The 107,148-nt window shown below is 66.4% G+C and carries 92 protein-coding genes and 3 pseudogenes (1 of these 95 only partly in view); 51 read left to right on the top strand and 44 right to left on the bottom strand.

What is annotated here, in order from left to right; genetic code table 11:
• Nucleotides 1–527: pseudogene (locus ACTIFF_RS04615) on the bottom strand (phosphomethylpyrimidine synthase ThiC); the annotation flags it as partial.
• Nucleotides 528–996: 469 nt separating this feature from the next.
• Here ACTIFF_RS04615 and ACTIFF_RS04610 point away from each other — a divergent pair.
• The 3 genes from ACTIFF_RS04610 to ACTIFF_RS04600 all read left to right on the top strand — a co-directional run bounded on the left by ACTIFF_RS04610 (nt 997) and on the right by ACTIFF_RS04600 (nt 4,513).
• Nucleotides 997–2,178: a porin gene (locus ACTIFF_RS04610; protein WP_439535767.1), complete on the top strand. Its 1,182-nt coding sequence runs from the start codon at nt 997–999 to the stop codon at nt 2,176–2,178.
• A gap of 70 nt (nt 2,179–2,248) precedes the next feature.
• A complete protein-coding gene (locus tag ACTIFF_RS04605; protein WP_439535766.1) occupies nt 2,249–3,931 on the top strand; it encodes a pyrroloquinoline quinone-dependent dehydrogenase in 1,683 nt (560 codons plus the stop codon).
• 186 nt (nt 3,932–4,117) lie between these two features.
• Nucleotides 4,118–4,513, top strand: a complete 396-nt coding sequence (locus tag ACTIFF_RS04600; protein WP_439535765.1) for a c-type cytochrome — start codon at nt 4,118–4,120, stop codon at nt 4,511–4,513.
• Nucleotides 4,514–4,581: 68 nt separating this feature from the next.
• Here the strand turns inward: ACTIFF_RS04600 and ACTIFF_RS04595 are convergent, their stop codons facing one another.
• Nucleotides 4,582–6,633 carry a sigma-54-dependent Fis family transcriptional regulator gene (locus ACTIFF_RS04595; RefSeq protein ID WP_439535764.1) on the bottom strand — a complete coding sequence of 684 codons (2,052 nt, stop codon included), beginning with the start codon at nt 6,631–6,633 and terminating at the stop codon, nt 4,582–4,584.
• Between the two features lie 295 nt (nt 6,634–6,928).
• Between ACTIFF_RS04595 and ACTIFF_RS04590 the strand changes: the two genes are divergently transcribed.
• From ACTIFF_RS04590 to ACTIFF_RS04555, 8 genes are all read left to right on the top strand, one after another.
• Nucleotides 6,929–8,008, top strand: coding sequence for an ATP-NAD kinase family protein (locus ACTIFF_RS04590; protein ID WP_439535763.1), 1,080 nt, complete (start codon nt 6,929–6,931; stop codon nt 8,006–8,008).
• 142 nt (nt 8,009–8,150) lie between these two features.
• Nucleotides 8,151–9,125 carry a thiamine pyrophosphate-dependent dehydrogenase E1 component subunit alpha gene (locus ACTIFF_RS04585; RefSeq protein ID WP_305634076.1) on the top strand — a complete coding sequence of 325 codons (975 nt, stop codon included), beginning with the start codon at nt 8,151–8,153 and terminating at the stop codon, nt 9,123–9,125.
• 33 nt (nt 9,126–9,158) lie between these two features.
• Nucleotides 9,159–10,169 carry an alpha-ketoacid dehydrogenase subunit beta gene (locus tag ACTIFF_RS04580; protein WP_439535762.1) on the top strand — a complete coding sequence of 337 codons (1,011 nt, stop codon included), beginning with the start codon at nt 9,159–9,161 and terminating at the stop codon, nt 10,167–10,169.
• On the top strand, nt 10,169–11,278 hold the full coding sequence (locus ACTIFF_RS04575) for an acetoin dehydrogenase dihydrolipoyllysine-residue acetyltransferase subunit (protein WP_439535761.1): 1,110 nt from the start codon (nt 10,169–10,171) through the stop codon (nt 11,276–11,278). Before ACTIFF_RS04580 ends, ACTIFF_RS04575 begins: the two co-directional genes overlap by 1 nt.
• A 152-nt stretch (nt 11,279–11,430) precedes the next feature.
• Nucleotides 11,431–12,381, top strand: coding sequence for a lipoyl synthase (gene lipA, locus ACTIFF_RS04570; RefSeq protein WP_439535760.1), 951 nt, complete (start codon nt 11,431–11,433; stop codon nt 12,379–12,381).
• Nucleotides 12,374–12,592 (top strand): sulfur carrier protein ThiS, encoded by a 219-nt coding sequence (thiS, locus tag ACTIFF_RS04565; protein ID WP_069038430.1) that lies wholly within the window; start codon nt 12,374–12,376, stop codon nt 12,590–12,592. The genes lipA and thiS overlap by 8 nt, the downstream gene beginning before the upstream one ends.
• A 1-nt stretch (nt 12,593) precedes the next feature.
• On the top strand, nt 12,594–13,415 hold the full coding sequence (locus ACTIFF_RS04560) for a thiazole synthase (RefSeq protein WP_439535759.1): 822 nt from the start codon (nt 12,594–12,596) through the stop codon (nt 13,413–13,415).
• Between the two features lie 43 nt (nt 13,416–13,458).
• Complete coding sequence (locus ACTIFF_RS04555) at nt 13,459–14,199, top strand: SDR family NAD(P)-dependent oxidoreductase (RefSeq protein ID WP_439535758.1); 741 nt, start codon at nt 13,459–13,461, stop codon at nt 14,197–14,199.
• 19 nt (nt 14,200–14,218) lie between these two features.
• Here the strand turns inward: ACTIFF_RS04555 and ACTIFF_RS04550 are convergent, their stop codons facing one another.
• The gene (locus tag ACTIFF_RS04550; RefSeq protein WP_439535757.1) at nt 14,219–14,971 is read right to left on the bottom strand and encodes a YdcF family protein; all 753 of its coding nucleotides are present in this window, start codon (nt 14,969–14,971) and stop codon (nt 14,219–14,221) included.
• Between the two features lie 110 nt (nt 14,972–15,081).
• Here ACTIFF_RS04550 and ACTIFF_RS04545 point away from each other — a divergent pair, with 110 nt between their 5' ends.
• The 6 genes and pseudogenes from ACTIFF_RS04545 to recG all read left to right on the top strand — a co-directional run bounded on the left by ACTIFF_RS04545 (nt 15,082) and on the right by recG (nt 20,138).
• Entirely contained in the window at nt 15,082–15,567 is a 486-nt protein-coding gene (locus ACTIFF_RS04545) for a DUF2802 domain-containing protein (protein ID WP_439535756.1), read from the top strand.
• Nucleotides 15,564–16,367 (top strand): SPOR domain-containing protein, encoded by an 804-nt coding sequence (locus ACTIFF_RS04540; protein WP_439535755.1) that lies wholly within the window; start codon nt 15,564–15,566, stop codon nt 16,365–16,367. Before ACTIFF_RS04545 ends, ACTIFF_RS04540 begins: the two co-directional genes overlap by 4 nt.
• 496 nt (nt 16,368–16,863) lie before the next feature.
• Nucleotides 16,864–17,109: pseudogene (locus ACTIFF_RS04535) on the top strand (methyl-accepting chemotaxis protein); the annotation flags it as partial.
• Entirely contained in the window at nt 17,092–17,577 is a 486-nt protein-coding gene (locus ACTIFF_RS04530; protein WP_439535774.1) for a CZB domain-containing protein, read from the top strand. The pseudogene ACTIFF_RS04535 and the gene ACTIFF_RS04530, both read left to right, overlap by 18 nt.
• Before the next feature lie 127 nt (nt 17,578–17,704).
• Entirely contained in the window at nt 17,705–18,085 is a 381-nt protein-coding gene (locus ACTIFF_RS04525) for a RidA family protein (RefSeq protein ID WP_069038424.1), read from the top strand.
• A 28-nt stretch (nt 18,086–18,113) separates the two neighbouring features.
• A complete protein-coding gene (gene recG / locus ACTIFF_RS04520) occupies nt 18,114–20,138 on the top strand; it encodes an ATP-dependent DNA helicase RecG (RefSeq protein WP_439535754.1) in 2,025 nt (674 codons plus the stop codon).
• Nucleotides 20,139–20,210: 72 nt separating this feature from the next.
• Here recG and ACTIFF_RS04515 read toward each other — a convergent pair whose 3' ends face one another.
• The 3 genes from ACTIFF_RS04515 to ACTIFF_RS04505 all read right to left on the bottom strand — a co-directional run bounded on the left by ACTIFF_RS04515 (nt 20,211) and on the right by ACTIFF_RS04505 (nt 23,236).
• Nucleotides 20,211–21,596 (bottom strand): alkaline phosphatase PhoX, encoded by a 1,386-nt coding sequence (locus tag ACTIFF_RS04515; protein ID WP_439535753.1) that lies wholly within the window; start codon nt 21,594–21,596, stop codon nt 20,211–20,213.
• 344 nt (nt 21,597–21,940) lie between these two features.
• Entirely contained in the window at nt 21,941–22,381 is a 441-nt protein-coding gene (locus tag ACTIFF_RS04510) for a DUF2721 domain-containing protein (protein ID WP_069038415.1), read from the bottom strand.
• 9 nt (nt 22,382–22,390) lie between these two features.
• Nucleotides 22,391–23,236 (bottom strand): 23S rRNA (adenine(2030)-N(6))-methyltransferase RlmJ, encoded by an 846-nt coding sequence (locus tag ACTIFF_RS04505; protein ID WP_439535752.1) that lies wholly within the window; start codon nt 23,234–23,236, stop codon nt 22,391–22,393.
• A gap of 125 nt (nt 23,237–23,361) precedes the next feature.
• Between ACTIFF_RS04505 and ACTIFF_RS04500 the strand changes: the two are divergent.
• Nucleotides 23,362–24,087, top strand: a pseudogene (locus tag ACTIFF_RS04500) (YoaK family protein); the annotation flags it as partial.
• A 93-nt stretch (nt 24,088–24,180) separates the two neighbouring features.
• On the opposite strand, the gene ACTIFF_RS04495 reads toward ACTIFF_RS04500, so the two are convergent.
• From ACTIFF_RS04495 to ACTIFF_RS04475, 5 genes are all read right to left on the bottom strand, one after another.
• Complete coding sequence (locus ACTIFF_RS04495; RefSeq protein WP_439535751.1) at nt 24,181–26,217, bottom strand: methyl-accepting chemotaxis protein; 2,037 nt, start codon at nt 26,215–26,217, stop codon at nt 24,181–24,183.
• Nucleotides 26,218–26,308: 91 nt separating this feature from the next.
• Nucleotides 26,309–27,202 (bottom strand): TraB/GumN family protein, encoded by an 894-nt coding sequence (locus ACTIFF_RS04490; RefSeq protein ID WP_439535750.1) that lies wholly within the window; start codon nt 27,200–27,202, stop codon nt 26,309–26,311.
• Complete coding sequence (locus ACTIFF_RS04485; RefSeq protein WP_439535749.1) at nt 27,199–28,149, bottom strand: Nudix family hydrolase; 951 nt, start codon at nt 28,147–28,149, stop codon at nt 27,199–27,201. The genes ACTIFF_RS04490 and ACTIFF_RS04485 overlap by 4 nt, the downstream gene beginning before the upstream one ends.
• A gap of 19 nt (nt 28,150–28,168) precedes the next feature.
• The gene (locus ACTIFF_RS04480) at nt 28,169–29,041 is read right to left on the bottom strand and encodes an ATP-binding protein (protein ID WP_439535748.1); all 873 of its coding nucleotides are present in this window, start codon (nt 29,039–29,041) and stop codon (nt 28,169–28,171) included.
• The gene (locus tag ACTIFF_RS04475) at nt 29,028–29,177 is read right to left on the bottom strand and encodes a hypothetical protein (RefSeq protein ID WP_190295063.1); all 150 of its coding nucleotides are present in this window, start codon (nt 29,175–29,177) and stop codon (nt 29,028–29,030) included. The genes ACTIFF_RS04480 and ACTIFF_RS04475 overlap by 14 nt, the downstream gene beginning before the upstream one ends.
• Nucleotides 29,178–29,289: 112 nt before the next feature.
• Between ACTIFF_RS04475 and mltA the strand changes: the two genes are divergently transcribed.
• The 16 genes from mltA to ACTIFF_RS04395 all read left to right on the top strand — a co-directional run bounded on the left by mltA (nt 29,290) and on the right by ACTIFF_RS04395 (nt 43,704).
• Nucleotides 29,290–30,585 (top strand): murein transglycosylase A, encoded by a 1,296-nt coding sequence (mltA, locus tag ACTIFF_RS04470; RefSeq protein WP_439535747.1) that lies wholly within the window; start codon nt 29,290–29,292, stop codon nt 30,583–30,585.
• 25 nt (nt 30,586–30,610) lie between these two features.
• Complete coding sequence (locus ACTIFF_RS04465) at nt 30,611–31,420, top strand: enoyl-CoA hydratase-related protein (RefSeq protein ID WP_439535746.1); 810 nt, start codon at nt 30,611–30,613, stop codon at nt 31,418–31,420.
• Nucleotides 31,421–31,820: 400 nt separating this feature from the next.
• Nucleotides 31,821–32,540 (top strand): flagellar brake protein, encoded by a 720-nt coding sequence (locus tag ACTIFF_RS04460; protein ID WP_439535745.1) that lies wholly within the window; start codon nt 31,821–31,823, stop codon nt 32,538–32,540.
• 119 nt (nt 32,541–32,659) lie between these two features.
• On the top strand, nt 32,660–33,379 hold the full coding sequence (locus tag ACTIFF_RS04455; protein WP_439535744.1) for a flagellar brake protein: 720 nt from the start codon (nt 32,660–32,662) through the stop codon (nt 33,377–33,379).
• Between the two features lie 112 nt (nt 33,380–33,491).
• Nucleotides 33,492–33,836 carry a hypothetical protein gene (locus ACTIFF_RS04450; RefSeq protein WP_439535743.1) on the top strand — a complete coding sequence of 115 codons (345 nt, stop codon included), beginning with the start codon at nt 33,492–33,494 and terminating at the stop codon, nt 33,834–33,836.
• Between the two features lie 72 nt (nt 33,837–33,908).
• A complete protein-coding gene (locus ACTIFF_RS04445; protein ID WP_439535742.1) occupies nt 33,909–35,009 on the top strand; it encodes a mechanosensitive ion channel family protein in 1,101 nt (366 codons plus the stop codon).
• Between the two features lie 93 nt (nt 35,010–35,102).
• Entirely contained in the window at nt 35,103–36,350 is a 1,248-nt protein-coding gene (locus tag ACTIFF_RS04440; RefSeq protein ID WP_439535741.1) for an NnrS family protein, read from the top strand.
• A gap of 3 nt (nt 36,351–36,353) precedes the next feature.
• Nucleotides 36,354–36,794 carry an RrF2 family transcriptional regulator gene (locus ACTIFF_RS04435; protein ID WP_439535740.1) on the top strand — a complete coding sequence of 147 codons (441 nt, stop codon included), beginning with the start codon at nt 36,354–36,356 and terminating at the stop codon, nt 36,792–36,794.
• Nucleotides 36,794–37,093 carry a metal-sulfur cluster assembly factor gene (locus ACTIFF_RS04430; RefSeq protein ID WP_439535739.1) on the top strand — a complete coding sequence of 100 codons (300 nt, stop codon included), beginning with the start codon at nt 36,794–36,796 and terminating at the stop codon, nt 37,091–37,093. The genes ACTIFF_RS04435 and ACTIFF_RS04430 overlap by 1 nt, the downstream gene beginning before the upstream one ends.
• Before the next feature lie 8 nt (nt 37,094–37,101).
• Nucleotides 37,102–38,163 (top strand): hypothetical protein, encoded by a 1,062-nt coding sequence (locus ACTIFF_RS04425; RefSeq protein WP_439535738.1) that lies wholly within the window; start codon nt 37,102–37,104, stop codon nt 38,161–38,163.
• 70 nt (nt 38,164–38,233) lie between these two features.
• The gene (locus tag ACTIFF_RS04420; protein WP_439535737.1) at nt 38,234–38,635 is read left to right on the top strand and encodes a ribonucleotide reductase subunit alpha; all 402 of its coding nucleotides are present in this window, start codon (nt 38,234–38,236) and stop codon (nt 38,633–38,635) included.
• A 24-nt stretch (nt 38,636–38,659) separates the two neighbouring features.
• Nucleotides 38,660–39,064 carry a SirB2 family protein gene (locus tag ACTIFF_RS04415; protein ID WP_439535736.1) on the top strand — a complete coding sequence of 135 codons (405 nt, stop codon included), beginning with the start codon at nt 38,660–38,662 and terminating at the stop codon, nt 39,062–39,064.
• A 25-nt stretch (nt 39,065–39,089) separates the two neighbouring features.
• Entirely contained in the window at nt 39,090–39,749 is a 660-nt protein-coding gene (locus ACTIFF_RS04410) for a 5-formyltetrahydrofolate cyclo-ligase (protein ID WP_439535735.1), read from the top strand.
• A 12-nt stretch (nt 39,750–39,761) separates the two neighbouring features.
• A complete protein-coding gene (locus ACTIFF_RS04405) occupies nt 39,762–41,231 on the top strand; it encodes an AAA family ATPase (RefSeq protein ID WP_439535734.1) in 1,470 nt (489 codons plus the stop codon).
• On the top strand, nt 41,228–42,832 hold the full coding sequence (locus ACTIFF_RS04400; RefSeq protein WP_439535733.1) for a VWA domain-containing protein: 1,605 nt from the start codon (nt 41,228–41,230) through the stop codon (nt 42,830–42,832). The genes ACTIFF_RS04405 and ACTIFF_RS04400 overlap by 4 nt, the downstream gene beginning before the upstream one ends.
• Nucleotides 42,829–43,704 (top strand): Rossmann-like domain-containing protein, encoded by an 876-nt coding sequence (locus tag ACTIFF_RS04395; RefSeq protein WP_439535732.1) that lies wholly within the window; start codon nt 42,829–42,831, stop codon nt 43,702–43,704. Before ACTIFF_RS04400 ends, ACTIFF_RS04395 begins: the two co-directional genes overlap by 4 nt.
• 17 nt (nt 43,705–43,721) lie before the next feature.
• Here the strand turns inward: ACTIFF_RS04395 and ACTIFF_RS04390 are convergent, their stop codons facing one another.
• Both ACTIFF_RS04390 and ACTIFF_RS04385 read right to left on the bottom strand, forming a co-directional pair.
• Nucleotides 43,722–44,234, bottom strand: coding sequence for an LEA type 2 family protein (locus ACTIFF_RS04390; protein WP_439535731.1), 513 nt, complete (start codon nt 44,232–44,234; stop codon nt 43,722–43,724).
• A 190-nt stretch (nt 44,235–44,424) separates the two neighbouring features.
• Nucleotides 44,425–45,075 (bottom strand): OmpA family protein, encoded by a 651-nt coding sequence (locus tag ACTIFF_RS04385; protein WP_439535730.1) that lies wholly within the window; start codon nt 45,073–45,075, stop codon nt 44,425–44,427.
• A 470-nt stretch (nt 45,076–45,545) separates the two neighbouring features.
• On the opposite strand from ACTIFF_RS04385, the gene ACTIFF_RS04380 reads away from it, so the two are divergent.
• The 3 genes from ACTIFF_RS04380 to arsA are packed head-to-tail and all read left to right on the top strand — an operon-like array spanning nt 45,546 to nt 48,573.
• The gene (locus tag ACTIFF_RS04380) at nt 45,546–46,469 is read left to right on the top strand and encodes a DnaJ C-terminal domain-containing protein (RefSeq protein WP_439535729.1); all 924 of its coding nucleotides are present in this window, start codon (nt 45,546–45,548) and stop codon (nt 46,467–46,469) included.
• Nucleotides 46,470–46,472: 3 nt separating this feature from the next.
• Nucleotides 46,473–46,781, top strand: a complete 309-nt coding sequence (locus tag ACTIFF_RS04375) for a chaperone modulator CbpM (protein ID WP_439535728.1) — start codon at nt 46,473–46,475, stop codon at nt 46,779–46,781.
• 10 nt (nt 46,782–46,791) lie between these two features.
• Nucleotides 46,792–48,573 (top strand): arsenical pump-driving ATPase, encoded by a 1,782-nt coding sequence (gene arsA / locus ACTIFF_RS04370; RefSeq protein ID WP_439535727.1) that lies wholly within the window; start codon nt 46,792–46,794, stop codon nt 48,571–48,573.
• Here the strand turns inward: arsA and ACTIFF_RS04365 are convergent.
• The 15 genes from ACTIFF_RS04365 to ACTIFF_RS04295 all read right to left on the bottom strand — a co-directional run bounded on the left by ACTIFF_RS04365 (nt 48,560) and on the right by ACTIFF_RS04295 (nt 67,593).
• The gene (locus ACTIFF_RS04365) at nt 48,560–49,147 is read right to left on the bottom strand and encodes a lipocalin family protein (RefSeq protein WP_439535726.1); all 588 of its coding nucleotides are present in this window, start codon (nt 49,145–49,147) and stop codon (nt 48,560–48,562) included. The two genes, arsA and ACTIFF_RS04365, sit on opposite strands and share 14 nt — an antisense overlap.
• Nucleotides 49,148–49,212: 65 nt before the next feature.
• On the bottom strand, nt 49,213–49,575 hold the full coding sequence (locus ACTIFF_RS04360) for a putative quinol monooxygenase (protein WP_306477206.1): 363 nt from the start codon (nt 49,573–49,575) through the stop codon (nt 49,213–49,215).
• A 185-nt stretch (nt 49,576–49,760) separates the two neighbouring features.
• Nucleotides 49,761–50,129: a c-type cytochrome gene (locus ACTIFF_RS04355; RefSeq protein WP_439535725.1), complete on the bottom strand. Its 369-nt coding sequence runs from the start codon at nt 50,127–50,129 to the stop codon at nt 49,761–49,763.
• Nucleotides 50,130–50,263: 134 nt separating this feature from the next.
• On the bottom strand, nt 50,264–52,189 hold the full coding sequence (locus ACTIFF_RS04350; RefSeq protein WP_439535724.1) for a pyrroloquinoline quinone-dependent dehydrogenase: 1,926 nt from the start codon (nt 52,187–52,189) through the stop codon (nt 50,264–50,266).
• Nucleotides 52,190–52,778: 589 nt separating this feature from the next.
• Complete coding sequence (locus ACTIFF_RS04345; protein ID WP_439535723.1) at nt 52,779–53,177, bottom strand: hypothetical protein; 399 nt, start codon at nt 53,175–53,177, stop codon at nt 52,779–52,781.
• A 26-nt stretch (nt 53,178–53,203) separates the two neighbouring features.
• Nucleotides 53,204–53,881, bottom strand: a complete 678-nt coding sequence (locus ACTIFF_RS04340) for a carbonic anhydrase (RefSeq protein ID WP_439535722.1) — start codon at nt 53,879–53,881, stop codon at nt 53,204–53,206.
• 22 nt (nt 53,882–53,903) lie between these two features.
• Nucleotides 53,904–54,722, bottom strand: coding sequence for a peptidylprolyl isomerase (locus ACTIFF_RS04335; protein WP_439535721.1), 819 nt, complete (start codon nt 54,720–54,722; stop codon nt 53,904–53,906).
• Nucleotides 54,723–54,735: 13 nt separating this feature from the next.
• Entirely contained in the window at nt 54,736–55,479 is a 744-nt protein-coding gene (narI, locus tag ACTIFF_RS04330; protein ID WP_439535720.1) for a respiratory nitrate reductase subunit gamma, read from the bottom strand.
• On the bottom strand, nt 55,476–56,153 hold the full coding sequence (gene narJ, locus ACTIFF_RS04325) for a nitrate reductase molybdenum cofactor assembly chaperone (protein ID WP_439535719.1): 678 nt from the start codon (nt 56,151–56,153) through the stop codon (nt 55,476–55,478). The genes narI and narJ overlap by 4 nt, the downstream gene beginning before the upstream one ends.
• 26 nt (nt 56,154–56,179) lie before the next feature.
• On the bottom strand, nt 56,180–57,712 hold the full coding sequence (gene narH, locus ACTIFF_RS04320) for a nitrate reductase subunit beta (RefSeq protein WP_439535718.1): 1,533 nt from the start codon (nt 57,710–57,712) through the stop codon (nt 56,180–56,182).
• A 103-nt stretch (nt 57,713–57,815) separates the two neighbouring features.
• On the bottom strand, nt 57,816–61,709 hold the full coding sequence (locus ACTIFF_RS04315) for a nitrate reductase subunit alpha (protein WP_439535717.1): 3,894 nt from the start codon (nt 61,707–61,709) through the stop codon (nt 57,816–57,818).
• A 43-nt stretch (nt 61,710–61,752) separates the two neighbouring features.
• Complete coding sequence (locus ACTIFF_RS04310; RefSeq protein ID WP_439535716.1) at nt 61,753–63,408, bottom strand: MFS transporter; 1,656 nt, start codon at nt 63,406–63,408, stop codon at nt 61,753–61,755.
• 86 nt (nt 63,409–63,494) lie between these two features.
• The gene (locus tag ACTIFF_RS04305; protein ID WP_439535715.1) at nt 63,495–64,742 is read right to left on the bottom strand and encodes an MFS transporter; all 1,248 of its coding nucleotides are present in this window, start codon (nt 64,740–64,742) and stop codon (nt 63,495–63,497) included.
• Between the two features lie 239 nt (nt 64,743–64,981).
• Nucleotides 64,982–65,686, bottom strand: coding sequence for a response regulator (locus tag ACTIFF_RS04300; protein WP_439535714.1), 705 nt, complete (start codon nt 65,684–65,686; stop codon nt 64,982–64,984).
• Nucleotides 65,683–67,593, bottom strand: coding sequence for a type IV pili methyl-accepting chemotaxis transducer N-terminal domain-containing protein (locus ACTIFF_RS04295; RefSeq protein ID WP_439535713.1), 1,911 nt, complete (start codon nt 67,591–67,593; stop codon nt 65,683–65,685). Before ACTIFF_RS04295 ends, ACTIFF_RS04300 begins: the two co-directional genes overlap by 4 nt.
• Before the next feature lie 169 nt (nt 67,594–67,762).
• Between ACTIFF_RS04295 and ACTIFF_RS04290 the strand changes: the two genes are divergently transcribed.
• On the top strand, nt 67,763–70,411 hold the full coding sequence (locus tag ACTIFF_RS04290) for an ATP-binding protein (RefSeq protein ID WP_439535712.1): 2,649 nt from the start codon (nt 67,763–67,765) through the stop codon (nt 70,409–70,411).
• A 10-nt stretch (nt 70,412–70,421) separates the two neighbouring features.
• Here ACTIFF_RS04290 and ACTIFF_RS04285 read toward each other — a convergent pair whose 3' ends face one another.
• The 8 genes from ACTIFF_RS04285 to ACTIFF_RS04250 form a co-directional block, all read right to left on the bottom strand.
• Nucleotides 70,422–71,303, bottom strand: a complete 882-nt coding sequence (locus tag ACTIFF_RS04285; protein ID WP_439535711.1) for a phosphoribosylaminoimidazolesuccinocarboxamide synthase — start codon at nt 71,301–71,303, stop codon at nt 70,422–70,424.
• An 8-nt stretch (nt 71,304–71,311) separates the two neighbouring features.
• On the bottom strand, nt 71,312–72,376 hold the full coding sequence (gene fba / locus ACTIFF_RS04280) for a class II fructose-bisphosphate aldolase (RefSeq protein ID WP_439535710.1): 1,065 nt from the start codon (nt 72,374–72,376) through the stop codon (nt 71,312–71,314).
• 19 nt (nt 72,377–72,395) lie between these two features.
• Nucleotides 72,396–73,844, bottom strand: a complete 1,449-nt coding sequence (gene pyk / locus ACTIFF_RS04275) for a pyruvate kinase (protein ID WP_306477227.1) — start codon at nt 73,842–73,844, stop codon at nt 72,396–72,398.
• Nucleotides 73,845–73,911: 67 nt separating this feature from the next.
• Nucleotides 73,912–75,078: a phosphoglycerate kinase gene (locus ACTIFF_RS04270; protein WP_439535709.1), complete on the bottom strand. Its 1,167-nt coding sequence runs from the start codon at nt 75,076–75,078 to the stop codon at nt 73,912–73,914.
• Nucleotides 75,079–75,222: 144 nt separating this feature from the next.
• A complete protein-coding gene (gene gap, locus ACTIFF_RS04265; RefSeq protein ID WP_439535708.1) occupies nt 75,223–76,236 on the bottom strand; it encodes a type I glyceraldehyde-3-phosphate dehydrogenase in 1,014 nt (337 codons plus the stop codon).
• A gap of 124 nt (nt 76,237–76,360) precedes the next feature.
• A complete protein-coding gene (gene tkt / locus ACTIFF_RS04260; protein WP_439535707.1) occupies nt 76,361–78,391 on the bottom strand; it encodes a transketolase in 2,031 nt (676 codons plus the stop codon).
• A 228-nt stretch (nt 78,392–78,619) separates the two neighbouring features.
• Complete coding sequence (locus tag ACTIFF_RS04255; protein ID WP_439535706.1) at nt 78,620–79,504, bottom strand: phosphoribulokinase; 885 nt, start codon at nt 79,502–79,504, stop codon at nt 78,620–78,622.
• Between the two features lie 10 nt (nt 79,505–79,514).
• Nucleotides 79,515–80,609 carry a class 1 fructose-bisphosphatase gene (locus tag ACTIFF_RS04250; protein ID WP_306477231.1) on the bottom strand — a complete coding sequence of 365 codons (1,095 nt, stop codon included), beginning with the start codon at nt 80,607–80,609 and terminating at the stop codon, nt 79,515–79,517.
• A gap of 437 nt (nt 80,610–81,046) precedes the next feature.
• On the opposite strand from ACTIFF_RS04250, the gene ACTIFF_RS04245 reads away from it, so the two are divergent.
• Nucleotides 81,047–81,967, top strand: coding sequence for a LysR substrate-binding domain-containing protein (locus tag ACTIFF_RS04245; RefSeq protein WP_306477232.1), 921 nt, complete (start codon nt 81,047–81,049; stop codon nt 81,965–81,967).
• A gap of 21 nt (nt 81,968–81,988) precedes the next feature.
• Here ACTIFF_RS04245 and ACTIFF_RS04240 read toward each other — a convergent pair whose 3' ends face one another.
• A complete protein-coding gene (locus ACTIFF_RS04240) occupies nt 81,989–82,789 on the bottom strand; it encodes an inositol monophosphatase family protein (protein WP_439535705.1) in 801 nt (266 codons plus the stop codon).
• A 4-nt stretch (nt 82,790–82,793) separates the two neighbouring features.
• Nucleotides 82,794–83,351 (bottom strand): thioredoxin family protein, encoded by a 558-nt coding sequence (locus ACTIFF_RS04235; RefSeq protein WP_439535704.1) that lies wholly within the window; start codon nt 83,349–83,351, stop codon nt 82,794–82,796.
• 74 nt (nt 83,352–83,425) lie between these two features.
• Between ACTIFF_RS04235 and ACTIFF_RS04230 the strand changes: the two genes are divergently transcribed.
• The 6 genes from ACTIFF_RS04230 (at nt 83,426) to ACTIFF_RS04205 (ending at nt 90,398) form a co-directional block, all read left to right on the top strand.
• Nucleotides 83,426–84,148, top strand: a complete 723-nt coding sequence (locus ACTIFF_RS04230) for a 16S rRNA (uracil(1498)-N(3))-methyltransferase (RefSeq protein WP_439535703.1) — start codon at nt 83,426–83,428, stop codon at nt 84,146–84,148.
• A complete protein-coding gene (gene pap / locus ACTIFF_RS04225; protein WP_439535702.1) occupies nt 84,148–85,635 on the top strand; it encodes a polyphosphate:AMP phosphotransferase in 1,488 nt (495 codons plus the stop codon). The genes ACTIFF_RS04230 and pap overlap by 1 nt, the downstream gene beginning before the upstream one ends.
• A gap of 55 nt (nt 85,636–85,690) precedes the next feature.
• Complete coding sequence (gene argA, locus ACTIFF_RS04220) at nt 85,691–87,013, top strand: amino-acid N-acetyltransferase (RefSeq protein WP_305613641.1); 1,323 nt, start codon at nt 85,691–85,693, stop codon at nt 87,011–87,013.
• Between the two features lie 24 nt (nt 87,014–87,037).
• The gene (locus tag ACTIFF_RS04215) at nt 87,038–89,101 is read left to right on the top strand and encodes a sensor domain-containing diguanylate cyclase (protein ID WP_439535701.1); all 2,064 of its coding nucleotides are present in this window, start codon (nt 87,038–87,040) and stop codon (nt 89,099–89,101) included.
• 68 nt (nt 89,102–89,169) lie between these two features.
• Complete coding sequence (locus ACTIFF_RS04210; RefSeq protein WP_257080205.1) at nt 89,170–89,442, top strand: oxidative damage protection protein; 273 nt, start codon at nt 89,170–89,172, stop codon at nt 89,440–89,442.
• Between the two features lie 71 nt (nt 89,443–89,513).
• The gene (locus ACTIFF_RS04205) at nt 89,514–90,398 is read left to right on the top strand and encodes a tetratricopeptide repeat protein (RefSeq protein ID WP_439535700.1); all 885 of its coding nucleotides are present in this window, start codon (nt 89,514–89,516) and stop codon (nt 90,396–90,398) included.
• A 144-nt stretch (nt 90,399–90,542) separates the two neighbouring features.
• On the opposite strand, the gene ACTIFF_RS04200 is transcribed toward ACTIFF_RS04205, so the two are convergent.
• From ACTIFF_RS04200 to ACTIFF_RS04190, 3 genes are all read right to left on the bottom strand, one after another.
• A complete protein-coding gene (locus tag ACTIFF_RS04200) occupies nt 90,543–91,616 on the bottom strand; it encodes a trypsin-like peptidase domain-containing protein (protein ID WP_439535699.1) in 1,074 nt (357 codons plus the stop codon).
• Nucleotides 91,617–91,714: 98 nt separating this feature from the next.
• Entirely contained in the window at nt 91,715–92,293 is a 579-nt protein-coding gene (locus ACTIFF_RS04195; protein WP_439535698.1) for a flavin reductase family protein, read from the bottom strand.
• Nucleotides 92,294–92,296: 3 nt separating this feature from the next.
• A complete protein-coding gene (locus ACTIFF_RS04190; protein ID WP_439535697.1) occupies nt 92,297–94,072 on the bottom strand; it encodes a glutamine--tRNA ligase/YqeY domain fusion protein in 1,776 nt (591 codons plus the stop codon).
• 181 nt (nt 94,073–94,253) lie between these two features.
• Between ACTIFF_RS04190 and ACTIFF_RS04185 the strand changes: the two genes are divergently transcribed.
• Entirely contained in the window at nt 94,254–95,195 is a 942-nt protein-coding gene (locus ACTIFF_RS04185) for a VTT domain-containing protein (protein ID WP_439535696.1), read from the top strand.
• 298 nt (nt 95,196–95,493) lie between these two features.
• The gene (locus ACTIFF_RS04180) at nt 95,494–96,747 is read left to right on the top strand and encodes an Hsp70 family protein (protein ID WP_257092602.1); all 1,254 of its coding nucleotides are present in this window, start codon (nt 95,494–95,496) and stop codon (nt 96,745–96,747) included.
• A 289-nt stretch (nt 96,748–97,036) separates the two neighbouring features.
• Here ACTIFF_RS04180 and ACTIFF_RS04175 read toward each other — a convergent pair whose 3' ends face one another.
• Nucleotides 97,037–99,106 (bottom strand): sigma-54 interaction domain-containing protein, encoded by a 2,070-nt coding sequence (locus ACTIFF_RS04175; RefSeq protein WP_439535695.1) that lies wholly within the window; start codon nt 99,104–99,106, stop codon nt 97,037–97,039.
• Nucleotides 99,107–99,168: 62 nt separating this feature from the next.
• Entirely contained in the window at nt 99,169–100,674 is a 1,506-nt protein-coding gene (locus ACTIFF_RS04170; protein WP_439535694.1) for an efflux transporter outer membrane subunit, read from the bottom strand.
• Nucleotides 100,675–100,755: 81 nt separating this feature from the next.
• On the opposite strand from ACTIFF_RS04170, the gene ACTIFF_RS04165 reads away from it, so the two are divergent.
• The 4 genes from ACTIFF_RS04165 (at nt 100,756) to ACTIFF_RS04150 (ending at nt 106,496) form a co-directional block, all read left to right on the top strand.
• Nucleotides 100,756–101,388 (top strand): TetR/AcrR family transcriptional regulator, encoded by a 633-nt coding sequence (locus tag ACTIFF_RS04165; protein ID WP_439535693.1) that lies wholly within the window; start codon nt 100,756–100,758, stop codon nt 101,386–101,388.
• Between the two features lie 80 nt (nt 101,389–101,468).
• Nucleotides 101,469–102,602 carry an efflux RND transporter periplasmic adaptor subunit gene (locus tag ACTIFF_RS04160; protein WP_439535692.1) on the top strand — a complete coding sequence of 378 codons (1,134 nt, stop codon included), beginning with the start codon at nt 101,469–101,471 and terminating at the stop codon, nt 102,600–102,602.
• Nucleotides 102,599–105,709, top strand: coding sequence for an efflux RND transporter permease subunit (locus ACTIFF_RS04155; RefSeq protein WP_439535691.1), 3,111 nt, complete (start codon nt 102,599–102,601; stop codon nt 105,707–105,709). The genes ACTIFF_RS04160 and ACTIFF_RS04155 overlap by 4 nt, the downstream gene beginning before the upstream one ends.
• Before the next feature lies 1 nt (nt 105,710).
• A complete protein-coding gene (locus ACTIFF_RS04150) occupies nt 105,711–106,496 on the top strand; it encodes an SDR family NAD(P)-dependent oxidoreductase (RefSeq protein WP_439535690.1) in 786 nt (261 codons plus the stop codon).
• 168 nt (nt 106,497–106,664) lie between these two features.
• Here the strand turns inward: ACTIFF_RS04150 and ACTIFF_RS04145 are convergent, their stop codons facing one another.
• Nucleotides 106,665–107,148, bottom strand: partial view of an FAD-dependent oxidoreductase gene (locus ACTIFF_RS04145; protein ID WP_439535689.1) — the 3' portion only. It continues 890 nt past the right edge of the window; only the last 484 of its 1,374 coding nucleotides appear in the window; the start codon falls outside the window, past its right edge — the gene reads right to left on this strand; its stop codon occupies nt 106,665–106,667.

Raw genomic sequence — 107,148 nt, 5'->3', positions numbered from 1 at the left:
CGCCGCTGCAGGTTCTCGCGGAGGGCGATGTATTCCATCTCGGGCGTGATGAGGCCCTGACGGGCGTAGTGCATCTGCGAGACGTTGCGCCCGGGCAGCGCACGGCGCGGTGCGCGGTGCAGGCCGGGGAAGCGCAGGTGGGCGGTGGCGGCATCCAGGGCGCGTTCGGTGCCGAAGGCGGACGAAAGCCCCGACAGCTGCTCGGTATCGCCGCGCTCGGCAATCCAGCCCGAGCGCACGCCGGGCAGGCCGGAGCGGATGTCGATGGCGGCGGCCGGGTCCGAGTAGGGGCCGGAGCAGTCATAGACATAGACCGGCGGGTTCTTCTCGGCGCCGAAGGAGGCGGGGGTGTCGGACTGGGAGATTTCGCGCATGGGCACGCGGATGTCCGGGCGCGAGCCTTCGATGTAGACCTTGCGCGAATTGGGCAGCGGCGCGATGGCCGCCGAGTCGACGTGCGCCTGCGCGGCGAGGAAGGTGTCGCGGGAATCGCGGGAGTCTGGGGAAAGCGGGTCTTTGGCGTTCATGGAAGCTCCTGTGGTGTGCGGCTGCGGTGATGTCACCCCAGGCGCACGGTGTGCGTCTGTACGGTTCAGCAATTTCCAGTCCACGAAGCGGCCACATGACGCGGCGGCGGCGCGCGGACACGCGGCGCGGCGGTCATTCAATTCCGGCGCCGGAACGGCGTCTGCCGGGCGCACCGGGTGAGTTGTCATCCGCCCAAGCAACGGTCATCGGGCGTACGCCATGGCGTCTCGCGAGACACCTGCGACGCCCTTCGCGCGCTCGATACAGATGTCGCAGTTTCTCGGGCTTTGCCAAGACATCTGTCGCATGTCTCTCCGGGTGAATCTCAGGTTCCGGGAAAAATACCCAGTCAATTCAATGCCGTGAGCGTTGGCATGGATTCTGCCCTTGTGTTCCCCGACGAAGGCGTCGCCGAAAGCGGTGCCGCGTCGAAGCTCGAAGTTTCGACATCAACAATCGGAGGGGAGTATGAAAAAGAAGATCTCTGGCGCGTCGGCGCAGGGCGCACGCAACGCATGCACGCTGGCCGCCGCAGTCGCTGCGGCAATGATGATGGTTCCCGGTGCGGCGCAAGCCGACATCGTGATCGGTGAAGTGGCCGGTACCAAGCTGTCGATGTTCGGCATCATCGACGTTGGCCTGCTGTACAACAGCAAGGCCAACGCCAGCGGCGACAGCAAGACTTCGATGGAAACCAGCGGTCTGCGTCAGACCGTGATCGGTTTCAAGGGCGAACGCGAACTGCAGCCGAATCTCACTGCGTTCTTCAATCTCGAATCGCACTTCGATACCAACGACGGTTTCCTGCACGGCACCGGCGATGCGCCGCGCGGCGGCACGAACAACACGCCGCTGTTCCGGCGTCAGGCGAATCTGGGTGTGCGCGGCGACTGGGGTAGCGTGACGGTCGGCCGTCAGTATGGCCCGGCACTGCTGGCGCACATCGGTACCGAACCGCGTGCCTTCAAGGAGCAGTTCTCCAACCTGTATGCGTGGGCCTATGGTCAGTTGTTCACGACCGCCAATGCCGCAGGCGGCGATCGCAACACCAACAACGATGTGGGTATTTTCTTCAGCAACGCTGTGCAGTACAGACATACTGTCGGCCCGGTGAATTTCGGCGTGCTGTACGCGTTCGGCGGTCAGCCCGGTTCGGCCAAGGACAACAGCTCGTATGCCCTGGGCGCAACCTACAACGGCCCGATCACACTGTCCGCGTCCTACCAGGCGATGAATGACGAGCAGACCGGCAAGAGCAACATCGAGCACACGTCGCTCGGTTTCGCGATTCCGTTCGGCGACTTCATCTGGAAGAACAACTGGATGAATGCCAAGAACGACGCGCGCACCGGCGCCGAACTGGCCGACATCAACGGCTTCGGCACGGGCCTGGACTGGAAGTGGCACGCCAAGAATTCGGCCACGGTGGCGTACTACATCAACAAGGACGACAGGAACAAGACGGACGAAACGAAGTTCCTCGTCATCAGCAATGACTACCAGTGGCGGCCGGACACCACGCTGTACGTGCAGTTCGCTTACGCCGATGCCGATGCGGGCGCCACGCTCCGCACCAGCATCGTGGCGGCGGGCGTGACGGCCGGCGAGAAGAGCACGCTGCTCAACGTCGGCCTGAATTTCATGTTCTGAAGCAACGCGACTGTCTGAACACCCGGGGCTGAACCCGGGTGACTGAACCCAAGTGAATGGAGATTGATAGATGACCGCCTCACGCAAGATGTTCCGCCTGTCTGCTGCCCTTCTGGCAGGCTCGGCGCTGTCCTTCCTGACCGCGGCGCCTGCCATGGCGCAGGGCAAGGCCGGCTTTGAAGACCCGAACAACTGGCCCGAGTACCACCGCACCAGCAACGCCTGGCGCTTCAGCCCGCTGAACCAGATCACGCGCGAAAATGTGAAGAAGCTCAGGGTGGCCTGGGTGCACCAGCCGGGCAACATCACGCACGGCCTGCAGGCGACGCCGATCGTGATCGACGGCGTGATGTACTCGATCTCGGCCAACAACAATGTGTGGGCGATCGATGCCGCCACCGGCAAGACACTGTGGAACTACGCGCCGAAGCTCGACAAGATCGTCGAACAGGTGTTCTACGGTGCCGCCAGCCGCGGCGTGACCGTGGGCCGCGGCAAGGTGTTTGTGGGTACGCTGGACGGCCGCTTCATCGCGCTCGACCAGAAGACCGGCAAGGAACTGTGGTCGACCCAGCTGACCAACCCGAAGACGCAGTACGGCGCATTGTTCTCAGCGCCGCCGCAACTGGCCGGCAATGTGCTGTTCGGTGGCACCACCGGCGGCGACCAGCCGATCGCGGGCAAGATCTACGCGGTCAACGCCGACACCGGCAAGCCGGCATGGACCTTCGACGTGATCAAGAATGATCCGAAGAGCTGGCCGGGCGACAGCGGCAAGGTCGGTGGCGGCAGCGCCTGGATGCCGGGCACCTACGACGCGAAGACCGACACCATCTACATCGGTACGTCGAACGCTGCCCCCGACTACTACAACTACGACCGCAAGGGCGACAACCTCTATACGGCTTCGCTGCTGGCGATCGAAGGCAAGACAGGCAAGCTGAAGTGGCACCGTCAGGAAGTCCCGAACGACTCGTGGGACTACGACTCGGCGTACGAAGCGCTGGTCGTGCAGAAGGACGGAAAGGACGTCATCGTCCATCTGAACAAGGGCGGCTTCGTGTTCGTGATGGACAAGAAGGACGGGGCGCTCGAAAACGTGTGGCAGTTCTCCGAGAACGTGAACTGGGTCAAGGGCATCGACCCGAAGACCGGCGCACTGATTGATCCGATCTACCCGGAAGTCGACAAGGTCAAGACCTTCTGTCCGAACCTGCTCGGCGCGCGCAGCTGGAATCACGGCGCCTACAACCCGGGCACCGGCCTGTGGTACTCGCACGCGATGGAAGTCTGTAACGAAGTGGTCGCCGGCAAGGATGATCCGGACAACCTGAAGGCGGTGTCGGCGCTGTCGCTGGGCATCGAGTCGATCAAGCTGGTGGCGCCGCCCAACAGCAAGCCGCACGGCCGTCTGGACGCGCGCGATCCGCTGACCGGCAAGGTCAAGTGGTCGATCAAGTACGACATGCCCCCGCTGTCCTCGGTCCTGACCACGGCCGGCGGGCTGGTGTTCACCGGCGACCTGGAAGGCAAGATCTTCGGCTACGACGCTGACACCGGCAAGGAACTGTGGTCCTTCAATTCGGGCTCAGGCCTGCGTGGCGGACCGGTCAGCTACTCGGTGAAGGGCAAGCAGTACATCGTGTTCCCGACCGGTCTGGGCTCGCATGCTCCGGGCTTCCTCGCAGGTGCATTCCCGCAGATCAAGGATCTGCCGGGCGGCGCTGCGCTCATCGCTTTCACGTTGGAGTAGCAACGTTGGAACCCCCGGCGCGTGGCTCCGCGCCGGGGTGGCATGTCTCCTCATTCGCAGGCGGTCACTCATGTTGCTGCCTGTTTTTTTTCGTTCACACTGTTGCTGGGGTCTGCTGACATTCAATCGCGTCGTGATGGAATGTCACGAGACCCTGATTCGGAAACCCGACCAGGACTTCGAGCAATGACTCAGGAAACTTCACGCAATACCGTCGCAGGCCGGTTGACCGTTACCGCGCTGGTGATGGCCATCGCCATGATCTCGGCAGCGCCATCACCGGTCACGGCGACCGACAACCCCATCGTTGCACCGTCCTTCGATCTGACCGATCCGGAACGCATCGCGCTCGGCAAGAAGCGCTTCAACAAGACCTGTGCAGGGTACTGCCATGGTTCGGATGGTGTCGGCGGACGCGCGCCCGATTTCAAGGGACGCACCGACCTGGCTGACGAAGAGGCCTACCGCACGATTTTCCACGGACGTCGCACGTCGGACATCATGCCGCCCTGGGGCGAGGCGTTTACGCCCGATCAGATCTGGGAACTGGTGGCCTACATCAAGTTTCTCGGCACGCAGTAAGATGTGGCCGGAAGGGCTGCAGTGTCCGTCCCGCAGCGTGAGGTTGCTGCGGGACGGATGCCAACGGTTCAGCCCTGCTGAGCGGTCCGCTCGGCGCTGTCCAGGTAGTTGGGCGCCACGATGCGCAGACGTGCCATCTTGCGGTAGAAGGTGGCGCGCGACATGCCGAGCTGGCGTGCCGTTTCGGTCACCTTCCAGTGATTGCGACGCAATGCCTCAAGCATCTTCTGACGCAGCTGCAGACACACTTCACTCAACGGCTCGCCGCTGTCGTCTTCGCAGCTGTCGTACGCGATGGCGGCGACCACTGGCTGCTGCTCCGGCGGTGGCGGAAGGGCAACTCGCGTTGGCTTGTTGCCGGCGCGCAGTTCATGCGGGAAATGTTCGAGCCGCACCTGCGGGCCTTCCGCAATGGCGCAGGCGTAGCGAACGGCGTGCCGCAGCTGGCGGATGTTGCCCGGCCAGCTGTAGGCCAGCAGCACGTCCATCGTCTGCGCCTCGATCGAAATGCCCGTGCGTTCCATCGCGGTGCTCTCTTCCAGCATCACCTGCTCGATCAGCGCCCGCTTGTCCTCGCGCTCGCGCAGGGGTGGCAGCGTGAATGAAGCACCGTTGAGGCGGTAGAACAGGTCTTCGCGGAAGCGCCCCTCGCGCACCAGTTCCGGCAGGTCCTGGTGGGTGGCGCAGATCACGTGCAGGCGCACCGGCGTCGGCTGTTCGGCACCGAGCGGCACCACCTCACCTTCGGCCAGCACGCGCAGCAGCCGGCTCTGCAGCGACAGCGGCATGTCGCCGATTTCGTCAAGGAAGAGGGTGCCGCCGTCGGACTGCAGGATCTTGCCCTTCGACCCCTTGTTGCGCGCGCCGGTGAAGGCGCCGTCACGGTAGCCGAACAGTTCGCTCTCGATCAGGCTTTCCGGAATCGCGGCGCAGTTGAGCGCGACGAATGGCTGTTTGGCCCGGTCGCTGAAATCATGGATGCCGCGCGCGAACGCCTCCTTGCCGGTACCGGTTTCGCCCAGCAGCATGACCGGAATGTCGCGGTTGGCCACGCGCACTGCGCACCCTACATTGGCCTTCACGCGCGGGTCGCCCAGCGCCAGGTGGCGGAAACCGCGCGGTGCCGTCAGGTCTTCCGCCTCGGCGACCGGCTTGGCGGCAATCTGCGGCAGCGTGCGGGCGTGCGGTGCGCGCAGCACGGCAAACAGCCGCTGTCCGGTGGCGAACATGCGCAGCGGGAACGGTGCGCCCGGGCTGGCGTGCGCGGCGGCCATGATGCCGTTGGCGGTGCATTCGAACAGGTCGTGCAGGTATTCGGCGCGGCGCCCGTTGTGGTTGATCAGCTCGTGGCGCGCACGGCGGTTGCCGCCGACGATGCGACCGCTGTCGTCGAACGCGATCAGGTAGTCGGTCTCGACCGGCAGGAATTCGGCGATCGGGCCGAGCTGCAGGATCCAGTGGTTGCGCAGGCTGTAGTGGGCGTAGGCGTCCTCGATCAGACGCGCCTTGTCGAGCACCATGCGGTAGATCAGCAGCTGGCTTTCGCGCTGTTCCGGCGAGTACAGGGCCGATGCGTCGAGCACGGCGATCGGTTCGTCTTCAAGCCCGACGATGGGCACCGAACTGCAGGTGAAACTGATGTTGTGGGCGCGGAAGTGTTCGCCGCGATGGACCAGCGTGGGCTGGCAGTCGATCAGGCTGGTGCCGACGCCACAGGTGCCTTCGTGTTCTTCCGCCCAGCAGGTGCCGTTGCGGAAGCCTTCGTCCTTCAGTTCGCGTTCGAGGTGCGGCACGGTGCGGAAATCGACCGTCACGCCCTGCGCGTCGGTCAGCAGCACGCAGTAGTCGGCCAGCAGCACCTGCTGATGCAGGCGCTCGACGCCTTCGCGCGCGATGCGCATGAATGTTTCCAGACGGTCGCGATGCTCGCGCAGTTCGTAGGCCGTGACAACCTTCGGTGTCGTCGCCCGCCCGGGGTCGATCGAGTGCTTGTTCAGCGACCGGTGCCACGAGCGCTTGAGCCGGTCGTGCTCCGCATGCAGCGGAGCCGATCGGCTGGGTGCTTCGATGGCCTTGAGTACCCGGCCGACGTGATCCGAGATCGTGTGTCCGCGGTCCATGTCCTTCTCCTCCACATTCATCTCTGTATCGAAACGCTGCGTGCGACGGTGTCTGCCGCGGCGTTTCACTTTTGTGACTTGAGGGTAAGCCCTGAACCGCCTGAAATCAACGCGACGAATGTCTCCGAAAAGTGAGACAGGTGTCTCAATGGCCTGTTGTCGCAGTGGGCAGCGGTGCGACAGGTGGGCGGCCGCCCGTTGCGTCGACGCCGACGAGGTGCCGAAGAGCGCTTAAGAATCATCCGCTTGTCGGCTGCGGCGAGTCTGCCGGGACGCTGCTGGCACGGCCGATGCAATGACACCGGTAACCAACACCTGGAGTCGCATCGCCGTGCTGTCCGCCCCACCTCGTCCCGCCCTCGTCGGCATCATCGCGAACCCCGCATCGGGTCGCGACATCCGCCGCCTGACTTCGCGGGCGTCGGTGTTTCCGAACGCCGAGAAGGCCAGCATGATGGTGCGGGCGATCGCCGGGCTGGAAGCGGCCGGCGTGCGCGATGTCATGATCATGCCGGACTCGGGCGGCATCTGCGGCCCGCTGTTCCGTGCGCTGTCGGTGACCACCGGCTCCCCGGTCACGGTGCAGCCGCGCTTCATCGACATGCCGGTGACCAGCTCGGCCGACGACACGCTGCGGGCGACCGAGCTGATGTGTCAGGCCGGTGCCGGCGCGATCATCGTGCTCGGCGGCGACGGCACGCATCGCGCCGTGGCGGCGCGCTGCGGCCAGGTGCCGCTGCTCGCGCTGTCCACCGGCACCAACAACGCCTTCCCCGAAATGCGCGAAGCCACGGTCGCCGGACTGGCGGCCGGCCTGCTGGCCACCGGCGCCGTGCCGGCGGAGGTGGGCGTGCGGCGCAACAAGCTGCTGCGCGTGCGCTGCGACGACCGCACCGACATCGCCCTGGTCGATCTGTGCGTCACGCGCCACAACTACGTCGGCTCGCGCGCCGTGTGGGACAGCGCGCTGCTGGAAGAACTGTTCGTCGCCTTCGCAGGGGCCGATGCGATCGGCCTGTCGGCGATCGCCGGCCAGCTCGAGCCGGTCACCCGCAGCGCGCCGTACGGCCTGCATGTGCGCTGCGCCGACACGTCGCTTACACCGCAACAGGTGATCGTGCCGATTGCCCCGGGACTGATCAGCGCGGTCGGCATCCGCGAGTACGGCCGTCTGCTGCCCGGGCAGCCGGTCGTGCTCGCCCCGCAGAGCGGAACCATCGCGCTCGATGGCGAGCGCGAAATCGAATTCGATCCGTCGAACCGGATCAGCGTCGAACTCGAACTGCACGGCCCGCTGACCATCGATGTCGCCGCCGTACTCGAAAACGCAGCGCGTCGGCGCGTGCTGCGCCACTACGCAGGGTGCCCGGCATGAGCCGCGCGTGCGCCCTGTCCCGTCTCTCCCCGGAGGTGCCGGCGCCTGCCGCCAGCGCCTTCGTGCCCGGTTCGTCCGGCCAACCGCCCGCAGCTGCCGGAGATCAGCGGGCTTGTCATTCCATCCACAACGAGGAGCACCCATGAGCAGTTCATTGACCAGGGAAGGCCTGCTGCAGGCCTACCGGACCATGCGCACGATCCGGGAATTCGAGGAACGTCTGCACGTCGATTTCGCCACTGGCGAAATCCCCGGCTTCGTCCATCTGTATGCCGGCGAGGAAGCCTCGGCGACCGGCATCTGCATGCATCTGAATCGCGATGACTACATCGCCAGTACCCACCGCGGTCACGGCCACTGCATCGCCAAGGGCGTTGATCCGGTCGGCATGATGGCCGAGATATGGGGCAAGCGTACCGGCACCTGCAAGGGCAAGGGCGGCTCGATGCACATCGCTGATCTTGACGTCGGCATGCTGGGTGCCAACGGCATCGTCGGCGGCGGCGGCCCGTTGATCTGCGGTACCGCGCTGGCGTCCAAGCTGCGCGGCAGCAACAACGTCGGCGTGTGCTTCTTCGGTGATGGCGCGTCCAACCAGGGCACGATTTTCGAGGCCATGAATCTGGCCGCCGTGTGGAAGTTGCCGGTCATCTTCGTCGGCGAGAACAACGGCTACGCCGAAGCGACCGCCAGCAAATTCTCGGTCGCCTGCGAAAACATCGCAGACCGCGCCTCTGCCTTTGGCATGCCGGGCGTCATCACCGACGGTTTCGATTTCTTCGCCGTGCATGAAGCGGCCGGCGAAGCGGTCAAGCGTGCCCGCGAAGGCGGCGGACCGACGCTGCTCGAAGTGAAGCTGTCACGCTACTACGGCCACTTCGAAGGCGACCAGCAGACCTACCGCGCACCGGGCGAAGTGCAGAAGCTGCGCGAAACCAAGGACTGCCTGATGCAGTTCGCACGTCGCGTGACCTCCCGCGGCGAACTGTCGATGGCCGAACTCGAAGCCATCGATGTCGAAGTGAAGACCCTGATCGACGCATCGGTGGTGAAGGCCAAGGCAGATCCGCTGCCCTTGCCCGAAGACCTGATGGCAGACGTCTACGTCTCTTACTGAACCCACGCCACACGCTGACAGGAGAAATATCAGATGGCACGAAAGATCACTTACCAGCAAGCCATCAACGAGGCGCTGGATCAGGAAATGGCACGCGACCCGAGCGTCATCGTCATGGGCGAAGACGTGGCCGGCGGCGCCGGCGCACCGGGCGAGGAAGACTCATGGGGCGGCGTGCTCGGCGTCACCAAGGGCTTGTATGCGAAGCACCCTGGGCGCGTGCTCGACACGCCGATTTCGGAATCCGGCTACATCGGTGCCGCGGTCGGCGCAGCCTGCAACGGCATGCGCCCGGTGGCAGAACTGATGTTCATCGACTTCATGGGCGTCTGCTTCGACCAGATCTTCAACCAGGCGGCCAAGTTCCGCTACATGTTCGGCGGCAAGGCGAAGACGCCGGTGGTCATCCGCGCGATGTACGGTGCAGGTTTTCGCGCCGCCGCGCAGCACTCGCAGTGCCTTTACAACATCTTCACCCACATCCCCGGGCTGAAGGTGGTGCTGCCGTCGAATCCGTATGACGCGAAGGGCCTGTTGATCCAGTCCATCCGCGACAACGACCCGGTGATCTTCCTCGAGCACAAGGCCCTCTACACGATGGAAGGCGATGTTCCGGAAGAAAGCTACATCGTGCCGTTCGGCGAAGCCGCCGTGGTGCAGGAAGGCGACGACGTGACCATCGTGGCCTTCGGCCGCATGGTGAATTACGCCAAGGATGCGGGTACCAGCCTGCGCAAGAAGGGCGTCCAGTGCGAAATCATCGATCCGCGCACGACCTCGCCGATGGACTTCGACACCATTCTCGAAAGCGTCGAGCGCACCGGCCGTCTGGTCATCGTCGATGAATCGCATCCGCGCTGCAGCATGGCGTCCGACGTGTCGGGCTTCATCGCGCAGGAAGCGTTCCGCGCGCTGAAGGCACCGATCCAGATGGTGACCGCACCGCACGTACCCGTGCCCTTCGCAGCGTCGCTCGAAGATCTCTACATTCCCAGTCCGGCGCGCATCGAAGAAGCCGTGATGCGCGTCAAGGAGTACCGCTGATGTCCTCGATTCTGACCGTCACCATGCCCAAGTGGGGCTTGTCCATGCAGGAGGGCAAGGTCAACCTGTGGCTGAAGGAAGTCGGTGACTCGATCGCTCCGGGCGAGGAAATCGTCGAAGTCGAGAGCGAGAAGATTTCCGGCGCCGTCGAGGCGGCCGTCACCGGCGTGCTGCGCCGGCAGGTCGCCCAGCCGGACGAGGTGCTGCCGGTTGGCGCCCTGCTCGGCGTGATTGCCGACGCCGACGTGTCGGATGATCTGATCGATGATCTGATCGCCCGCTTCCAGGCGGAATTCGTGCCGCCGACCGACGACGAGGCCGATGCCGGACCGCAGACGCAGACGGTGCAGGTCAATGGCCGGCAGCTGCGCTATCTGAAGCGCGGTGAGGGCGGCACGCCGCTGCTGCTGATCCACGGCTTCGGTGGCGATCTGAACAACTGGCTGTTCAACCATGAAGCGCTGGCCGCTTCGCGCGCCGTCTATGCGATCGACCTGCCGGGTCATGGCGCGTCGACCAAGGTCACCGGTGCGGCGTCGCTTGACGATCTGGCCGATGCGGTGAGCGGGTTCATGGAGGCGGTCGGCATTGCATCCGCCGACGTCGTCGGTCACTCAATGGGCGGCGGCGTGTGTCTGGCGCTGACCCGCCGCGCGCCGCAGAAGGTCAAGTCACTGACGCTGATTGCGAGTGCCGGACTGGGCAGCGACATCAACGGTGCCTACATCGACGGCTTCGTTGCCGGCAATACGCGCAATGCACTCAAGCCGCTGCTGGCCCAGCTCTTTTCGGACGCCGGTCTGGTCACCCGTCAGCTGATCGACGACATGCTCAAGTACAAGCGGCTGGAAGGTGTCGACGAGGCGCTGGCCACACTGGCCGGCGGGCTGTTCCCCGGCGGCCGGCAGTCGGCGCTGCTGGCCGATGTCGCGGCGGCAAGCGGCAAGCCGGTGCTGGTGATCTGGGGCGAGAACGACCGGATCATTCCGGTCGCGCACGCTTCGGCCATCCCGTCGGCCAAGGTGGTGGTGCTGCCGGCACAGGGCCACATGGTGCAGATGGAGTCGGCCAGTGAAGTGAACAAGCTGATCGGCGAGTTCACGAACTGAGTACGAACGGAGCACCAACGGAGCCCGACCCGGGCTCAGGTTGAGCAGTCAGACCGTCCGCCCCGAACAGGGGATGGACAGGGCGGAGCATCCGTTGCGGGTGTTCCGCCTCGCTGCGGCATGCGCCGCAGCAACCCGATGAAGGACAAGAAATGAATTCAGCAGTCGTGGGGGAAGGCCTGCGCGGACGCGACAAGCTGGCCCGCATTCCGGTCAAGGTCCGCGAAGACGTGGCGTCGCCGGCGAAACCTGCCTGGCTGCGCGGCCGCGATCAGGACACAGCGGCGGTGCGCGCGCTGCAGGGCGTGCTGCGTGACCACGCACTGCATACGGTGTGCGAGGAAGCGGCCTGCCCGAACATCGGCGAATGCTTCGGTCGCGGCACCGCGACTTTCATGATCCTCGGTGCCATCTGTACGCGCCGCTGCCCGTTCTGCGATGTGTCGCACGGACGGCCGCTGGCGCCGGATGCCGACGAGCCACAGCGGCTGGCCCACACGGTGGCGGCGATGAAGCTGCGCTACGTGGTCATCACCTCGGTCGACCGCGACGACCTGCGCGACGGCGGCGCCGCGCACTTTGCGCAGTGCATGGCCGACATCCGCGCGGCGTCGCCCGACATCACGATCGAGGTGCTGACACCGGATTTCCGCGGCCGCGAGGCGGCCGCACTCGACGCACTGGCGGTGTCGCCGCCGGACGTGTTCAACCACAACATGGAAACCGTGCCGCGCCTGTACCGCGAGGTCAGGCCCGGCGCGAACTACGAAGGCTCGTTGAAGCTGATCCGCGATTTCGGCGCGCGCTTCCCCGGTGTGCCGACCAAGACCGGCCTGATGCTCGGTCTCGGCGAGACCGAAGACGAAGTGATCGAGGTGATGCGCGACCTGCGCGCGCACGGCTGCGACCTCTTGACGCTGGGTCAGTACCTGCGCCCGTCGCCGGCGCACCTGCCGGTGATCGAGTACATCACGCCGGCACGCTTCGATGCGCTGCGCGAGAAGGCGCTCGAACTGGGATTCAGCGAGGTGGCGGCGGGCCCGCTGGTGCGCTCGTCCTACCGCGCCGATGTGCTGCATCAGGCGCATGCCGATCATGACTGATCCGCGTCCTTCACTGGTCACCGTCAATGGACAGATCGAGCGGCTGGACGCCGTGATGTCCGTCGGCAGTCTGCTCGATGGCAAGGCCTTGCGCACACGCCGCATCGCGGTCGAGCGCAATGGCGAAATCGTGCCGCGCAGCGCATTTGACTGCACCTGGCTCAATCACGGCGATCGCGTGGAGATCGTTGTCGCAGTGGGAGGAGGTTGACGTGAATCCACCATTGAGCCCCTGTCTGAGCGACTCGCTGGTCATCGGCGGCCAGACGTTCGAATCGCGCCTTCTGGTGGGCACCGGCAAGTATCGCGACCTGACGGAAACCGCACGCGCGCTCGATGCCAGCGCCGCCGAAATCGTCACCGTGGCGATCCGCCGCGTGCCGCTGACGGCGCGCGATGGCGCGCCCGGCCTGCTCGACGCGCTGCCGGTCGGTCGCTACACACTGCTGCCCAATTCCGCCGGCTGCTACACCGCAGACGATGCGGTACGCACGCTGCGGCTCGCGCGCGAACTGCTCGACGGTCACGATCTGGTGAAGCTCGAAGTGCTGGGCGACTCGAGAACGCTGTTTCCTGACATGCCGGAAACACTGCGCGCAGCCGAAGTGCTGATCCGCGATGGCTTTCGCGTGATGGTGTACTGCTCGGACGACCCGATACAGGCGCGCGTGCTCGAGAGCATGGGCTGCGTGGCGGTGATGCCGCTGGCCAGCCTGATCGGTTCGGGCATGGGCATCCTGAATCCGTGGAACCTGAAAATCATCATTGCCGAAGCCGGCGTGCCGGTCATCGTCGATGCCGGCATCGGCACCGCGTCGGACGCGGCGGTGGCGATGGAACTCGGTTGTGACGGCGTGCTGATGAATACCGCGATCGCGCATGCGCGTGATCCGGTGCTGATGGCCAGCGCCATGCGCCACGCCGTCGCGGCCGGTCGCCAGGCCTTTCTGGCCGGGCGGATGGACGCGGTGCCGTATCGCGCCGTGGCGTCGTCGCCGCAGGTCGGACTGATCACCCAGATGCAAGAGATGTAAGTACAGCAGGAAGCACCCACTACAAAAACAGGGAGGAATGCAGATGTCTTCAGCAGGAACACGCAAGGTTGCACTGGTCACCGGCGCATCCCGCGGTATCGGGGCGGCCGTCGCCGGCCGGCTCGCACGCGACGGTTTTCACGTCGTCGTGCACTACGGCCGCGGGGCGGACGAGGCGCGCGCGGTGTGCGAAGGCATACGGCAGGCGGGCGGCAGTGCGTCGGTCGTGCAGGCGGATCTGGCGGCGCGCGACGGTGCCGACCGGCTGCTCGCCGGCCTGGCCGAACAACAGGTCGATGTGCTGGTGAACAATGCCGGGATCGCGCCCTTCGCATCGATCAGCGACATGGATGTCGACAGCTTCGACGAGCTGTCGGCGGTCAACATGCGGTCGGTGTTCTTCGTCACGCAGAAGGTATTGACGCGCATGGGCAGCGGCGGCCGCATCATCAACCTGTCGTCCGTGGTGGCGCGCACGGCATTCCCGGGCATGCCCGCCTATTCGGCCACCAAGGGCTTTGTTGACGTGCTGACGCTGCACCTCGCGGCCGAACTGGGCCCGCGCGGCATCACCGTGAATGCGGTGGCACCGGGCGTCATCGAAACGCGCCTCACCACCGGTCTGCTCGAAGGCGGTGGCGCCGATGCCGTGCAGTCCATCCAGGCGCTGTCGGGCATCGCCGGGCCGGATCGCGTGGCCGGCATCGTCGGCTTCCTCGCCGGTCCGGATGGCCTCTGGACAACCGGTCAGGTGATCGACGTCAGCGGCGGCACCAAGCTCTGAGCGCGGCGGCTGCGCCGGCTCACGCCACGCGCAGGTTCATCGCGATCCAGCCCAGCCATTCGTGCAGCGCGACCCATGATTGCGACAACGCGCGCATGCTCGGCACCAGATCGCCCGGCGACACGCCGCCCGTGCGGCGGATCAGGGTGGGTGCCGCGAGTGGCGTCAGTCCGGCGCGGCGGAAATGTTCCATCGCGCGCCGCATGTGGAAGGCGTGCGTCACCAGTGCCACACGGGTGATGCCGTCGCTGCCGAGCGCGGCAGCGGACAGTACGGCGTTGTCGCCGGTATCGCGCGATGCCGATTCAATCCAGCGTACCGGAACGCCCTGTTCCTGCAGAACGGCCGCCATCAGGTCTGCTTCCGGTTGGCCCTGCCACACCACGCCACCACTGACCAGCACCGGCAGACCGGTCCGGCGCGCCAGCCGGGCGCCGGCGCGCAGTCGTTCAAGGGCGAAGCCATTGACCGTCTGTCCGTCGTAATCGACCAGGTTGTCGGTACTGCCGGCGCCGAGAATGACGATGGCCTGTGCCTCCGACAGGTCGGCCACGCCATCGGTGGCATAGGTCGAACGCTCGAGCCAGCCCGATACCGCCGGCGTGGCGAGCAGCCACAGCGCAATCAGACCGCTCCACGCCAGCACCGCGCCGGTGCGGGGATGGCGCCGGTGCAGCAGCAGCCCGAGGGTGCTGGCCAGCAGCGGACTGACCGGCGGCAGCAGCAAGGTCGACAGCAGCTTCTTCAGGGCGAACAGCAGCGAAGCCAGCATGGGCGCCTATCCGGGCAAAAAGACTTATTATCCGGGCCAATGCGCCTTATGGCGACGGGAAGACCACGGCGCCCCTCTTGCCCGGAACGGCGCCTCAACGGAGCGTGCTCTTGATCGATGTATCGGCTATCGGCTGGAAGGAAGCGGCGCTCGTTGCGCTGGTCATCCTCGCCACATACATGGGTTATGCACTGATGCGCCTGTCCACCCTGAACGCCCGTCGCGTGCAACCCGAGCCGGAACCGGTTGCCGACCCCGATCCGCCGACCGCCGTGCCGGCTGCGCCTGCCCTGGGGTCTGACGAGATCGAAGCTTTGCTCGACACCCTGCTGGACCGCCGGCTGGCGCCGCTGATGCAGCAGATGGAAATCCGTCTCGATCAGGCCGAGTCGCGCATCGACGAACTCGGCCGCCGGGTGGAAACAGTCAATCAACTGCCGCCGGTGGCGCCGCAATACAGCGAGGCGTTGTCGCTCGCGGCACGCGGGTTGAGTGCGGAGGACATCGCCGACCAATGCGAAATGTCGGTCGGAGAAGCTGAACTGGTGCGCACGCTGGCCAAGAGCCGCGGCATGGGCGGGGGAGAGGAAACATGAGTGCGGCAGTGGCGCGGGCGCGTCTGGGCGTGAGAAGTGACGCCGAGGAACAGGCGGCGGAACAGCGCAGTGCGCTGCTGCGCCGGGTGGTGGTGGCAGGCGGTCTGATCGCGCTGCTGATCGGTGGCCTGGCACTGTTCGACGTGAGTCGCAAGCCGGCCGAGCCCTTGCCGCCCCCGATGGCCGGCGTTCAACCCGAGCCGGCTGTCGCCGAAGCCGAGCCGCCGGCCGAGGAGACTGCACTGCCACCGTTGCCACCGGCCGATGAAGGCTCAAGCGATCCGGGTGCCTCCGACGACGCTGCAGCGGAGGCAAGGACCGTCAATCTGCCGGATACCCCGCCACCGCTGCCCGAAGGCACGGCGCGTCCCGAAGCGCCCGCCGGAACCGCCGAAGCGGAGCCCGCTCCCGCCGCCGCCGCACCGGCCACGCCCGGCCGCCTGGTGATCGGTGAGGGCGAACCGCGTCCGTCGGCGGCGACGCAGCGGGCGCCGGCGCAGGCTGCGGCACGCGCGCCGGTCGCCCAGCCGATCACCCGCACGCCGCCGCCAGCGGCAGCCGGCCAGGGCGAAATCACCGGTTACCGGGTGCAGGTCGGCGTGTTCAGCAGCGTGGCCAACGCGGAAGACGTGCGTGCGAAACTGGCGCTCAAGGGCATTCCATCGCAGATCGAGGCGCGCGTGCATGTCGGCCCGTTCAAGACGCGCGCAGAAGCTGATCAGGCGCGCGCAAGCCTGCGCGCACTGGGCATGGACAGTGGTGCGCCGGCGCCGGTGCGTGCCACGTCAGGCCACCCGTGAAAACCGCCTCGCCCTGAATCCCGACAGACGCTAAAGCCCGTGTTCGATCCGGACGTAATACCGATCCCGATCAATAAAAACATGCGAGGCTGCGATGGCGCTTCTGGGCTGGGTGAAAAGGACGGAGCTGGAGGCTCTGGCGGATGAGGGAAAGCGTTTGCGCCAGGACGTCGGCGCATTGCGGGGGGAAATCGAGCGCCTCGAAGGCGAACGGGCCGCACTGCAGCGAACCAACGAGGACATCCGCGCCCAGTGCGGCTTCAACGCCGGGCTTCTGTCGAATCTGACGGCTTACGCCGGCTCGTTCCAGCGTTTCCGGACCACCCTGGCCTCACTGGCCGGAATCGTCACCGGCGAAGCGGAGCGCGCGGCCGACACCGCAACCCGCATATCTCAGACGGCCGAAGGCAGCCGGGTCATCGCAGCTGGCCTGGAGGGCTATTCGGCGCGGCTGAAGGACACTGCACTCAGCGTCGATACGCTGCGCGAGCGCGCTGAGCGGATCGGCGGCATCGTCGGGCTGATCCGCGAAATCGCCGACCAGACCAATCTGCTGGCGCTGAACGCCGCCATCGAAGCTGCGCGCGCCGGCGAACAGGGTCGCGGCTTCGCCGTCGTGGCCGACGAGGTGCGCAAGCTGGCCGAACGCACCGGTGCCGCGACGTCCGAAATCGTCGGGCTGGTCGATGGCATTCAGCACGACACCGCGCAGGCGACGGAACGCATGCAGGCGAATTCAGCCGACGCCGACGCCTATTCGGCCCAGGGGCTGGCCGCGAGTTCGCAGCTCGATGCGCTCAGCAGCCAGGCCGGCGCCAATGGCGCGCAGATGGCGGCGACCTCGCTGCGGACCTTTGCCGAACTGGCAAAGGTCGATCATCTGGCCTACAAGATGGACGTCTATCAGGCCGCCTCCGGCCATTCGGGTCTCACGCCGGACAGTTTCGCCAGCCATGTCCAGTGCCGGCTGGGCCAGTGGTATTACGAGGGCGAAGGCCGTCGTTGCCACAGCCACCTGGACGGGTTCCGCGAACTCGAAGGGCCGCACGAGGCGTTCCACCGCGTCGGCATCGAGGCGCTCGAACATGCCCGGGCCGGGCGTTTCGATGCCGCGCTGAGCAGCATCGCCCGCATGGAAAGCCTGAGCATCGACGTGATCAGCCAGCTGGACCGCATGAGCGAATCGGTCGATCACCGGCATCCGCACTGAGCGTTTTGCATGACGGGCACGCGGCGTTGCGCCGTGTGCCCGCGAATCCGCGATAATCCGGCGTCGTCCGGCGCGCGATCATCAGGTCGCCGCGCCGCATTCCCCTTGCAGACTTCCGGAGATACGCATGTCGCGCACCATCGTTTCGACCCCTGACGCACCCGCTGCCATCGGCACCTATTCGCAGGCCGTGAAGGTCGGCAACACGGTCTATCTGTCGGGCCAGATCGGTCTCGATCCGGTCAAGATGGACATGGTCGACGGCATCGATGCCCAGATCGCCCGCGTATTCGACAATCTGAAGGCGGTCGCCGAAGCCGCCGGCGGATCGCTCGACGACGCGGTCAAGCTCAATGTCTACCTCACCGACCTCGGCAATTTCGTCAAGGTGAACGAAGCCATGGCGCGCTACCTGAAGCAGCCCTATCCGGCGCGCGCCGCGGTCGGCGTGTCGGCGCTGCCGCGCGGTGCGATGGTCGAGATCGACGGCGTGCTGGTGATCGACTGAACCCGCCCGGGTGGTTGCCGGTCGTGCGGTGAGCACCCGGAGCGAAGCGCTCGCCGCGGCGCTGGACAAGCTCGGCCTCGGCGCGGACGCCGCGCTGGTGCTGCACTTTCCGCTGCGTTACGAAGACGAAACCCGCCTGACGCCGCTGGCGCAGGCGCGCGCCGGCGCGCCGGTGCAGGTCGAGGTCGAGGTGAGCGCCAGCGAAGTGAAGTTCAAGCCGCGTCGCCAGCTCATCGTCAGCGCCTTCGACGACAGCGGCACGGTGACGCTGCGCTTCTTCAATTTCTATCCGTCGCAGCAGAAGCAACTTGCCGTCGGCCGCAGGGTGCGTCTGTTCGGCGACATCACGCCCGGTTTCTTCGGTGCCGAAATGCTGCACCCCCGCGTGCGCAGCGTGGGTGAGGACACCCCGCTGCCCGATCGCCTGACGCCAATCTATCCGACCACGGCCGGCCTGTCTCAGGCCAGCCTGCGCCGCGCCATCGACGAGGCGCTGGCGCGCGTCAGCCTCGACGACAGCCTGCCCGACGCGATGCGCCGGCACTACCGATTGATGCCGTTCGCCGATGCGGTCGACGCGCTGCACCGGCCGCGACCGGGCGAATCGCTGCGCGACATGGACGACCGGCTCGCTCCCGCCTGGCGGCGCATCAAGTTCGACGAACTGCTGGCACAGCAGATCAGCCTGAAGCGCGCGCACGACGCACGGCGCAGCCGCGACGCGCCTTCACTGGCCGGCAAGGGTGCGCTCATCAAGCGTTTCCTCGCTGCGCTGCCGTTCCGCCTGACCGGTGCGCAGGCACGGGCCTGGAAGGAAATTTCCAGCGATCTGGCGCAGCCCTTTCCGATGCAGCGGCTGCTGCAGGGCGATGTCGGCTCGGGCAAGACGGTGGTGGCCGCGCTCGCCTGCCTGCGCGCGGTCGAAGCCGGCTATCAGGCGGCCTTCATGGCGCCGACCGAAATCCTCGCCGAACAGCACTACCGCAAGCTGGCCGGCTGGCTGGAGCCGCTCGGCATCCGCGTGGCCTGGTTGTCGGGCAGCCTGAAGGTGCGCGACAAGCGCGCGATGAAGGCGTTGATCGCCAGCGGCGAGGCGCCGGTGGCGGTCGGCACGCATGCGCTGATCGAGGACGCGGTCGATTTCGCGCGCCTCGGTGCGGCGGTGGTCGACGAACAGCACCGTTTCGGCGTGCGCCAGCGCCTGGCGCTGCGCGCCAAGGCCGGCGGCATCAGCCCGCACCAGTTGATGATGAGCGCCACGCCCATCCCGCGCACACTGGCCATGAGCTACTACGCCGATCTCGACGTGTCGGTCATCGACGAGCTGCCGCCGGGCCGTACGCCGGTGCTGACCAAGCTCATTTCGGCCGCGCGGCGCGAACAGGTGATCGCGCGCGTGCGCGATGCCTGCGCGGTCGGCGCCCAGGCGTACTGGGTCTGTCCGCTGATCGAAGAGTCGGAAACCCTGCAGTTGCAGACGGCGATCGACACCCATGAACAGCTGGTCGCCGCCTGTGCGGATCTGAAGGTGGGGCTGGTGCATGGCCGCATGAAGCCGGACGAGAAAGCGGCCGTGATGGCCGCCTTCGTCGCCGGCGACATCGATCTGCTGGTGGCGACGACGGTGATCGAGGTCGGCGTCGACGTGCCCAACGCCAGCCTGATGGTGATCGAGCACGCGGAGCGCTTCGGCCTGTCGCAGCTGCACCAGTTGCGCGGCCGGGTCGGGCGCGGCAGCCGCGAATCGGCCTGCGTGCTGCTGTACGAAGGTCCGCTGTCGCAGACTGCGCGCGAGCGGCTGCGCGTCATCCATGCCTATACCGACGGCTTCATGATCGCCGCCGAAGACCTGAAGCTGCGCGGCCCGGGCGAATTCATCGGCAGTCGCCAGTCCGGCCAGCCGCTGCTGCGCTTCGCCGACCTGCTGCTCGACGAGGCGCTGGTCGAACTGGCGCGCGAAGCAGCGGCGACCCTGCTGCGCGACGACGTCGCGGCGGCCGAACGCCATCTGGCGCGCTGGCTGGCCGGGCGGGAAGACCTGCTGAAGGCGTGAACGCCGATCAAATGTTTTCAGCGTGAACGGAAAAGGGGGCCGAAGCCCCCTTGTCACTGCGGTACCGGAGGATCAGCCGACGCGGCGACGCGCCATCAGACCCATCAGGCCGAGGCCGGCGAGGAACATGACATAGGTTTCCGGTTCCGGCACGGCCGTGATCTGCAGCAGCGTGTCGTTGCCGCTGTTCGGGTGCTGCACGTTCACGTACGCGACGTTCCGGTTGAACTTGTCGAAGTACAGGCCGGTCGGCTCGGCGCCCACGGTCGACAGCGACGCCCAGCGGCTGACCGATTCGGCCACGCCGTCGCGGTCTGCATCCTGCGCGAACCAGATGTCTGCCTGGCCACCCGGCTGGTCTTCGATGATGTAGATATTGCCGTTGGCATCGATGGCCAGATTGTCCGGGCTGGTGAATGCGCTGCCGACCGCTGCGCCGGTGACCGAATTGAAGGTGGAGCGATTGGCGAACACCTTCATTTCGCTGGTGGCGAGATTCAGCGAGTACACCTCATTGGTCGTCGTGGTGGCGATGTACAGCACCTCGTCGCCATTCGCGAGCACCTGCATCTCCAGATCTTCAGGGCGCTGGTAGTTCGTGCCGCCGACCATGTCAGCTGCGGCACGGCCATCCATCGAGAACACGCCACCGCCGACATTGACCATGGCATTCACGGTGCCGGCCAGCGGGGTGCCGGTACCGGTTGTGATGGCTTCCCAGGTCGCCGCGCCGACGGCATTCGAATTGCTACCGCCGTTGGTCTTCAGAACGAAGGTCTGGCCCTTGTCGAAGTAGCTGTTGCCGGTGCTGGCAGTCGGTGCGGCCGACACGTACTTGTAGATCGAGCCGCCGTTGAATTCGTCGATGAAGTAGAAGCTGTTGTTCTTGTCGAACGCGCCACCTTCGTGCGACACGCGCGGCACGACGTTGCGATGCACGAACTCGGCGTTTGACGTGTCGGCCAGCGGGTTGGTGATTTCGAACAGGCGGCCCTTGCTGCTGCCGGTGCCCCACGACTCTTCGGCCGTCATGTAGGTGCCCCACGGGGTCCAGCGCGAAAAGTCGCCCGCCACGAAGCCCTGGGTACCCGACGCCACGATGGTCTTGGTGACGCCGGTCCACAGATCGGTGCGCTGCACGCCGCCGGCGCCGGTTTCGAAGGGTGCGTAGAGGTAACGACCGGCATCGGTGCCGGTTTCGTTGGCGGTGATCATGTCCCAGTTGCCGCTGTTCGATTCGCCGAGGCCGAGCTGGGTGTTGCGATCGGCCAGGACCTTCTGCGAGAAGAAGGGCGACGACAGTTGCAGCGGTGCGCTTTCCGGCAATGAGCCGGCCGCGACGTTTCCGGCCAGTGCCGTGAAGTTGTCGAAGTAGGTGTTGTCGGCCGCGGAAACCTGGTGGGCGGAAGCGCCCATCAGGCCAATGGCGGCAGCTATGGCGAGTTTGCGGGACTGCATTTTTTGGACTCCCTGATTGAATGCCTTGCAGACGACAAGGTGAAAGCAGGGTAGTCAGCGTGCGTGAAGGGACCGTGATGCAGATCGATGGGGTCGCTGGTCCGATCGGCGCATCGTTTGTTAACCCTGCTTAATGTCCCGCAGCGCGAGCTGTGGATCGAGCGCTTGCGGGTTGAATCCGGAGCGCAGGTGCACCGGGCCGCGTTCATGCCGGGCGCGTCGATCCGTGCAGAAGGTTCCGCTACGGCCTGCGCCGGATCGATCGAATCAATGTGCCGGCCCGCATCGGCTCACGACCCCGCGGCTCCAGCCTGAAGCCCGCGGGGCTGCCGTTTGCCGTCTGGCTAGCGGTTGGCGTGGGTGGCGGTGAACACCGCCACGAACACTTCGCGCAGGAACAGACTCAGCGACAGGATCAGCGACAGCATGGCCAGTACGAAGAAGCCGGCCAGCAAGTCGGACAGCACGACCGTGAACAGCACGCCGAAGAAGGCGCACGACACCACCAGACAGACCATCAGCGCCGACAACACCGCGAACAGCACCGCCAGATAGACCAGGCGCGCACGCTGCGACAGCAGCGCAAGTTCGGTCGCGTTGCTCATCGTTTCGTCTTCGCACTGTTTTCCGCCACGCGCCAGCACCACACGGCGACGGTCGATGATGCGACCGAGCCGGTTGTTCAGCGTACCGATCAGCGTGGCGATCGCGGTCAGCAGGAAGACCGGTGCCACGGCCAGGCCGATGGCGTGCGTGATGGTGTCGATGGTGGTTTGCAGAACCATGGCCGTGCCTTACGGGATCTTGAAATCGAGTTCGAACTTTGCACCGTCGTCGAGCGCCAGCGTGCGGGTGAGCCAGGGCAGGACGGTCTTCAGCGTGGCCGGCAGTGTCCATGGCGGATTGACGATGAACAGGCCGCTGCCGTGCATGCCGAAGCCGTCCGGCGATGGCTTGCGCGTGGTCAGCGATACATGCAGCCAGGCCGGCACCGGCAGGCGCTTGAGTTTGGCCGGCAGGTCGCGCGATTCCATGCGGTGCAGCTGCGGATACCACAGGCAGTAGGTGCCGCTCGGAAACCGCGTGTTGGCGTCGCGCAGCGTTTCGAAGGCCAGCCGGTAGTCTTCGCGGATTTCGTAGGGCGGGTCGATCAGCACCAGCGCGCGGCGCGGCGGCGGTGGCAGCAAGGTGCGCAGGCCTGAAAAGCCGTCGGATTTTTCGACCTTCACGCTGCGACCGGCCTCTGCGAAGGCGGCGTTCAGCAGCTTGTTGTCGGCCGTGTGCAATTCGAACAGTCGCATCCGGTCGTCGTCGCGCAGCAGCGCGCGCGCAATCATCGGCGAGCCCGGATAGGCGCGCAGTTTGGGGCCGCTGTTGAAGGCGCGCACCAGATCGACATAGGTCGCGAGTTGCGGTGGCAGGTCGGGCGCCGACCACAGTCTTGCGATACCGGCGGCGTACTCGGCGTTCTTGGCCGCGAAACCGCTGTCCAGCGCGTAGCCGCCCGCACCCGCGTGCGTGTCGATGTACCAGTAGGGCTTGTCCTTCTGGTTCAGGTGCTGAAGCAGTTCAACGAGCACGAAGTGCTTGAGCACGTCGGCCGGGTTGCCTGCATGGAAGGCGTGGCGGTAGCTGAGCATGGCGGGGCGGGCGTGGTGGAGCGCAAGTATACGTCGCCGCCCGGTGCACCGGCCGGCGTTGTGGGGCGATGCGATACGATCGGGGCTTGGGCTGGTTGACTTCCGTTCGGGAAAGAAGTGCTTCGATGCCTATTCAGTACGTCCGGCAGCTGACTGGACGTGTCCGGACGCCGGACGCCAATCGTCACCTCGGCTTTGCGCTCGCGTTTGTCGCAGGCGCCATCAACGCGGGCGGGTTTCTCGCCGTCGCCCAATACACGTCGCACATGACGGGCATCGTGTCTGCGATCGCCGACGATCTGGTGCTGCGCGAATACGGACTCGTGCTCGCCGGGCTCGGTGGTCTGCTGTCCTTCCTGACCGGCGCAGCCTGCAGCGCGATCATGATCAACTATTCACGTGGCCGGAAGCTGCACGGCGAATATGCGCTGCCCCTGCTGCTGGAAGCCTGCCTGCTGCTGTGTTTCGGCTTGCTCGGGGCGCGCCTGTCGGAAATCCAGGGCCTGTTCGTGCCGCTGACCGTCATGCTCCTCTGTTTCATCATGGGCTTGCAGAACGCCATCATCACGAAGCTTTCGCACGGCGAAGTGCGCACGACGCACCTGACCGGTGTGATCACCGACATCGGCATCGAACTGGGCAAGCTGATCTATTGGAACCGCGGGCGCGCCGCCGACCAGCAGGTGAGCGCCGATCGCAATCGTCTGCGCGTCCTGCTGTCGCTGACGGGCTGCTTCTTTGGTGGGGGCGTTGCCGGGGCACTGGGCTTCAAGCACGTGGGCTATGTGTCCACGCTGCCTCTGGCGGCGCTGCTTGTCTTGCTGGCGCTGATTCCCGCGCTTGATGACCTGACGCCGCTCTTCCGGAGAGCGCCGAGGCGCTGATCCGGCGGGGCCGGCCGGGGGGCCGCGTCCGGAAACGCCCCCGACCGCGATACGAGAAACTCAGACCACGAAGCGGCCGACGTTCTCCTGCAGCTGGCCAGCCAGCTTTTCCAGACCGAGTGTTTCGCCGTCGGCGCGCCGGGTGACGTCGGCATTCTGCTCTGCCATGCCGGCGATGCGTTCCACGCCCTGCGCCACGCTCTGGCTGGCGCTGCTCTGTTCGCGCGTGGCGGCGGCGATTTCCTTCATTGCCGCAGCGGTGCGCTCACTTTGCTCGCTGATCACGCGCAGCACCGCACCCGCTTCGGTTGCCCGGCTCACGCCGGTGGCGACCTGACCGCTGACTTCGGAAATGCGCTGCACAACCTTGTCAGCGTCCGCCTGCACGCTGCTGACCATGCTGGCAATCTCCTTCGTCGAGGCGGCCGTGCGTTCGGCCAGCTTGCGCACTTCGTCGGCCACCACGGCGAAGCCGCGACCGGACTCGCCGGCGCGCGCAGCTTCGATGGCTGCGTTGAGCGCCAGCAGATTGGTCTGTTCGGCAATTTCCTGGATGATGCGGCCGACATTCGAAATTTCGCGCGTACGGCCGGCCAGATCGGTCACGGCGGTCGAGGCGTCGGTGATGTCGCGGGCGATGTGCTGCATGCCATCGACCACCGCGTGCAACTGCCGCTCGCCATCCATCGCGGCACTGCGCGCCTCGCGGCTGACCGCATCGGCCACGCCTGCGCTGTCTGCCACATGGGTGATGCTGACCGACAGTTCTTCGATCGCGGCGGCAAGTCCGGCAGCAGCGCTGCTTTGTTCGGTCGAACCTTCGACCACTTCGCTCGAACCGGCGCGCAGCGAACGCGCCGCTTCGCCCACCGCGCGGGCGGCGTCGGCCGTGGCGGTGATCAGTGCGGCAGTCTTGCGTGTCGCTTCGTTGATCTGCACGGTGATCTGGTCCAGTTCATTGCGACTTTCGCCGGACTTCACGGCGAGACGCTGGCTGAAATCGCCATTGCCCAATCGGGTCATCGCCGCCGAAACATCCTTCAGCCGCACCAGCCGGCTGTGTGCCAGCCACCACGTGAGCGCCGCCAGCAGCAGCGCTGCGCCGACGCAGATCATGATCAACTGGTTGCGCAACTGCACGCCAGCGGCCGTGAATTCCGCAACATGCGCGCCGGAGGACACCATCCAGCCCCAGGTGTCCGAGGTGCGGAAGGTGGCGATCTTCGGTGCCATGCTGCCGTCAGCGCGCGGCCAGTCATACACCAGCTGGCCATTCTTCATGTCGAGCTGCTGTGCGATGACGCCGGTCAGCGCCGGGTTGCCGATGTCGGCGATCGATTTGCCGGCATGTTCGGGGTGCAGGATCATTTCGCTCGCGTCCGCCGTTTCACCGGGCTTCAGGATGTGCAGGTAGCCGGTGTCGCCGATGCGCAGCGTTTTGAGCGACGCGAACAGCTGATCGATGCCCTGTTGCACGTCGACCCGCGCCGACAGCGCACCCACGACGGTGCCCGAGGCATCCTTGATCGGCTCCATCGAGGAAATGTAGAAGCGCCCGTTGCGCATCACGACTCCGGAATACGGCTTGCCGGCAAGCAGGGTTTCGGTTTCCTTGCTCTTGTTGATGGCCTTGCCGGCCATCGACTTGCCGTCCTTGTCCTTGAGCAGTGTCGCGACCCGCACGAAATCGTCGCCGACCCGCACCATCACGGCCGGATCGGCGCCGATCAGGTCGCGCAGCGAGGTGACCCGCCCGACGTCGCCGTTGATGGTCGCGCCATTGACGCGTGCGATGCGAACAGCACCATACTCACCCAGGGGCATCGTGTCGTCGCCAACCACGACATCGCCGCCCAGCCCGCGTTTCAGCGCGCTCATCCCCTTTTCGGCACTGGCCATTGCGTTCTGATAGCTCAGGTCGAGCAACTGCACCGTGGAATCGGCCTGGTCGCCAAGATGGGCCTCGGTCTGTTGCAGCGTCGAGCGCTGGGTGGATATCGATACGATGAGGATCAGCGACGCGAAGATGACTGCGCAGAGCAGACCGATCGAAATCGAAAGCTGATGTACCACCGACAGGCGGTTGAATGCGTTCATGAGAAGTCTCCAGTGGATGCCCGCAATGGCTTGACGAGCTATGCGAAGCAACGTGCCCTGCAATTCACGGCACAGGCACCGAAAACTGGAGTCAGACGATCCGGTCGGTGGTGCAGCCGGCCTGCAGCAGGCGCGCGAGCACGCCGTCCGGTCCGGTCAGGTGGGCGGCGCCGAAAGCGGCAAATACGCCGCCTTCGCGGATCTGCGGCAGCAGGCGTTCGACGAAACGCGCATTGCGCTGGCCGAGCAAAGACTGCAGGAACAGGTCGGCATGGCGGCGCAGCGCCGGGTCATCGCCGATCAGCCGGCTGTTGATGCGCGCCAGTTCGCCGGTGTCGCCGGCCAGCCAGGCGTCGGTCATCGGCGCCACGCCGGCCTGGATTTCGTCATGCCGGCGCGCGCTGTCGATCAGCAGCGCCATGATTGTCGCGTCGGGCAGCCGCGCGATCGCATCGATCTGTTCCTGCACGCTCTCGATCGGCAGGATCTTCCGGCCGGCGGCACGTGCGCGGCGCACCAGCACCTCATCGAGCGTGGGCTGCGCACCGCCGACCGGCTGCAGCAGCGTCACCAGCGCCGCCCACGGCCGCAACCGCGTCTGCACGCGTTCGTCGACGCCGTGCAGCGACAACCTCTGCGACACCCGCGGCCAGTGCTTCCTGCCCACCCTTTTCGACAGGTCGTCGGTGTCCGACGTACTGGCGGCCATGAAGGCATTCACGGCATCGGCGTCGGCCACCAGTTCCGGCATGAATACGCGTACCGCGTCTATATAGGTATACAGCGACGCCGCACGGTCGAGCACGCGCGGCTCACCGCTGTGCAGCGTGCCGAACAGATGGCTGACCGGCGCGTCACCGAGCGTGATCTTCCACAGCAGCCCTTGATCGTAGGGGCCGTTCGGTGCGGCGCGCAGTGCTGTCGGCAGCGTGCTTGCCAGAGCCACGGCACCGCACTGACGCAGGAACAGGCGGCGCGTCGTCATGTCGCCCAGGCGCCGCGGATCGCGGCGATGCCGTGCGCACCGCAGGCGTGTGCGGCCTGCCTGTGCGATGCATCGAGTCCGCCGATGGCAAACACCGGAATGCCGCATGTCGCAACCAGTGATGTCAGCGTGGCCCAGCCCATGCCCGCGGCGTCGGGATGGGTGGCGGTCGGCAAAACCGGGCCGACCACCGCGTAGTCGAGGCCGAGCCGCGCGGCCTGCGCCAATTCGTCGGCCGTATGGCAGGACGCGCCCACCCATTCGAAGTCGGGGCGGGCCGCCAGCGCGGTCAGCTGCGCCGACTTCAGATGCACGCCATCGGCCCCCAGCGTGCGGGCGAGTGCCGGATCGCCGTTGAGGACGACAGGCGAACCGCCGGCGTGCGCCAGCCGGATCGCTTCGGCGGCGAAGGCCCGCGTCGCGTCATCCATGACCGGTTCACGGATCTGCAGCATCAGCCGCTGCCGCGCGCAGGCGCGGCGGATGGCGTCGAGCTGCGCCGCATGGCCGATCTGCCAGGCGTGGCTGATGGCCATGAAACCGGGCAGGCGCAGCGATTTGAGCACCGGCCCGTTGGCCGGCAGCATCGGCCCGACGGTCAGCACATCGGCCTGCTGCCAGCTCAGCGCGCTGTGTACGTTGTCCTGCAGCGCGCCCTGCCAGGCTTCAACCCGGAAAAAATGCAGCCGCACGAAGGCGTGCTCGTATTCGTGCGACAGCGTCAGCCAGGGCGAACTGGCCGTAACCGTGATGCCCAGTTCCTCGTCCAGTTCGCGCTTGAGCGCATCGACCGGCGCTTCGCCCGCTTCCACCTTGCCACCGGGAAATTCCCAGAAGCCGGGATAGAAGGTGCCCGGCGCGCGCTGGCCGAGGAGGAATTCCCGTCCGCGTGCGGTATCCCGGAAAATGACGGCCGCTGCGACGGCGACCTGCTTGCGTTCGGTCATGCGTCAGCCCTTCAAGCGCTCACTTTGCCGCATGCTGCCCCGCCCAGTCGCGCGCGAACTGCCAGGCGACGCGGCCGCTGCGCGAGCCGCGTTCCAGCGTCCAGCGCAGCGCATCGGCGCGGCAGGCTTCGATCTGGTCCGGCGGCACGCCGAGTTTCTTCAGCCAGTGCCGCACGATGTCCAGATACGCCTCCTGATCGAAGGGGTAGAACGACAGCCACAGGCCGAAGCGCTCGGACAGCGAAATCTTTTCCTCGGTCGCTTCGCCCGGATGAACTTCGCCGTCGACATGCTTCGCTTCGCTGTTCTCGGAGAAGTATTCGGGCATCAGGTGACGCCGGTTCGACGTCGCGTAGATGAGCACGTTGTCGAGCACCGCCGACACCGAGCCGTCGAGAATGCTCTTCAGCGCCTTGTAGCCGGGCTCGCCGGATTCGAACGACAGGTCGTCGCAATAGATGATGAAACGCTCGGGCCGGTTGGCGATCAGGTCGGTGATATCGGGCAGGTCGACGAGATCGTCGCGGTCGACCTCGATCAGGCGCAGGCCCTTCTTCGAAAAATCATTCAGCAACGCCTTCACCAGCGAACTCTTGCCGGTGCCGCGCGCACCGGTCAGCAGCACATTGTTGGCCGGCTTGCCTTCGACGAACTGCCTGGTGTTGGTGGTGATGCGCGCCTTCTGCACGTCGATGTCCTTGAGGTCGGACAGGCGCAGCTTGTGCGGATGGGCGACCGGTTCCAGCCGTCCGCGACCGTTGCTGCGTCGCCAGCGGTAGGCGGTCGCCTTCCAGTCCGGTGGCGCCGGCGGCGCCGGGATCATGTGTTCGAGGCGATCGAACAGCGCATGCGCGCGGGCGATCAGGCTTTCGAAACCGTCACGGTCTGTCATGGTCATCCTTCTTGTCGGTGAGCGCCTTCGGCGGCTCGGTGTCGGAGGCGTCCTTTTCCTTGCGCGGCAGCGTCCACCACAGGATGAACAGCAGCAGGGCCAGCGCAACGCCGGCTTCGAGGAGGAATATCCACATGGGTGAAGTGTCTGCGAAACGTCCGTCTTGAATGCAGCGGTCCGGCAGGACCGCTGCTCGTTATCATTGCACCCTCAGCGTCTGCGGGCGCGCCAATCTAAAGCACATCACGATGTTCCAGCAAATCCGCCGCGGCGTCCGGCTTGCCCTGCTCGCTTCGGCCAGCGCATTGCTCGCCGCCTGCGCCTCGGCCCCGAGGCCCGGGCCGGCGAGCCCGGTCGCTGCGCAGTCCTGCCCGGATGTGCAGCCTGCCGCCGTGGCGCCGCAGGTCTGCCCGACCTGCCCGGCATGCGCTGCCTGCCCGGTCTGCCCGCCGGCGGCACCGGTGCCCGAGGCAAAGCGGCCGCCGCGCCTGGTCGCCGCCGAGTGGTCCGCGCTCGAAGGCTGGCCCGATGACGATCTGCGCGAGGCGCTGCCGGCGCTGCGCGCCAGCTGCAGCGCGCTGGCCAGTCGTGCCGAGTGGCGCTCACCGTGCGCCGCACTTGCATCACTCGTCCAGGAAGACAGCGCTGCGGTGCGTGCGTTCTTTGAATCGGCTTTCCGCCCGTGGCAGCTGCTCAATGGCGACGGCACCGACCAGGGGCTGGTGACCGGCTATTACGAACCGCTGCTGCGGGCGAGCCGCACGCGCGGCGGTTCCTACATGCACCCCATTCACGCGGTGCCGGATGATCTGCTGGTGATCGATGTCGCCAGCCTGCACCCGGATCTGAAGCATCTTCGGCTGCGCGGCCGCATCGAGGGGCGCAAGGTGGTGCCTTACTGGTCGCGCAGCGAACTGGATGCGCGTGCAGCCGAATTCGACCGCAAGGTGTTGTTCTGGGCGGCTGACGCGCTCGATGTGTTCTTCCTGCAGGTTCAGGGTTCCGGCCAGGTCGAATTGCCGGACGGCAGCCGTGTGCGTGTGGGCTACGCTGACCAGAACGGCCACAGCTATCAGTCGATCGGCCGCTGGTTGGTCGATCAGGGCGAACTGAAGCTCGAGCAGGCGTCGATGCAGGGTATCCGGCAGTGGGCGCGCGCCAATCCGTCGCGTGTCGCGACGATGATGGCGGCCAATCCGAGCTATGTGTTCTTTCGCGAACTGCCGATCGGCAAGCAGGCTCCGGGTCTGCCGGAAGGACCGCTCGGCGCGCTTGGCGTGCCGATCGCCGGCGAGCGGGTGATCGCGGTCGATCCGCGCAGCGTGCCGCTGGGCGCGCCGGTGTGGTTGGACACCACGCGCCCGAACAGCGTCGACCCGCTGCGCCGCCTGATGATGGCGCAGGACACCGGTGGTGCGATCAAGGGTGGCGTGCGCGCCGATTTCTTCTGGGGCTTCGGTCCGGAGGCCGGCGCGCTGGCGGGCCGCATGCGCCAGCAGGGTCGCATGTGGGTGCTGCTGCCGGTCGGCTTCACGCCGCCCTGAGCGGCGGGATGACAGGGAGGGGCGTATGAACGATCAGGCGGACGGCCACATACTCAGCGCGTGCGAACACGGTGTTGCGACGATCACCATTTCGAACCCGGCGCGGCGCAATGCGTTTTCGGTGGCCATGCTGCAGGCCATGCGCAAGGCGGTAGAGGCGAGTCTGGCCGATCCGGACTGCCGCGTGCTGGTGCTGCGTGGTGCCGGTGGCAGCTTCAGCGCCGGCGGCGACATCAACGATTTTCGCGCCACCCTTTACCTGGAGGCGCCGGCGCGGCTTGATGCGTTCCGGGCGCTGATCGAAAACTGGGTCAATCCGGTCATTCTCGCGCTGCGCCGTGCGCACCAGCCGGTGCTGTCGGTGGTGCAGGGCGCCTGCGCGGGCTACGGGCTGTCGCTTGCGCTGGCATCCGACTGTGTGATCGCCGCCGATGATGCGGTGTTCAGCACCGCCTACACCGGGCTGGCACTGCCCTGCGACGGTGGCCAGTCGATGTTCCTGATGCGGGCGCTGGGCGAGCGGCGGGCGCGCGAAATGATGTGGTCGGCGCGGCGCGTCGCGGCGCCGGAAGCGCTGGCGCTCGGGCTGATCGAGCAGGTGGTGCCGGTTGCCGGGCTGGAGGGCGCAGCGCAGGCGCGCATCGCACAGTTCGCCCACGGACCGCGTCACGCACTGGCGGAAATCAAGCGCCTGCTGGTGGCTGCCGGTCCATCACTTGAGGCGCAGCTCGCGGCCGAGGCGCTGGCGTTCGCGCGCTGCGCTGCGACGATGGATTTCGTCGAAGGGGTGACAGCGTTCGCCGACAAGCGCGCGCCGATGTTTCGCGGGCGCTGAACGTTCAGTCAGGCGACGCTGCAGCGCCTTCATGCCGAAACACTGGCCGGCATTCGCCGGATCGCCGTGCGGCCGGGGCGCCCGTCCACCTCGGCGGCATCCGTTGTGGCAGCCAGTCCGGCGACGGATTCAAGCGGGTTCTGCTCGAGTCGATATCAATGACGTGCCGCCATGGATGATTTGCCTTGGCGACGGCGCGGTGACGTTTCCCGACGGGCCTGTGGCAGGATTTTGGCCCGGTCAGCCGGCATTCCGAGAAACAGTTCCCAAAGGAATGGTCGATTCTGACCGTTATCGATAAAGAATTTGTTGTGCTGACCTGAGCGGGCGCAGCGCGAAGCGCGCCTGGGTTCCGAACCTACGATGCCGCGCAGCATCGACCACTGATTCCGGCAAAACGATGAACAACAGCGAAGCGGGCATGATCGAGGCGGTGGCGCAGGGCGCCAGTGCGCCCGGTGTCGTCAAGGACGTGCTGTTCAAGGACATCGGTCTCAAGATCGGCGACCGGCTCATTCTTGAACCGCCGCCCAAGCTCGGCGAGCAGCTCGGAATGGTCAAGCTGATCGGCTATGTCAACGATGTGAGCGTGCTGGTGACGATGCCCGACACCCGCGCCTGGGCCGGCCCGCCTATCGAAGGCGACGAGTTCGCGGTGCGCGCGTTTTCTGGCCGTCACGCCTATGGTTTCTCGACCACGGTGGGCAAGCGCTCGGTCAATCCCTTTGAATACCTGCATCTGCAATTCCCCCGCCGCATCACGATGCGCCAGATCCGCAATGCCGAGCGGATTGCCACGACCATCAGCGCGCGTGTTCTCGACGGTGCCGAGCCGGTGTCGACCACGGTGACCAACCTCAGTGCCACCGGTGCCGAAGTGCGTGCCTGGGATCCGCCGCGTGCCATCGGGGAAACAATCTCCCTGGAATTGATTCTCGACATCCACAAGGTGCGGACCCGCGTGGTGGTCAGCGCAACCATCCGCAACACACACGACATCGTCGATACCGGCGAGGCGGCTTACGGCGTCGAGTTTTCCGACGTCAATGCGCAGACCAACATTTTCCTGAAGAGCTTCGTTTACCAGAATCTCGTGGAGCAGCCGCACAAGCGCCTCTAAGTCGCTTGACCCCTTGATCTGGACCTGGTCCAGATGTATTACACTGCTGTCGTCGGAAAATGCCATGCAAGAATGCGTTGGCATTTTTTTTGTCACACAAGAACTGCCATGGCGGACACATGAATCAAGCGGGTCAGACAACTGCACTCCCGGGTGTCGTAGAGGCAGCCGTCGAGAATGCCGAGAAGAGCGTGCTTTTCAAGGATATCGGCATGAAGGTGGGCGACCGCCTCATCGTCGAACCTCCATCGAAGCTGGGCGAACAGGCGGCGGTCGTCAGGTTGATCGGTTATTTGAACGATGTAAGCCTGGTGGTGACAATGCCCGATACGCGCAACTGGTCGGGTGCGCCGATCGAGGGTGATGCCTTTTCGGTGCGCGCGTTCTCCGGCCGTCACGCCTATGGTTTCCTGACCGCAGTCGAAAAGCGCATCGTCACGCCCTTCGAATACCTGCACCTGCGTTTCCCGCGCCAGATCACGATGCGGCAGATCCGCAACGCGGAACGGATAGCGACCCGCCTGAATGCCCGGATTCTCGAAAGCACCCAGCCGGTGCCGGCCGTGGTGACCAATCTGAGCGCCAGCGGTGCCGAGGTACGAATTCCCGGCGCGGCCCGCAGCGTGACGGATGCGCTGGCCATCGAATTGATCCTCGAAGTGCACGAGGTGCGCACCCCTGTGCTGGTGAATGGCGTGATCCGCAACGTCAGCGCGCTCGCGGACGCCGACGGATTCAACTATGGCGTGCAGTTCGTCGATGTGAATCCGCAGGTCAACATCTTCCTGAAGAGCTTCGTCTACCAGAATCTGGTGGAACAGCCGCACAAGCGGCTGTGACGAGCGGGTCCGTTGCCCGGCGCAGATCGGCCTGCGTCAGCGGGCGCCGATAGGCGAGAACCGCGCTTGCGATGTACTGTCATGTCTGTCGAGGACAACGGGAACCGCAGTCATGGAACGTCACAGGCACACCACCCACATGCAAGCCGCGCCAGCCGGGCCTTTTGCAAAGCTGTTCGCCGCGCTGGCCGGCGTGGTCCTGCTGGTGCTCGGACTGATGTTTTCGGTGGTGATCATTGCGGTCGCGATCGCCTTCGGTCTGGTCATATGGGGCTGGATGTGGTGGAAGACGCGTGCGCTGCGCCAGCAGATGCGCGCACAGATGGAAGCTCGCATGGCGGCCGGTGAGGGCGCGCCGGCGTCGTACTCCGACGATGACGGATCGCAATCCAGCGGACGCGTGATCGAAGGTGAGGTCATCCGCGCCGACGATCCACCCCGACCGCCCGAGCGCTGATCGCGCGCAGCGCTTCGCCGGGGTGCCTGCCCCGGCGCCCCTCGTCACTTCAACGTCCCTCCGGAACAGTCCATGACAGAGTTCGTCCATCGCGTCGGCCTGGGTTTTCTTGCCGAGCCCTGGATCACCCGCATCCTCATCATCCTGACGGTCACGGCAGCAGCCAGTCTGCTGGCCGAATTCCTGCTGCGCCACGTCCGTCGTGTCACGGTGCGTACGGTCAACGTCTGGGATGACGCGCTGGTGGGCTGCGCCAGCCGGCCCACGCTGGTCGTGATCTGGCTCATCGGACTGTCACTGGCCGTTGACATCCTGCGACGCCACGTCGACGAACCCTTCCTCGAATATGTGGTGCCGTTGCGCAACATCGGCATCGTCCTCTGCCTTGGCTGGTTCCTGCTGCGCTTCATCGGGCGGGTCAGCGAGAACATCGTCGCCGCGCGACTGGTGCGCGGCGACGAGATCGATCGCACCACGGTCGATGCGCTGAGCAAGCTCGGTCGGCTGGTCGTGGTGGTGTCGGCGCTGCTGCTGTGTCTGCAGACGCTCGGAGTCAGTATTGCTGGTGTGCTGACGCTGGGTGGCATCGGCGGTATCGCGGTGGGCTTCGCCGCCAAGGATCTGCTGGCCAACTTCTTCGGCGGACTCACCATCTATCTCGATCGGCCCTTCAGCGTCGGCGAATGGATACGTTCGCCCGACAAGGCGATCGAAGGGACGGTGGAGTACATCAGCTGGCGCCACACGCGCGTGCGCGCCTTCAACAAGAACCCGATCTACGTGCCGAACGCGCTGTTCACCACCATTGTGGTGGAAAACCCTTCGCGCATGACCAACCGGCGCATCCGCGAAGTGGTCGGCGTGCGCTACGACGACCTGCCGAAAGTGGTCGCCATCGTGAACGACATCCGGACCATGCTGCAGACGCATCCCGACATCGATGCCACGCAGACGCTGATCGTCAATTTCAACGCCTTCGCCGCGTCGTCGCTCGACATCCTGATCTACACCTTCACCCGCACCACCGTGTGGGTCGAGTACCACATGGTCAAGCAGGACGTGCTGCTGAAGATCGCCGACATCATTGCCGAACACGGCGCGCAGGTCGCCTTTCCGACGCAGACGCTGCACGTCGAGCTGGAGCCGCCGCCGCCGGACGCCGTACCGGCTTGATCCGGATCAAGCGGGTTTTGAAGACGGGGTTTAAGATATACATAAAATATATGTTCAACCTGGTCTTCAACATCCAACCTCCGGAGCCCGATCATGGCCACCCTGCTGTCCATACAGGAAGCGGAACCGCCGCTGCCGCATGCGCCTTCGTGGTCCGCCTTTCTTGAACTCGGTTTTCGCCCGGTCTATCTGGCCGGCGCGCTGTGGGCGCTGATCGCGGTCGGGCTGTGGATCTTCGCGCCGCACTGGATGAACGGCCCGCTTGCCGGCGTGGCCTGGCACGCACATGAAATGCTGTGGGGCTTCGTGGCCACCATCGCGGTCGGCTTCCTGATGACGGCCGGCGCCGCCTGGACCGGCATCAATCCGGTGCAGGGCCGCGCGCTGGCGATCCTGTGCGCGCTGTGGCTGGTGGCGCGGCTGGGCTTTCTCGCCGGTGACGGAACACCGTTCCTGATCGCCACCCTCGCCGAACTGCTGTTCTTCGCCCTGGCCGCCGCGGCACTGCTGCGCGCCGTCGTCGTGTCGCGCAATGCCCGCAACTATGCCGTCCCGGTGCTGCTGCTGGCATTGGGCGTGTCCGATGCCCTGTTCCTGCTGGCTGCGCACGACGGCGACTACGCGCTGCTGATGCGCCAGTTCAATGCCGGCCTGCTGATCATGACGCTGATCGCGTTGCTGGTGGCGCGCCGGGTCATTCCGTTCTTCGCCATGCGCGCCGTGCCGGGCCTGCAGATTCCGATGCAGTTGCGCAGCGGCCACCTCCAGCTCGGCGCCAGCGGCATCGCTGTTGCGTGTCTGCTGGCCGACCTGCCGAGTGCACAGGCGCTGGCACTCGCCGTGGCGGGCGTCCTTTCTCTGCAGCACTGGGTCAGCTGGAAGCCGCAGGCCGTACTGCACAAGCCGCTGCTGTGGATACTGTATCTGGGCTACGCGTCGCTCGGCGTCGGCCTGCTGCTTGCGGCGGCATCCGTTGCGGGCTTCGGTGCGCGCCCGGCGCTGCACATCCACGTGATTGCGATGGGTGGCTTTTCGCTGCTCATCATCGGCATGATCACGCGCACCGCACTCGGTCACCTCGGGCGTCCGCTGGAAACCGATCGCAGCATGGTCGCCAGCTACGGGCTGGTGATCGCGGCCACCGTCCTCCGGCTGCTCGCGCTGCAGCCATCCGCCGCCGCCCTCCACCTGCTGCATGTTGCCGCGCTGCTCTGGATGGCGGCCTTCGCGCTCTATCTGTGGCGCTTCGTGCCGATGATGATCCGGCCGCGTGCCGATCGCCCGGCGCCGGCCGCCGCACCGGTGGCCACGCCTGTGACCATCGTCCGCCCGGGGCGCTGAATCATGCGTCTGACGACCATGACCGATTACGCGCTGCGCCTGTTGATGTACGTGGGCCAGCATCCGGAGCGCCTGTGCACGATTGCCGAAGTCGCGCACGCGCATCAGGTGTCGGTGGCGCACCTGATGAAGGTGACCCACCAGCTCGGGCTGGCCGGCTGGATCGAAACCGTCCGCGGCAAGGGCGGCGGCATGCGGCTCGCGCACGCGCCCGAGGCGATCGGTCTCGGCGCGGTGGTGCGCAGCGTGGAACCCGATTTCAGACTGGTTGAATGCCTCGATGGCGGTGGTCACTGCCTGCTGCAGGGTGGTTGCCGCCTGGCCGGAATATTCGATGACGCCCTGCAGGATTTCCTGGCCCGACTGGACCGCCACACGCTGGCCGACATCCTGCCGCCGGGCGTACCCGGGGTTGCCCTGCTGACCTTGCAGAAGGTGTCGTGATGCCCACCGAAGACATGTTGCGGGCCGCGCTGCACACCGTTGCGGACCCGGAACTCGTCGAAAGCATCGTCGAACTGGGACTCGTCAAGTCGATTGCCGTCGGTGAGGCGCGCGTCGACGTGGAGTTGATTCCGACCAGCGCGACCTGCCCGATGGGCGAGCTGATCATCGAAGATGCGACGTCGTCGCTGCGCGCCGTCTGCCCCCCGGGCTGGATCGTCCAGGTCGAATTCGACTGGGATTGCGAGTGGCACCCCGGCCGCATGAGCCCGGCCCTGCGGGAGCGATTCGGATGGTGAGCGCGACGATGCCAGCGATCTGGCGCTCCGGCATCGCGGTCTGTGCGCTGTTGGCGCTGTCCGGCATGCTCGCCGGCATCGCCGCCGGTCTGGCGCGCTTCGGCCTGTCGATCCCGTCGGCACCTGTTGCGCTGCACGGGGCGGTGATGATCTGCGCCGTCTTCGGCACCGTCATTTCGCTCGAGCGCGCGGTCGCGCTGCAGCGTCTGCCCGGCCTGCTGTCGCCGCTGGCGGCGGGACTCGGCGGGCTCGCCGCGTGGGCGATCGGTTCGGTGGTCGCGGCGCAGGTGCTCTGGGCCTTCGCCGCCGCGGTGCTGGTGCTGCTTTACATCCATGCCGGACGCAGCCGCGCGTGGTCGCTGCATCTCGGGGTCGAAATGGCCGGCGCGCTGTGCTGGCTGATCGGCGTGCTCGTCTGGGCGGCCGGTGACCTGTCGGCGGCCGTCATGAGCTGGATCGCCTTTCTCGTGCTGACCATCGCCGGCGAACGCCGCGAACTGATGCAGATGATCCGCCTGCCGCGCATCGCCCGCGTGCTGTTCGTGCTGGCGGTGGTCATGGTGCTGCTGTCGGTCGTCCTGTCACCGGTGCGGGCGGGCCTCGCATCGCTGCTGCTCTGGCTGGCCTGCGCGCTGCTCGCGCTGTGGCTGCTGCGTTGGGACTTGGCGCCGCGCAAGTGGACGGCACCCGGCTGGCCCGGCCATGTCGCGCAGTGCCTGACGGTCGGCTATGTGTGGCTGCTGGTCGGGGCGCTGCTCGGGCTGTACGGCGTGCTGTCACCGGGCCCGCTGCCCGCGGCCGGGTTGCACGCCGTGCTGCTCGGCTTCGTTCTGGCCATGGTGTTCGGCCACGCGCCCATCATGCTGCCGGCACTGCTGCGCCTGCGACCGGTGTATTCGGCCTGGGCGCGGGTGCCGCTGTGGCTGCTGGCAGCCAGCCTGTTGCTGCGCCTGGGTGCCAGCCCGTCCGGCGACTTGTCTGCGCTGGCACTGGCCGGCGTCGGACATGCGCTGGCCATCGTGCTGTTCGGCGCCGTGATGGTCGCAGCGGTCCGGCGCAAACTGTCATGATGCAGTCCGGGCGTGTCCCCTTCGATCCCCTTGTTGTTCCCGTGCTCACTCCACCTTGCGGAGACCTCTCTTGACAGCGACTTTCGACGGCCTGATCGCGGCCATGCGCGAAGAAACCGAACCGCAGCGACTGCTGATGGTATTCACCGTGGCCGAACTGCCCGACGACGCATCGGCCGAGGAGCGCGCGCGATTCGAAGCCGGGCAAGGCGGCGCGCTGGTGCCCTATGTCTGTGTGGACAAGACAATCGACGAGTTGCCGAGCTTCGCGGCCCTGCTCGAAGAGACGGCCGCCTTCGATACGCAGTGGGCCATCGTGTTCGTGGCTGCGCTGGCCGGGCACGACGGCCGGGCGCCCGCCAGTGCGGATGCGGACGCACCGCTGGAAAGCATGATCACCGCGATCCGTACCGGCCGCCTCGACAAGCTGATCGCCTTCGACCGCACGGGTGAAGCCGTCGATGTCGGCTGAGCGACATGCCGACACGCCGGTCGCATGAATCTGATCGACCTGTATCCGCTGGCGCGACAGGTCCACATCGGACTGGTCATTGCGAGTGGATCGCTGTTTGCGCTGCGCGGCATCGGCGTGCTGTCGGGCGCGCGCTGGAGCATGCAGCGCAGCGTGCGCATCGCGAGCCAGATCATCGACGCCGGCCTGCTGATCGCCGCGCTGTCGCTGCTCGCCATGCAGCAGCTGAATCCGTTCGCCGTGCCCTGGCTGGCGACCAAGCTCGTATTGCTGGTGGTCTATATCGTGCTGGGCAGCCTTGCGCTGAAACGCGCGCGCAGCGCGCGGGCGCGCCTCGTGTGCTTCATCGCCGCACTGCTGACCTTCGCCTTCATGCTGGGTGTGGCGCGCGCGCACCATCCGCTCGGGCTGTTGCACGGGCTGGCGTGAGGCCGGATCTGCCCGGGCGTTGAACATGGATGCGCATACCGATCTGCCGGACTGGCGGCGCACCGAACGGCAGCGACTGATCGCCGCGCGCGAGGGCGTGCCGGCCGGGCAGCGTGCCGCGCGCAACGGGGTGATCACTGCCTTGCTGGACCACGGCTTTCCGGCGCTGCGCCGGCTGATCGTCGGTTTCTGCTGGCCCTACCGCGGCGAATTCGATGCGCGCTTCCTGATCCATACCTTGCGCAGCGCCGGTGCACGCGCCGCGCTGCCCGATGTGGCAGCGCGCGCCACGCCGCTGGTGTTCCGCGAATGGTGGCCCGGCGTGGCCATGACGAAGCGGGTGTTCGACCTTCCGGTGCCGGACGGCACGGCGGTCGTGCAGCCGCAGGCGCTGCTGATTCCGCTGGTCGGGTTCGATGAACGCGGCTTCAGGCTTGGCTATGGCGGCGGCTATTTCGACCGTACGCTGGCCGCGCAGGCAATCCAGCCACTCCGGATCGGCATCGGTTTCGAACTGTCGCGCATGCCCACCATCCATCCGCAGCCGCACGATGTGGCCATGGATTTCATCGTCACCGAAGCCGGTATCCACAGCGTCGGCACCGGTGGACTCGAACGCATCGATACCGCTGAATGTGCGCACCGTGCGCAGGCCCTCTTCGAAGAACGTTTCTCTGCTGAATAGCGATTGGCTGTCATGAACACTTTCGAATCTGTGGCCTTGTCCGACCGTCTGCGCGGACTGGCCCTGCAACTGGAACGCGGGTTGGTCGAGCGCCGTGTGGTCGTTCGCCGCTGCCTGCTGACCGCGCTGGCGGGCGAGCACACCTTGCTGATCGGTCCGCCTGGCACGGCCAAGAGCGAACTGGCGCGCCGGCTGCGTGCGGCGTTTCGCGATGCGCGCTATTTCGAACGCCTGCTGACCCGCTTCACCGTGCCGGAAGAACTGTTCGGCCCGCTGTCGATCCGCGCGCTGGAACAGGATCGCTACGAGCGGCACACCGCCGGCTTTCTGCCCGATGCGTCGATCGCCTTCATCGACGAGGTGTTCAAGGCGAACAGCGCGATCCTGAATGCCTTGCTGACGCTGCTCAACGAACGCGAATTCGACAATGGCGCCGGCCGTCAGCGCTGCCCGCTGGTCAGCGTCATCGGCGCGACCAATGACGTGCCGGAAGACGAGGTGGGCGAGGCTTTTTTCGACCGTTTCCTGACCCGCCTGCCGGTTGCGCCGGTCAGTACCGACGGCTTCGCCGCGCTGCTCGACACCGGTTGCACCGATCCGTGGTCGCTGGCGGATGACGCGCTGGCGCTGGCCGACGCAGACCTTGCCGCGCTGGCGGCCGCGGCGCGCCAAGTGGCGCTGCCGGCCGGCGTCGTGGCGGTGCTGTCTGCGCTGCGCACGCATCTTGCAGCGGAGGGCGGTTACGTGTCCGACCGGCGCTGGGTGAAGACGCTGTGGTTGCTGCGCGTGGCCGCTGCAAGTGAAGGCCGCAGCACGCTGCGCGTGTGGGACCTGCTGCTGCTGCCCGCCTGCGTCGCCCCGGATGCGCCGCGCCAGGCCGCTGTGGCCGACTGGCTGACCCGGCACCTCGGGGTAGGCGAATCCTGCGCGCCGGCGCGCCTCGCGCGCGTGGTGCAGGCGTTCGAAGCACAGCTGGAAGCCGAACAGAAAGCGAATGATCTCGACTACGACGACGCCGGCCGGCTGCGCTTTTCGGCGTCGGACTTGTCGGCGGGCATGGCCGACGAGTGTGTCACCGATGTTGCCACCGACCTGGCGGAGAAGATCGGCGACGCCAAGGGCGGGGCCGGTGCATTGCGCATGCGCTACAGCCGGCAGCGTCGCTACGGCCCAGCGCACATCGGTGCGCGGACTGCACAGATCGATGATCTGCTCGCCCGCATCGCCGGCTACCAGGCCGAACTGCAGGCCGAACGCGCCAGCCTGGCGGACTGCCGGCGCAACACGCTGTGGCTGGACGATGCGGAACTGGGGCAGGTCGAGCGTCACCTCGCGGCGACCGCGTCCGCCATCGTTGATCTCGCTGCGCGCGCCCGCGATGCACGGCGCGGCTTCGAAAATCTGCCGCGCCTGCCGGCTGAGGCCGCGAGCGCGGCCGACGATGCGGTACCGGAGCCAGTGCTGCACGAGCCGCTGGCGTGAGTGCTGATCCGCAGCGCCTGTTCGCGGCGCGCGAGGCGCGTCTGGCGGCGCTCGACGCGCTGCCGCGCACGCTGTGGCTGTCCGGCCTGACGCATGCGCAGGGCACGCTCGAGCCACGACTGGCCGCGCTGGTCGCGCTGCGCGACGCACTGTTCGATGGCCGTGTACCGCCGGCCGATGCGTGGGGCTGGCCGTCACCCGACATCGTCGCCGCACTGTGCGACACGTTCTGCACGCTGGATCTTGCGGCGTACTGCAGCGCGCGCCGGGAGCTGACCGACACCGTCGTGCTGAGCCTGCTGTTCCATCTCGATTTCATCGACGACTATCGCGACCGTGGCGCCACGGCGGCGCGCGCCATCCGGATGGCCGTCGAGGCTTTCGAATCCGACTGGCAGGACCGGCGCGGTCAGATGGACGAACTGATCGATGTCTTCGGCAAGTTGCCGGACGATGGCAAGAACGCGCGCTGGGACCTCATTCCCGGTCTGCTGCGCAGCGAGGGCTGGCGCGAGGTGGTGCGCATCCGCCGCTTGCTGGAACGGCTGCCTGAACTGGCGCGCTGCATCCGTCGGCTCGGTCGGGCCCGCCCGGCGGACGAGACCGACGCCGCGCAGCGTGACCCGGTGACGGTGCTCGAGGACGCCGTCGCGCGACGCACCGAATCACGCAGCGTGCGGGTGCCCGACATGCCGGGCGAAACACGCGGCATTCATCGCGCCGATCGCATCGCCCGCATGCTGCCCGCCGAAGCCGTGCTGCTCGGTCATCCGGTGCTGCGCCTCGTGTGGCACGCGCGTCGCGCCGAGCGCACGCTGCTCTGTTACGAAGACGACGACCGGCTGCAGGAGGTGCGCCAGCTCGATGCGCCTGTACTGCAGCCGCGCCCTGACCTGCAAGCCGATCGCCGGCTCGAAATGGGCCCGCTGCTGGTGTGCGTCGACACCTCCGGTTCGATGCAGGGCGGCGCCGGTCAGGTTGCCAAGGCGGTGGTGCTCGAAGCCGTGCGTACCGCGCACGATCAAGGTCGCGCCTGCCACGTGTTTGCCTTCGGCGGTCCGGACGAGGTGGTGGAACTGGACGTGGCCGTCGATGCGTCGGGCATCGAGCGGCTGATCCAGTTTCTCGGCCAGGGCTTTCGCGGTGGTACCGACATCTGCGGCCCGCTGGAGCGCGCCATTGCATGGCTGGAGCAGCAGGCCTGGCAGCGCGCCGACCTGCTGATCGCGTCCGACGGCGAATTCGGCGCCACGCCGGAACTGGTCGCCCGGCTCGATGCAGCCAAGGCGGCGCTCGGCCTGCGTGCGCAGGGCGTGCTGATCGGCGATCGTGAAACCATCGGCTTTCTCGAACTGGCCGACGACATCCATCCGGTGCGCGACTGGCGCCGCTATGGCGACGATGCTCACGGCAATGGCGACTCGCCGTTGCACACCCACCGCCTGACCGCACTGTATTTCCCGGGCGCCCTGCGCACGCCGGAAAACCGCGACGCCACGGTCAGCGGCGAAGCGGCATCGTCCGCGGTGCGCGCCGGGCTGCGCCGCGATCAGGTGCAGCCCGGATCCTTCCTGAAACCCGACCCGGCCGACACACCATGAGCTTCGCCACCGACTACCTCGCGCAGATCGAAACCATCGCCGCACGCCTGCGACTGCCGCGCGTGCGCGCGTTGCACCTGCCGCCGGCGCGTCCCGACGAACCGTGTCGCGACGGCGCAAGCGGCCACGCCCGCGGCGAGTTCTGCGCGCTCGAACTGGACGACGGCAGCATCGGCCTGTCGTATGTACTGCTCGACGATACGCTGGAGCGCCTGCGCAACGGCCCCGGCCTCACCGACCTGAAAGGCGCCGACGCACTCGCGCTGGCGCGTCGCTACGTGAGCGGGCAGGGCGTGGACCGCACCCTGGGCTTCGTCTGCGCCAACGCCATCACCCGCTGCCTGTACGACCGCGCCGGCTACCGGCCGGACGGCTGCAGCGATTCCATCGGTCGGATGGACCCGCAGCCTGATGACGCCATCGGCATGATCGGTCTGTTCGGCCCGCTGGTGGAACGCATCGTCGCCGCCGGCGCCCGGCTCACCGTGATCGAACTGGACGAGCGCGCCGTTGGCGAGCGCGACGGCTGGCGGGTCACCACCGACGCCACAGCACTGGAATCCTGCGGCAAGGTGTTGTCCACCAGTACGCTGCTGCTCAACGACACCCTCGACCGCATGCTCGCTCACTGTCGCAACGCGACATGGTTCGCCATGGTCGGCCCCAGCGCCGGCTGCCTGCCCGACGCCCTGTTCGCGCGCGGTGTCACCCTGCTTGGCGGCAGCTGGGTCGAAGATCGCGCAGCCTTCATCGACGGGCTCACGTCGGGTGACAAGGACAACCGGAAGGGGCGCAAGGCGACAAGCAAGTTTGCGCTCACGGCAGAGGGATATCCCGGCTTCGACAGGCTGCTCGACCACGCAGTCGGCTGAATGATCAGCCGTCGGTTTCAGCGTGCGCTGCCAGCACCCTGCGACAGGCCCGGCAGACTGAGCCGGCCTTCTTCGCTGAAACGCACGGTGCCGAAGGTGCCGCCGGCGAGTTTGCCGCGCAGCGCGAAGGGCAGGTTTTCAAGTGTGCTGCCTTCAGTCATGCCGAGCGCCTGGCGCAGCGCCGACAGGGCCGATACGGTGACCGGCACGCTGATGACCGTTTCGCCGAAACGCGGCACGCTGCCTTTGGCGTCACTGACGCCGGTTGCGAATGAGCGGTTGTTCACATCGAGTTCGAGTGCGAGGCCGTCGTAGTCGATTACGCTGTCGTTTGGATTCTGCACCCGCAGCTTGACGGCAAAGCGCAATTCGAACCCTTCGCCCTGCAGCGGCTCGACGCCGACCAGATTGACCCGGACCGGATCGCGTGCGGCCAGACCGGCGCAGCCGGTCAGCGTGCACAGCAGCGCGACGCCGAACATGACGATGAACAGGCGCAGCGCGGGGCCGGGAGCAAGGCGGGGCAGCATGAATGGGAAAATGAAGGCGGGCACGCGGGTCACCTCTGCGTTGATCGATGGGCGTGGGGCGTGAACGGATCAGGGCCTGTCGACATTCAATCACGGTCCGCACGATTGAACGTCAACAGGCCCTGGGCGACCATGCGGTCGCGCCGTTCACGCCACCGTTGCAAGCGGGTCGGCAACCCGCCTGCGACGTTCAGGTGCGCGGTTCGGCGACGAAGATTTCGACCCGGCGGTTCTGCGCGCGACCTTGTTCGCTGCCGTTGTCGGCCACCGGTTCACGCGCACCGCGACCATCGATGACGATGCGGTTCGGCGCAACACCACGGTCGGTGAGGTACTGGCGGGTACTGCCCGCGCGGTTGACCGACAGCGGATTATTCACCGCGTCGCTGCCGGTGCTGTCGGTGTGGCCGATGATGCGGATTTCGGTATTCGGATTGGCATTCAGCGTCTGCGCGAATCGTTCGAGCACCGGGCGAAAGTTCGACTTGATGTCGGCACGACCGACGTCGAATGAAATATCGCTCGGGATTTCGAGCTTCAGCTGGTTGTCGGCGGTCTGCACGACGGCGACGCCGGTGCCGGCCGTGGCCTGTTCCATCGTCCGCTTCTGTTCTTCCATCCGGTTCGACCAGATGTAGGTGCCGATGCCGCCGACCGCTGCGCCGAGCAAAGCGCCGGTGCGCGTCGCGCCGCCGCTCCCGCCGAGTGAGCTGCCCAGTGCTGCGCCGGCGGCTGCGCCGACACCGGTGCCGATGGCCGTACGCTGCTGCGTTTCCGACAGGTTTGCGCAACCGGTGGCCACAAGGGCACCGATCGAAATGAGTGCAAGGGTTTTCTTCATGATGTTGTTTCCGGGTGAACCGCCGTGTTCTCAAGGTCGCCGGGGTGACAACCATTCAGACACTTGCCTGATGCGTTCAGGATCGACCTCGGCTGCATGTCTCCAGCCGCGTGCGACAAGTCAGTGTGGCAGACGCGACGCCCCGCGACGGTGCGCCAGCACACGCAGTAACAAATGAGGCACCGTGCGTCCTTGCGGATGAAGGGCTCACCTGCGCGGCAGATGCCGCACCGCGGGCCTGCGTCGTGACCGGGGTTCGGTGTCCGGCCGGCGGACGTCGCGCTGTCTGGCGGGTCGCCGTTCGTCTGCTGCGGCCCCTTCTCCTGCCGGCTCCCGCTGCGACGATGGAGCACGCGCGGCCTCATTGATCCGCATCATGTATCCGGGCGAACCGACGGATCATCATGGGTCGGACATCATCGGCCGGACAGCTCATGAACCATGGGCCGGACACCCGGGGGAGCGCGTACGTGGATTTCAAGGATTATTACCAGACACTGGGCGTCGCGCGCGACGCCAGCGCGGACGACATCAAGAAGGCCTTCCGCAAGCTGGCGCGCAAGTACCACCCGGACGTGAGCAAGGAACCGGGCGCGGAAGCGCGCATGAAAGAGATCAACGAAGCCAACGCGGTGCTGTCCGACCCCGAAAAGCGTGCGCTCTACGACCAGATGGGCAGCGGGCATCAGCCGGGCCAGCCCTTCCAGCCATCGCCGGGCTGGGACAGCAACTTTGAATTTTCGGGTGCCGACGCGGCGGACAGCAGCGATTTCTTCGCCAGCCTGTTCGGGCGCGCCGGGGGGGCGCGCCGGGCGGGGGCTTACCGCATGCGCGGCGAGGATCACCACGCGAAGGTCGACATCGACTTGCAGGACGCCTATCAGGGCGCGAGCAGAACGATCAGCCTGCGCCGACCGCGTGTGAATGAACACGGTCAGGTCGTGCTCGATGACCACACGCTTGAAGTGCGCATCCCGAAGGGCGTGAAGGAAGGCCAGCACATCCGCCTGAGCGGGCAGGGTGCGTCCGGCGAAGGCGGCGCGCCGGCAGGCGATCTTTACCTCGAGATCCGCTTCACACCGGATGCCCGCTATCGCATCGATGGCCGGGACGTGCATGAAACCGTACCGGTCACGCCGTGGGAAGCCGCACTGGGCGGGCCGATCGAAGCGCCCACTCCGTCGGGACCGGTGACGCTGACGGTGCCGGCGGGGTCGCAGACGGGCCGCAAGCTGCGTCTGAAGTCGCGCGGCATTCCGGGTGATCCGCCCGGCGATCTGTATGTCGTGCTCGAAGTGGTGCTTCCGCCGGCCGACAATGACATCGCTCGCCGCCTCTACGAAACCATGGCACGCGACCTGCACTTTGATCCGCGCCGCACTGCAGGAGCCTGAGCAATGACACACGACGACATCCTGACCGGCGAACTGCTTGACGACGCACGGCTCACCCTCGACGAACTGGCGCAGGCCTGCGCAGCCGAACCCGGCTGGATCATCGAGCGGGTCGAAGCCGGGTACCTGTGCTGCATGGACGCCGGGCACCCCCAGGCGTGGCGCTTTGCCAGCGCGGAACTGGTCCGTGCGCGACAGCTGCGCTCGATGGAACGCGACTTCGATGCCAACCCGGAGCTGGCCGCGCTGGTGGTGGATCTGATCGAAGAGGTGAGAGGGCTGCGGCGGCAACTTTCGCGTGCGCGGCATTGAGGGCGATGCGATGGCGATGAAACTGCTGTTCGGCGCGACGCGCTATCTGTTCTTCACCGGCAAGGGCGGCGTGGGCAAGACTTCGCTGTCCACCGCAACCGCGATCGCACTGGCCGATGCCGGCCGGCGCGTGCTGCTGGTGAGCACCGATGCGGCGTCCAATCTCGATGAAATGCTCGGCGTGCCGCTGAGCAACCAGGCCACGCCGGTGCCCGGCGTATCCGGTCTGTCGGTGCTCAACATCGATCCGGACGCGGCGGCCGAGTCGTATCGGCAGCGGGTGCAGGACAGGATGTCGCCGGACACGACCGATTCCGAACGCGCCGCCGTGCGCGAACAGTTGTCGGGTGCGTGCACGACGGAAATCGCCGCGTTCGACGAGTTTTCCGGCCTGCTCGCCGGTGCCGCCGATGGCTTCGATCATGTCGTGTTCGACACCGCGCCCACCGGCCACACGCTACGTCTGCTGAGCCTGCCGAAGGCGTGGAGCGGCTTCCTGCACGGCAACGACCGCGGTGCGTCGTGCCTCGGGCCGCACTCCGGGCTGAAGATGCAGGAAGCGCGCTTCAACACCGCCCTGAGTACGCTGAGCGATGCCGGCCAGACCACGGTGGTGCTGGTGACGCGCCCCGACCACGGCGCCATCGGCGAGGCGGCGCGCACTTCGGACGAATTGCGCACGCTCGGGCTGGGCAACCAGCGACTGGTGATCAACGGCCTGTTCAGGGCGACCGATCCGGGTGATCCGGTGGCGGCCGCCATCGAAGCGCTGGGGCGCAAGGCGCTGCGCGACATGCCGGACAGCCTGCGCGCGCTGGCGCAGGACATTGTGCCACTGCGGGCATTCGACACCGTCGGTCTGCCGGCACTGCGCGCGCTGATGTCCGACGCGCCGGTGCTTCCGGCGCAGCCGCCGCGGCCCGCGGCCGATGCGCCACCGCCCGCCGACTGTCTGGCAAAGCTGGTCGATGAACTGGCCGCCGGCGATCGCGGCCTGATCATGGTGATGGGCAAGGGCGGCGTCGGCAAGACCACGATTGCCGCGGCGCTGGCGCTGGGCCTGGTGCAACGTGGCAAGTCGGTGCATCTGAGCACGACCGATCCAGCCGCCCACCTCAGCGCAACGCTGGGCACCGAAGTGCCGGGGCTGAAGGTGGATCGCATCGATCCGGTGGCGGAGACGCGGCGCTATGTCGACAAGATCATGGCCGCGCGCTCGCCCGGGCTGGATGAACAGGAACAGGCGCTGCTGCTTGAAGACCTGCGTTCGCCGTGCACCGAGGAAGTGGCCGTGTTTCACGCGTTTTCACGCATCGTCGGCGAGGCGCGCAGCGCCTTCGTGGTGCTGGACACCGCGCCGACCGGGCACTCGCTGCTGCTGATGGATGCCACCGGCGCCTACCACCGGCAGACCCTGCGCGAATACGAAGGCCGCACCGGCGCGCACCTTGTGACGCCGCTGATGCGCCTGCAGGACGCGTCCTACACCCGCATCATTCTGGTCACGCTGCCCGAGGTGACGCCGGTATCGCAGGCCGCCGCGCTGCAGGACGACCTGCGCCGCGCGCAGATCGAACCGCATGCGTGGGTGGTCAACAAGTCGATTGTCGCCGCGGGCACCCGGGATCCGCTGCTGTCCGCGCGCCTCGACGGAGAACGCGCACAGATGGCGCGTATCGGCGCCGGTCTGGCGCGTCGCACGTACGTGGTGCCGTGGGTGATCAAGGCGCCGGTCGGGGTGGCTGCGCTGTCGGCACTGCTCGGCGCCCCGACCCAGCCTACTGAGGCGTGAGTTCGATCTTCGGAAGGTCGAAGCCCTTTGCAGCCAGTCGCTCCAGCAGCGCTTGGTAGCGTGCCGGATCGACGCGCGGCGTTTTCGACAGCACCCAAAGGTAGTCGCGGCCGGGCTCGCTGACCGCGGCGAGCTGATAGTCGACGTCGATGTCGATGACCCAGTAGTCGCCCCACAGGAAGGGAACGAAGGACAGCCAGGCCGGTGCGAAGCTCACCTTGAGCCGGGCCGAGTTGGTGCCGCCCTGTTGTAGCGCGGTGCCCTTCGCCTCGTCGAAGTCGTCGTTGGCCAGCCGGCAGCGGTTCAGCACCTTGAGGCTGCCGTCGCTGTCGAGCGCATAGTCGGCCGTCACCTGGCCGACGCACTTGCGCTGGAACCAGTTGGGATACCGTGCGATTTCGTGCCAGGTGCCGAGGTAACGCTGTACGTCCAGCGCGTCGATGGCGGTCAGCGGGGCGGTGGATGCTGCGCGGTTCTGTGAGTCCGGACGGGTGGACGGGCGATCCTGCGCGCCGGCTCCGCCGCATGCCAGGCAGGCGGACACGGCGAGCATGGACAGAAGACGAGCATTCATGAGGTGGCTTCCGGCTGTGCGCGCGGCGGCCGCCATCGTCCGGCGAGGCGGCCGCGTCGGCGGCATCAGCGGCGGATGCCGCCTTCTTCCAGCACGAAGTACTGCGGCTTCATGGCCGTCAGCGGATCGCGCAGCTTCGCGATTTCGGCTGCCGGTGCATGGACTTCGAGCTTGATCAGGTAGGCGATCGCGAGCGCTTCCTGCAGCAGCGCGCCGACGTTGTCGAGGTGATGCAGGATGGCTTCTGCATTGTCATAGCCTTCGCGGCAATGCGCCGTGCAGCCGCTGAACGAAAAGGCGTAATGCACGCAACCCGGTTCGCTGCGCGTGCGCTCGACGAAGCGTTTGCCGAGGGCCTTGAATTCATCGACCTTGTCGGCCGGCACGTCGAAGTACGGAACGAGGGTGCATACGGTGTCTTGATTCATGTCTGTTGCCTCCTGAGGTTCGAAATCTGCACGATATGGCTCATGCTCGCTGCCGCAATCCGACTGCCGGGATGCGGAGTGGCCGGAGTATGCCTCAGCCGGGCAGCGCTGGGCGCGCTGCCCGGCTGAGGCCGGCTTGCAGACAGTCACCTGCCGATCGAGGACGCAGACCGGAGGCGGGCCGCCTACCACTTTCCGATGGACTTGATGTAGGCCACCAGTTCCCAGATTTCCTCCTGCGTGAACACTTCGCCCCAGGGCGGCATCGGCGTGGCGCCCTTGCCGCCGTCGCGGATGGTGTTGAACACGTATTCCGCCTCCAGCCCCTCGCGTTCGATGAACAGCGCCGGCGTGTGACCGTGACAGTAGTCGGCGCAGGTCGACTGGAAGCGGTCCTGACCGAGCTTGATGCGGGCCGGATCGGCAAGATCGAAGGGGGCGGGGCCGGCAGGCGCTGCGCCATCCGCCGCCTTGTCCGGCAATACGGCGTTGAAGGCCATCGCCGACGCCATGCCGCTCATGAGTGCGGCGAAGATGAATTTCCGTATATCCATGGATCCGTTCCGGGTGTTGCGTGAAGTTCGAGGGTCGTGGGGGGGGCCCGCGCCCCACCCCCCCCCCCCCCGCGCGGGGGCCGGGACCAGCCCCGGCCCCCCCCCCCCCCCCACGACCCGGACGTCGGCGGGATTCAGTCGACCTGCACGGCCACCAGTTCCGCCGGCAGGCCGGCGCCACCGATGGGCACCACGACGTACTGCCTGCCGCCGGCGCGGTAGGTCATCAGTGCGCCGAATGCCGCACCCGGCAGCTTCACTTCGCCGAGCACGTCACCGGTGCGCGCGTCGTACGCATACAGGAAGGGCTCCTTCTCATCGGCGGTCGCCTGGGTGATCAGCGCATTGCCGCGCGATGACAGACCCAGCACCGAATTCGTGCCTTCCGGTGCGAGGAAGAGCACGTCGTCGGTCAGCGCGATGAAGCTCTCGCGCGGCACGCCCACACGGTCCAGCTTCAGGTCCTTGAGCGCCGGGTGATCGACCGGGCCCTTGCCCGCCGGCACGCGCCACAGGTGCTTGCCGGTGTTCATGTCGATCGCGGTGACGGTGGAGAACGGGGGCTTGAACAGCGGCAGACCCTGCGGACCGCCGACGCCGGCCCAGGTGCCGGTGTAGTCGTACACGCCTTCGTTCTCCTTCTTCAGCTTGATGCCGAACGGGATGGTGAAGGACGGCACGTACAGCACATTGGTCTTCGGACTGTGCGCGGCACCCGCCCAGCTCGCGCCGCCCAGCACGCCCGGTACCTGTAGCGTGCCGGCCTTGTCGGTCGTGGGCGGGAAGTACAGCGGGCCGTAGTTGTAGCGCGACAGGATCTTCTTCGCCTCTTCCTTCAGCTGCGGCGTCAGGTCGATCAGGTCGTCTTCACTCACGCCCTGCTGCACGAAGGGCGCAGGCAGGCTGGGGAAGGGCTGGGTCAGCGACGACCGCTCGCCCGGCACGGAAGATTGCGGCACCGGCTTTTCGGTGATCGGCCACACCGGCGCGCCGGTGCTGCGGTCGAAGGTGAACACGAAGCCCTGCTTGGTCACCTGCGCCAGCGCCTTCACCTTCTTGCCATTGACCGTGAGGTCCATCAGGTTGGGCGCGGTCGGCAGGTCGTAGTCCCACAGGCCGTGGTGCACGATCTGCTGGTACCAGGCGATCCGGCCGGTCTTCGCATTGAGCGCGACCACCGATTCGCCGAACAGGCCGTCGCCCTTGCGATGACCGCCGTAGAAGTCGTTGGTCGGCGTCGAGAAGGGCAGATAGACCAGACCCAGTTCCTCGTCGCAGCTCGGGCGCGACCACATGTTCGCCGAGCCCGTGGTTTTCCATGACCCGTCTTCCCAGGTCTCGTTGCCCGGCTGGCCTTCCTGCGGCGGCTGCTCGAAATGCCACACGCGCTTGCCGCTGAGGATGTCGAAGGCCTGGATGTCGCCCGGCGGATGGTTCTTCATCGGCGCGCGGCCGACGGCGAACGAATCGAGCACGGCCAGGCTGGGCACGATGGTGTTGCCGCACACGATGGGCGGCGAGGTCAGCGCAACGAGCGAGCGGTCGACGAAGCGGCGCAGGCCCTTGGTCATGTCGATGCGACCCTTGTCGCCCCAGGACTCGATCGGCTTGCCGGTCTTCGCATTCAGTGCGATCAGGTAGCCGTCGCCGGTGCCGACCAGAATGCGCTTGTCCTCACCGTTCGCCCAGTAGGACAGGCCGCGGCTGATGAAGCCGAGATTGGGCGGCGTGCCTTCGACATAGGCCCTGGGATCGTAGGTCCACACGGTCTTGCCGGTCTTGCCGTCGATGGCCGATACCATGGACATCGGCGAGCTGGAATACAGCACGCCGTCGATGGCCAGCGGCGTCGATTGATTCACCCAGGTGCGCAGTTCGGCGTTGTCCTGCCAGATCTTGTTGTCAGGCATGGCCCAGCGCCAGGCCACCTTCATCGACTTCACGCTCTGCGCGTTCACCTTGCCGCCGGCCAGATAGCGCGAGCCGGCCTTGTCGCCGTTGTATTCGGTCCAGTTGCCGTCGCCCGCAGCGGCCATCGTCAGCGGCGCAGCGCCGAGCATGATGGCCAGCCACAAAGTCTTCCTTGCTGCGCGGGGAAAAGCGCCCGCAGATTTCAGCATCGCCATGTTTCCGCTCTCCAATCGAGTTCGTTGTGTTCGTGTGTGGAACGCATCGGCGGCCTGCCGGTGCGTGTCACGACGACGCAAGATCGGTGCCGAAGGAAATCAGGGAAATGCTCCCGGAATGATTCGGGAAATCGGCGGTCGGGATACGGGTGTCTCGGATTTCGGGGCAAGTGCAGAGACGGCTGTATCGCCGCCCGGGGCGTTGTCTCACTGCGATGCACCGGTGCACGACGCACGCTCGGCCGTGATCTCCTGCATCGGAGTGGCGATGTTGTCGCGCCGCAATCCTGCGGTTGCGGTGATGACGTCCGGAGTTGGGCATCGCTGCGCTCACCCCAACCTACGTACTACACCGGGCGAAGGGCGGCGGGTACGGACACCCGATGTGCATCGCCGGCAATGGGATGGACCACGCCCGAAAAAGCGCCCGTATTGGGTGACAGGAGACAGCCGTCGTAGGTTGGGGTGAGCGCAGCGATGCCCAACAGGGTCGCCTGCGCCGCGATAACCCCTGAAGCAGGGGTCAGCTGCGTTGGCCGGGGCGCAGGTGGCGAAAGGCTGCCGGTGCGTGCGACACGATGGAGGACGCGACCAACAGCAGCCAGAAGATGCCGGCGGCGAGCTGGGGCAGCACGATCATCGCGGCCACGCCTGCGAGTTTGAGCGGGATGAACAGACCTGCAAGTTCCACGGCGTGGCGAGGCTTGCTCCACACTTCGATGCCGTACAGGCCGATACCGGTCACCAGCATCAGCGTGGCCGCTGTGTCCCGGTGTGCATCGTGATCACCGAGCAGCGCGGCGCCGACCAGCACGACGCCGATCAGATGCACCGAGCGCAGCGCGACCAGCAGCCAGCGGCGGCCGGGAAAGTCGCGCCGGTTGCTCGGCGCGAAGTCGTGGGGCAGATCGTGGGACGACATGGCGCGAGTATGAACGAGCGCCGGGTTCACCATGCATCCACCGGACTGATATCGTCGCCCGCAAAGGGCAGGAAGGGGCCGGTGCCGCTGTGTTCGGAACTGGACGCCGGCACGAAGGCGCCCTGATGCGCGTCGAACACATGCACTTCGCCCTCTTCGATCACATAGTGCCAGCCGTGCAAGGCTAGCCCGCCGGCGTCAACATGCTCGCGCACCATCGGGTAGTCCATCAGGCGCTCCAGTTGCAGCACCACGGCGCGCTGTTCGGTACGGCGCAAGGCCTCGGGTGTCACCTGCACCGGCAACGTGGCCTCGCGGCCCAGCTCGAGCCAGGCGGCGAGGTTGGTGGCCTGTGGCGGCACCCCTTCGTATAGCGCGCGGATGCCACCGCAGTGGCTGTGGCCGCACACCACGATGTGGGCCACGTTGAGGTTGAGCACGGCGAACTCGATGGCCGCGGCGGTGCCGTGATAACCGGCCGACCCATCATGGGGCGGTACAAAGGCGCCGACGTTTCGCACGATGAAGAGCTCGCCGGGGCCGGTGCCGGTCAGCAGGTAAGGCACCAACCTTGAATCGCTGCAGCCGATGAAGAGAATCGTCGGGTGCTGGCCTTCGCGCACCAGGTCTTGAAACTGGTTTTTTACACCCGGGAAGGTGTGCTCGTGGAAGCTGCGCAGGCGCTCCAGCAGATCGTCGGGCATGGCCGGAATGACCTGTCGAGGCCTACTGCACCAGCGGTGTATCAGCCGAGTCCAGCTCCACTCCCACCACCTCGGCCTGCCCCGCCTGCAACTGCAGGTACTGGCGCAGCGCCGTCACATAGGTCTGCTGGCGCAAGGCCATGGCCACCGCGCCGCGCACGGCCTCGAAGGGTTGTGCCACCCCACCCTCGCGCTCCAGCACCTCGACCACATGCAGCCCGAAGCGGCTGTGCACCAAGCGTGGCAGCACACCCACCTCCACATGGCCGAACAGTTCCTTGGCAAACTCGGGCGCGCAGTCGGTGGGCTGCAGCCAGCCGAGTTCACCGCCTTCTTCACCACTCGGGCAGTTGGACAACTCGCGCGCCGCCTTGCCAAAGTTGTCGTTTGCGCCCCCGTCGTGGCAACGCACGTCGAGCAGGCAAGTTTCTGCACGGTTGCGCAGGCTCACCACATCCACCCCCGGCGTCACTGCGAAGAGAACGTGGCGTACACGCACACGCTCACCGGTGCGGTAGCGCGCCGGGTGGGCGGCGTGGTGGCGTTGGCAGGCTTCATCAGAGGGTTCGGGCATCTGCAACTCGCGCTCCAGCAGGGCTTCGATCCCTTGCGAAGCGGCTTCGCTGATCACGCCGTCTACCGGCGCCACATCGGCCGCGTCGAGCAGGCCCGCCTGTATGGCGGCCTGGCGCAGCAGCTCGGTGCAGGCGCGCTGGCGCAGCTCTTCGGGCGACAGGGTCTCGGCCTCGTTGTTCAAGGCCACGCCGTTGATGCGGGCCACCCGTGGTGGTTCGGCCTGCGGGGTGGAAAAGCTGCTGAAGTCGACGGTTTCGCTGAGCATGTTGTTGCCCCTTTCAAACACGTGCGTCAGGCCGACGCGGTTCGTTGTGGCCGGCCGGCACGTTCAGGCGCCGGCTGCGCACCACCTGGTGCGGGCGGAACAGGAAGGCCACGGTGGCAAAGCCGCTCCACACGTGCACCAGCCGGCTGAACGGGAACAGCAGGAAGATCGTCATGCCCAGGATCAGGTGGATCATGTAGGGCCAGTCGAGCGCCACCAGCGCATCCGCGTTGGGCTGGAAGGTGACGATGCCTTGTGCCCAATTGGCCAGGATCAGCATCGCGCTTGCGTCCTCGTGCCCGAACGAATACGGCAGCGTGATCAACCCGATCACCAGTTGCACCCACAGGATGATGAGGATGGCGATGTCGGTGCGGTGGCTCGTGAGGCGGATGCGCGGGTCGAACAGCCTGCGGTACAGCAGCATGCTCAGGCCCACGAAGCACACGATGCCCGCCAGCCCCCCCGAGTAGATGGCCATGCGCTGCTTGTCGGGTGCGCTGATGAAACCTTCGTAGAACCAGTGCGGCGTCAACAGGCCCACGAAGTGCCCGAAGAACAGGAACAGGATGCCGATGTGGAACAGGTTGCTGCCCCAGCGCAGCAGGCCGCTGCGCAGCATCTGCGACGAGTCGCTCTTCCACGTGTACTGGTCGCGGTCGAAGCGCGCCAGGCTGCCCATCAGGAACACCGCCAGGCAGATGTACGGATAGACGGTGAAGAAGAAGTTGTGCAGGTAGGTCATCACGGGGTTCATGTGCGGGCTCCTTGTCGTGGGCCTTGGGGTGAGCTCTTGCGCACCACCTGGATGGGTTGCGGCTGGCCGGGTTTGGCCTGGCCCTTGGAAGAGCAGCCGTCGAACACCACCGGTTCGGCCCAGCTCTCATCGAGGGGTTCTTCTTCAGCGGGTTTGACCGGCTGCGCTTTTTCACCGGCCAGCTCCAGCAAGCCACCGAGCACGCTGGCGTAGGCGCTTTCGCGCTGCTGCAAGGCACCGAAGATGGCGTTGAAGATGTGCGCCATTTCGCCGAGAAAGGCCTTCGCCTCTTTCGGCGGTTGGGTCGAGACGAACTCGAGCACCGCCGGCAGGTAGTCGGGCAGCTCGCCTTCGGCCAGGATGAGCCCGGCTTTTTCGTAGGTCTGGCCGAGGTCGATCATGGCCGGGCCGCGGTCGCGCGAGTCGCCGTGGACGTGCTCGAACAGGTGCAGCGAGGTGGCGCGGCCGCGGTCGAACAGCTCCACGTAATCGGCTTCGGCTGCCAAGGGCTCGGCGCGCTGCAGGCTGTCCATCAGCGCGTCGAGCTCGGCCAGCCGCGACGCGGTGATGGCGCGCTCGTCTCGCAGCAGCGCCCTCATCTCGCCCAGGTAGCTGCGCATCTGCGCGTCGGGGTAGCCCAGCAAGGCGGCGAGCACGCGCAGGCTCTTTTCCATCGAATGTGAGGGTGATCCAAACATGATCAGATCTCCGCCCGGATGGGAATGGTGCGTTTCTTCTCGCTGCCGAAGAGGCTCGTCTCGGTGGTGCCTTCGGAGCAACCGTTGCCGAAGCTGAAGCCGCAGCCGCCGCGCACGTTGAAGGTGTTTTCCGCGTACTCCCGGTGGGTGGTGGGGATCACGAAGCGGTCTTCGTAGTTGGCGATGGCCATCACCTGGTACATCTCCTCCACCTCGGCTTGGCTGATGCCGACCTGCTGGAGCACCGCCTGGTTGATGCGCCCGTCAACATGCTTTTCGCGCTGGTAGGCGCGCATCGCGAGCATGCGCTCGAGTGCCCGAACCACCGGCACGGTGTCGCCAGCGGTCAGCATGTTGGCCAGGTACTTGACCGGAATACGCAGCTGGTTGACGTCAGGAATCTCGCCGTTGCTGCCCACATGGCCGGCGTTGGCCGCGGCGCTGATGGGCGACAGCGGCGGCACGTACCAGACCATCGGCAGCGTGCGGTATTCGGGGTGAAGCGGCAGCGCCACCTTCCACTCCACAGCCATCTTGTAGACCGGGCTGTTGCGCGCGGCGTCCATCCACTTGTCGGGGATGCCGTCCACACGGGCCTGCTCGATCACCTTCGGGTCGAAGGGGTCGAGGAAGATGTCGAGCTGCGCCTGGTACAGGTCGCGGTCGTGCTCCACGCTGGCCGCTTCCTGAATGCGGTCGGCGTCATACAGCAGCACGCCCAGGTAGCGGATGCGGCCGACGCAGGTTTCAGAGCACACGGTCGGTTGCCCCGCTTCGATGCGCGGGTAGCAGAAGATGCACTTCTCGGCCTTGCCGCTTTTCCAGTTGTAGTAGATCTTCTTGTACGGGCAGCCCGAGACGCACATGCGCCAGCCACGGCACTTGTCCTGGTCGATCAGCACGATGCCGTCTTCTTCGCGCTTGTAGATGCTGCCGCTGGGGCACGAGGCCACGCACGCCGGGTTGAGGCAGTGCTCGCACAAGCGGGGCAGGTACATCATGAAGGTGTTCTCGAACTGGCCGAGCATCTCCTTCTGCGTGCGCTCGAAGCCGTCGAGGTTCTTGTCCTGGCTGCGTTTGGAGAACTCGCCGCCGAGGATCTCTTCCCAGTTCGGGCCCCACTCGATCTTCTCCATGCGCTGGCCGGTGATCAGGCTGCGCGGCCGTGCGGTCGGCGTGGCCTTCATCTCGGGCGCCGATTGCAGGTGCTGGTAGTCGAAGGTGAAGGGCTCGTAGTAGTCGTCGATCTCCGGCAGGTTCGGGTTGGCGAAGATGCGCATGAGCATCTTCCACTTCGCGCCCTGGCGCGGCTGGATGGAGCCGTCGGCATTGCGAACCCAGCCGCCGTTCCACTTGTCCTGGTTTTCCCACTCCTTGGGGTAGCCGATACCGGGTTTGGTCTCGACGTTGTTGAACCAGGCGTATTCCATGCCGGGCCGGCTGGTCCAGACGTTCTTGCACGTCACTGAGCAGGTGTGGCAACCGATGCACTTGTCGAGGTTGAGCACCATGCCGATCTGAGCGCGGATCTTCATGGGGATGTCCTCCCCTCGTCCGATGAGTACATCGTCCGATCCCCCAAGGGGATGCGGGCCGGCTTGGGAGCGGCCCGGCGCTCGGCCCGCTGCTGTATGCGATTCATGCGACTTCTCCTTGCGCCTGCGTCGGCTTGATCAGTTCATCGGCGGCTGGCGTATCCAGCCAGTCGACCTTGCTCATCTTGCGCACCACCACGAACTCGTCGCGGTTGGTGCCGATGGTTCCGTAGTAGTTGAAGCCGTAGCTGAACTGTGCGTAGCCACCGATCATGTGGGTGGGCTTGAGCACGATGCGGGTCACCGAGTTGTGGATGCCGCCTCGCGCACCGGTGATCTCGGAGCCCGGCGTGTTCACGATCTTTTCCTGTGCGTGGTACATCATCACCATGCCCGGTTTCACACGCTGGCTCACCACCGCCCGCGCCGCAATGGCGCCGTTGATGTTGAAGAGTTCGATCCAGTCGTTGTCGACGATGCCGGCGCTCTTGGCGTCGTCTTCGCTCATCCACACGCACGGCCCGCCGCGGCTCAGCGTGAGCATCAGCAGGTTGTCGGTGTAGGTGCTGTGAATGCCCCACTTCTGGTGCGGCGTGATGAAGTTGAGCGCGATTTCCGGGTTGCCGTTGGGCTTGATGTTGTGGATGCCGGCCGTGGTCTTCAGGTCGACCGGCGGGCGGTAGCTGCAGAAGCCTTCGCCGAAGGCGCGCATCCACGGGTGGTCCATGTAGAACTGCTGGCGCCCGGTCAGCGTGCGCCAGGGGATCATCTCGTGCACGTTGGTGTAGCCGGCGTTGTACGAGACGGTCTCGCTCTCGATGCCGCTCCAGGTGGGCGAGCTGATGATCTTGCGCGGCTGCGCCTGGATGTCGCGAAAGCGGATCTTCTCGTCTTCGCGGTGGATGGCCAGGTGCTCGTGCGATCGCCCGGTCTGTTTGCTCAAGGCCTGCCACGCCTTCACCGCCACGTGGCCGTTGGTCTCGGGGGCGAGCTGCAGCACCACTTCGCAGGCGTCGATGTCGGTCTCGATCTTCGGCATGCCGCAGGTCACGCCGTCGGCAGTCACCACACCGTTCAACTCGCCGAGCTGCTTCACTTCGGTCTGGGTGTTCCAGGCGATGCCCTTGCCGCCGTTGCCGACCTTGTTCATCAGCGGCCCTAGCGCAGTGAAGCGCTTGTAGACGTTGGGGTAGTCGCGCTCCACCACCGTCATCTGCGGCGCGGTCTTGCCGGGGATCAGCTCGCACTCGCCGCGCTTCCAGTCCTGCACGTCGAAGGGCTGCGCCAGCTCGGCCGGGCTGTCGTGCATCAGCGGCGTCAACACGAGTTCGCGCTCCACACCCAGGTGGCCGACACAGACTTCGCTGAACTTCTTGGCGAAGCCTTTGTAGATGTCCCAGTCGGAGCGCGATTGCCAGGCCGGGTCCACCGCGGTCGACAGCGGGTGGATGAAGGGGTGCATGTCGCTGGTGTTGAGGTCGTTCTTCTCGTACCAGGTGGCAGTGGGCAGCACGATGTCGCTGTAGAGACAGGTCGTGCTCATGCGGAAGTCGAGCGTGACCAGCAGGTCGAGCTTGCCTTCGGGCGCCTTGTCGTGCCACACCACCTCTTCGGGCTTGGCTTCTTCGGCACCCAGGTCCTTGCCCTGCACGCCATTCGACGTGCCCAGCAGGTGCTTGAGGAAGTACTCGTGGCCCTTGCCCGAGGAGCCCAGGATGTTGGAGCGCCACACGAACATGTTGCGCGGCCAGTTGGCCGTGTGGTCGGGGTCGGTGCAGCTCATCTTCAAGCTGCCGTCTTTCAGCGACTTGACCGCGTACTCCTTGGCGTCCATGCCAACGGCCACCGCGTCGCGCACCACCTTCAGCGGATTGGTCTGCAGCTGGGGTGCCGAAGGCAGCCAGCCCATGCGCTCGGCGCGCACGTTGTAGTCGATCATGCTGCCGCCGAACGTGCTCTTGTCGGCCAGTGGCGAGAGCACTTCGTCGACCCCGAGCTTCTCGTAGCGCCACTGGTCGGTGTGGGCGTAGAAGAAGCTGGTGCTGTTCATCTGACGCGGCGGGCGGATCCAGTCGAGCGCGAAGGCCAGCGCTGTCCAGCCGGTCTGCGGGCGCAGCTTTTCCTGACCGACGTAATGCGCCCAGCCACCGCCGCTCTGGCCGATGCAGCCGCACATCATCAGCATGTTGATGACGCCGCGGTAGTTCATGTCGCTGTGATACCAGTGGTTCATCGCCGCACCGATGATGACCATCGACTTGCCCTGCGTCTTGTGCGCGTTCTCGGCGAACTGGCGCGCCACGGCGATCAGCTGCGCGCGCGGTGTGCCGGTGATGCTTTCCTGCCAGGCCGGCGTGTAGGGCGTGTCGTCGTCGTAGTCCTTCGCTGCCAGTTCGCCCGGCAGGCCGCGTGCCACGCCGTAGTTGGCGACCTGCAGGTCGAATACCGTGGCCACCAGCGCTTCACGCTTCTCACCGGCCTTGCCCAGTGCGATGCGCTGCACGGGCACGGTGCGCACCAGTACGTTGGTCTGCGTGTTGTTCGGGAAATGCTCGCTGACGATGCCGCCGAAGTACGGGAAGCCGACCTTCGCGGTTTCGCTGCTTGGCGCCTCGCCTTCGAGCAGCGACAGCTTCAACCTCACATCGCTGCCGTGGCGCGCCTCTTTCGCTTCGAGGTTCCACTGCCCTTCGTCGGCGCGCCCGTCCGCGCCCCAGCGGAAGCCGATGGCGCCGTTGGGCAGCACCACCTTGCCGCTGTCATCGATGGCGACGGTCTTCCATTCCGGATTGTTGGCCTGGCCGAGCTTGCCGTTGAAGTCGGATGCGCGCACATAGCGGTCCGGCACCATGATGATTTCGCCGTCGGGCAGCGTGTGCTCCTTGAGCATCACCAGCATCGGCATGTCGGTGTAGCGGCGCACGTAGTCGTCGAAGTAGGCCGACCTGCCTGCCCCCAGGCCGCCTGTCGGCGTCCGCCCCCCGAGGGGGCCCGACGAGCTTGGGGCGGCCCGGCGCTCGTCGGGCTCACCGCTTTCCGGAAAGTAGAACTCCTTCAGGATGACGTGGCCCATGGCCATCGCCACGGCGGCATCGGTGCCCTGCTTGGGGTTCATCCAGATGTCCGCCAGCTTGGCGACTTCGGAGTAGTCGGGCGTGATGGCAACCGTCTTCGCGCCCTTGTAGCGCACTTCGGTGAAGAAGTGCGCGTCCGGGGTGCGCGTCTGAGGCACATTGCTGCCCCAGGCGATGATGTAGGTCGAGTTGTACCAGTCGGCCGATTCCGGCACGTCGGTCTGTTCGCCCCACACCTGCGGGCTGGACGGAGGCAGGTCGCAGTACCAGTCGTAGAAGCTCATGCACACGCCGCCGATCAGGCTGAGGTAGCGGCTGCCCGCGGCGTAGCTGACCATGCTCATGGCCGGGATGGGTGAGAAGCCGATGATGCGGTCCGGCCCGTGCTGCTTGATGGTGTAGACGTTCGCGGCGGCGACTATTTCGTTCACTTCGTCCCAGTTCGAGCGGACGAAGCCGCCGAGGCCGCGCACCTGCTGGTAGTCGCGCCGCTTCGCGTCGTTCTCGACGATGGACGCCCAGGCCTCGACCGGACCGAGCGCCAGACGTGCCTCGCGCCAGCTCTTGAGCAGACGGCCGCGCACCATCGGGTACTTCACCCGGTTCGCGCTGTACAGATACCAGCTGTAGCTGGCGCCGCGCGCACAGCCGCGCGGCTCGTGATTGGGCATGTCCCAGCGGGTGCGCGGGTAGTCGGTCTGCTGGGTTTCCCAGGTGACGATGCCGCCCTTGACGTAAATCTTCCACGAGCAGGAGCCGGTGCAATTCACGCCGTGCGTCGAACGCACGATCTTGTCGTGCGCCCAGCGGTCGCGGTAGGCGTCTTCCCAGCTGCGGTCTTCGCCGGTGACGACGCCGTGATCACCCGAAAAGCTTTCCTTCGGGTGTGAAAAGTGGCTCAGGCGGTCGAGAAAGTGGCTCATGAGTGTTTCTCCGTGTGGCGTTCTGAATGGCGGCGTGTGCGGATCAGGGGTTCTTCACGTACGCGTTGCCGCGCAGGTAGAACCACCAGTTGAGGACCAGGCAGATGGCGTAGAAGGCGGCGAAGCCGTACATCGCGATTTCCGGAGCTCCCGCCTTGATCTGCTCGCCGATCACCACCGGAGCGATGAAGGCACCGTAGGCGGCGACGGCCGAAGTCCAGCCCAGCACGGGACCGGCCTGCGTGCGGTCGAAGATGACGCCGATGGTGCGGAAGGTCGAGCCGTTGCCGATGCCGGTCGCGGTGAACAGCACGATGAACAGGCCGATGAAGGCCGGAAAGTACTGCTCCGGCGTGGCCGAGGCGTAGGCCTGCATCATCACGTAGCCCACGGCGCCGGAGGCGACCACCATGACGGCCGAAATGACCTGGGTGACGATGGAGCCGCCGAGCTTGTCGGAAATCCAGCCGCCCAGTGGCCGCACGGCGGCGCCGACGAAGGGGCCGATCCAGGCATAGGTCAGTGCCGACGGGGCGTTCGGATTCTTCAGCGTGTGCTGCATGACGCCGGCGGCATCGGGTATGTGACTGGTGCCGAAGATGACCGTGATGGCCAGCGGCAGTGCCATCGAAAAGCCGATGAAGGAGCCGAAGGTGACGATGTACAGCGCGGTCATTGACCACGTGTGCTTGTTCCTGAAGATCGCGAACTGCTTCGTCACGCCTTCCTTCATCTCGCCGAAGGCGGCCACCTTCATGACCAGCAGCGCCAGAATGATGTCGAGCGGAATCGCGACCCACATGCTCAGCACGCCAAGGCCGGTCGGGGCGGGCAGGTACAGCCACAGCATGAAGATCGCGGGCACGAAAGCCAGCGTGTACAGATAGGTGATCTTGGAGAACGCGACGATCGGGTTGCCGGTATTCGGCGATACCGTCTTCAGGTTGTTCATGCCGAACCAGCACAGGATGGACAGCGGCACCAGCGACAGCACCCAGGCGAAGCCTGCGTTCTGTATCCAGGTCGGTGTACCGGCGGCGATCTTGCCGAAGATCCAGCCGCTGTCCTTCACCAGCGTCATCGGCTCGCCTGCGAAGGCACCGAACAGGCCGACCGTCATGACCAGCGGAATGACGATCTGCATGGTGGTCACGCCGAAATTGCCGAGGCCGGCGTTCAGGCCGAGCGCGGTGCCCTGCAGCTTCTTCGGGAAGAAGGTGCTGATGTTGGACATCGAACTGGCGAAGTTGCCGCCGCCGACGCCCGACCACAGTGCCATCAGCTGGAATACCCACAGCGGCCATTCCGGGTGCTGCAGCGCGACGCCGGTGCCGATGGCCGGTGCCAGCAACATCGCGGTGGTCAGGAAGATGGTGTTGCGGCCGCCGGCCAGACGGATCAGGAAGGACGCCGGAATGCGCATGGTCGCGCCGGCAATGCCGGCAATCGCAGTCAGCGTGAACAGCTCGTCCTTGCTGAACGGAAAGCCCAGATTGAGCATCTGCACGGTGATGATGCCCCACATGCCCCAGACGGCGAATCCGCACAGCAGGGCCGGCACCGATATCCAGAGGTTGCGGTAGGCGATCTTCTTGCCGGTGGATTCCCAGAACTGCTCGTCCTCAGGACGCCAGTCGGCGACATCCGGGCCGTCTGCAGGAGTGGCCGGTGGTGTCCCGGCGCGGCTGTTGGTCGTCACGTTAGTCCTCTTGTCGGAAGTGAGATGTCAGCCCTGAAAAAGGCCGGTTCCCGTAGGTTGGGGTGAGCGCAGCGATGCCCAACGAATCAGCCCTGCACACCGGACGGTTCCCCCATCAGCGGCGTGCGGCGCACTTCGGTGAAATACATCCAGATCAGCGACACCCACACCACCGCGTACATCAGCATGAAGGCGCTGGAACGTATGCCGGTGAGATCGACCAGCGCGCCGAACATGATGGGCAGCACGAAGCCGCCGAGACCGCCGGCCAGGCCGACGATGCCGCTGATGGCACCAATGTTGGCCGGGTAGTCGTCGCTGATGTACTTGAACACGCTGGCCTTGCCGAACGCCCAGGCGATGCCGAGGATGAACATCAGTCCGGTGAAGGCATACACGTTCAGGCCGATGTCGAAGGTCTTCGGGCCGTCGACCGTGACGATGGTGAAGTGCGTCTGCGGGTAGCTCAGCAGGAACAGGCAGATCCAGCTCACCCACAGCACCCACCAGGTGACGCTGTGCGCGCCGTACTTGTCACTGAGCCAGCCGCCGGCCGCGCGCAGCACGCCGCCGGGCAGCGAAAAGCAGGCGGCCAGCAGCGCCGCGGAGCGGATTTCCATGCCGTACTCGCCGACGTAGTACTGCACCATCCACAGGCTCAATGCGACATAGCCGCCGAACACGATGCTGTAGTACTGGCAGTACTTCATCACGCGCGGATCCTTGAGTGCCTTCAACTGGTCCGTGAAGCGCACGTTGCTCGGCACGAGGTGAGCCGGGTCGCTGTGGCTGAACAGCCAGAAGATGACGACCGTGCCGAGCATGATGGCCGCGTAGGCCTGCGGCACCATCGTCCAGCCGAAGGCGACCAGCAGGGCCGGGGCGACGAACTTGTTGACCGCAGCGCCTGAATTGCCGGCACCGTAGATGCCCATCGCGAAGCCCTGCTGGCCCTTGGGAAACCAGCGCGCGACGTAGGGCGTGCCGACCGAGAACGAACCGCCTGCAAGACCGACGAACAGGCCGATGACCAGGAAGTGCCAGTACTCCGTCGCGTAGCTCATCATCCAGATGGCCGGCACCGTGCTCGCCATCAGCAGGGTCATCACGATGCGGCCGCCGTACTTGTCGGTCCAGATGCCCAGCGGCACCCGTACCAGCGATCCGGTGAGCACCGGTGTGGCGGTCAGCAGACCGAACTGCGTGGCATTGAGATCAAGCGCCTTCTTGATCGGTATGCCGATCACGCCGAACATCATCCACACCATGAAACATACGGTAAACGCCAGGGTGCTGACGATGAGCACCGATAGCGCCTGCCCTTTCCTGGTCATGACCGAACCCTCCCTTGTCGTTGCGACGATGGTAGGCAGACGGCCCGGATGACAACATCCTTCCGTCGGGTATCGGGCATGCGGCAGAAGAACGATGGCGTGAGGGCACGCCATCGTTCGAAAGAGCTATCGGGCGAAAAACGCGCAGGAAGTTGCGCAGGATCAAGCCGGCGCAGCCGGCGAGCAGATCGGATCGGGCCGAAGGGACGTCAGGCGACGCTCATCTCAGCTGTTCCGGCTCAGGTCAGACCGCGTTCGACGGCGATGACGGCGACCTGCACCCGCGAAGAAACGCCGAGTTTGCGCAGGATGTGCTGTACGTGAATCTTCACCGTGGTTTCGGCGATGCCCAGATCGCGTGCGATCTGCTTGTTGCTGTCGCCGCGGGCGATACCGCGCAGGATGTCTGTTTCGCGCGGCGACAATGCGCCATTGCCGGCGGTATCGGCGGCACATCCCGCTACGGGTGCATCGCCAGGCGGCGCGGCCGCCGCCTGGCGATAGACCGCCACCAGCTTGCCGGTCATTTCGCTGGCGACGACGCTTTCGCCGCGCATCGCACGGTGGATGGCGCTGGCCAGCGCCTCGCCCTCCATGGTTTTCAGCAGGTAGCCGCAGGCCCCGGCGCGAAGGGCGGCCGCCAGATCGTTCTCGTCCTCGCTGATGGTGAGCATCAGCACGCTCGCATGCGGCGCAGCTTCGCGCAGGGCCGGCAGCGCATCGATGCCGCTGACACCGGGCAGATGATTGTCGAGCAGGATGATGTCGGGCTGAAGGCTTGCGGCCCGCCGCTGCGCTTCGCCCGCGTCGGCTGCATCGCCGACCACCTGCAGTCCGGGGTCGCGCGACAGCAGCGCCGTGAGGCCCCGCCGGAACAAGGTGTGGTCGTCTACCAGCAGGATGCGGATCGGCGTGTCGGCATCACGCAATGTGCGCTCAGTCATGATTCGGTGGCTCCCGCGGCAGTTGCCCTCTCGAACAGCTCGGTCGAGGGCGGCAGGGTGAGCACCACGGAGGTGCCGCGCTGCGGCGTCGAGAATACCTCCACCCGTGCGCCGATGCGTTCGGCGCGTTCCGTCATGATGCGCAGCCCGACGTGCGTTTCGTCGGCAGCGCCACGGCTGACGTCGAATCCACTGCCGTCGTCGCGCACCTCGAAAACCCACAGCGGCTGCTGCTTCACGTCGAGCCAGACCTGGCTCGCGCGGGCGTGCTTGCGCACGTTGGAAAGCGCTTCCTGCACGATGTGCAGCACCTGGATCTGGATGTCCGGCGGCAGCGGTATGCCGTGATCGTGCATGTTGAGCGTTGCATGGACGCCGCTCTGATGTTCGAACTTGCGCAGCGTACCGAGCAGCGCGCCTTCGATGTCTTCGGCGTTGGTGCGGGTGCGAAAGTGCAGCAGCAGTTCGCGCACATCGCCCGTGCTTTCGCGCAGGCCGGCGTCCAGTTCGCCCAGTATCCGCTCCGTCTCGAGCGTATCCCGTTCGGCCAGTGCGCCGCGCATCATTTCCAGCTGCATCTTCATGAAGGCCAGCGACTGGGCGATCGAGTCGTGCAGTTCGCTGGCCAGGAAGTTGCGTTCCTGCGATACCGCTGCTTCGTTCCGCAGTGCGGTCAGGCGCAGGTTTTCCATGCCACTCGCCAGATGGGTGGTCAGCGCCTCGAGCAGCGACCGTGCCGAGGGCGACAGATCGATTTCGGCATGGAAGAACAGATCGACCTCGCCCATCACCCTGTCCTTCAGACGCACCGGTATCGACACCAGTGTTTCAAAGCCGGCCTCGGCGCAGTACTGCAGGCCTCCGGGCGTCATCGAACGGATCGGGATGATGCGCGCGTGCGGCGAAGCGTCCGGCACACCGCAGTGGCATTCGTGTGCCTTCAGGCAGCGCTCGCCCTCGGTCATGTAGGCGGGCAGGCCCTGCGAAGCCAGCATCAGGTAACGCCGGTTCGATTCGTCGGACCAGCGCAGGCCCACACCATCCGCGTGCAGTGCCCGTGCGACATAGCCGACGAAGCCTTGCGCCAGTTCGTCGAGCGACCGGGCGGTGGCGATCAGCGAGGTAACCTCGTAAAGCGCTTCGAGTCGCCCCTGTTTCTCTTGCAGTTCCGCGGTCTTGGCAAGCACCTTTGCTTCGAGGTTTCGATACATGGCCTGGATCTGGTCTGCCATGCCGTTGAAGCCATCGGCCAGCGTACCGAACTCGTCATCGGTCGAACGCTCGACCCGGGCACCCAGATCACCTGACTGGATGCGCTCGATGGCCTGCTTGAGCTGTCCGACGGGTTCCAGCACGAACAGGTAGCCGACGTACAGCAGTACGCTGGCGCCCAGTACCGCAATGGCGATGGTTGCAAGCTGCAACAGATGAAGCAGTGCCGTCCAGCGCGACATGTGCGATTCGATGCCGGATACGAGGGCGTCGATGTCTGCGCTGAAGGCCGCAGTGTCGGCGCCCAGGGATTGCAGCTGCGCCGGCGGCGCATCCAGCCAGGTTGTGCGGTACTGCTGCCAGCCGGATTCCACGCGCGCAAAGCGGTCCCGGACCGCGTCGTCCCACGGCACGAAAAGCGGGCGTTCCGGGTCGCCGTTGCGCAGCAGCGCGACACTGCGCTCGAACTCCTTGATGGCTCCCGGCAGCGCGTCCAGTTCGTGGCGACTGACCAGCAGCGACAGCCGGTAAGCCTGCATGCGCATGCGGCCCGCTTCGTTGACGGCGGCCGCACCCCCGTCGAGCTGCCACGATACCCACAGCGTCAGCGTGACCGACAGCAGCGCGAGCAGCGCGAACGGCGCAGCCGACAGGGCGAGTTTGGCGCCAAGGCCCCGAAGTTTGCGAACGTTCATCGAACATAGTGTAGTCAAGCGGCGCGCGATGGGCATTGTCGCAGCGCAAGCCTGCGGCGTGCGGTCATTCCGGCAATTGCGCACGCTTGCCTGCTCTGTTCCAGTCTTTCGGCATCGCGACAGTCGGTAGTCTGCAGGTTGGCCTGATGTCCCGGCCGCAATGGAGCGGATGCTATTGAAGGACAGTCCTCATTCAAGACTGCAGGCGGCGATCAGCCGGGGCGGCCCGGCCGGCGCGGTGCTGGCCTGCGTGTTCGCGCTGTGGCTGCCGGCAGCGTGGTGGCTCGGATCCGACGCGATGGTGCCGCAGGCCGTCTGGGCGATCTGGTGCGTGGCGTGCGCGGTGCTGCTGCATCGGGTGCGCCTCAGGCCACTGGCAAGTGCGCCGGCGCCGGCGTTGCCGCCTGTCGAGGCCGATTCGGCCGACCACGAGATCGTGCAGGCGATTCCGCTGTCGATTTGCGTCTGTGCCTTGCCGGGCGGCGAAATCCTGTTTGCCAACGATGCCATGGTGGATCTGGCAGGCGAGCCGCGTGACAGCCTGCTCGGCCGTGCGCTGGGCGAGTTCTGCGCCCAGTCGCACGATCGGGAACGCCTCGGACTTGCCTTGGCGACCGGTCACGGCTTCGACGACGTCGAGCTACCGGTGCGCCGTGCGGACGGCAATGTACGCTGGCTTTCCGTATGCGGTCGCCCGGACGAATTCGCGGGGCGGGCGGCGCTGTTCGTCGTCTGTCACGACATCACCGTGCACAAGCAGGCGCAGCGCTCACTGATCGCCAGCGAAGAGCGCTTCCGCGTGCTGCTCGGTGCGCTGTCGGAATCGGTGGTGCTGTACGACGCGCAGGCGAAGGTGCTGACCCGCAATCGTGCCGCCGAGGCCTGTACCTGGCTGGACGATGCGCACGCCGGTCTGCCCGGCGGGCATGCCGAGGCGCAGCTGTTCGACGAGCAGGGGCGGGCGCTGTCGAATGTCCGCCATCCGGTGATGCGTTCGCTGACCGACGGCCAGCCGCAGCGCGAGGTGGTGATCGGTACCGGTCGCGCGGGCAGCCCCGTGCGCTGGTTGTCGGTCACGACGCAGCCGCTTTTTCATGCCGGTGCCAGCCGGCCGTATGCAGTAGTCGCGTCCTACTCCGACCTGACGGCGCGCATTCGCGCCGAACGCGCGCTGCGCGCCAGCGAGCAGCGCTACGCCCTGGCACTGCGCGGCATGAACGAGGGGTTGGCGGAATGGATCAACGGCAGCGAGGAGCTCTACGTTTCGCCGCGTCTGTCGCACATCATGGGCTATGACGGCGGCGGTCGCCGTATGCCGGTCAGGGATTTCGTTGCGGGCATCCATCCGGCGGACAAGCCGGGCTGGGATGCCATGATGGACGACCTGCTGGGCGGCGGGCACGACGTGTTCCAGCTCGAGGTGCGCATGCGCCACGCCGACGCCAGCTATCACTGGTTCATGGTGCGCGGCGTGGCACAGCGCGATGCGGCAGGCCGCAGCACACGGGTGGTCGGCACCATCGGCGACATTTCGCTGCGCAAGCGGCTGGAACAGGTCGATCTGGCCGAACGTGAGCTGCTCGCCCGGATCGCTGCGGGAGCACCCCTGGCGGACGTGAACGCACGGCTGGCCGTGCTGGTCGAGGGGTTGCTGAACGAAGATTCCCGCGTGGCCGTGCTGACCTGCGGTGCGTCGGCCGACGACAGCGTCGACGTGGTGGCGCCCGGGCTGTCCGCCGGTTTCCGCGCCGCGCTGGCGCGGCTGCCGCTGCCGTCCGGCGCCAGTGCGCCGCCGCTGGTGATCGCCGATCCGGAGGGTGCGCCGGGCGCAGATGCGCATCGCGCGGCGCTGGCCGAGGAAGGCCTGAACGCCCTGTGGGCGCTGCCGCTGGCCGGGCCGGGCGGCATTGCGCTGGGCGCACTGGTGATCTGTCACCGCCGGCCGTGGCGGCCGGGACGTTCGGACGAGAACCTGGTGCAGCGGCTGGTCGACATTGCGCAGTTGGCGCTCGAACGGGCGCGCGGCGAACGCCAGGTCAGGGAGCTGAACGAATCCCTGGAGCGGCGCGTCGCCGAACGCACCGCCTTGCTGGAACAGGCCAACAACGAACTGGAGGCCTTCTCGTATTCGGTGTCGCACGACCTGCGCAGCCCGCTGCGCGCCATCAATGGTTTCGCTCATCTGCTGACCGAGCACGCTGCAGCAACGCTCGATGACGAAGGCCGGGACATGCTTCAGCGCATCCAGCGCGGGTCGAACCGCATGGGCCAGCTGATCGACGACATCCTGCGTTTTTCGCGCATGGCGCGCATCGACATGACGCATGCCGATGTCGGGCTGGACAAGCTGGCGCGCTCGGTGGCGGCGGAATTGCTCGAGCAGTATCCGGTCGCGCGCATCACCGTTGCGCCACTGGGGCAGGTCAGCGGCGATCCCGCGATGCTGCGGCAGGTTCTCGCGAACCTGATCGGCAACGCGCTGAAGTTTTCGGTGCATGCCGAACAGCCGCTGATCGAGCTGTTCGTCGCCTTGCAGGATGGCGAGCCGGCGATCTGCGTGCGCGACAACGGGGTCGGTTTCGACCCGCTGTACGCAGACCGTCTGTTCGGCGTGTTCCAGCGCATGCACGGCGCAGAGGAGTTTCCCGGTACCGGTGTCGGGCTGGCCATCGTCAAGCGCATCGTCGAACGCCATGGCGGCCACGTCAGCGTGCAGGCCGTGCCCGGCAAGGGCGCGACCTTCTGTTTCACCCTGCAGGGTTTCGTGCCGACCGAACCGCTGGGCGGCGCGGTCGGCGAGACGCGTACCGGAACCTGATGGAACCCGATCAGCCGATCAGGCGGGTCAGCGCTTCGCGGTACTTGTCGCCGGTGCGCTCGATGATGTCGGCCGGCAGCGATGGGCCCGGCGCGCTCTTGTTCCAGTCCAGCGTTTCCAGATAATCGCGCACGAACTGCTTGTCGAACGACGGCGGATTGACGCCTTCCCGGTACTGGTCGGCCGGCCAGAAGCGCGATGAATCCGGGGTCAGCGCCTCGTCGATCAGGATGAGCTTGCCATCCGGATCGAGGCCGAATTCGAACTTGGTGTCGGCGATGATGATGCCGCGGCTCTTCGCGTAGTCCGACGCTGCGCTGTACAGCGCGATCGCGGTGTCGCGGACCTGCGCCGCCAGCGCCGGGCCGATCAGTGCTTCGGTCCGTTCGAAGCTGATGTTCTCGTCGTGATCGCCCACGGCGGCCTTGGTGGCCGGCGTGAAGATCGGATCCGGCAGCTTCGACGCCATGCGCAGGCCGTGCGGCAGCGCCACGCCGCATACCGCACCGGTACGCGAATAGTCGCCCCAGCCGGAGCCGATCAGGTAACCGCGCACGACCGCTTCGATCGGCAGTGGCTTGAGCCGTCGCACGACGATGGCGCGCCCTTCGACCTGGTCGCGCTCGTCGGCGGTCACCACCGACTCCGGCGCGATGCCGGTCAGGTGGTTGGGCGATACGCCGGCCAGTTTGCCGAACCAGAAGTTCGACACGGCGGTCAGCACCTTGCCCTTGCCGGGTATCGGGTCGGGCAGGATGACGTCGAACGCCGACAGGCGGTCGGTGGTCACGATGAGCATCGTCGCGTCATCGATCGCGTAGATGTCGCGCACCTTGCCACGGGCAATCAGCGGCAGGCTGTTGATGCGGGATTCGAACAGTGCGTCGGCCATGGTCGTGTTCAGATCACCTGCTGGGCGAGCTTTCCGCTGGCGTAGTTCTGTGCCACCTGAACCAGCGGAATGGCCTTGATCTTGCCGGCCTGACCTTCGCAGCCGAATTCGATGTAGCGCTGCTTGCAGATGCTCTTGGCGGCTTCGCGCGCCGGCTTCAGGTAGTCGCGCGGGTCGAACTTGCTCGGGTTCTCGAACATGTACTTGCGGATGGCGGCGGTCATCGCCAGGCGGATGTCGGTGTCGATGTTGATCTTGCGCACGCCGTGCTTGATGGCTTCCTGGATTTCCGATACCGGCACGCCGTAGGTTTCCTTCATGTCGCCGCCGTACTGGCGGATGATCGCCAGCAGATCCTGCGGCACGCTGGACGAGCCATGCATCACCAGGTGCGTATTCGGGATGCGCTTGTTGATTTCCTTGATGCGGCTGATGGCGAGGATGTCGCCGGTGGGCTTGCGCGTGAACTTGTAGGCGCCGTGACTGGTGCCGATGGCGATGGCCAGCGCATCGAGCTGGGTGCGCTTGACGAAGTCGGCGGCTTCTTCCGGATCGGTCAGCAGCTGGTCCATGGTCATCGTCGCTTCGGTGCCGTGGCCGTCTTCCTTGTCGCCCTTCATCGTTTCCAGCGAACCGAGGCAGCCCAGTTCGCCTTCGACCGTCACGCCGAGCGCGTGCGCCATGTCGACCACCTTGCGCGTCACCTCGACGTTGTAGTCGTAGCTGGCGATGGTCTTGCCATCGGCCTGCAGCGAGCCGTCCATCATGACCGAACTGAAACCGAGGTCGATCGCCCCCTTGCACACGTCCGGACTCTGGCCGTGATCCTGGTGCATGACCAGCGGGATGTGCGGCCAGCTTTCGATGGCGGCTTCGATCAGGTGCTTGATGAAGGGCTCGCCGGCGTATTTTCGGGCGCCGGCGCTCGCCTGCAGGATGACCGGCGCGCCGGCTTCATCAGCCGCGCTCATCACGGCCTGGACCTGTTCGAGGTTGTTCACGTTGAAGGCGGGTATGCCGTAGCCGTTTTCGGCGGCGTGGTCGAGCAACTGGCGCATGGACACCATGGGCATGGCAATTCTCCTGGCTGGATCAGATAACGGTCGAGAGTTGACGATACTCCCCGACCTTGACGATTTTCAGTGTATTGGTGCCGCCCGGCACGCCGATCGGCTCGCCGAACGACAGCACGATCAGGTCACCGACCTGCACGGCACCGCTGCGCAGCAGTTCCGCTTCGGCGTCGACCAGCATGCGGTCCCGGTCGGCATCCGGATCGAGCTTGATCATCAGCGGCGTGACGCCGCGGTACATCGACAGCTTGTAGCGGGTGCGCACTTCCGGTGTCAGCGCGTAGATCGGCACGCCGCTGTTCAGGCGCGACATCCACAGCGAGGTCGATCCGGACTGGGTCAGCGTGGCGATCGCCTTCACCTTGAGGTGGAAGGCGGAGAACAGCGCGGCCATCGCGATCGACTGGTCGATGCGGGTGAACACGCGGGTCAGGAACTCCTGGTCCAGCTTCACCTCGGCGGACTTTTCGGCTTCGACGCAGATGCGGCTCATCGCCTCGACGGTTTCCACCGGGTACTTGCCGGACGCGGTTTCGGCCGACAGCATGACCGCGTCGGTGCCATCCAGTACCGCATTGGCCACGTCGGACACTTCGGCGCGTGTCGGCACCGGGCTGCTGATCATCGATTCCATCATCTGGGTCGCAGTGATGACCAGCTTGTTCATTTCGCGCGAGACGCGAATGATGCGCTTCTGCATCGCCGGTACGGCCGCGTCACCCACTTCGACCGCGAGGTCGCCGCGCGCCACCATGGCGCCGTCGGACGCATCGAGAATCTCTTCCAGCGCCGGGATGGCTTCCACGCGCTCGATCTTGGCGATCAGCAGCGCGTTCGACCCGGCCGCACGCAGCAGCTCGCGCGCCTGGCGCATGTCGGCGCCGCTCTTCGGGAAGCTGACCGCCACGTAGTCGACATTCAGCGACGCCGCGATCTTGATGTCTTCCATGTCCTTGGGCGTCAGCGCCGGTGCCGACAGGCCGCCGCCCTGGCGGTTGATGCCCTTGTTGTTCGACAGCTCGCCGCCGTGGCGCACCGTGCAGTGGATCTGCGTGGCGTTGACCGACTTCACGTCCATCACGATGCGGCCATCGTCGAGCAGCAGCACGGCGCCCGGTTCGACGTCATTCACCAGTTCGGGGTAGTCGAGGCCGACACGGCCCTCGTCGCCCAGCGTGCATTCGATGTCGAACACGAAGGCCTGGCCGCCCTTGAGCATCACCTTGTTTTCGGCGAACTTGCCGACGCGGATCTTCGGACCCTGCAGGTCGGCCATCACGCCCACCGTGCGGCCCGCCCTGGCTGCGGCGACCGCGAGGGTTTCCACGCGCGCGCGGTGGTCGTCCGCCTTGCCGTGCGAAAAATTGAGCCGCACCACATCGACGCCGGCCTCGACAAGGCGGGTCAGGGTGGCGAGGTCGCTCGATGCGGGGCCGAGCGTGGCGACGATCTTGGTGAAGCGGTGCATGGCGGACGAACTCCTCGTGATGTCTTTGTTGTTCTAGTGGGCGGTGCTTTGCGCGAGCTGCGCCGGATCAGCCGCGGGCGCGCCGCAGCAGGATATCGACAGCCGGCAGCGTCTTGCCTTCGAGGAACTCCAGGAATGCGCCGCCGCCGGTAGAGATGTAGCTCACCTGGTCGGCGATGCCGTATTTTGCGATGGCGGCCAGCGTGTCGCCACCACCGGCGATCGAATAAGCCTTCGATGCTGCAATGGCGCGCGCCACGGTTTCGGTGCCGTGACCGAAGGCGTCGAACTCGAACACGCCGACCGGGCCATTCCACACGATGGTGCCGGCCGCCTTCAGCATGTCTGCCAGTTGGGCAGCCGCCTTTGGGCCGATGTCAAGAATCATGTCGTCGGCTGCGACGTCGTCGACCGACTTGACCGTTGCCGGTGCATCAGCCGCAAAAGTCTTGGCGCACACCACGTCTTCCGGCAGCGGCACTTTCGTCTTGGCCATCACGCGCTTCGCGGCGTCCACCAGATCGGCTTCGGCGAGCGACTTGCCGATCTGCTTGCCGGCGGCGAGCAGGAAGGTGTTGGCGATGCCGCCACCGACGATGAGTCGATCGACCTTGTCGGCCAGATTCTCCAGCAGCGTCAGTTTGGACGATACCTTGGAGCCGGCGACGATGGCCACCAACGGACGCGCGGGCTGGCCGAGCGCCTTGCCCAGTGCGTCAAGTTCGCTCGCCATCAGCGGACCGGCGCAGGCGACGGCTGCGTACTGGCCCATGCCGTAGGTCGTCGCCTCGGCCCGGTGGGCGGTGCCGAAGGCGTCGTTCACCCACACGTCACACAGGGCAGCGAGCTTCTTCGACAGTGCGTCGTCACACTTCTTCTCGCCCTTGTTTGCGCGGCAGTTTTCCAGCAGCACGACTTCGCCCGGAGCGACCGCAACGCCATCGACCCAGTTCGCAATCAGCTTCACCTCGAAGCCGAGCAGTTCCGACATGCGGCGGGCGATCGGTGCCAGCGAATCTTCCGGCCTCAGGTCGCCTTCGGTCGGGCGACCGAGATGGGACGTCACCATCACTGCCGCGCCAGCGTCGAGCGCGCTGCGGATGGCCGGCAACGAGGCGCGGATGCGCGTGTCTTCGGTGATATTGCCGGCGTCGTCCTGCGGCACGTTCAGGTCGGAGCGGATGAACACCCGCTTGCCCTTGAGGTCGAGATCGGAAAGTCGTGTGAACTGCATCGTGTGTCCTCTGCGATGGCGCGTGAAGGGGGGCTGACGGTGCGAATACGAGGTAGGACGGTCAAGCGGGGAAAAACGATGCGGGACGGACGAAACCGGGCAGGGACGCTGCCGCCCCGAACCCCGCCCCGGATCGGGGTGCCTTTACCTGGCCGCCATCAGGGCAACCGTCGTGTCCAGCATGCGGTTCGAGAAACCCCATTCGTTGTCGTACCAGGACAGCACCTTCACCAGCGTGCCGCCCATGACGCGGGTCTGCGTCGAGTCGAAGATCGACGAGCGGGCATCGTGGTTGAAATCGACCGACACCAGCGGCTCGACGTTGTAGCCCAGCACGCCCTTCAGTTCGCCTTCCGACGCGGCCTTCAGGATGCCATTCACTTCCTCGGTCGTCGTCGCGCGCGCGGCCGTGAAGGTGAGGTCGACGATGGACACGTTGATGGTCGGCACGCGCATCGCGAAGCCATCCAGCTTGCCGTTCAGGTCCGGCAGCACCAGACCGACCGCGGCAGCGGCGCCGGTCTTGGTCGGAATCATCGACATCGTCGCGCTGCGCGCGCGGCGCAGATCTTCATGATAGACGTCGGTCAGCACCTGGTCGTTCGTGTAGGCGTGGATGGTGGTCATCAGGCCATGCACGACGCCGATCTTGTCATGCAGCGGCTTGACCAGCGGTGCCAGGCAGTTGGTGGTGCAGCTGGCGTTCGAAATCACCGTGTCGCTTGACTTCAGCACGCCGTGGTTCACGCCATAGACGATGGTGGCATCGACGTCCTTGCCGCCCGGCGCTGAAATGATGACCTTCTTCGCACCGCCCTTGATGTGGGCCGACGCCTTTTCCTTGGTCGTGAAGAAGCCGGTGCATTCCAGCACGACATCGACGCCCAGCTCACCCCACGGAAGTTCGGCCGGATTGCGGTTGGCCAGCACGCGGATGCGGTCGCCATTGACCACCATGTAGTCGCCGTCGACGCTCACTTCACCCGGAAACTTGCCGTGGGCAGTGTCGTAACGGGTCAGGTGGGCGTTGGTCTTGGGGTCGCCAAGATCGTTGATCGCGACGATCTGGATGTCGTGGCGCTTGCCGCCCTCGTAGTGTGCGCGAAGCACATTGCGGCCGATGCGCCCGTATCCGTTGATGGCAACCTTGATCGTCATGTCTGCAACTTCCTTTCCAGTGGGTATGGATTCAATGAAACCTGCGGATTGTGCAGCGCAACTTGTGGTGGCGCTGCGCCGTAGTTGGCACCGTCCGCAGCGCGGTGCCCGGATGTGTGAGTCCTTACTTGGCGACCACCTTAAGGGCGGCGGCGGCGACCGCGTCGGCAGTGATGCCGAAAGCCTTGTACAGCTCGCCAGCCGGTGCCGATTCACCGAAGTGGTCCAGGCCGATGACGGCGCCGTCGAGACCGACGTATTTGCGCCACAGATCGGTCACGCCAGCTTCGACCGCCACGCGCGGGAGCGCGCGCGGCAGAACCATTTCGCGCCAGGCAGCGTCCTGCCGGTCGAACACGGTGGTCGACGGCATGGAGACCACGCGCGCGGCGACGCCTTCGGCCGCCAGCGCCTTCTGTGCGGCGAGCGCCAGGGCCACTTCGGAACCGGTACCGATCAGCACGACCTGCGCGCCCTCTGCATCCGACAGCACGTAGCCGCCGCGGGCGATGGCCGCAATCGTCGCGGCATCGCGCGCGGTGTGCGGCAGGTTCTGGCGCGAGAACATCATCGAGGTCGGGCCGTCATCGCGCTTGAGGGCACTGGCCCAGGCAACGGCGGATTCGACCGTATCGGCCGGACGCCACACGTCCATGTTCGGCATCAGGCGCAGCGTGGCCGTCTGTTCGACCGGCTGGTGCGTCGGGCCGTCTTCGCCGAGGCCGATCGAGTCGTGCGTGAACACGAACACCTGGCGAAGCTTCATCAGCGCCGCCATGCGCAGCGCGTTGCGCGCGTACTCGGAGAACATCAGGAAGGTGGCGGTATACGGGATGTAGCCGCCGTGCAGCGCGATACCGTTGGCGATGGCCGACATGCCGAATTCGCGCACACCGTAATAGATGTAGTTGCCGCCAGGGTTGTCGGCCGATATCCCCTTCGAACCCGACCACAGCGTCAGGTTGGACCCGGCGAGGTCAGCGGAGCCACCGAGCAACTCCGGCAGCGCCGGCGCAAAGGCTTCGATGCAGTTCTGGCTGGCCTTGCGGCTGGCGATGTTGTCGGCCTTGCCGTCGAACTTTGCGATCGTGTCGCTCACCACCTGATCGAAGTGGGCGGGCAGCGTGCCGTGCATGCGGCGTTTGAACTCCGACGCGAGGTCGGGGTGGGCTGCCTCATAGGCTGCAAATCGCTCGTTCCAGCCCGCTTCGGCCGTTTTGCCCGAGGGACGGGCATCCCACGCTGCATAGACGTCGGCCGGAACGTCGAACGGGGCGTGCGACCAGCCGATGAAGGCACGCGCCGCTTCGATTTCTGCGGCCCCCAGCGGCGCGCCATGCACATCGTGGCCGCCAGCCTTGTTCGGCGAACCGAGGCCGATCACCGTGCGGCAGCAGATCAGCGTCGGCCGCGACAGGTCGGCCTTCGCCGCGATCACTGCAGCGTTGATGGCGGCGCTGTCGTGACCGTCGACCGCCGGGATGACCTGCCAGCCGTAGGCTTCGAAGCGCTTCGGCGTGTCGTCGGAAAACCAGCCCTCGACGTGGCCGTCAATTGAAATACCGTTGTCGTCGTAGAACACGATCAGCTTGCCCAGACCTTGCGTGCCGGCCAGCGAGCAGGCTTCGTGCGATATCCCTTCCATCAGGCAACCGTCACCCGCGAAGGCGTAGGTGAAATGATCGACGACGGTATGGCCGGGTCGATTGAATTGCGCCGCCATGCCCCGTTCCGCAAGCGCCATGCCGACCGCGTTGGCCAGACCCTGGCCGAGCGGGCCGGTGGTGGTTTCCACGCCCGGTGCGTAGCCCCGTTCCGGGTGGCCCGGTGTCTTGGAATGCAACTGCCGGAAGGACTTCAGATCCTCGATCGACAGGTCGTAGCCGGTCAGGTGCAGCAGGGCGTACAACAGCATCGAACCGTGGCCATTCGACAGCACGAAGCGGTCACGGTCGGCCCACTCCGGATTGGCCGGGTTGTGCTTCAGGTGATGGCGCCACAGCACTTCGGCGATTTCCGCCATGCCCATCGGGGCGCCCGGATGGCCGGAGTTGGCTTTCTGGACGGCATCCATCGCCAGCGCACGGATGGCACCGGTGATCGGATTGAAGCCCCCGCGGGGTGTGATGGTCGGGACGGCGGTCGAGGCGGTCATAGGGCAAGGTTCCGGCCGGAAAAACCCATAATTATCCGCGAAAACAAGGCCTCTGGATAGCACGCTGCGTTCCGCAATCCGGCCGACTTTCCGTGTCCGGCCTTGCGGGATGCGCCAGAGGCGCGGGCTGAAGCGGCACGGATCGCACGAGGGGGATGCCGATGCCGGTCCCCGGGCACAAGGAATCGGCGTTGATCCGGTGCTTCAGCAGGCGCCGTGACGGCACGTTCAGTAGCGCGCCCGCGCCTTGCGCCCGTTTTCCACCAGCCGCAGGATCAGCGGCGTGAAGATGAGTTGCATGGCCAGTTCGATCTTGCCGCCCGGAATCACGATGGTGTTGGCGCGCGACATGAAGGAACCCTGCAGCATGCTCAGCAGGTACTGGAAGTCGATGCCGCGCGGATTGGCGAAGCGGATCACCACCATGGACTCTTCCGGCGTCGGGATGGCGCGTGCGATGAAGGGGTTCGAGGTATCGACCATCGGTACCCGCTGGAAATTGATGTGCGTGTTCTCGAACTGCGAACAGATGTAGTGCACGTATTCCGGCATGCGGCGCAGGATGGTATCGGTCACGGCTTCGGTCGTGTAACCGCGTTGCTCGCGATCGCGGTGCAGCTTCTGTATCCACTCCAGATTGATGATGGGTACGACGCCGATGCGCAGGTCGGCATGCTGTCCGACGTCGATGCGGTCGGTTTTCACGGCGCCATGCAGGCCTTCATAGAACAGGATGTCGGTACCCGCCGGAATGTCCTCCCAGGGCGTGAAGGTGCCGGGGGGCTGCCCGTAGGGCGCGGCTTCCTTGTCGTTGTGCAGATAGGCACGCGAGCGCCCCGTGCCTTCGGTGCCGTACTGCCGGAACAGCGCTTCAAGCTCTTCGAACAGGTTGGCGTCCGGGCCGAAATGGCTGAAGTGTTCGTTGCCGGCGGCCGCCTCGCGCGCCATGATGACCTTCATTTCCTCGCGGTCATAGCGATGAAAGGCATCGCCTTCGACGATGACCGGGTTGACGCCCTCGCGCCGGAAGATGTGCTGGAAGGTTCGCGTCACCGTGCTGGTGCCGGCGCCCGACGATCCGGTGATGGCGATGACAGGATGGCGTACCGACATCCGTCAGGCCTCAGAGCGTGGAAAACAGGCCACGGATGTTGAAAAGTGGCGAAGTGTATTCACGGTCCAGTCCCTGGTCATTTTCGTGGTGATATTGGGCGATCCGACGCACCTCGTCACTCGACCCGAAGATCAGCGGCGTGCGCATCTGCAGGCTGCGCGGCGGCAGTTCAAGGATCCGGGTCCGGCCGTTGGTCGCCTCGCCGCCCGCCTGTTCGATCAGGAAGGCGATCGGATTGGCTTCGTACATCAGCGAAATACGGCCCGGCGGCTGCGACGGCATGGTATCGGCGGGATACATGATGACGCCGCCGCGCGTCAGTACGCGATGGGTTTCAGCCACCAGCGAGGCGATCCAGCGCATGTTGAAGTCGGTGTTGCGAGGTCCGGTCTGGCCAGCCAAGCATTCCTCGACATAGCGTTTGACCGGCGGTTCCCAGAAGCGCGACTTCGACGCATTGATCGCGAACTCGTTGGTGTGCGCCGGAATGCGCATCTTCGGATGGGTCAGGATGAACGCGCCGATATCGCGGTCGAGCGTGAATCCGTCGACGCCTTCGCCGGTGGTCAGCACCAGCATGGTCGAAGGGCCGTACAGCGCGTAGCCGGCGCAGACCTGTTCGGTTCCGGGCTGCAGGAAGTCCGACAATTGCGGCTCGGCGCCCGGGTTGGGCGCGTGCAGCACGGAAAACAGCGTGCCGACGGTCAGGTTCACGTCGATGTTGTTGCTGCAGTCCAGCGCATCGAACAGCAACAGGTATTTGCCGCGCGGCGACTGTTCCGGTGTCGGAATGAAGCCGTCCAGCCCATCCGGCGCAAGCGCCGCGAGATGGCCGCCCCATTCGCATTCGCGCTGCATCGCCTCGTTGGCGATGGTGTCGAGCTTCTGCGTGACGCCGCCGGCGAGATTGATGGCCGCGCCGCTGCCGATCGCCTCGAAGCTGCCGAGCGAACCGACCAGCGCACCCTTGTTGACATTGTTGGCGATGATTTTCACCGCCGTCGCAACGGCATTCAGCAGACTCGAAAAGATCCCGCTCGCTTGCGGATGTCTTTGCTGGGCCTCGATGGTGTAACGCGTGAGGGTCTTGCGCCCTTCAGTCATGGCAACCTCCTTCGCAACCGGTGTCGATTTATCCTAGCTGTCGCCCGCCGTGCTGTCACATCGGCCTGTCGCGCTCCGACAGGTCATCGTGACAGCAAATCATGTGCTGCAACCATGGAACGGTCTGTTCCACGGTAAGCAACACAGTGTGCAAATGCAAAAAAATACCCCGGACTCTTGCGAGCCGGGGTATGAATCCACAAACAAGGTTGTGGAGGAGGAGCCTGGGTCACCTGTCGATTCTTGTTGAGCAGACAGGATTTGACGCTAAAATCGTGAGCTTCCGAAAACACGCTGTGCTTCTGTTGCGCGTCGTTTTCGACCGCTGTTGCAGTGCAATATATCTGGAATCTGCCGTGGTTCAAAATAAGTTGTTTTGATACGATCAATTAAATTTCCTGATACCGATTGATATGACAACTCAGTGGACACGAGGGGTGTCGCTTCGCCAGCTGCGGATTTTCGAAGCGGTCGCCCGTCTCGGATCGATTTCGCGCGCTGCCGAGGAACTGCATCTGACACAACCCGCCGTCTCGATGCAGGTGAAGGCGCTTGACGGGCTGATCGGACTGCCGCTGATCGAAACCCTGGGCAAGAAGCTGCGTGTGACCGATGTCGGCATGGAAATCGCCCGTCACGCACGCGCCATCGAGCACCAGCTGGCCGAGGCGGAAGCCGCGCTCGCCCAGATGGCGAGCGGTCATGCCGGGCTGGTGTCGGTTGGCGTGGTCAGCACCGCGAAGTACATCGCGCCGAAGCTGCTGATGGCTTTCCGCGAGCGCTTTCCCGATGTACAGGTGCGTATTTCGCTGCACAATCGTGACGACATCTTCCGCCAACTGGAAGACAACCTGATCGACCTCGCCATCATGGGCCGTCCGCCGGCTGCGCTGGGTTGCGAGGCGCACGTGTTCGCCGAGCATCCGCTGTCCATCCTCGCCTGCGAAGGGCACCCGCTGACCGGCAGCGGCATGGCCAGCGTGGAGGATCTGGGGCGTGAGGCCTTCCTGATCCGCGAGCGCGGCTCCGGTACGCGGGTGACGCAGGAAAGCTTCCTGATCGAACATGGCATCCGGCCGACCGAAATCATCGAACTGCCCAGCAATGAAATCATCAAGCAGGCGGCGATGGCGGGCATGGGTCTGGCTTTCCTGTCGGAACACACGTGCCAGCTCGAACTGCGCACCGGCGTGCTGCGCCGGATCGCCGCACCCGGTACACCGGTGATCCGCAACTGGCATGTGGTCTATCGCGACCGCAAGAATCTGCTGCCGGCCGCCCAGGCGCTGCGAGACTTCCTGCTGGCAAAGGGCGGTGGTCTGGTCAATGCGCAGGTGACGTCCGCACAGCCGGCGTGAGGCCGGATTTGCCTGTGCGGCTCAGCGCGCGCCGTGCGTGTTGAGCCAGTCCATCCATTCCCGATACAGCGCCGCGTTGGCGCCGACGACGACCGGCGTCTTGCGGCCGGGCGACATGTCCAGCGGTTCGCCGTCGAGCATCGAGCACTGCGCGCCGGCTTCAGCGGCAATCAGGGTGCCGGCGGCGAAATCCCACATCATCTGGCCGCCGTGCAGATAGACATCCAGCCGTGCAGCCGCGACAAAGCACCATTCGAGCGCACTGGAACCGAAGTTGCGCTGCGAGTAGAACGGCGACTGCGTGGCGAGCGCATCGGCCAGCGGCTTGGGGATGCGCTTGAAATCGACGCCGGCGACCGCGTCCAGCAGGTGGCGGGCCGGCGTGCGCAGCGGCAGTGCCGTACCGTTCAGGAAGGCGCCGCCGCCCTCTTCAGCGTAGAAGGCCTCGTCGGTCATCGGGTTGTACACCACGCCGTAGCGCGTCCGGCCTTCGGCGATGTAGGCGATCGCCACACCGAAGAACGGGATGCCGTTGACGAAGTTCGTCGTGCCGTCAATCGGATCGATGCACCAGATGCCGTCCTGGCCTTCGTGCCACAGACGCAACTGCAGCGATTCCGGCATTTCTTCGCCCAGTACCGGGCGATCGATGATGCGCGGCAGGCGTTCGATCAGCGCTTCCTGCGCCGCCAGATCGACCACCGTGAACAGGCTGCCGTCGTCCTTGGTGTTGCGTTGTGCCGTCAGGAAGTGCGGCATGATGACTTCGCGCGCCACGCTGCGCGCGGTGTCGACGATCTGGATGAGGGTAGGTGAGCTCATGGATTCAGTCCTGACGCCATTTGATGGAACAGCCGATGCCGGGCGTCTGCTCGCGCGGGCCGTCGCCGGTCAGTGCCACGAGGCGCATGGCCTCGAACAGGTCGCGCCGCGTATCCGGCGGTGCCGCTTCCTTGCGCGAGGCGTCGAAGCGACCGCGGTACTGCAGTTTCAATGCGCTGCTGTAGCCAAAGAAATCCGGCGTGCACACAGCGCCATAGGCGCGTGCCACCGATTGGTCGGCGTCCAGCAGATACGGAAAGGAGAACGCCCTGTCGCGCGCCAGCGCGCTCATGGCGTCAGGGCCATCCTGCGGATACTGGTCGATGTCGTTCGACATGATGGCCACGGCGCCGACGCCGAGCGCCTGCAACTCGCGCACCGTCACCACCAGCCGTGGCAGTATTGCCTGCACATAGGGGCAGTGGTTGCAGATGAACATCACCAGCAGACCGGCCGGTCCGCACAACGTGCCGGGCGAATGCTGGCGACCGTCGGCATCGCGCAACCGGAAGTCCGGCGCTGCCAGGCCGAAATCACAGACAGGTGTCGAAGTGCTGACCATCATGCTTCCATGGGTTTGCCCGCCCTGGCGGAGCGCGGGTCGTGATCCTCTCGCAGTGCACCAATGATAATACGATGAATCCTCGCTTCTTTTGCCCTCTGCCTGACGAACCCGCCGGCGTGCTTGTGCTGCCGGCTGCGGTCGCCCACCACGTTGAACGCGTGCTGCGCCTGTCGGCAGGCGACCCGCTGACCCTGTTCGACGGTCGCGGTTTCGAGGTCGAAGCCCGACTGGAAGGCAAGGGGCGCGACCTGCGCGCGGTGCTTGGCGAGCGTCGTGCGCCAGTGCGGGAGCCGTCGCTGCGGATCACGCTGATGCAGTGCCTGGCTGCGTCGGACAAGATGGACTGGATCGTGCAGAAAGCGGTCGAGCTCGGCGTTGCGCGGGTTCAGCCGGTGAGTTGCCGGCGCACGGTCGTGCGCCTGACCGGCGACCGTGCCCCGCGCCGGATCGAGCACTGGCGCCAGATTGCGGTGGCTGCCTGCGAGCAGTGCGGCCGCAACGTCGTGCCCGAGGTGCTGCCGCTGCTTTCCTTCGAGCAGGCCGTAGCGGGTGCCGACGGACAGCGCCTGCTGCTGCATCCGGAAGGTGGGGTAACGTTGCGCGAGGCGGGGCTGAAAGCCGATCAGCCGATCAGCGTACTGATCGGTCCGGAAGGCGGTTTCGACCACGAAGAGCTGCAGAGCGCGCGCCGCAGCGGATTTGCCGCACTCACCCTGGGCCCGCGCGTGTTGCGCACCGAATCCGCCGGCGTGGCTGTGGTGGCCGCGCTCAACGCCCTGATCGGAGACTTCTGATGTTCGATGCGCTGACCCCGCTTGAGGCGATGGACGATGACCGGTTCGATCGGGCGGTTGCGCGGCTGCGTGCCAACCTGCTCGATGCGCAGTACTCGATCCTCGAGCAGGCACGCACGCCGGTCATTCTGCTGATCGCCGGCGTGGCCGGCGCAGGGCGCGGCGTGGTCGTCAACACGCTGAACGAGTGGATGGATCCGCGCCACATCCGCACCAGTGCGTTCGGGTCGCGCGACGAAGCCGAACGCCTGCGACCCCACATGTGGCGCTTCTGGCAGGCGCTGCCGTCGCGCGGTCGTACCGCCATCATGTTCGAAGCGTGGTACAGCGAAACCATCCGCGATCGCGTCGACCGCCGCCTCAAGCGGCCGGCGTTCGGGCGTGCGCTGCAGTCGATACGGCGTTTCGAGCACATGCTGGCGATGGACGATGCGGTGGTGCTCAAGTTCTGGCTGCATCTGGACGCCGACACTCAGCGTGCCCGCTTCAAGTCGCTCGAGAGGGACGCCGCAACGCGCTGGCGCGTGACGCCGGAGGACTGGCACGAACACCGTCATCACCGCAGGCTGTGCAAGGTGGCGGAAGAGGCGATCCGCGAGACGGACGACCCGCATGCGCCATGGCATCTGATCGACGCACGGGACACCCGCCTGTGCGAACTGGCGGTCGGTCGCACCGTGCTGCGCGCGCTGCGCGCCACGCTGGCCGGGCGACCGCCCCGACCGGCACCGTTGTTGCCGCCGCCTTCAATGGCCGTTGCCGAGGCGCCGGCGGCACCGGTCGGTGAAGCAGCGGCTCCGTCGAGGCCGATGACCAAGGCGCAGTACCAGCCTGCGCTGGAAGCCCTGCAGGGGCGGTTGAACCTGCTGCTGCGTCAGCCGGCCTTCGACGCTCGCGCGCTCGTGCTGGTGTTCGAAGGCATGGATGCAGCCGGCAAGGGCGGTGCCATCCGTCGCATCACTCATGCACTCGACGCGCGGTATTACCGCGTTCATCCGGTCGCGGCGCCGTCGGAACATGAGCGCAAGTACCCCTGGTTGTGGCGCTTCTGGCGCGATGTGCCGCGCAACGGCCGGGCGGCACTGTTCGACCGCTCGTGGTACGGCCGGGTGCTGGTCGAACGGGTCGAAGGCTTTGCCGAGCCGGCAGACTGGGCGCGCGCCTACGACGAAATCAACGCCTTCGAGCAGGAATGGGTGGCGCATGGCGCCATCGTCTGCAAGTTCTGGCTCGACGTCAGCCCCGACGAACAGCTGAAGCGCTTCAATGAGCGCAGCCGCACCCGGTTCAAGCGCTTCAAGATCACGCCGGACGACTGGCGCAACCGCGAAAGGTGGACGTCCTACCTGCCGGCGGTTCGCGACATGCTGGCGCGCACGCACACCGAGTCGGCGCCGTGGGCGTTGATCGGCTCGGACGACAAGTACCGCGCCCGCCTGAACATCCTGCAGACCGTCTGCGACCGTCTCGAATCCGCGATCGGCTGAGCGTTCCGGCGGGCCGCGCTCGGATAGAATCGGGAACTTACCGGACGGAACCTGAATGCACGCTGATCCCGATTCACCGCGCTTCGTCGCCTGGGTGCGCAGCGCAGCACCCTATATCCATGCCTTCGGCGGCCGAACCTTCGTGGTCGCGGTCGGCGGCGAGGTGCTGAAGAGCCCGTTCGCCAATTCGCTGGTGCAGGACTGCAACCTGCTTGCCGCGCTCGGCATCAAGCTGGTGCTGGTGGTTGGGGCGCGCCCGCAGATCGAGGAAGAACTGGCGGCGCGCGGCCTGGAGCCCCGTTATCACAAGGGTTTGCGGGTGACCGACGCGCCGGCCATGGACTGCGTGAAGCGCGCCAACGGCGCCATCCGCATCGATGTCGAGGCGCTGTTCTCGCAGGGGCTGCCCAATACGCCGATGGCCGGCAGCACGATCGAGGTGGCGTCGGGCAACTTCCTGACGGCGCGTCCGGTGGGCGTGGTGGATGGCATCGACCACGGCTACACGGGGGCCGTGCGCAAGGTCGACGTCGAAGCGCTGAATGACGCGCTGGTCGACAGCGACATCGTGCTGATGCAGCCCTACGGCTATTCGCTGACCGGCGAGGTGTTCAATCTGTGCATGGAAGAAGTGGCCGAATCGGTTGCCATCGGTCTGCAGGCGACCAAGCTGATCTATCTGTGCGACGCGCCGGGCATCGTCGATGAAGCCGGAGAGCTGGTGCCGGAACTCACCGCTGACGAAGCATCGCAATGGCTGAAGGCGGGTCGCGGCATCACCGAAGACCTGGGCCTCTACCTGCCGCGGGCGATCCGTGCGGTGAAGATGGGCGTGGCCCGGGCGCACATGATCGACCGCGACCTTGATGGTGCGCTGCTGCTCGAATTCTTCACCACGCAAGGCGTCGGCAGCGTCATTTCGCGTGAACGGCTTGCGCTGATGCGCAATGCGCGCATGGACGATGTGCCGGCGGTGGCCGGCCTGATCGCGCCGATGGAGGCGGATGGCACGCTGGTCAGTCGTGGCCGCGAACGGCTCGAACGCGAGATCGATCGCTTCAGCGTGCTCGAACACGACGAAGTCATCATGGGCTGCGCCGCCTTCTACCCGTATGCGGAAGAAGAAATGGCCGAACTCGCCTGTCTCGCGGTCATGCCCGAATACCGTCGCCACGGCTATGGTGAACAGATACTCAGCTTTGTCGAGGGGCGGGCGCGGGCCGAGCGCATGAAGCGCCTGTTCGTGCTCACCACCGTGACGGCACACTGGTTCGTCGAGCGTGGTTTCGTCGAAGCCGGCATCGATGTGCTGCCGCGCCTGAAGCGCGAGAGCTATAACCCGCAGCGTCGCAGCAAGGTTCTGGTGAAGGTGCTCTGATGACGCGGCGGCCGCTCCACTGACATGAAGCCGGCCATGCTTGCGCGCATCGGCACGCTGAAAGCACGCCTCATCGGGTCGGCGATCGTGCTGGCCCTGCTGCTGGTCGCTGGCCTCGGGCTCACGCATCACCTGCTGGCCGGTCACCTGATTGCGCAGGAAGATGCACGCATCGATGCGCTGGCCGCCGACATGCAGAGCCGTCTGGCCGAGATCGTGGTGCATGATCAGACGCGGCTCGCGGCCGAAGCGGGTGCGTTTCGCCGGCTGGGTGGCCTTGGCTACATCGAGGTTCGCGATGCCGCGGGGCGTGTGCTGGTGGCGGACGGTGGTCCGGCCGTGCTCGGACCGCCGCATCCGGACCTGCATGCTGCACTGGCGGCCGGCCGCAGTCGCCACGATTTCCGGATCGAGCTGACGCCAGCCGACGCCGGCGCGCCGGTAGGCGTGCTGCGCGCCAGTGCGAGCCTGGTCCGTCTCGAAGCGGCACTCGCCACCTTGCGAACGTCGGTGCTGGTGCTCGGCATCGTGATTCTGTTGCTGCACGTGCTGCTGACCCGCTGGGTGCTCGGCGGCGTGCTGGATGGCGTGACCGCGATCGAAACGCGTGCCATCGCGCTGCGTCGTGCAGAAGTCGTCAATCCGTTGCCGGTGGTTGGCGACGACGCGCTGGCGCGCCTCACCCGTGCCTTCAACCAGATGGTTCAGGCGCTCGACGAGCGGGTCACGGCGTTGCGCAAGAGTGAGTCGCGTTTTCATGCGATCGCTGATTTCACCTTTGGCGTCGAAGCCTGGTTCGGACCGCAGGGTCGCCTGATCTGGGTCAATCGTTCGATCGAACGGGTGACCGGCCACAGCCCGCTGGATTGCCTGCTGAGCGAGAATCTCGCCGGCATGCTGGTCCATGAGAAGGACCGCAAGATTTTTGCCACCCGTGCGCAGGAAGCGCTGGCCGGCGCCAGCGGCGAAAATTTCGAAGTGCGTCTGCTGCGTCGCGATGGCGGGGTGGTGTGGGTATCCCTGAACTGGCAGCCGATCTACGACGAGGCAGGCGTTTGTCTCGGCGTGCGGGTGTCGGCCGACGACATCCAGAGCCGCAAGGAAGCCGAGCTGAAGCTGCTCGACACGGTGACCGCGCTGCGTCGAGAGCAGGGCTTGCGCGATTACTACCTCACGCGCAGCGAGGAAGAGCGTTCGCGCCTCGAGGCGTTGCTCGACCTGATCAAGCTGGGTGTGCTGTTCGTCGATCGCGACGGCCGCGCACAGCACGCCAACCGGATGCTCAAGCTGATCTGGGGCATGGCGCCGGACGAGAATGTTTCAGGCATGCGCGACAGCGTGCTGATCGAGCGCACCGCGCCGCTGCGTGCGGACGAAGAGGGCTATCGCGAGCGCATGGCGCAGATTCTTGCCACGCGGCTGCCGACCGAGCCGCTCGACATCGTGCTGCGTGACGGCCGCATCATCCGCGAGCAATCAGCGCTGGTGCCGTCGGCCACGCCCGGTCGCTTCCTCGGTCGCGTATGGATCTACGAAGACGTCACGGCGGAGCGGCGTGCAGCCGAGGCGCTCGTGAAGATGGCTGAACGCGATCCGCTGACCAATCTTTACAATCGGCGCCGCTTCCACGAAGAGCTCGAACGCATGATTGCCGACGCGAGCCGGCGTCACACACAACTCGGCCTGCTGTTGTTCGATCTTGATGGCTTCAAGCCGGTCAATGACCGGCACGGCCATCAGGCCGGTGATCAGGTGTTGATGAAGCTGGCGCGCGAAGTTGGCGCGGTGGTGCGGCGGAACGAAATCTTCTTCCGGCTTGGCGGTGACGAGTTCGGTGTGCTCGCCCCGGACACCGACGAACAGGCCATCACCGGCCTGGCGCGACGCATCGGCGAGCGCGTGTCGGGCATGAACTTCGAATTCGACGGCGAGCGTGCCTATGTGACGGTCAGCACGGGCATCGGCATCTATCCGGTTCACGCGTCGACCGGCGAAGCCTTGCTGGGCGCGGCTGACGCTGCGATGTACGCGGCCAAGAACGATGGCAAGAACGCTTTCCGGATGTACGAACGCCGACATGGCACCTGACCGCAGCGGCAGGGCACGCGCCGCTGATACGTAGATTCCGAACCCTATTTTTTCGAAGGAGTGACACGATGGCACGCATGGTCAATTGCATCAAATTGGGACGCGAAGCGGAAGGGCTGGACTTTCCGCCGGTGCCCGGCCCGCTCGGCGCGCGGATTTTCGAGTCGGTGTCCAAGGAGGCCTGGCAGCAATGGGTGAAGTACCAGACCATGCTGATCAACGAAAACCGCCTCAGCCTGATGGACGTGCGCGCACGCAAGTACCTTGCCGAGCAGATGGAGAAACACTTCTTCGGCGAGGGCGCAGACGGCGTGTCAGGATTCGTGCCGCCCGCTGCCTGATGTGATGTGCGCATGCCCGCGCCACAGTAATTCACGGCAAGCCTTTGCCCCGTCATGCTAATTTCGCGCCGATGAATGTTTCCACCCGCACTTCCGGCATCCTGCAGGGCACACGCGGCTGTCCGTACTGCATGAGCCGGAACACCAAGGACTCCAGCTGGAAGAACTCGGCCGAGAAGGCGGGGCGTTTCTGGTTGCGTCCGGTGCGCTGCCGCAACTGTCACAAACGCTTTGTGCGCTTCCGTCGTGTGCCGCTGGCCGCATTTGCAGGACTGGTGTTTCTGGGCATTTCGGCCCTCGTGGTCATCACCGTGCAGAGCGCGGGGTCGCGCATACCAAGTGAGCACGAAAGAAAGCTTGCCGAGCTCGATCCGCGTGATGTCGCCCGTATCCGCGCCGAAGCCGGCAGTTCGCTGGCGCAGTTCGAGTATGCGATGCTGCTGTCGCAGGGCGGAACCAGCGAACGCGAAGACCTGGTCGAAGCGATCAAGTGGTTCGAAAAGGCGGCGGCACAGGGGCACGCTCAAGCTCAGTACGAACTGGCTCTGGTCTACAAGCTGGGTCGCGGCACGCTGCAGGACTACGACGCCGCCGCCAGATGGTTCATGGAGGCGGCGCGCAAGGGACATGTTGCGGCGCAATATCACATGGGACGCCTGCACCGCATCGGTGAAGGGGTGGATCTCGATCTGATCCGGGCCTATGCATGGTTCAATCGCGCCGCGGCCCTCGGACATGGCGCTGCTCGCGGTGCGCGCGATGAAATTGCGGCCTCACTCAAACCGGAGCAGGTGGAAGCGGCGCAAAAATTGTCGCGCGATCTGCTGTCCGCACCCACCATCGCACCCACCGCCTCCGGTCCTTCGGCAGACGCATCCTCCAGCATCGAGCCGGACGTGACGGCGGAAGCACCTTCCGAGAGCGGACGGGTCATCGGCGTCACGGCCAGACCCTAGACTGCGGTCCGATGCGTCGGGTCGCCTCCCGATGCCCACGCTGTCATGTTCGCGGCCCTGCCCGACAGATGCGAAGATTGCAGATCCAGCACGGATTCAAGCAATTGGCGCTGCCGCGGCGATGTACGGCCAGTGCGGCAGCGGTCAGCAGGTATCGAGTCGCGGACAGCCGGGACTGTTGGCAGGTGCCGGCGGTATCCCACCATTTTCGAGTGCCTTGTCGAGCCGACCGGCGAGGTCGGTGTCGGCCAGCGCAAGCTCGTTGCGGATGTTTGCGGCTTCGTCGCTGCGGCCGATGCGCGACAGCGCCAGCGCGGTGTGGAACAGCATCTGCGGGTGACCCGGCGCGAGGCGGATCGCTTTCTGCAGCGCAGCCAGCGCGTCCGCGTGACGATCGAGGCGCGACAGCGCGACGCCTGACTGATGCCAGGCGTCGGCGTTGTCCGGCTGCGCCTGTGTCCATTCGCCGGCCAGTTCGGCGGCCGCCTGCCAGCGCGCCTGCGTCCCCATGCGTGCCACACGCAGGAACCACGGCTGCGCGGTATCCGGTTGCTCCCAGATGGCCAAACCGTCGATCGGCGCCACGTCGCGCTCGGGCAGCGTGCGGACACGCCGGATCATCTCCGCCGGCATGGCGAAGTAGCCGCCGGCATGGCCGGACGCGAGAAACGTGGTGATGCCCATCAGTCTGCCGCGGGCGTCGAACAGTCCGCCGCCGCTGCCGCCCAGTGCGAAGCCGCTCGAGGTTTCGATGACCGCCATGCCGTCATGCGGATGTGTGGTGGCCACGCGCCCGGGCGCGAAAAAGGCTTCGATCCCGCCCGAGTAGCCGTAGTAGAAGGACTTTTCACCCGCCTTCACGGACCCTGCGTCGCGCAGCTCGGCCACGCGCAGCGGCATCGGTCCGGTGCGCAGCAGGCACAGGTCGTTGGACATGTCGGCCTTCTGGCCGAATACCGGATAGACCAGCGCCCCCTTGGCCACCTCGATACGCACCGCCTGCCGGGTGACATGGCAGTTGGTGATGACCTCGTTCTCCGCCACCACGACGCCCGACCCGAAATAGCCCTTGCCGGCGCCATTGAGCACGCGCACCTGCACCACGCTGATCGACAGGCCGGTATAGAAGGCCGAACCGAATTCTTCCGCTGCATCGTTCGCCGTGGCGGTGGAAGACAGGCCGAAACAACAGACGAGCAGGGCGGACAGGCGGATCATGGGCGGCCTCGCAACGGGTGGCGGTGAAACGGCGGAAGATCGAACAGCCGTCATCGGAATGCCGTGACCGCGAAAAAGTTCGCGCGGCCGGTGCGCCGTCAGCCTGCGCCGCCGTCCGTCATCGGTCCGGTCACGAAAAAGGCGCCGCCCGCCACATGGTGGATCGTGCGCAGCGCGTCATGTCCCGGGCCGAAATGCCAGCGCCCGGCGCTGAATACACGGCTGTCGGCATGCGCCGCGACCACCTCGCCGATGAACAGGTCGTAACGGCTCTGGTTGTGTGTTTCGGGGACGACGCGACATTCCAGCCAGGCCACGCAGCCGTCGATCAGTGGTGCCGCGACCGCGTCGCCGGCGAAGGTCGTGATGTGCAGCTCGGCGAACTTGTCCCGCTCGCGGCCGGAATCGCTGCCGACCGCCACGGTGAGCGCACGCTGCGCCTGTGTCGGCACATTGATCGCGAACTCGCCCGACGCCTCGATCAGTTCGCGCGTGAAAGTGGATTTGTCGATCACCACCAGCAGTTTGGGTGGGTCGAAATCGAGCGGCATGCACCAGGCTGCCGCCATCACGTTGCGTCGCGCCCCGTGCGTGCTGCTGACCAGCACGGTCGGGCCGTGGTTCAGCAGGCGGTAGGCCTTCGCCAGCTCCACCGTTTCAACAGCTGATGCGGGCATGCGCTATCTGCTCCAGCTGTCCTTCAGCGTCACCGCCCGGTTGAAGACCGGACGGCCCGGCGCCGAATCCTTGCGGTCGGCAACGAAGTAGCCATGGCGTTCGAACTGGAAGCGGTCATCGGGCGCGGCCGCTGCCAGCCCGGGTTCGACGATGGCCTGCACCGATTTCACCGAATCGGCGTTCATCACGGTCAGGAAGTCGCGGCCGCCAGCGTCCGGATGGGCTTCGGTGAACAACCGGTCGTACAGCCGGATTTCGGCCGCCACACCGTCCATGGCACCGACCCAGGTGATGACGCCTTTCACCTTCACGCTGTCGGCACCCGGGGTGCCGCTTTTCGTGTCCGGCACGAGGGTCGCAAGCACGGCGGTGATGCGGCCGTCGGCGTCCTTTTCGCAGCCGGTGCATTCGATGACGTAGCCGTACTTCAGCCGCGTACGGTTGCCCGGGAACAGGCGGTGGTAGCCCTTGGGGGCCACCTCCATGAAGTCTTCACGCTCGATCCAGACTTCGCGCGACAGCATGAAGCTGCGCTGGCCGAGTTCGGGGTGGTGCGGATTTACCGGCGCCGAGCAGGTTTCGGTTTCGCGACCGGCGAACAGCGCGTCCCAGTTGCTGAGCTTGAGTTTCAATGGATCGAGCACCACCATCGCCCGCGCGGCGCGACCGTCGAGGTCGTCGCGCAGTGCGCCTTCCAGCGTCGCATAGTCGATCCACGAATCGGCCTTCGACACGCCGATGCGCTCGGCGAACAGCTGTATCGCCTCCGGTGTGTAGCCGCGCCGGCGCAGGCCGACGAGGGTGGGCATGCGCGGGTCGTCCCAGCCGCTGACGTGGCCTTCCGTTACCAGCTGCATCAGCTTGCGCTTGCTGGTCACCACATAGGTCAGGTTCAGGCGGGCGAATTCGTACTGCTTCGGCAGCGGGTGCGCGAGCAGACCCCCTTCCGCGAGGCGCTCCAGCACCCAGTCGTAGAACGGCCTCTGGTCTTCGAATTCGAGCGTGCAGATCGAGTGGGTGATGCCTTCAAGCGCGTCTTCCAGCGGGTGGGCGTAGGTGTACATCGGATAGATGCACCAGGTGTCGCCCGTGTTGTGGTGATGCGCGCGCTTGATCCGGTAGATGGCCGGGTCGCGCAGATTGATGTTGGGACTGGCCATGTCGATCTTCGCGCGCAGCACCATGGCGCCGTCGGCGTGCTGGCCGTCGCGCATGGCGCGGAACAGCGCCAGCGATTCCTCGCGCGGCCGGTCGCGCCAGGGCGACGCCTTGCCCGGCTCGGTCAACGTGCCGCGACTGGCGCGCATTTCGTCCGGTGTCTGCTCATCGATGTAGGCGTGGCCCGCTTCGATCAGGTATTCCGCGGCGCGGTACATGAAGTCGAAGTAGTCGCTGGCGAAATACAGGTGAGAGGCCCCGAAGGCGTCCCAGCCGAAGCCCAGCCACTGCACCGAATCCTTGATCGACTCGACGTATTCGACGCTTTCCTTTTCCGGATTGGTGTCGTCGAAGCGCATGTGGCACACGCCGTCGTAATCACGTGCCAGACCGAAATTCAGGCAAATCGACTTGGCGTGGCCGATGTGCAGGTAGCCGTTCGGCTCGGGCGGAAAGCGGGTCCGGATCTTCGCCGGGTCAGGCTCGCCTGCGGCGTGGTGCGCGGCATCGCCCGGGCTGCGCGCCCAGCGGCGGCTGGCGTAGGTGCCGGCGGCCATATCCCTTTCGATCACCGCACGAAGAAAATTGGAGACATGGGTGACAGCGTTGTTTTCTGACATGGGCAGATGGTGCGGTAAGTGAGTTTCAGCCCGGATTCTATCCGCTCGCAATCCGGACATTCGCCCCAAACATCGATGAAGGAAGCCGATATGGGTGGTTTGTGTCATCGTGAATGCCGCGATGCAGCAAGAGAACGGGAGGCGGAAATGGGCAGGAGACCGAAGTGCGCAGGAGACCCAAGTGAGTGAGTTGCTGGCCCAGTACGGCCTGTGGCTGTTGTTTGCCGTGGTGCTGGCGGAGCAGCTCGGGGTGCCGATTCCGGCCATGCCGCTGGTCATGCTGGCCGGCGCGCGCGTGGCCGACGACCCGATCTACGGGGTGATCGCCCTGCTGGTGGCGGTACTTGCGTCAACGCTGGGTGATCTGGCCTGGTACGTCGCCGGCCGCCGGCACGGCCATCGCGTGCTGAAGCTGCTGTGCCGCATTTCGCTCTCGCCCGACACCTGCGTGCGCACCAGCGAATCGACCTTCACCCGTTACGGTCTGGCGACGCTGGTGATCGCCAAGTTCGTGCCCGGCCTGTCCACGCTGGCGCCGCCGCTGGCCGGTGCCCTGGGCATGCGGCCGGGCGCCTTCATGCTGTTCAATACGGCCGGTGCCGTGCTGTGGGCCGGTGCCGCGCTGGCCATCGGGCTGGTGTTCCACGAACAGATCGGCGCCGTGCTCGACTATCTGGCCGGCCTGGGTTCGGTGGCGGCCGCGGTGGTCGGCACGCTGCTCGCGTTGTACATCGGGTATCGCTGGTTCGACCGCCAGCGCGCGATGAAGGCGCTGCGCGCGGTCAGGCTGGCGCCCGCCGACCTGCTGGACATGCTCGACAGCGGCGTCGACGTGACGGTGATCGACGTGCGCTCGGGGCTGATCACCGACGCCGAACCGGTGCGCATTCCCGGCGCGCTGCAGATCGCGCTCGAACGGATCGATGCCGAGGCGCACCGGCTGCCGCGCGACCGGCCGGTCATCGTGTATTGCGCGTGCCCGAACGACGTGTCGGCGGTGCGTGCCACCTTGAAGCTGCGCGCGGCCGGCATCGCCGACGCGCGTCCGCTGCTCGGCGGCATCGACGGCTGGAAGGCGGCCGGCTACCGGCTGGAGGCGATCGAGCCGGCCGCCGGCGTTTGACCCGGCATGCGCAGCGCCGTAGGCTGCGCGCCCTTGTTGTCCATGCACTGAACCTGAACACCTCAGTTGATCGCTTGAAACATCGATGGAAGACAGTGACTTTGCAACTTTCCTGCTTTCGCCCGGCCTTCGCCCTCCGGGTGAGCGCGCTTCGCCGCCCTGTGCACGGCCGGCGGGGTGCCCGGCTGCGTTGCTCGTCCTTGCAGGGAGCATCCTGCCGCGTCCTCGCGCCTTGCCGTACACCCCGCCAACCCTGCCCATGGCGTCGATCAAATGAGGTTTTCAGGTTGAACGCATCATGAGCCTGACCGCCTGCGGCATCGATTTCGGTACCTCCAACTCCACCGCCGCGGTGCACGACGGTGCGGTCGCCCGTCTGTTGCCGCTGGAAGCGGGTCGGCTGACGCTGCCGTCGGCCGTGTTCTTCAATCTCGACGAAGACACGATGTCATTCGGCCGCGCGGCGCTCAACGAATACCTCGAAGGCTACGAGGGACGGCTGATGCGCTCGATGAAAAGCCTGCTCGGCAGCGGCCTGATGGACACCGGCACCGATGTGGGCGGCCGTCACCTCGCGTTCCGCGACCTGATCGGCGGCTTTCTCGCCGAAATCCGCAAGCGCGCCGAAACCGCGGCGCGCTGCGGCTTCGACCAGGTGGTCATCGGCCGGCCGGTGTATTTCGTCGACGATGACCCCGAAGCCGACCAGCTGGCCGAAGACACGCTGGCGCAGATCGTGCGCGGACTGGGCTTCCGTGATGTCAGTTTCCAGTTCGAGCCGATCGCCGCGGCGCATGCGTTCGAACAGACCGTCGAGCGGGAATCGCTGGTGCTGGTGGTCGACATCGGCGGCGGCACGTCCGACTTTTCCCTGGTCCGCCTGTCGCCCGAGCGGCGCAACGCGACCGACCGCAGCGCCGACCTGCTGGGCACCAGCGGCGTGCATATCGGCGGCACCGATTTCGACAAGCGGCTCTCGCTCGCCTGCGTCATGCCCGAGCTGGGCATGGGTGGTCTGCTGGCCAGCGGCGCCATCCTGCCCAACACTACCTATTTCCAGCTGGCCACCTGGCACACCATCCATCTCGCCTATCCGCGCGCCGTGCTGGCCAGCCTGCAGGACATGCGGCTCGACGTGGTCGACACGAAGCGCTTCGACCGCCTGCTGCGCGTGGTGCGCGAGCGCAGCGGCCACCGCATCGCCATGCGTTCGGAAGCGGCGAAGATCGAACTGTCGCAGGCGCTCGCCTGCGAGCTCGATCTCGATGTGGCCGAAGCCGGCCTGGCGGTGACGCTGACGCGTCCGCAGTTCGAAGCCGCCATCGCCGCCGAGATCGAACGCGTGTGCGCCGCCGCGCAGCGCTGCCTGGATCACGCCGGTGTGCGGGCGGATACGCTCGACACGCTGTTCTTCACCGGCGGCTCGAGTGCCGTGCCGGTGCTGCGTGATGCGCTGTCCCGGCGCTTCCCGAAAGCACGCCCGGTCGAGGGCGACCTGTATGGCAGCGTCGGCTGTGGCCTGGCCGTCGTGGCGAGGCAGCGCTACGGTTGATTCACCGTTGCGGGGCGAGTTGCCGGGCAGCATGGCTGTGGCCGCGTCCCCGGAATCACGGCGAGGCCGCAAACGCAGGGCTGTGGGAGCGACGTCCCCGTCGCGATCAGTGCAGCGATGGCCGCGATGCGAAGTCCGTATCGCGGCGAGGGCGGAGCGGGGGTTTCGGCGAGCACTGCTCGCCGCCCGCAGAGCCGGCTGGCCATGCAGGGCCAGCAGTGGATCGCCGCTCACACCCAGCCCCACCGCAGCACGACAACACCCGGCACGCCCGCAGCAAGCCGTCGGCTCACCCACCTGACCGTGGCCGTTCGATGCCGAGCTTTTTCATGCGCGAGCGCAGCGTGCCGGCAGCCAGGCCCAGCGTGGCGGCGGCGCCGGATTTGCCTTCGATGACCCAGTTGCGGTCGCCCAGCACCTGGGTGATGTGGCGGCGCTCGACCGATTCGAGGTCGAGGGCGGTGGCCGGGGTCGCAGTTGGCGGACCCGTGTTGTCGCCCAGCGGGGGCACGTCGAGCACGCTGCCGCGGCACACGATGGTGGCGCGCTCGATCACGTTCTGCAGCTCGCGGATGTTGCCCGGCCAGTCGTAGGCCTGCAGCCGCTCCAGCGCACGTGCCGACACGCCGTCGATCGCCTTGCCATGGTCGGTCGAGAATTTCTTCAGGAAGTGCGCGACCAGCGCCGGAATGTCTTCGCGTCGCTGGCGCAGCGGCGGCAGCTCGACCGGGAACACATTGATGCGGTAGTACAGGTCGGCGCGGAAGCTGCCGTCCTTCACCATCGCCTTGAGGTCGCGGTGGGTGGCGACGACGATGCGCACGTCGACCTTGACCGTGGTCTGCCCGCCGACGCGCTCGAATTCGTGTTCCTGCAGCACGCGCAGCAGCTTGGCCTGGGTGTCCGGTGGCAGCTCGCCGATTTCGTCGAGGAACAGCGTGCCGCCGTCGGCCAGTTCGAAGCGGCCGAGACGGCGTGTCGCGGCGCCGGTGAAGGCGCCTTTCTCGTGGCCGAACAGTTCGCTTTCGACCAGATTCGACGGGATGGCCGCGCAGTTGAGCTTGATGAAGGGCTTGTCCCTGCGGTCGCTGCGGTCGTGCAGTGCGCGTGCCAGCGCTTCCTTGCCGACGCCGCTTTCGCCGAGGATGAGCACGGTGGCCGACGTGCCGGCGACCTGGTCGATGCGCGCCAGCACCTCGTTCAGCTTCGGGCTCTGGCCGACGATGTCCGATGACGGTGTCGCGGTCAGCATTTCCGCCTTCAGGTAGACGTTCTCGTCGGCCAGACGCTTGCCCAGTTCGCTGACTTGACCCAGCGCATCGTTCAACGCGCGTTCGGCGTCGCGTTGCGCGGTCACGTCCACCGGGTAGGCGTGGAATACCTGATCCTGTTCGATGTAGTGCGCCTTGCAGTGCAGGACGCGGCCGCCCACCGGGTATTCCCAGTCGGCCGACGGCGGAGTGGCCTCGCGCAGCGCGCGCAGCCGCTCGGCGAGATCGTCCGGCAACAGCCGCAGCGGCTCGCCGCCGGCGTGACCGACGCCCGCCAGCAGGTCCCGAGCACCCGGGTTGGCGTAGGTGACCACACCGGTGCTGTCCAGCCGCAGCACGGCCGATGGGTTGCGCTCGGGAAACAGCGCGATCGTGCGCTGATGGCTGCTGGCGTCGAAATAGCGCTTCAGGTTGAACGCCACCAGCGTGCCGAGCAGCAGCAGGAAACCCGAGTAGCCATAGACGATGAAGGCGATGAAGCGCGTCGCCGCGTGAGTTTCCTCGACGCTGGCGCTGAATTCGCGGCGGATGTCGTCGACGATGCTGGCCAGCTCACCCCCCATCTGATCGGCGTGCAGGCCGACCTGCGACAGCAGTGCCATGGCTGCGCCATCGTTCGGGCGCGGGCTGGACAGCGCGCTTTCGAGTTGTTCCGCCAGGCTCTGCACTTCGCCCAGGCCGATGCGGCAGATCGTCGCGTCCTGGTCGTCGAGCGCGTTGTCCAGCTTGTCCAGATGGGTCACCAGCATGGCGTGATTGCTGCGGTACCGCTGCCGGAATTCATTCACGTCGCGGCTGGCGTAGTAGCGATACAGGATGGCTTGCTGTGCCGCGATCGGTCCGCGCAGGCTCGAGATCGCCTCCAGCGCGGGCAGGCGCATCGTGAACAGTCTTTCCGACGCCTGTTCGAGCGCCCGCGTCTGCAGATACACCGCGCTGGCCAGCACCACGCTGATCACGGTCGCGACGATGAAGGCGATGACCAGGCCGCGGGCAGGCGGCTTCACCAGCACGCTGGCGTCGGCCGGGCGGGCTTCGTTCTCGGACAGCGGAAGGGGAAAGGGAATGGGCGGGGGCGGCAGGGGCATCGCGGGCATCGGTCATCACGGGTCGTTGGACCCTCGATCAGACCGGCGCGACGGCGCCAACCTTACCCTTCGGTGCCCGGCGTGCCCGCGACCGGTCGTGGCCGTGTGTCATCGGTCACGGCCGGCTGCCAGCCGCCGCCCAGCGCGCGGAACGATGCCACTGCGGCCCGGGCGGCGTCGGCTTCGGCCTGGATGCGCGCGTCGCGCGCGCGCAGCAGCCGGCTGTCGGCGTCGAGCACCTCGACCAGACTGACCACGCCGCCCTGCCAGGCCGCGAAGGCACGCGTGCGTGCCCGGGTCAGCGCCGCCTCGCCGGTGCTCAGCGTCGCCGCCTGCGCCTCGCGCTTGACCAGCGCGGTGAAGGCATTCTCGACCTCTTCGGTGGCACGCAGCACGGCCTGCCGGTAGTGCGCCAGCGCCTCGGCTTCGCCGCCGCGGGCGGCGGCCACTTCGGCGTCGACGCGTCCGAAGTCGAACAGGCGCCAGCGCAGGCCGGCGGCCAGACGTGCCTGCGCGGCGCCCGACGCGATCAGGCTGCCGCCGCCCGCCGTGGCAAAACCCAGCAGGCCGGTCAGCGCCATGCGAGGGTAGTACGCGGCGATGGCTTCGCCGATGCGCGCATTCGAGGCGGCCAGCCGGTATTCGGCCGCCATCAGGTCGGGCCGGCGCCGGATCAGGCTGGCGGGGCCGCCCGCCGTGGCGACCGCCGGCGCACGCGGCAGCGCAGCGGGCGGTTCCAGTTCTGCGCGCCAGTGGCCGGGGGCATCGCCGGTCAGCACGTCGAGCGCGAACATCGCAGCATCGCGCCCGGCTTCGAGTGCGGGCAGCGCGGCCTCGACTTCCGCCAGCGCGCCCTGTGCCTGATCGTGCTGCAGTTCGGCGGCCAGACCGCGCGACACCTGCAGCGCAATCAGCCCGACCAGACGGCGCTGCGTATCGATCTGTTCGTGCAGCACCTGCAGCCGCGACTGCAGCGCCCGCACATAGATATAGGTGTCGGCCGCCTGCGCCACGACGGCCAGTCGCGCGCCGGCCTCGCCGGCACCGGCCGCCAGATAGTCGGCGCGCGCGGCGTCCTCGCCGCGCTGCAGGCCACCGAACAGGTCCAGTTCCCAGCTGGATCCCGCATTGAGCGCGTATTCGTCGGCCGTGCGGTCAAAGCCGGGGCGCGCGTCGAGCAGGCGACCCAGCGGCATCTGCATCGAAAGTCGACCGGTGGCCGCCTCGGCGCCCAACTGGCCGGACGGGCGCTGGATGGCCGTACGCACCGCCAGCCCCGCACGCGCCTGTTCGAGCCGTGCCGCCGCGACCGCCAGATCGAGGTTGTCGGCCAGCACGCGTGCGACGATGCGGTCGAGCAGCGGGTCGTCGAAGCCGGTCCACCAGCGCGCGGGATCTTCGGCACCCGCCGGCGCGCTGCGCGCGTCGACGGCGCCGGCCGACACGAAATGCGTGCCGGCCGGTGGTTCGGGGCGGCGGAAGTCGGGGCCGACCGCGCAGCCGCTCAGGGTGAGGCCGGTCAGCATCCAGACGGCGGCGGTCGGCAAGCGGCGGAGGGATGACGGCATGGCGCACTCCTGATAAAGAGTTACAAGTTTATATACTCGTTACTCGTTGTCAATGCAGGGTCGACCTTGTAACCTTACTTCATGGATGACATCGCAGCCCACGACACCCCTTTGGCGACCGGTCAGCGTGGCCCGGTCGAACACGAACGGCGCGAGCAGATCATCGCCGCCGCCGACGAACACTTCCGTCACTACGGTTACCAGAAGACCACGGTGGCCGACCTGGCGCGCGCCATCGGCGTGTCGAGCGCCTACGTCTATCGCTTCTTCGAGTCCAAGCAGGCGATCGGCGAGGCGGTCTGCAGGATGACGCTGCAGCCGCTGGACGAACGGCTGATGGCCATCGCGAGCGAGGACGCGCCTGCCGCGGATCGGCTGAGACGCTTCTACCGCGCGCTTTTCGAAGAGGGCTTCGAACTGTTTTTCAACGAGCGGCGGCTGCACGACATCGTGGTTGCGGCGGTCGAAGAGGGCTGGGGCTCGGTGGCGCAGCACAAGGACGCCATCCTGCAGGCGCTGTGCCGCATCGTCGCCGATGGCCGCGCGCGCGGCGAATTCGAGCGCAAGACACCGCTCGACGAGGTGTGCCGCGCCATCTTCGTCACCACGTCGCCGTTCTGCCATCCGGTGATGCTCGAACAGACGCCGCGCGAAGAGATCGCCGTGAACGCGGCGGCGGTGTCCAGCCTGGTGCTGCGCAGCCTTTCGCCTTGAGCAACAGTTTTCAGGTTACTAGTTGACTTATTCGTAACTTGTTACGAAACTGGGCGCTCTCTTTCCGAAAGTGCCCGGTCATGGATGCCCGCCCGCTTCGCCTCCCCGCCGTCATCGGCGTCGTCTTCGCAATCCCGCTCGTTCTTGCCCTTGCCGCATGCACCCAGCCGGCACAACCCGACCCGCGCACCGGTGTGCCGCGCGTGGCGGTCGCCGTCGTGCAGCCGGATCGCGCGGCGTCGCAGTCCTACACCGGCGTGGTGACGTCGCGCGTGGTCGGCGATCTGGGTTTCCGGGTCGCCGGCAAGGTGGTCGAGCGTCTGGTCGATACCGGTGAGACCGTACGGCGCGGCCAGCCGCTGATGCGCCTCGATGCCGCCGACCTCGATCTGGCGCTCGCGGCGCAGGCCGCGGCGGTCGAGGCGGCGCGGGCGCGCGCGGTACAGGCGCGCGCCGACGAGCAGCGGCTGCGCGGAATGGTGGAGCAGGGTGCCGTGTCGGCCCAGGTGCGCGACCAGGCGGTCGCCGGCGCCGACAGCGCGCAGGCCCTGCTCGACGCGGCGCTGGCGCAGCAGCAGGTGGCGCGCAATGCGGCCGGCTACGCTCTGCTGGTGGCCGACAGCGATGGCGTGGTGGTGGACACCCTCGTCGAACCGGGCCAGGTGGTGCGCGCCGGCGAGCCGGTCGTGCGGCTGGCGCGCTCGGGCGCGCGCGAGGCGCTGGTCAATCTGCCCGAATCGGTGCGCCCGGCCGTCGGCTCGGGCGCCACCGCCACCTTGCACAGCCTGCCGGGCACCCCCTTCACGGCCCGCCTGCGCCAGTTGTCCGATGCAGCCGACCCGCGCAGCCGCACCTTCGAAGCGCGCTACCTGCTCGACGGCGCCGCGGCGCAGGCACCGATCGGCAGTACGGTGACCCTTGCGCTCGACCGCATGTCGGGCGAAGCAGCGGGCGAGCGGGTGCGGGTACCGATCGCCGCGCTGCACGACGCCGGCCAGGGCCCGGGCGTGTGGGTGATCGAACAGGCCGGCGACACCAGCCGCGTCGCCTTCCGCCCGGTCACGCTGGCCGGTCTGGGTCACGACAGCGCGTCGATCTCCGCCGGTCTGCGTGCCGGTGAACGCATCGTCGCGCTCGGCGCCCATCTGCTGCGTGACGGCAGCGCGGTGCGCGGCCTCGACACGGCCCTCGCCGCCGCGGGGCGCGTGCCATGAGCCGCCTCAACCTGTCGGCGCTCGCCGTGCGCGAGCGCGCGGTCACGCTGTTCCTGATCATCGCGGTGGCGGTGTCCGGCGTGTTTGCCTTCTTCAAGCTGGGCCGGGCCGAAGACCCGGTGTTCAGCATCAAGGTGATGACCTTCAGCGCCGCCTGGCCCGGTGCCACCGCACAGCAGATGCAGGATCTGGTGGCCGAGCCGCTGGAAAAGCGCATGCAGGAACTGGCCGGCTACGACCGGGTGGAAACCTTCACCCGGCCCGGCCTGATGTTCGCCACGCTGACGCTGAAGGATTCGACCCGCCCGGCCGACGTGCCGGAGCAGTTCTACCAGGCGCGCAAGAAGCTTGGCGACGAGGCGCGCCGCCTGCCGCCCGGCGTCTACGGGCCGTTCATCAACGACGAGTATTCCGACGTGAATTTCGCGCTGTATGCGCTCAAGGCGCGCGACCTGCCGCAACGCGATCTGGTGCGCGAGGCGGAGCGGCTGCGCGAGCGGCTGCTGCGCGTGCCCGGTGTGAACAAGGTGAACATCATCGGCGAGCGGCCGGAGCGGGTGTTCGTCGAGTTGTCGTACGAGCGGCTGACCACGCTGGGCATCGATGCGCGCGACATCTTCGATGCGCTGGCGCGGCAGAACGCGGTGACGCCGGCCGGCTCGGTCGGCACCGACGGCCCGCGCGTGTTCCTGCGGCTCGATGGCGCCTACGCCGGTGTCGACACGCTGCGCGACACCCCGGTGCGCGCCGGCGATCGCACCTTCCGGCTGGGCGACATCGCCGACATCCGGCGCGGCTTCGAGGATCCGGCCACCTTCCTGATCCGCCACGACGGTGCGCCGTCGATGATCGTCGGCGTGGTGATGCGGCCCGGCTGGAACGGCCTGGAGCTTGACCGCGCACTCGCCGCCGAAGAAGCGGTCCTCGCCGCCGAACTGCCGCTCGGGCTCAGCTTCACGAAGATTTCCGACCAGGCGGTGAACATCACCCAGGCGGTGGACGAATTCATGCTGAAGTTCTTCGTCGCGCTGGCGGTGGTGACCGGCGTGAGCTTCCTGTCGCTCGGCTGGCGCGAGGGCGTGATCGTCGCCGCGGCGGTGCCGCTGACGCTGGCGGCCGTCTTCATCGCCATGCTGATGACCGGGCGCGAATTCGACCGCATCACGCTGGGTGCGCTCATCCTGTCGCTCGGCCTGCTGGTGGACGACGCCATCATCGCCATCGAAATGATGGTCGTGAAGATGCAGGAAGGCATGGCGCGCGTCGAAGCGGCCGCACACGCGTGGACGGTGACCGCCGCGCCCATGCTGTCCGGCACCGCGGTGACGGTGATCGGCCTGATGCCGGTCGGCTTCGCCGCGTCGAGCGCGGGCGAATACGCCGGTAACATTTTCTGGATCGTCGCCTTTTCGCTGCTGATGTCCTGGCTGGTCGCCGTGGTGTTCACGCCCTATCTGGGCGTCAAGCTGCTGCCGGCCGTGGCCGTCGTGCCCGGCGGCGCGCGTGCCATCTACGACACGCCGCGCTACCGGCAGCTGCGCGCGCTGGTCGCGTGGTGCGTGCGGCGCAAGGGCACCGTGGCGCTGGTCGTGCTGCTCATGTTCGGTGCATCGGTGGCGGCGATGGTCGTCGTGAAGAAGCAGTTCTTCCCGGTGTCCGAGCGGCCGGAATTGATCGTCGAAGTGACGCTGCCGTCCGGCAGCGACATCACCGCCACGCAGCGCACGACCGAAACGGTCGAGGGCTGGCTGCGGCTGCAGCCGGAATCGAAGGTCGTCACGGCCTACATCGGGCAGGGTGCGCCGCGCTTCTTCTTTTCGCTGTCGCAGGAGCTGCCCGATCCGGCGTTCGCCAAGATCATCGTGCTGACCGCCGGCGCCGCGGAACGCGACCGTCTCAGGCAGCGACTGCGCGAACGCGTCGCCGAGGGCCTCGCGCCGGAGGCGCGCGTGCGTGCCACGCAATTGCTGTTCGGCCCGCCGGTCCCCTTCCCGGTGTCCTACCGCGTCAGCGGGCCCGACCTCGACCGGCTGCGCGCGATCGCCACCGACGTCGAGGCGGTGATGCGCGCCCACCCGGACATGCGCGAAGTGCACCGCGACAATACCGGGCCGGCCGCCACGCTGCGCTTCGTGCTCGATCAGTCGCGGCTGCGCCAGATCGGCCTGTCGCCGGCCGAGGCGGCACAGCAGCTGCAGTTCCTGCTCGACGGCGTGACGGTGACGGAGCTGCGCGAAGACATCCGTTCGGTGGCCGTGGTGGCGCGGGTGGGCGGCTCGATACAGGCAAACCCGCGAAGCGACCCGGCCACGCTGGATGCCCTGTCGCTGATCGCCGCCGACGGCCGGCGCATTCCGCTGGCCCAGATCGGCCGCACCGAGGTGCGGCAGGAAGAGCCGGTGCTGCACCGGCGCGACCGCCACCCGACCATCGTGGTGCGCGGCGACATCGCCGAGCACGTGCAGCCGCCTGACGTGTCGGCCGGCATCGACCGTGCGCTGACCGACCTGCGCGCCGCGCTGCCGGACGGCTACCGCATCGACACCGGTGGCTCGATCGAGGAAAGCAACAAGGCCAATCTCGCGCTGGCGGCGGTGTTCCCGGTCATGCTGCTGCTGATGCTGACGGTCATCATGATCCAGGTGCGTTCCTTTTCCGCGATGACCATGGTGTTCCTGACGGCGCCGCTCGGGCTGATCGGTGCGGCGCCCGCGCTGCTGCTGTTCGACCAGCCGTTCGGCTTCAACGCCATCCTCGGCCTGATCGGGCTGGCCGGCATCCTGATGCGCAACACGCTCATCCTGGTCGGCCAGATCGAAGCCAACAGTGCCGCCGGCCTGGATCGCTACGATGCCGTCGTCGAGGCCACCGTGCAGCGCGCCCGGCCGGTGCTGCTGACCGCAGTGGCGGCGGTCCTGGCGTTCATCCCGCTGACCACCTCGACCTTCTGGGGCGCGCTGGCCTATACCTTGATCGGGGGAACCGCGGTCGGCACCGTGCTGACGCTGCTGTTCCTGCCGGCGCTGTTCGCGTTGTGGTTCCGCATCGGCGCACCGGCCGCCGGACACGCCCCTTCGCGTCCCCCTCGCTTGCAGACGGAGCACTGAAATGCAGACATCGAACAGCGGCAACTGGGCCCTCATCACCGGCGCATCCAGCGGTCTGGGCGTCGAATTCGCCCACATCCTCGCCGCCCGGCGCATGAACCTCGTGCTGGCCGCGCGCGGCGTCGCCGACATGGAACGGCTGGCCGAGGCGCTGCGCAGCACGCACGGCATCGAAGTGGTCGTGGAAGGCATCGACCTGTCCCAGCCCGGCGCCGCCGCCGAGCTGAAGCGGCGCACCGATGCGCGCGGGCTGCGCATCGAAACGCTGATCAACAACGCCGGCTTCGGTCTGCACGGTCCGCTGCTCGACGCCGATACGGTGCGGCTGGCGCAGATGCTGCAGCTCAACATGGTCACACTGACCGAACTGACGCAGCAGTACGGGCAGGACATGGCGCGCCGCGGGCGCGGCCGCATCCTGCTGGTGGCCAGCCTGCTCGGCTTCATGCCGGCGCCGTTCTACGCTGCCTACGCGGGCACCAAGCACTATGTGCTGGCGCTCGGCGAGGCGCTGCACGACGAACTGGCGCCGGCCGGGGTGACGGTCACCGTGCTGTCGCCCGGCGTCACGAAGACGGCGTTCTTCAAAGGCTCAGGCCACCATGTGTCGGCCACGTTGAACCTGATGATGATGGCGCCGCGCCCGGTCGCCGAAGCGGGCATCCGCGCGCTGATGCAGGGCCGCGCCGGCGTGGTACCGGGGCTGGCGAACAAGCTGTCCGCCTGGTCCGCACGCCTCGCGCCGCGCAGCGTGCAGCGCCGCATCATGCAGGCGCTGCTCGCCTGAAGTGCGCCGCTGAATGAAGACCGCTGTTGGGCATCGCTGCGCTCACCCCAACCTACAAAAGCATCCGACGGCGGCGTGACGACCCGTAGGTTGGGGTGAGCGCAGCGATGCCCAACATCACCCCGTCATCGCGCGCGCCCACGTCGATTACCGCCCCAACCAAGCGCGCTACGGCGGCGCGCCGTGGGCGGCTGCAAGCATGTCGTCGACGCGCACGAACTTTTCCGCCGGCTTGTCACGCGCCTGCCCGCGCGCCTGTTCGACACGTTCGATGGCCTGCCAGGCGGCGAAATCGATGACCCGGTGCGACCGGCTCTCGAGCAGCGCCATCAGCGCCTGCCGACCCGGTCGGGGTAAGGCAAAGCCCTGCACATCCTGCAGCAGCCCGGCCACCGTGTCCAGGCTGTCGGCGCGGTTGGTGCCGATGACGCCGGTCGGGCCGCGCTTGATCCAGCCGGTGACATACCAGCCCGGCAGCGGCTGGCCCGCGGCATCGACGATGCGGCCGCCGGCGTTCGGGATCACGCCGGCGCGTGCATCAAAAGGCAGACCCGGCAGCGCAGTGCCGCGGTAGCCCACGCTGCGGAACACCAGACCGGCGTCCAGTTCGTACTGCTGTCCGGTCGGGACGGCCGACTGCTCACCCGGCTCG

This window comes from Methyloversatilis sp. (assembly GCF_051861465.1).
Classification (GTDB): Bacteria; Pseudomonadota; Gammaproteobacteria; order Burkholderiales; family Rhodocyclaceae; genus Methyloversatilis.
Note: the sequence above shows the minus strand (reverse complement) of the source record. Positions and strands in the feature narration are given on the sequence as shown.

Bases quoted from the DNA above. Each gene is read 5' to 3' on its own strand.
- ACTIFF_RS04610 (WP_439535767.1), top strand. From the start codon at position 997: ATGAAAAAGAAGATCTCTGGCGCGTCGGCGCAGGGCGCACGCAACGCA.
- ACTIFF_RS04605 (WP_439535766.1), top strand. From the start codon at position 2,249: ATGACCGCCTCACGCAAGATGTTCCGCCTGTCTGCTGCCCTTCTGGCA.
- ACTIFF_RS04600 (WP_439535765.1), top strand. From the start codon at position 4,118: ATGACTCAGGAAACTTCACGCAATACCGTCGCAGGCCGGTTGACCGTT.
- ACTIFF_RS04595 (WP_439535764.1), bottom strand. From the start codon at position 6,633: ATGGACCGCGGACACACGATCTCGGATCACGTCGGCCGGGTACTCAAG.
- ACTIFF_RS04590 (WP_439535763.1), top strand. From the start codon at position 6,929: ATGACACCGGTAACCAACACCTGGAGTCGCATCGCCGTGCTGTCCGCC.
- ACTIFF_RS04585 (WP_305634076.1), top strand. From the start codon at position 8,151: ATGAGCAGTTCATTGACCAGGGAAGGCCTGCTGCAGGCCTACCGGACC.
- ACTIFF_RS04580 (WP_439535762.1), top strand. From the start codon at position 9,159: ATGGCACGAAAGATCACTTACCAGCAAGCCATCAACGAGGCGCTGGAT.
- ACTIFF_RS04575 (WP_439535761.1), top strand. From the start codon at position 10,169: ATGTCCTCGATTCTGACCGTCACCATGCCCAAGTGGGGCTTGTCCATG.
- lipA (WP_439535760.1), top strand. From the start codon at position 11,431: ATGAATTCAGCAGTCGTGGGGGAAGGCCTGCGCGGACGCGACAAGCTG.
- thiS (WP_069038430.1), top strand. From the start codon at position 12,374: ATGACTGATCCGCGTCCTTCACTGGTCACCGTCAATGGACAGATCGAG.
- ACTIFF_RS04555 (WP_439535758.1), top strand. From the start codon at position 13,459: ATGTCTTCAGCAGGAACACGCAAGGTTGCACTGGTCACCGGCGCATCC.
- ACTIFF_RS04550 (WP_439535757.1), bottom strand. From the start codon at position 14,971: ATGCTGGCTTCGCTGCTGTTCGCCCTGAAGAAGCTGCTGTCGACCTTG.
- ACTIFF_RS04540 (WP_439535755.1), top strand. From the start codon at position 15,564: ATGAGTGCGGCAGTGGCGCGGGCGCGTCTGGGCGTGAGAAGTGACGCC.
- ACTIFF_RS04530 (WP_439535774.1), top strand. From the start codon at position 17,092: ATGCAGGCGAATTCAGCCGACGCCGACGCCTATTCGGCCCAGGGGCTG.
- ACTIFF_RS04525 (WP_069038424.1), top strand. From the start codon at position 17,705: ATGTCGCGCACCATCGTTTCGACCCCTGACGCACCCGCTGCCATCGGC.
- ACTIFF_RS04515 (WP_439535753.1), bottom strand. From the start codon at position 21,596: ATGCAGTCCCGCAAACTCGCCATAGCTGCCGCCATTGGCCTGATGGGC.
- ACTIFF_RS04510 (WP_069038415.1), bottom strand. From the start codon at position 22,381: ATGGTTCTGCAAACCACCATCGACACCATCACGCACGCCATCGGCCTG.
- ACTIFF_RS04505 (WP_439535752.1), bottom strand. From the start codon at position 23,236: ATGCTCAGCTACCGCCACGCCTTCCATGCAGGCAACCCGGCCGACGTG.
- ACTIFF_RS04495 (WP_439535751.1), bottom strand. From the start codon at position 26,217: ATGAACGCATTCAACCGCCTGTCGGTGGTACATCAGCTTTCGATTTCG.
- ACTIFF_RS04490 (WP_439535750.1), bottom strand. From the start codon at position 27,202: ATGACGACGCGCCGCCTGTTCCTGCGTCAGTGCGGTGCCGTGGCTCTG.
- ACTIFF_RS04485 (WP_439535749.1), bottom strand. From the start codon at position 28,149: ATGACCGAACGCAAGCAGGTCGCCGTCGCAGCGGCCGTCATTTTCCGG.
- ACTIFF_RS04480 (WP_439535748.1), bottom strand. From the start codon at position 29,041: ATGACAGACCGTGACGGTTTCGAAAGCCTGATCGCCCGCGCGCATGCG.
- ACTIFF_RS04475 (WP_190295063.1), bottom strand. From the start codon at position 29,177: ATGTGGATATTCCTCCTCGAAGCCGGCGTTGCGCTGGCCCTGCTGCTG.
- mltA (WP_439535747.1), top strand. From the start codon at position 29,290: ATGTTCCAGCAAATCCGCCGCGGCGTCCGGCTTGCCCTGCTCGCTTCG.
- ACTIFF_RS04465 (WP_439535746.1), top strand. From the start codon at position 30,611: ATGAACGATCAGGCGGACGGCCACATACTCAGCGCGTGCGAACACGGT.
- ACTIFF_RS04460 (WP_439535745.1), top strand. From the start codon at position 31,821: ATGAACAACAGCGAAGCGGGCATGATCGAGGCGGTGGCGCAGGGCGCC.
- ACTIFF_RS04455 (WP_439535744.1), top strand. From the start codon at position 32,660: ATGAATCAAGCGGGTCAGACAACTGCACTCCCGGGTGTCGTAGAGGCA.
- ACTIFF_RS04450 (WP_439535743.1), top strand. From the start codon at position 33,492: ATGGAACGTCACAGGCACACCACCCACATGCAAGCCGCGCCAGCCGGG.
- ACTIFF_RS04445 (WP_439535742.1), top strand. From the start codon at position 33,909: ATGACAGAGTTCGTCCATCGCGTCGGCCTGGGTTTTCTTGCCGAGCCC.
- ACTIFF_RS04440 (WP_439535741.1), top strand. From the start codon at position 35,103: ATGGCCACCCTGCTGTCCATACAGGAAGCGGAACCGCCGCTGCCGCAT.
- ACTIFF_RS04435 (WP_439535740.1), top strand. From the start codon at position 36,354: ATGCGTCTGACGACCATGACCGATTACGCGCTGCGCCTGTTGATGTAC.
- ACTIFF_RS04430 (WP_439535739.1), top strand. From the start codon at position 36,794: ATGCCCACCGAAGACATGTTGCGGGCCGCGCTGCACACCGTTGCGGAC.
- ACTIFF_RS04425 (WP_439535738.1), top strand. From the start codon at position 37,102: ATGCCAGCGATCTGGCGCTCCGGCATCGCGGTCTGTGCGCTGTTGGCG.
- ACTIFF_RS04415 (WP_439535736.1), top strand. From the start codon at position 38,660: ATGAATCTGATCGACCTGTATCCGCTGGCGCGACAGGTCCACATCGGA.
- ACTIFF_RS04410 (WP_439535735.1), top strand. From the start codon at position 39,090: ATGGATGCGCATACCGATCTGCCGGACTGGCGGCGCACCGAACGGCAG.
- ACTIFF_RS04405 (WP_439535734.1), top strand. From the start codon at position 39,762: ATGAACACTTTCGAATCTGTGGCCTTGTCCGACCGTCTGCGCGGACTG.
- ACTIFF_RS04395 (WP_439535732.1), top strand. From the start codon at position 42,829: ATGAGCTTCGCCACCGACTACCTCGCGCAGATCGAAACCATCGCCGCA.
- ACTIFF_RS04390 (WP_439535731.1), bottom strand. From the start codon at position 44,234: ATGCTGCCCCGCCTTGCTCCCGGCCCCGCGCTGCGCCTGTTCATCGTC.
- ACTIFF_RS04385 (WP_439535730.1), bottom strand. From the start codon at position 45,075: ATGAAGAAAACCCTTGCACTCATTTCGATCGGTGCCCTTGTGGCCACC.
- ACTIFF_RS04375 (WP_439535728.1), top strand. From the start codon at position 46,473: ATGACACACGACGACATCCTGACCGGCGAACTGCTTGACGACGCACGG.
- arsA (WP_439535727.1), top strand. From the start codon at position 46,792: ATGGCGATGAAACTGCTGTTCGGCGCGACGCGCTATCTGTTCTTCACC.
- ACTIFF_RS04365 (WP_439535726.1), bottom strand. From the start codon at position 49,147: ATGAATGCTCGTCTTCTGTCCATGCTCGCCGTGTCCGCCTGCCTGGCA.
- ACTIFF_RS04360 (WP_306477206.1), bottom strand. From the start codon at position 49,575: ATGAATCAAGACACCGTATGCACCCTCGTTCCGTACTTCGACGTGCCG.
- ACTIFF_RS04355 (WP_439535725.1), bottom strand. From the start codon at position 50,129: ATGGATATACGGAAATTCATCTTCGCCGCACTCATGAGCGGCATGGCG.
- ACTIFF_RS04350 (WP_439535724.1), bottom strand. From the start codon at position 52,189: ATGCTCGGCGCTGCGCCGCTGACGATGGCCGCTGCGGGCGACGGCAAC.
- ACTIFF_RS04345 (WP_439535723.1), bottom strand. From the start codon at position 53,177: ATGTCGTCCCACGATCTGCCCCACGACTTCGCGCCGAGCAACCGGCGC.
- ACTIFF_RS04340 (WP_439535722.1), bottom strand. From the start codon at position 53,881: ATGCCCGACGATCTGCTGGAGCGCCTGCGCAGCTTCCACGAGCACACC.
- ACTIFF_RS04335 (WP_439535721.1), bottom strand. From the start codon at position 54,722: ATGCTCAGCGAAACCGTCGACTTCAGCAGCTTTTCCACCCCGCAGGCC.
- narI (WP_439535720.1), bottom strand. From the start codon at position 55,479: ATGAACCCCGTGATGACCTACCTGCACAACTTCTTCTTCACCGTCTAT.
- narJ (WP_439535719.1), bottom strand. From the start codon at position 56,153: ATGGAAAAGAGCCTGCGCGTGCTCGCCGCCTTGCTGGGCTACCCCGAC.
- narH (WP_439535718.1), bottom strand. From the start codon at position 57,712: ATGAAGATCCGCGCTCAGATCGGCATGGTGCTCAACCTCGACAAGTGC.
- ACTIFF_RS04315 (WP_439535717.1), bottom strand. From the start codon at position 61,709: ATGAGCCACTTTCTCGACCGCCTGAGCCACTTTTCACACCCGAAGGAA.
- ACTIFF_RS04305 (WP_439535715.1), bottom strand. From the start codon at position 64,742: ATGACCAGGAAAGGGCAGGCGCTATCGGTGCTCATCGTCAGCACCCTG.
- ACTIFF_RS04300 (WP_439535714.1), bottom strand. From the start codon at position 65,686: ATGACTGAGCGCACATTGCGTGATGCCGACACGCCGATCCGCATCCTG.
- ACTIFF_RS04295 (WP_439535713.1), bottom strand. From the start codon at position 67,593: ATGAACGTTCGCAAACTTCGGGGCCTTGGCGCCAAACTCGCCCTGTCG.
- ACTIFF_RS04290 (WP_439535712.1), top strand. From the start codon at position 67,763: ATGCTATTGAAGGACAGTCCTCATTCAAGACTGCAGGCGGCGATCAGC.
- ACTIFF_RS04285 (WP_439535711.1), bottom strand. From the start codon at position 71,303: ATGGCCGACGCACTGTTCGAATCCCGCATCAACAGCCTGCCGCTGATT.
- fba (WP_439535710.1), bottom strand. From the start codon at position 72,376: ATGCCCATGGTGTCCATGCGCCAGTTGCTCGACCACGCCGCCGAAAAC.
- pyk (WP_306477227.1), bottom strand. From the start codon at position 73,844: ATGCACCGCTTCACCAAGATCGTCGCCACGCTCGGCCCCGCATCGAGC.
- ACTIFF_RS04270 (WP_439535709.1), bottom strand. From the start codon at position 75,078: ATGCAGTTCACACGACTTTCCGATCTCGACCTCAAGGGCAAGCGGGTG.
- gap (WP_439535708.1), bottom strand. From the start codon at position 76,236: ATGACGATCAAGGTTGCCATCAACGGATACGGGCGCATCGGCCGCAAT.
- tkt (WP_439535707.1), bottom strand. From the start codon at position 78,391: ATGACCGCCTCGACCGCCGTCCCGACCATCACACCCCGCGGGGGCTTC.
- ACTIFF_RS04255 (WP_439535706.1), bottom strand. From the start codon at position 79,504: ATGTCGGTACGCCATCCTGTCATCGCCATCACCGGATCGTCGGGCGCC.
- ACTIFF_RS04250 (WP_306477231.1), bottom strand. From the start codon at position 80,609: ATGACTGAAGGGCGCAAGACCCTCACGCGTTACACCATCGAGGCCCAG.
- ACTIFF_RS04240 (WP_439535705.1), bottom strand. From the start codon at position 82,789: ATGAGCTCACCTACCCTCATCCAGATCGTCGACACCGCGCGCAGCGTG.
- ACTIFF_RS04235 (WP_439535704.1), bottom strand. From the start codon at position 83,351: ATGGTCAGCACTTCGACACCTGTCTGTGATTTCGGCCTGGCAGCGCCG.
- ACTIFF_RS04230 (WP_439535703.1), top strand. From the start codon at position 83,426: ATGAATCCTCGCTTCTTTTGCCCTCTGCCTGACGAACCCGCCGGCGTG.
- pap (WP_439535702.1), top strand. From the start codon at position 84,148: ATGTTCGATGCGCTGACCCCGCTTGAGGCGATGGACGATGACCGGTTC.
- argA (WP_305613641.1), top strand. From the start codon at position 85,691: ATGCACGCTGATCCCGATTCACCGCGCTTCGTCGCCTGGGTGCGCAGC.
- ACTIFF_RS04215 (WP_439535701.1), top strand. From the start codon at position 87,038: ATGAAGCCGGCCATGCTTGCGCGCATCGGCACGCTGAAAGCACGCCTC.
- ACTIFF_RS04210 (WP_257080205.1), top strand. From the start codon at position 89,170: ATGGCACGCATGGTCAATTGCATCAAATTGGGACGCGAAGCGGAAGGG.
- ACTIFF_RS04205 (WP_439535700.1), top strand. From the start codon at position 89,514: ATGAATGTTTCCACCCGCACTTCCGGCATCCTGCAGGGCACACGCGGC.
- ACTIFF_RS04200 (WP_439535699.1), bottom strand. From the start codon at position 91,616: ATGATCCGCCTGTCCGCCCTGCTCGTCTGTTGTTTCGGCCTGTCTTCC.
- ACTIFF_RS04195 (WP_439535698.1), bottom strand. From the start codon at position 92,293: ATGCCCGCATCAGCTGTTGAAACGGTGGAGCTGGCGAAGGCCTACCGC.
- ACTIFF_RS04190 (WP_439535697.1), bottom strand. From the start codon at position 94,072: ATGTCAGAAAACAACGCTGTCACCCATGTCTCCAATTTTCTTCGTGCG.
- ACTIFF_RS04180 (WP_257092602.1), top strand. From the start codon at position 95,494: ATGAGCCTGACCGCCTGCGGCATCGATTTCGGTACCTCCAACTCCACC.
- ACTIFF_RS04175 (WP_439535695.1), bottom strand. From the start codon at position 99,106: ATGCCCCTGCCGCCCCCGCCCATTCCCTTTCCCCTTCCGCTGTCCGAG.
- ACTIFF_RS04170 (WP_439535694.1), bottom strand. From the start codon at position 100,674: ATGCCGTCATCCCTCCGCCGCTTGCCGACCGCCGCCGTCTGGATGCTG.
- ACTIFF_RS04165 (WP_439535693.1), top strand. From the start codon at position 100,756: ATGGATGACATCGCAGCCCACGACACCCCTTTGGCGACCGGTCAGCGT.
- ACTIFF_RS04160 (WP_439535692.1), top strand. From the start codon at position 101,469: ATGGATGCCCGCCCGCTTCGCCTCCCCGCCGTCATCGGCGTCGTCTTC.
- ACTIFF_RS04155 (WP_439535691.1), top strand. From the start codon at position 102,599: ATGAGCCGCCTCAACCTGTCGGCGCTCGCCGTGCGCGAGCGCGCGGTC.
- ACTIFF_RS04150 (WP_439535690.1), top strand. From the start codon at position 105,711: ATGCAGACATCGAACAGCGGCAACTGGGCCCTCATCACCGGCGCATCC.